Origin of the sequence: Sphingomonas trueperi (assembly GCF_011927635.1) — a bacterium.
Classification (GTDB): Bacteria; Pseudomonadota; Alphaproteobacteria; order Sphingomonadales; family Sphingomonadaceae; genus Sphingomonas; species Sphingomonas trueperi.
This window is the reverse complement of record NZ_JAATJB010000004.1, coordinates 223,921-333,776: the sequence shown is the minus strand read 5'-3', so window position 1 is coordinate 333,776 and position 109,856 is coordinate 223,921. Positions and strand designations below refer to the sequence as shown.

113 protein-coding genes and 1 riboswitch (2 of these 114 only partly in view) are annotated in these 109,856 nt (G+C 67.5%); of the genes, 55 read left to right on the top strand and 58 right to left on the bottom strand.

All coding sequences use genetic code 11. The features are described 5' to 3' along the window. From GGR89_RS09405 to GGR89_RS09395, 3 genes are all read left to right on the top strand, one after another. Positions 1-9, top strand: partial view of a phytanoyl-CoA dioxygenase family protein gene (locus GGR89_RS09405; protein ID WP_245201614.1) — the final stretch only. It extends 1,020 nt beyond the left edge of the window; only the last 9 of its 1,029 coding nucleotides appear in the window; its start codon lies off the left edge, out of view; it ends in the stop codon at positions 7-9. Between the two features lie 84 nt (positions 10-93). Next, positions 94-2,334 (top strand): DNA topoisomerase IV subunit A, encoded by a 2,241-nt coding sequence (gene parC, locus GGR89_RS09400; protein ID WP_125974218.1) that lies wholly within the window; start codon positions 94-96, stop codon positions 2,332-2,334. Between the two features lie 100 nt (positions 2,335-2,434). After that, entirely contained in the window at positions 2,435-4,114 is a 1,680-nt protein-coding gene (locus GGR89_RS09395; RefSeq protein ID WP_125974220.1) for a putative bifunctional diguanylate cyclase/phosphodiesterase, read from the top strand. Here GGR89_RS09395 and GGR89_RS09390 read toward each other — a convergent pair. From GGR89_RS09390 to GGR89_RS09375, 4 genes are read right to left on the bottom strand one after another with little or no spacing between them, the layout of a single operon-like run. Then, entirely contained in the window at positions 4,054-5,301 is a 1,248-nt protein-coding gene (locus tag GGR89_RS09390; RefSeq protein ID WP_125974222.1) for a CCA tRNA nucleotidyltransferase, read from the bottom strand. The genes GGR89_RS09395 and GGR89_RS09390 overlap by 61 nt on opposite strands. Beyond that, positions 5,289-5,885 carry a CoA pyrophosphatase gene (locus GGR89_RS09385; RefSeq protein WP_125974224.1) on the bottom strand — a complete coding sequence of 199 codons (597 nt, stop codon included), beginning with the start codon at positions 5,883-5,885 and terminating at the stop codon, positions 5,289-5,291. Before GGR89_RS09385 ends, GGR89_RS09390 begins: the two co-directional genes overlap by 13 nt. Further along, entirely contained in the window at positions 5,882-6,448 is a 567-nt protein-coding gene (locus tag GGR89_RS09380) for a DUF1285 domain-containing protein (protein WP_125974226.1), read from the bottom strand. Before GGR89_RS09380 ends, GGR89_RS09385 begins: the two co-directional genes overlap by 4 nt. Before the next feature lie 58 nt (positions 6,449-6,506). Beyond that, entirely contained in the window at positions 6,507-7,028 is a 522-nt protein-coding gene (locus GGR89_RS09375) for a GNAT family N-acetyltransferase (RefSeq protein WP_125974228.1), read from the bottom strand. A 184-nt stretch (positions 7,029-7,212) separates the two neighbouring features. Here GGR89_RS09375 and GGR89_RS09370 point away from each other — a divergent pair, with 184 nt between their 5' ends. Continuing rightward, the gene (locus tag GGR89_RS09370; RefSeq protein WP_093295416.1) at positions 7,213-7,584 is read left to right on the top strand and encodes a dihydroneopterin aldolase; all 372 of its coding nucleotides are present in this window, start codon (positions 7,213-7,215) and stop codon (positions 7,582-7,584) included. A 21-nt stretch (positions 7,585-7,605) separates the two neighbouring features. Here the strand turns inward: GGR89_RS09370 and GGR89_RS09365 are convergent, their stop codons facing one another. Further along, on the bottom strand, positions 7,606-8,265 hold the full coding sequence (locus tag GGR89_RS09365; protein WP_206434272.1) for a hypothetical protein: 660 nt from the start codon (positions 8,263-8,265) through the stop codon (positions 7,606-7,608). A gap of 404 nt (positions 8,266-8,669) precedes the next feature. On the opposite strand from GGR89_RS09365, the gene GGR89_RS09360 reads away from it, so the two are divergent. From GGR89_RS09360 to GGR89_RS09340, 5 genes are all read left to right on the top strand, one after another. Beyond that, positions 8,670-9,344 (top strand): energy transducer TonB, encoded by a 675-nt coding sequence (locus GGR89_RS09360; protein ID WP_125974230.1) that lies wholly within the window; start codon positions 8,670-8,672, stop codon positions 9,342-9,344. A 75-nt stretch (positions 9,345-9,419) separates the two neighbouring features. Beyond that, positions 9,420-10,223 (top strand): MotA/TolQ/ExbB proton channel family protein, encoded by an 804-nt coding sequence (locus GGR89_RS09355; protein WP_125974232.1) that lies wholly within the window; start codon positions 9,420-9,422, stop codon positions 10,221-10,223. Between the two features lie 83 nt (positions 10,224-10,306). Further along, entirely contained in the window at positions 10,307-10,786 is a 480-nt protein-coding gene (locus GGR89_RS09350) for an ExbD/TolR family protein (protein WP_125974234.1), read from the top strand. Positions 10,787-10,812: 26 nt separating this feature from the next. After that, positions 10,813-11,238: an ExbD/TolR family protein gene (locus GGR89_RS09345; RefSeq protein ID WP_125974236.1), complete on the top strand. Its 426-nt coding sequence runs from the start codon at positions 10,813-10,815 to the stop codon at positions 11,236-11,238. Positions 11,239-11,507: 269 nt separating this feature from the next. Next, complete coding sequence (locus tag GGR89_RS09340; RefSeq protein WP_125974238.1) at positions 11,508-11,864, top strand: tetratricopeptide repeat protein; 357 nt, start codon at positions 11,508-11,510, stop codon at positions 11,862-11,864. Positions 11,865-11,971: 107 nt separating this feature from the next. Here GGR89_RS09340 and GGR89_RS09335 read toward each other — a convergent pair whose 3' ends face one another. Next, positions 11,972-13,822 carry a methyl-accepting chemotaxis protein gene (locus GGR89_RS09335; RefSeq protein ID WP_241213265.1) on the bottom strand — a complete coding sequence of 617 codons (1,851 nt, stop codon included), beginning with the start codon at positions 13,820-13,822 and terminating at the stop codon, positions 11,972-11,974. A 163-nt stretch (positions 13,823-13,985) separates the two neighbouring features. Here GGR89_RS09335 and GGR89_RS09330 point away from each other — a divergent pair, with 163 nt between their 5' ends. From GGR89_RS09330 to GGR89_RS09320, 3 genes are read left to right on the top strand one after another with little or no spacing between them, the layout of a single operon-like run. Further along, positions 13,986-14,429, top strand: coding sequence for a GFA family protein (locus GGR89_RS09330; RefSeq protein ID WP_125974242.1), 444 nt, complete (start codon positions 13,986-13,988; stop codon positions 14,427-14,429). Then, positions 14,410-15,171 (top strand): alpha/beta fold hydrolase, encoded by a 762-nt coding sequence (locus GGR89_RS09325; RefSeq protein ID WP_125974244.1) that lies wholly within the window; start codon positions 14,410-14,412, stop codon positions 15,169-15,171. The genes GGR89_RS09330 and GGR89_RS09325 overlap by 20 nt, the downstream gene beginning before the upstream one ends. A 59-nt stretch (positions 15,172-15,230) precedes the next feature. Further along, a complete protein-coding gene (locus tag GGR89_RS09320; RefSeq protein WP_125974246.1) occupies positions 15,231-17,057 on the top strand; it encodes a M2 family metallopeptidase in 1,827 nt (608 codons plus the stop codon). Between the two features lie 39 nt (positions 17,058-17,096). Here GGR89_RS09320 and GGR89_RS09315 read toward each other — a convergent pair whose 3' ends face one another. The 4 genes from GGR89_RS09315 to serS are packed head-to-tail and all read right to left on the bottom strand — an operon-like array spanning position 17,097 to position 19,686. Beyond that, positions 17,097-17,237 carry a hypothetical protein gene (locus GGR89_RS09315; protein ID WP_164521717.1) on the bottom strand — a complete coding sequence of 47 codons (141 nt, stop codon included), beginning with the start codon at positions 17,235-17,237 and terminating at the stop codon, positions 17,097-17,099. 44 nt (positions 17,238-17,281) lie between these two features. Next, positions 17,282-17,626: a DMT family protein gene (locus tag GGR89_RS09310; protein WP_125974320.1), complete on the bottom strand. Its 345-nt coding sequence runs from the start codon at positions 17,624-17,626 to the stop codon at positions 17,282-17,284. A 12-nt stretch (positions 17,627-17,638) separates the two neighbouring features. After that, entirely contained in the window at positions 17,639-18,406 is a 768-nt protein-coding gene (surE, locus tag GGR89_RS09305) for a 5'/3'-nucleotidase SurE (RefSeq protein ID WP_125974248.1), read from the bottom strand. Further along, positions 18,406-19,686, bottom strand: a complete 1,281-nt coding sequence (gene serS, locus GGR89_RS09300; protein ID WP_125974250.1) for a serine--tRNA ligase — start codon at positions 19,684-19,686, stop codon at positions 18,406-18,408. The genes surE and serS overlap by 1 nt, the downstream gene beginning before the upstream one ends. A 95-nt stretch (positions 19,687-19,781) precedes the next feature. On the opposite strand from serS, the gene GGR89_RS09295 reads away from it, so the two are divergent. The 3 genes from GGR89_RS09295 (at position 19,782) to GGR89_RS09285 (ending at position 21,495) form a co-directional block, all read left to right on the top strand. Further along, positions 19,782-20,237 (top strand): host attachment family protein, encoded by a 456-nt coding sequence (locus GGR89_RS09295; RefSeq protein ID WP_125974252.1) that lies wholly within the window; start codon positions 19,782-19,784, stop codon positions 20,235-20,237. A gap of 301 nt (positions 20,238-20,538) precedes the next feature. Beyond that, on the top strand, positions 20,539-21,006 hold the full coding sequence (gene dksA / locus GGR89_RS09290; RefSeq protein ID WP_125974254.1) for an RNA polymerase-binding protein DksA: 468 nt from the start codon (positions 20,539-20,541) through the stop codon (positions 21,004-21,006). Positions 21,007-21,120: 114 nt separating this feature from the next. Continuing rightward, positions 21,121-21,495, top strand: a complete 375-nt coding sequence (locus tag GGR89_RS09285) for a PilZ domain-containing protein (protein ID WP_125974256.1) — start codon at positions 21,121-21,123, stop codon at positions 21,493-21,495. Positions 21,496-21,648: 153 nt separating this feature from the next. Here GGR89_RS09285 and GGR89_RS09280 read toward each other — a convergent pair whose 3' ends face one another. Beyond that, entirely contained in the window at positions 21,649-21,801 is a 153-nt protein-coding gene (locus GGR89_RS09280) for a YdcH family protein (protein WP_125974258.1), read from the bottom strand. A 161-nt stretch (positions 21,802-21,962) separates the two neighbouring features. Between GGR89_RS09280 and GGR89_RS09275 the strand changes: the two genes are divergently transcribed. Then, a complete protein-coding gene (locus GGR89_RS09275) occupies positions 21,963-22,160 on the top strand; it encodes a YdcH family protein (protein WP_125974260.1) in 198 nt (65 codons plus the stop codon). Positions 22,161-22,232: 72 nt separating this feature from the next. Continuing rightward, positions 22,233-22,694, top strand: a complete 462-nt coding sequence (locus tag GGR89_RS09270; protein ID WP_125974261.1) for a DUF1465 family protein — start codon at positions 22,233-22,235, stop codon at positions 22,692-22,694. A 4-nt stretch (positions 22,695-22,698) separates the two neighbouring features. On the opposite strand, the gene GGR89_RS09265 is transcribed toward GGR89_RS09270, so the two are convergent. From GGR89_RS09265 to GGR89_RS09250, 4 genes are all read right to left on the bottom strand, one after another. Then, positions 22,699-23,643 carry an NAD(P)H-dependent flavin oxidoreductase gene (locus GGR89_RS09265; protein WP_125974262.1) on the bottom strand — a complete coding sequence of 315 codons (945 nt, stop codon included), beginning with the start codon at positions 23,641-23,643 and terminating at the stop codon, positions 22,699-22,701. Positions 23,644-23,755: 112 nt separating this feature from the next. Further along, positions 23,756-24,280, bottom strand: a complete 525-nt coding sequence (locus GGR89_RS09260; RefSeq protein WP_125974263.1) for a gamma carbonic anhydrase family protein — start codon at positions 24,278-24,280, stop codon at positions 23,756-23,758. 5 nt (positions 24,281-24,285) lie between these two features. Then, the gene (locus GGR89_RS09255; protein WP_125974264.1) at positions 24,286-24,516 is read right to left on the bottom strand and encodes a hypothetical protein; all 231 of its coding nucleotides are present in this window, start codon (positions 24,514-24,516) and stop codon (positions 24,286-24,288) included. A 127-nt stretch (positions 24,517-24,643) separates the two neighbouring features. Next, positions 24,644-26,104 carry a UxaA family hydrolase gene (locus GGR89_RS09250; RefSeq protein ID WP_125974265.1) on the bottom strand — a complete coding sequence of 487 codons (1,461 nt, stop codon included), beginning with the start codon at positions 26,102-26,104 and terminating at the stop codon, positions 24,644-24,646. 235 nt (positions 26,105-26,339) lie between these two features. Between GGR89_RS09250 and GGR89_RS22650 the strand changes: the two genes are divergently transcribed. The 3 genes from GGR89_RS22650 to GGR89_RS09235 all read left to right on the top strand — a co-directional run bounded on the left by GGR89_RS22650 (position 26,340) and on the right by GGR89_RS09235 (position 28,848). Then, entirely contained in the window at positions 26,340-27,227 is an 888-nt protein-coding gene (locus GGR89_RS22650; RefSeq protein WP_209092187.1) for a GGDEF domain-containing protein, read from the top strand. Then, complete coding sequence (locus GGR89_RS09240) at positions 27,224-27,736, top strand: GAF domain-containing protein (RefSeq protein ID WP_125974267.1); 513 nt, start codon at positions 27,224-27,226, stop codon at positions 27,734-27,736. Before GGR89_RS22650 ends, GGR89_RS09240 begins: the two co-directional genes overlap by 4 nt. Before the next feature lie 92 nt (positions 27,737-27,828). Then, the gene (locus GGR89_RS09235) at positions 27,829-28,848 is read left to right on the top strand and encodes an oxidoreductase (RefSeq protein ID WP_125974268.1); all 1,020 of its coding nucleotides are present in this window, start codon (positions 27,829-27,831) and stop codon (positions 28,846-28,848) included. 45 nt (positions 28,849-28,893) lie between these two features. On the opposite strand, the gene GGR89_RS09230 is transcribed toward GGR89_RS09235, so the two are convergent. Continuing rightward, positions 28,894-31,113: a beta-glucosidase family protein gene (locus tag GGR89_RS09230; protein WP_125974269.1), complete on the bottom strand. Its 2,220-nt coding sequence runs from the start codon at positions 31,111-31,113 to the stop codon at positions 28,894-28,896. 109 nt (positions 31,114-31,222) lie between these two features. Next, on the bottom strand, positions 31,223-33,484 hold the full coding sequence (locus GGR89_RS09225; RefSeq protein ID WP_125974270.1) for an FdhF/YdeP family oxidoreductase: 2,262 nt from the start codon (positions 33,482-33,484) through the stop codon (positions 31,223-31,225). A gap of 67 nt (positions 33,485-33,551) precedes the next feature. Here GGR89_RS09225 and fdhD point away from each other — a divergent pair, with 67 nt between their 5' ends. From fdhD to GGR89_RS09210, 3 genes are all read left to right on the top strand, one after another. Then, positions 33,552-34,301 (top strand): formate dehydrogenase accessory sulfurtransferase FdhD, encoded by a 750-nt coding sequence (fdhD, locus tag GGR89_RS09220; RefSeq protein WP_125974271.1) that lies wholly within the window; start codon positions 33,552-33,554, stop codon positions 34,299-34,301. After that, positions 34,298-34,828: a molybdenum cofactor guanylyltransferase gene (mobA, locus tag GGR89_RS09215; protein WP_125974272.1), complete on the top strand. Its 531-nt coding sequence runs from the start codon at positions 34,298-34,300 to the stop codon at positions 34,826-34,828. The genes fdhD and mobA overlap by 4 nt, the downstream gene beginning before the upstream one ends. A gap of 72 nt (positions 34,829-34,900) precedes the next feature. Beyond that, a complete protein-coding gene (locus tag GGR89_RS09210) occupies positions 34,901-36,502 on the top strand; it encodes a response regulator (protein ID WP_125974273.1) in 1,602 nt (533 codons plus the stop codon). Positions 36,503-36,508: 6 nt separating this feature from the next. Here GGR89_RS09210 and GGR89_RS09205 read toward each other — a convergent pair whose 3' ends face one another. After that, positions 36,509-38,560, bottom strand: coding sequence for an NAD(+) synthase (locus GGR89_RS09205; RefSeq protein WP_125974274.1), 2,052 nt, complete (start codon positions 38,558-38,560; stop codon positions 36,509-36,511). Positions 38,561-38,809: 249 nt separating this feature from the next. Continuing rightward, a complete protein-coding gene (locus GGR89_RS09200; RefSeq protein WP_125974275.1) occupies positions 38,810-39,529 on the bottom strand; it encodes a murein L,D-transpeptidase catalytic domain family protein in 720 nt (239 codons plus the stop codon). Positions 39,530-39,792: 263 nt separating this feature from the next. Between GGR89_RS09200 and GGR89_RS09195 the strand changes: the two genes are divergently transcribed. Genes GGR89_RS09195 through mtnA form a run of 4 tightly spaced genes read left to right on the top strand, consistent with a single transcriptional unit; the run spans position 39,793 to position 42,663 of the window. Continuing rightward, on the top strand, positions 39,793-40,419 hold the full coding sequence (locus tag GGR89_RS09195; RefSeq protein WP_125974276.1) for a methylthioribulose 1-phosphate dehydratase: 627 nt from the start codon (positions 39,793-39,795) through the stop codon (positions 40,417-40,419). Then, a complete protein-coding gene (locus tag GGR89_RS09190; RefSeq protein ID WP_125974277.1) occupies positions 40,407-40,964 on the top strand; it encodes a 1,2-dihydroxy-3-keto-5-methylthiopentene dioxygenase in 558 nt (185 codons plus the stop codon). The genes GGR89_RS09195 and GGR89_RS09190 overlap by 13 nt, the downstream gene beginning before the upstream one ends. A gap of 23 nt (positions 40,965-40,987) precedes the next feature. Next, on the top strand, positions 40,988-41,620 hold the full coding sequence (gene mtnC, locus GGR89_RS09185) for an acireductone synthase (protein ID WP_125974278.1): 633 nt from the start codon (positions 40,988-40,990) through the stop codon (positions 41,618-41,620). Beyond that, the gene (gene mtnA / locus GGR89_RS09180) at positions 41,617-42,663 is read left to right on the top strand and encodes an S-methyl-5-thioribose-1-phosphate isomerase (RefSeq protein ID WP_125974280.1); all 1,047 of its coding nucleotides are present in this window, start codon (positions 41,617-41,619) and stop codon (positions 42,661-42,663) included. The genes mtnC and mtnA overlap by 4 nt, the downstream gene beginning before the upstream one ends. Before the next feature lie 4 nt (positions 42,664-42,667). On the opposite strand, the gene GGR89_RS09175 is transcribed toward mtnA, so the two are convergent. Then, positions 42,668-43,822, bottom strand: a complete 1,155-nt coding sequence (locus GGR89_RS09175) for an aminotransferase (protein ID WP_125974282.1) — start codon at positions 43,820-43,822, stop codon at positions 42,668-42,670. Positions 43,823-43,921: 99 nt separating this feature from the next. Between GGR89_RS09175 and GGR89_RS09170 the strand changes: the two genes are divergently transcribed. The 3 genes from GGR89_RS09170 to GGR89_RS09160 all read left to right on the top strand — a co-directional run bounded on the left by GGR89_RS09170 (position 43,922) and on the right by GGR89_RS09160 (position 47,664). Next, positions 43,922-44,155 (top strand): hypothetical protein, encoded by a 234-nt coding sequence (locus GGR89_RS09170; RefSeq protein ID WP_125974284.1) that lies wholly within the window; start codon positions 43,922-43,924, stop codon positions 44,153-44,155. A 502-nt stretch (positions 44,156-44,657) separates the two neighbouring features. Next, positions 44,658-46,517 carry a methyl-accepting chemotaxis protein gene (locus GGR89_RS09165; RefSeq protein WP_125974286.1) on the top strand — a complete coding sequence of 620 codons (1,860 nt, stop codon included), beginning with the start codon at positions 44,658-44,660 and terminating at the stop codon, positions 46,515-46,517. 103 nt (positions 46,518-46,620) lie between these two features. After that, positions 46,621-47,664 carry a DUF2332 domain-containing protein gene (locus tag GGR89_RS09160; protein WP_241217868.1) on the top strand — a complete coding sequence of 348 codons (1,044 nt, stop codon included), beginning with the start codon at positions 46,621-46,623 and terminating at the stop codon, positions 47,662-47,664. Here GGR89_RS09160 and pncB read toward each other — a convergent pair. From pncB to GGR89_RS09085, 15 genes are all read right to left on the bottom strand, one after another. Next, positions 47,661-48,965: a nicotinate phosphoribosyltransferase gene (gene pncB, locus GGR89_RS09155; RefSeq protein WP_125974288.1), complete on the bottom strand. Its 1,305-nt coding sequence runs from the start codon at positions 48,963-48,965 to the stop codon at positions 47,661-47,663. The genes GGR89_RS09160 and pncB overlap by 4 nt on opposite strands. A 9-nt stretch (positions 48,966-48,974) precedes the next feature. Further along, positions 48,975-50,372 (bottom strand): efflux transporter outer membrane subunit, encoded by a 1,398-nt coding sequence (locus GGR89_RS09150; RefSeq protein ID WP_125974290.1) that lies wholly within the window; start codon positions 50,370-50,372, stop codon positions 48,975-48,977. A 2-nt stretch (positions 50,373-50,374) separates the two neighbouring features. After that, positions 50,375-51,304 (bottom strand): efflux RND transporter periplasmic adaptor subunit, encoded by a 930-nt coding sequence (locus tag GGR89_RS09145; protein ID WP_241213254.1) that lies wholly within the window; start codon positions 51,302-51,304, stop codon positions 50,375-50,377. Continuing rightward, positions 51,301-51,516, bottom strand: coding sequence for a DUF1656 domain-containing protein (locus GGR89_RS09140; RefSeq protein WP_125974292.1), 216 nt, complete (start codon positions 51,514-51,516; stop codon positions 51,301-51,303). Before GGR89_RS09140 ends, GGR89_RS09145 begins: the two co-directional genes overlap by 4 nt. Then, positions 51,513-53,558, bottom strand: a complete 2,046-nt coding sequence (locus tag GGR89_RS09135) for an FUSC family protein (RefSeq protein ID WP_125974294.1) — start codon at positions 53,556-53,558, stop codon at positions 51,513-51,515. Before GGR89_RS09135 ends, GGR89_RS09140 begins: the two co-directional genes overlap by 4 nt. Beyond that, positions 53,555-54,007: a MarR family winged helix-turn-helix transcriptional regulator gene (locus GGR89_RS09130; protein WP_241213255.1), complete on the bottom strand. Its 453-nt coding sequence runs from the start codon at positions 54,005-54,007 to the stop codon at positions 53,555-53,557. Before GGR89_RS09130 ends, GGR89_RS09135 begins: the two co-directional genes overlap by 4 nt. 116 nt (positions 54,008-54,123) lie before the next feature. Beyond that, positions 54,124-54,414 carry a membrane dipeptidase gene (locus GGR89_RS09125; protein ID WP_125974296.1) on the bottom strand — a complete coding sequence of 97 codons (291 nt, stop codon included), beginning with the start codon at positions 54,412-54,414 and terminating at the stop codon, positions 54,124-54,126. Between the two features lie 14 nt (positions 54,415-54,428). Continuing rightward, positions 54,429-54,935 (bottom strand): bifunctional adenosylcobinamide kinase/adenosylcobinamide-phosphate guanylyltransferase, encoded by a 507-nt coding sequence (gene cobU, locus GGR89_RS09120; protein ID WP_125974298.1) that lies wholly within the window; start codon positions 54,933-54,935, stop codon positions 54,429-54,431. Continuing rightward, on the bottom strand, positions 54,932-56,389 hold the full coding sequence (locus GGR89_RS09115; RefSeq protein WP_125974300.1) for a cobyric acid synthase: 1,458 nt from the start codon (positions 56,387-56,389) through the stop codon (positions 54,932-54,934). Before GGR89_RS09115 ends, cobU begins: the two co-directional genes overlap by 4 nt. Then, positions 56,377-57,309, bottom strand: a complete 933-nt coding sequence (gene cbiB, locus GGR89_RS09110; RefSeq protein WP_125974302.1) for an adenosylcobinamide-phosphate synthase CbiB — start codon at positions 57,307-57,309, stop codon at positions 56,377-56,379. Before cbiB ends, GGR89_RS09115 begins: the two co-directional genes overlap by 13 nt. Further along, positions 57,302-58,279 carry a threonine-phosphate decarboxylase gene (locus tag GGR89_RS09105; RefSeq protein ID WP_125974304.1) on the bottom strand — a complete coding sequence of 326 codons (978 nt, stop codon included), beginning with the start codon at positions 58,277-58,279 and terminating at the stop codon, positions 57,302-57,304. Before GGR89_RS09105 ends, cbiB begins: the two co-directional genes overlap by 8 nt. After that, positions 58,276-58,998 (bottom strand): adenosylcobinamide-GDP ribazoletransferase, encoded by a 723-nt coding sequence (cobS, locus tag GGR89_RS09100; RefSeq protein WP_125974307.1) that lies wholly within the window; start codon positions 58,996-58,998, stop codon positions 58,276-58,278. Before cobS ends, GGR89_RS09105 begins: the two co-directional genes overlap by 4 nt. Then, positions 58,995-59,561: a histidine phosphatase family protein gene (locus tag GGR89_RS09095; protein WP_125974308.1), complete on the bottom strand. Its 567-nt coding sequence runs from the start codon at positions 59,559-59,561 to the stop codon at positions 58,995-58,997. The genes cobS and GGR89_RS09095 overlap by 4 nt, the downstream gene beginning before the upstream one ends. Beyond that, positions 59,558-60,574: a nicotinate-nucleotide--dimethylbenzimidazole phosphoribosyltransferase gene (cobT, locus tag GGR89_RS09090; RefSeq protein ID WP_125974309.1), complete on the bottom strand. Its 1,017-nt coding sequence runs from the start codon at positions 60,572-60,574 to the stop codon at positions 59,558-59,560. Before cobT ends, GGR89_RS09095 begins: the two co-directional genes overlap by 4 nt. A gap of 154 nt (positions 60,575-60,728) precedes the next feature. Next, positions 60,729-60,927: riboswitch (cobalamin riboswitch) on the bottom strand. 56 nt (positions 60,928-60,983) lie between these two features. After that, the gene (locus GGR89_RS09085; protein ID WP_125977150.1) at positions 60,984-61,442 is read right to left on the bottom strand and encodes a hypothetical protein; all 459 of its coding nucleotides are present in this window, start codon (positions 61,440-61,442) and stop codon (positions 60,984-60,986) included. 146 nt (positions 61,443-61,588) lie between these two features. Between GGR89_RS09085 and GGR89_RS09080 the strand changes: the two genes are divergently transcribed. The 4 genes from GGR89_RS09080 to GGR89_RS09065 all read left to right on the top strand — a co-directional run bounded on the left by GGR89_RS09080 (position 61,589) and on the right by GGR89_RS09065 (position 65,926). Next, on the top strand, positions 61,589-62,299 hold the full coding sequence (locus GGR89_RS09080; protein WP_125977156.1) for a response regulator transcription factor: 711 nt from the start codon (positions 61,589-61,591) through the stop codon (positions 62,297-62,299). Then, entirely contained in the window at positions 62,296-63,621 is a 1,326-nt protein-coding gene (locus tag GGR89_RS09075) for an ATP-binding protein (RefSeq protein WP_125977149.1), read from the top strand. Before GGR89_RS09080 ends, GGR89_RS09075 begins: the two co-directional genes overlap by 4 nt. A 101-nt stretch (positions 63,622-63,722) precedes the next feature. Further along, positions 63,723-64,418: a carbonic anhydrase gene (locus tag GGR89_RS09070; RefSeq protein WP_125977148.1), complete on the top strand. Its 696-nt coding sequence runs from the start codon at positions 63,723-63,725 to the stop codon at positions 64,416-64,418. Next, a complete protein-coding gene (locus tag GGR89_RS09065; RefSeq protein WP_125977147.1) occupies positions 64,415-65,926 on the top strand; it encodes a SulP family inorganic anion transporter in 1,512 nt (503 codons plus the stop codon). The genes GGR89_RS09070 and GGR89_RS09065 overlap by 4 nt, the downstream gene beginning before the upstream one ends. A gap of 62 nt (positions 65,927-65,988) precedes the next feature. Here GGR89_RS09065 and GGR89_RS09060 read toward each other — a convergent pair whose 3' ends face one another. From GGR89_RS09060 to GGR89_RS22265, 5 genes are all read right to left on the bottom strand, one after another. Then, on the bottom strand, positions 65,989-67,887 hold the full coding sequence (locus tag GGR89_RS09060) for a potassium transporter Kup (protein WP_425338752.1): 1,899 nt from the start codon (positions 67,885-67,887) through the stop codon (positions 65,989-65,991). A 200-nt stretch (positions 67,888-68,087) separates the two neighbouring features. Further along, positions 68,088-68,681 carry a 50S ribosomal protein L9 gene (rplI, locus tag GGR89_RS09055; protein ID WP_125977146.1) on the bottom strand — a complete coding sequence of 198 codons (594 nt, stop codon included), beginning with the start codon at positions 68,679-68,681 and terminating at the stop codon, positions 68,088-68,090. Positions 68,682-68,692: 11 nt separating this feature from the next. Then, complete coding sequence (gene rpsR / locus GGR89_RS09050) at positions 68,693-68,917, bottom strand: 30S ribosomal protein S18 (RefSeq protein WP_010543816.1); 225 nt, start codon at positions 68,915-68,917, stop codon at positions 68,693-68,695. Between the two features lie 14 nt (positions 68,918-68,931). Then, positions 68,932-69,306, bottom strand: coding sequence for a 30S ribosomal protein S6 (gene rpsF / locus GGR89_RS09045; RefSeq protein WP_125977145.1), 375 nt, complete (start codon positions 69,304-69,306; stop codon positions 68,932-68,934). 149 nt (positions 69,307-69,455) lie between these two features. Next, positions 69,456-70,049, bottom strand: coding sequence for a PEPxxWA-CTERM sorting domain-containing protein (locus GGR89_RS22265; RefSeq protein WP_241213258.1), 594 nt, complete (start codon positions 70,047-70,049; stop codon positions 69,456-69,458). Between the two features lie 280 nt (positions 70,050-70,329). Between GGR89_RS22265 and fabD the strand changes: the two genes are divergently transcribed. The 9 genes from fabD (at position 70,330) to GGR89_RS08995 (ending at position 80,815) form a co-directional block, all read left to right on the top strand. After that, on the top strand, positions 70,330-71,265 hold the full coding sequence (fabD, locus tag GGR89_RS09035; RefSeq protein WP_125977144.1) for an ACP S-malonyltransferase: 936 nt from the start codon (positions 70,330-70,332) through the stop codon (positions 71,263-71,265). 13 nt (positions 71,266-71,278) lie between these two features. Next, entirely contained in the window at positions 71,279-72,019 is a 741-nt protein-coding gene (gene fabG, locus GGR89_RS09030; RefSeq protein WP_125977143.1) for a 3-oxoacyl-[acyl-carrier-protein] reductase, read from the top strand. Positions 72,020-72,053: 34 nt separating this feature from the next. Next, entirely contained in the window at positions 72,054-72,587 is a 534-nt protein-coding gene (locus tag GGR89_RS09025; RefSeq protein ID WP_125977142.1) for a hypothetical protein, read from the top strand. Between the two features lie 100 nt (positions 72,588-72,687). Then, entirely contained in the window at positions 72,688-72,936 is a 249-nt protein-coding gene (locus tag GGR89_RS09020; protein ID WP_010543822.1) for an acyl carrier protein, read from the top strand. Between the two features lie 135 nt (positions 72,937-73,071). After that, entirely contained in the window at positions 73,072-74,331 is a 1,260-nt protein-coding gene (gene fabF / locus GGR89_RS09015; protein ID WP_125977141.1) for a beta-ketoacyl-ACP synthase II, read from the top strand. Positions 74,332-74,335: 4 nt separating this feature from the next. Next, complete coding sequence (gene mltG / locus GGR89_RS09010; protein WP_125977140.1) at positions 74,336-75,352, top strand: endolytic transglycosylase MltG; 1,017 nt, start codon at positions 74,336-74,338, stop codon at positions 75,350-75,352. A 78-nt stretch (positions 75,353-75,430) separates the two neighbouring features. After that, positions 75,431-77,035, top strand: coding sequence for a S10 family peptidase (locus GGR89_RS09005; RefSeq protein ID WP_125977139.1), 1,605 nt, complete (start codon positions 75,431-75,433; stop codon positions 77,033-77,035). Between the two features lie 267 nt (positions 77,036-77,302). Then, positions 77,303-79,084, top strand: a complete 1,782-nt coding sequence (locus tag GGR89_RS09000; protein ID WP_241218041.1) for a methyl-accepting chemotaxis protein — start codon at positions 77,303-77,305, stop codon at positions 79,082-79,084. A 153-nt stretch (positions 79,085-79,237) separates the two neighbouring features. Beyond that, positions 79,238-80,815, top strand: coding sequence for an alginate export family protein (locus GGR89_RS08995; protein WP_241218040.1), 1,578 nt, complete (start codon positions 79,238-79,240; stop codon positions 80,813-80,815). 36 nt (positions 80,816-80,851) lie between these two features. Here the strand turns inward: GGR89_RS08995 and GGR89_RS08990 are convergent, their stop codons facing one another. Beyond that, the gene (locus GGR89_RS08990; protein ID WP_125977137.1) at positions 80,852-81,298 is read right to left on the bottom strand and encodes a hypothetical protein; all 447 of its coding nucleotides are present in this window, start codon (positions 81,296-81,298) and stop codon (positions 80,852-80,854) included. Positions 81,299-81,413: 115 nt separating this feature from the next. Between GGR89_RS08990 and GGR89_RS08985 the strand changes: the two genes are divergently transcribed. Both GGR89_RS08985 and GGR89_RS08980 read left to right on the top strand, forming a co-directional pair. Further along, positions 81,414-81,884, top strand: coding sequence for a YaiI/YqxD family protein (locus GGR89_RS08985; RefSeq protein ID WP_125977136.1), 471 nt, complete (start codon positions 81,414-81,416; stop codon positions 81,882-81,884). 135 nt (positions 81,885-82,019) lie between these two features. Beyond that, entirely contained in the window at positions 82,020-82,703 is a 684-nt protein-coding gene (locus GGR89_RS08980; RefSeq protein WP_125977135.1) for a PEPxxWA-CTERM sorting domain-containing protein, read from the top strand. Positions 82,704-82,721: 18 nt separating this feature from the next. Here GGR89_RS08980 and GGR89_RS08975 read toward each other — a convergent pair whose 3' ends face one another. From GGR89_RS08975 to GGR89_RS08915, 13 genes are all read right to left on the bottom strand, one after another. Next, positions 82,722-82,901, bottom strand: coding sequence for a hypothetical protein (locus tag GGR89_RS08975; RefSeq protein WP_010543827.1), 180 nt, complete (start codon positions 82,899-82,901; stop codon positions 82,722-82,724). Positions 82,902-82,910: 9 nt separating this feature from the next. Next, entirely contained in the window at positions 82,911-83,207 is a 297-nt protein-coding gene (locus GGR89_RS08970; protein ID WP_125977134.1) for an antitoxin Xre/MbcA/ParS toxin-binding domain-containing protein, read from the bottom strand. After that, a complete protein-coding gene (locus GGR89_RS08965) occupies positions 83,207-83,368 on the bottom strand; it encodes a hypothetical protein (protein WP_167712875.1) in 162 nt (53 codons plus the stop codon). The genes GGR89_RS08970 and GGR89_RS08965 overlap by 1 nt, the downstream gene beginning before the upstream one ends. A 119-nt stretch (positions 83,369-83,487) precedes the next feature. Next, positions 83,488-84,255: a type I methionyl aminopeptidase gene (gene map, locus GGR89_RS08960; protein WP_125977133.1), complete on the bottom strand. Its 768-nt coding sequence runs from the start codon at positions 84,253-84,255 to the stop codon at positions 83,488-83,490. Position 84,256: 1 nt separating this feature from the next. Continuing rightward, positions 84,257-84,463, bottom strand: a complete 207-nt coding sequence (locus GGR89_RS08955; RefSeq protein ID WP_125977132.1) for a ParD-like family protein — start codon at positions 84,461-84,463, stop codon at positions 84,257-84,259. A gap of 119 nt (positions 84,464-84,582) precedes the next feature. Next, the gene (eda, locus tag GGR89_RS08950; RefSeq protein ID WP_125977152.1) at positions 84,583-85,167 is read right to left on the bottom strand and encodes a bifunctional 4-hydroxy-2-oxoglutarate aldolase/2-dehydro-3-deoxy-phosphogluconate aldolase; all 585 of its coding nucleotides are present in this window, start codon (positions 85,165-85,167) and stop codon (positions 84,583-84,585) included. A gap of 29 nt (positions 85,168-85,196) precedes the next feature. Beyond that, the gene (glk, locus tag GGR89_RS08945) at positions 85,197-86,165 is read right to left on the bottom strand and encodes a glucokinase (protein ID WP_125977131.1); all 969 of its coding nucleotides are present in this window, start codon (positions 86,163-86,165) and stop codon (positions 85,197-85,199) included. A gap of 127 nt (positions 86,166-86,292) precedes the next feature. Further along, on the bottom strand, positions 86,293-88,116 hold the full coding sequence (gene edd / locus GGR89_RS08940; protein ID WP_125977130.1) for a phosphogluconate dehydratase: 1,824 nt from the start codon (positions 88,114-88,116) through the stop codon (positions 86,293-86,295). Further along, positions 88,117-88,824: a 6-phosphogluconolactonase gene (pgl, locus tag GGR89_RS08935; RefSeq protein WP_125977129.1), complete on the bottom strand. Its 708-nt coding sequence runs from the start codon at positions 88,822-88,824 to the stop codon at positions 88,117-88,119. 218 nt (positions 88,825-89,042) lie between these two features. After that, positions 89,043-90,503: a glucose-6-phosphate dehydrogenase gene (zwf, locus tag GGR89_RS08930; protein ID WP_125977128.1), complete on the bottom strand. Its 1,461-nt coding sequence runs from the start codon at positions 90,501-90,503 to the stop codon at positions 89,043-89,045. A gap of 167 nt (positions 90,504-90,670) precedes the next feature. Further along, positions 90,671-91,609, bottom strand: a complete 939-nt coding sequence (gene argC, locus GGR89_RS08925) for an N-acetyl-gamma-glutamyl-phosphate reductase (RefSeq protein ID WP_125977127.1) — start codon at positions 91,607-91,609, stop codon at positions 90,671-90,673. After that, the gene (locus GGR89_RS08920) at positions 91,606-91,872 is read right to left on the bottom strand and encodes an SH3 domain-containing protein (RefSeq protein WP_241213262.1); all 267 of its coding nucleotides are present in this window, start codon (positions 91,870-91,872) and stop codon (positions 91,606-91,608) included. The genes argC and GGR89_RS08920 overlap by 4 nt, the downstream gene beginning before the upstream one ends. Positions 91,873-91,915: 43 nt before the next feature. After that, the gene (locus tag GGR89_RS08915) at positions 91,916-92,269 is read right to left on the bottom strand and encodes a MarR family transcriptional regulator (protein ID WP_084253223.1); all 354 of its coding nucleotides are present in this window, start codon (positions 92,267-92,269) and stop codon (positions 91,916-91,918) included. A gap of 239 nt (positions 92,270-92,508) precedes the next feature. Here GGR89_RS08915 and secG point away from each other — a divergent pair, with 239 nt between their 5' ends. The 3 genes from secG (at position 92,509) to GGR89_RS08900 (ending at position 95,268) form a co-directional block, all read left to right on the top strand. Further along, positions 92,509-92,865, top strand: a complete 357-nt coding sequence (gene secG / locus GGR89_RS08910) for a preprotein translocase subunit SecG (protein ID WP_125977126.1) — start codon at positions 92,509-92,511, stop codon at positions 92,863-92,865. Positions 92,866-92,972: 107 nt separating this feature from the next. Further along, positions 92,973-94,604 carry a CTP synthase gene (locus GGR89_RS08905; RefSeq protein ID WP_125977125.1) on the top strand — a complete coding sequence of 544 codons (1,632 nt, stop codon included), beginning with the start codon at positions 92,973-92,975 and terminating at the stop codon, positions 94,602-94,604. A gap of 4 nt (positions 94,605-94,608) precedes the next feature. After that, complete coding sequence (locus tag GGR89_RS08900; RefSeq protein ID WP_125977124.1) at positions 94,609-95,268, top strand: peptidylprolyl isomerase; 660 nt, start codon at positions 94,609-94,611, stop codon at positions 95,266-95,268. Between the two features lie 187 nt (positions 95,269-95,455). On the opposite strand, the gene GGR89_RS08895 is transcribed toward GGR89_RS08900, so the two are convergent. Together GGR89_RS08895 and GGR89_RS08890 are read right to left on the bottom strand one after the other, a co-directional pair. Beyond that, positions 95,456-96,343, bottom strand: a complete 888-nt coding sequence (locus tag GGR89_RS08895) for an NmrA family NAD(P)-binding protein (RefSeq protein WP_125977123.1) — start codon at positions 96,341-96,343, stop codon at positions 95,456-95,458. Positions 96,344-96,796: 453 nt separating this feature from the next. Further along, positions 96,797-97,267: an Hsp20 family protein gene (locus GGR89_RS08890; protein WP_125977122.1), complete on the bottom strand. Its 471-nt coding sequence runs from the start codon at positions 97,265-97,267 to the stop codon at positions 96,797-96,799. 225 nt (positions 97,268-97,492) lie between these two features. On the opposite strand from GGR89_RS08890, the gene GGR89_RS08885 reads away from it, so the two are divergent. From GGR89_RS08885 to GGR89_RS08860, 6 genes are all read left to right on the top strand, one after another. Further along, entirely contained in the window at positions 97,493-99,862 is a 2,370-nt protein-coding gene (locus tag GGR89_RS08885; protein WP_125977121.1) for a TonB-dependent receptor, read from the top strand. Positions 99,863-100,429: 567 nt separating this feature from the next. Further along, positions 100,430-101,680: a lipoprotein-releasing ABC transporter permease subunit gene (locus GGR89_RS08880; RefSeq protein ID WP_125977120.1), complete on the top strand. Its 1,251-nt coding sequence runs from the start codon at positions 100,430-100,432 to the stop codon at positions 101,678-101,680. After that, positions 101,673-102,356 (top strand): ABC transporter ATP-binding protein, encoded by a 684-nt coding sequence (locus tag GGR89_RS08875; RefSeq protein WP_125977119.1) that lies wholly within the window; start codon positions 101,673-101,675, stop codon positions 102,354-102,356. Before GGR89_RS08880 ends, GGR89_RS08875 begins: the two co-directional genes overlap by 8 nt. Next, entirely contained in the window at positions 102,353-102,835 is a 483-nt protein-coding gene (locus GGR89_RS08870) for a glutathione peroxidase (protein WP_125977118.1), read from the top strand. The genes GGR89_RS08875 and GGR89_RS08870 overlap by 4 nt, the downstream gene beginning before the upstream one ends. A gap of 380 nt (positions 102,836-103,215) precedes the next feature. Further along, positions 103,216-106,695 carry a DNA polymerase III subunit alpha gene (gene dnaE / locus GGR89_RS08865; protein WP_125977117.1) on the top strand — a complete coding sequence of 1,160 codons (3,480 nt, stop codon included), beginning with the start codon at positions 103,216-103,218 and terminating at the stop codon, positions 106,693-106,695. 122 nt (positions 106,696-106,817) lie between these two features. Continuing rightward, positions 106,818-108,410 carry a long-chain fatty acid--CoA ligase gene (locus GGR89_RS08860; protein WP_206434324.1) on the top strand — a complete coding sequence of 531 codons (1,593 nt, stop codon included), beginning with the start codon at positions 106,818-106,820 and terminating at the stop codon, positions 108,408-108,410. Positions 108,411-108,438: 28 nt separating this feature from the next. On the opposite strand, the gene GGR89_RS08855 is transcribed toward GGR89_RS08860, so the two are convergent. Then, positions 108,439-108,888 carry a cytidine deaminase gene (locus GGR89_RS08855; RefSeq protein WP_125977115.1) on the bottom strand — a complete coding sequence of 150 codons (450 nt, stop codon included), beginning with the start codon at positions 108,886-108,888 and terminating at the stop codon, positions 108,439-108,441. A gap of 5 nt (positions 108,889-108,893) precedes the next feature. Further along, positions 108,894-109,376, bottom strand: coding sequence for a UPF0262 family protein (locus tag GGR89_RS08850; RefSeq protein WP_125977114.1), 483 nt, complete (start codon positions 109,374-109,376; stop codon positions 108,894-108,896). Positions 109,377-109,458: 82 nt separating this feature from the next. Here GGR89_RS08850 and GGR89_RS08845 point away from each other — a divergent pair, with 82 nt between their 5' ends. Continuing rightward, positions 109,459-109,856, top strand: the beginning of a protein-coding gene (locus tag GGR89_RS08845) for a replicative DNA helicase (protein ID WP_125977113.1). The gene runs 1,099 nt beyond the window's last position; 398 of the gene's 1,497 nt are visible here — the first part of the coding sequence; it begins with the start codon at positions 109,459-109,461; its stop codon lies off the right edge, out of view.

Here is a 109,856-nt window from a genome sequence, read left to right as displayed (position 1 = left end):
GTGGGCTGATTCCGAAACAATTCGGGGCATCGATCGGATCATAAGGGGAACGCCCTTGGCGTTTCCCCCTCCTGCCTGCTATCCGGGATGGCGATGAGCCTCGACACCGATGTTTCCGAACCTTCCGGCGCCTCCGATGTGCCCTTCGACAGCGCGCTTTCCGAGCGCTACCTCGTCTATGCGCTGTCGACGATCACCGCGCGTTCGCTGCCCGATGTCCGCGACGGGCTGAAGCCGGTCCATCGCCGGCTGCTCTGGGCGATGCGGCTGCTCAAGCTGGACCCGGCGAGCGGGTACAAGAAGTGCGCGCGCGTCGTCGGCGACGTGATCGGTAAATACCATCCGCATGGCGATGCCTCGGTCTATGACGCGATGGTCCGGCTCGCGCAGACCTTCGCGCTGCGCTATCCGCTGGTCGACGGGCAGGGCAATTTCGGCAATATCGACGGCGATAACGCCGCCGCCTACCGCTACACCGAGGCGCGGCTGACCCAGGTCGCAATCGACCTGATGGACGGGCTCGACGAGAATTCGGTCGATTTCCGCCCGACCTACAATGGGGAAGACGAGGAGCCGGAGCTGTTCCCCGGCCTGTTCCCGAACCTGCTCGCCAATGGCGCGGCGGGCATCGCGGTGGGCATGGCGACCAGCATCCCGCCGCACAATGCCGCCGAGCTGATGCAGGCCGCCGTCGCGCTGATCGACAATCCGCAGGCGAACGTGCTCGACTATGTGAAGGGCCCGGACTTTCCGACCGGCGGCATCGCGGTCGACAGCCCCGCCGCGATCGCCGAGGCCTATGCCACCGGCCGCGGCAGCTTCCGCGTGCGTGCCAGGATCGAGAAGGTGACCGAGAAGGGCGGGGGCTGGCACCTCGTCGTCACCGAAATCCCCTACGGCGTGCAGAAGGGCAAGCTGATCGAGGGCATCGCGGCGCTGGTCAACGACAAGAAGCTGCCGATCCTTGGCGACGTGCGCGACGAATCCGCGGAGGACATCCGCATCGTCCTCGAACCGCGCAGCCGCACCGTCGACGCCGACACGCTGATGGACAGCCTCTACCGCCTGTCCGACCTCGAAGTGCGCGTGCCGCTCAACCTCAACGTGCTCGACAAGAACCGAACCCCGCGGGTGATGAGCCTGGCCGAGGCGCTGGCCGGCTGGCTGGAGCATCAGTTCGTCGTGCTGCAGCGCAAGTCGCAGCACCGGCTGGAGAAGATCGCCGACCGGCTGGAGCTGCTGCGTGGCTATATCACCGCCTATCTCAACCTCGACCGGGTGATCGAGATCATCCGCACCGAGGACGAGCCCAAGCCGATCATGATGGCCGAGTTCAGCCTGACCGACCGCCAGGCCGAGGCGATCCTCAACATGCGCCTGCGCTCCCTGCGCAAGCTGGAGGAGATGGAGCTTCGCCGCGAGCAGGAGAAGCTGGAGAAGGAACAGGCCGAGCTGGAGACGCTGCTCGGCTCGGAGGCGCGCCAGCGCACCTGGATGAAGCGCGCGCTGGGCAAGATGATTACCCGCTACGGGCTCGATACTCCGCTCGGCGCCCGCCGAACCGCGATCGTCGAGATGGCGCCGGCCCGCGAGATCCCGCTGGAGGCGATGATCGAGCGCGAGCCGATCACCGTCATCCTCTCGCAGCGCGGCTGGATCCGCGCGATGAAGGGGCATGTCGAGGATCTCGGCGGCGAGGCGCTCAAGTTCAAGGAAGGCGATGGCCCCTTCCTGGCCTTCCACGCCCAGACCACCGACAAGCTGCTGCTCGCCGCCGACAACGGCCGCTTCTACACGCTCGGCGCGGACAAGCTGCCCGGCGGCCGCGGCTTTGGCGAGCCGGTGCGGCTGCTGATTGATCTGGAGGCCGAGCGGCACATCGTCAATCTGCTGCCCGCAAGCGCAGCACCCAAGCTGCTCGTCGCGGCGAGCGACGGGCGCGGCTTCATCGTGAGCAGCCAGGAAGTGATCGCCGAGACGCGCAAGGGCAAGCAGGTGGTGACCCCGCGGCCCGGCGCGCACCTCAAGCTGGTCCGCCCGATCGGTGCCGAGGATGATTTCGTCGCGGCGATCGGGGACAATCGCAAGATGCTGGTCTTCCCGCTTTCCGAAGTGGCCGAGATGACGCGCGGGCAGGGCGTGCAGCTCCAGCGCTACCGCGATGGCGGCCTGTCCGACGTGATCACCTTCAAATTTGCCGATGGCCTGCGCTGGCGCATGGGCGGCGAGCAGGAGCGCTATCGCTCCGAGCCCGACGTGATGCCGTGGCGTGCCGCGCGCGGGGCAGCGGGGCGGATGCCGCCCACCGGCTTCCCGCGTGATAATAAATTTTGATTGATAAAACCTGTGGATGCCTCCGCGTCCTTCAGGCCGCTTTAACTAGTTTGCGGCTATGCCGAAGGAGATGGCGTTTCGAAGGGTCCGGGCTCTGAGTATGCGTACCGCGGAGCCTGCTCCGCGGATCGACGACCCGTCTTCGGCGCTGCCGCCGGGTACCGACGGGCTGCTCGAACTGATGCCGATTCCGGCCGCGGTGCTGGAGATCCAGGACGGCCGGTATAGCTTCGCTGCGGTCAACACCCAGTTTCGCGTCGCGGGGCTCGGTTGCACTGCGCAGGACTCGCCGGTGGTCCAGCTGCTCGGCGCGCGGATCGGCCAGTTTCTCGCCTCCGACCGCCAGCAGGAGGAAATCGCCTGGCGTTTTGGCGGCGAGGTCGACAGCCGCCATTTCCGCGTCGTGCTCGCCCGCCGGGGCTCAAGCGAACCGCGCTGCCTGATCACGCTGGTTGACCAGACCTCCGAACTGCGCACCGAGCAGAGCCTGCGCCGCGAAATGGCGACCGACAGCCTCACCGGCCTGCCCAATCGCGCCGGCTTCTCGGACGAGCTCGAGACCCGCATCGGCGCGGGCGACGCGGCGGCGCATGCCGTGCTGGTGATCAACCTCGATCGCTTCAGCCGGGTCAATGCCTGCATGGGGGCGCTCGCCGGCGACGAGCTGCTGATCTCGGTCGCGCGGCGGGTCAAGGGGGCGCTTCGCGGCCGCGACGTGCTGGCGCGGATCGGCGGCGACGAATTCGGCGTGCTGATGTCGCTGGACGACGGGCCCGACGACGCCGTGCAGGTCGCCAAGCGCGTCCATGCGGCGCTGACCAACCCGTTCCGCCTTTCCAATTTCGAGATCCGCATCGATTGCTCGATCGGTATCGCGCTCGGCACCGATATCGACGGCGACCCCGAGGACCTGGTGCGCAATGCGCAGCTGGCGGTCCGCCGTGCCAAGAAGAGCGGCCACACCGAATTCTACCATACCCGCGCCTTCGACCTGGCGCGCGAGCAGTTCGCGATCGAGACCGAGCTGCGCCGCGCCATCGAGAATGGCTGCATGACGCTCAACTTCCAGCCGATCTGCGACCTCGGCACCGGCCGGATCACGTCGTTCGAGGCGCTCGCCCGCTGGAGCAACGACGACGGTGTACTGATCTCGCCCAACGCCTTCATTCCCGTTGCGGAGGAATCGGGGCTGATCGTCCCGCTCGGCCGCTGGGCGATGGAAGAGGCGGCGCGCACGCTCGCCGAATGGGACGCCCGCGCCGGCGGCGATTGCGGCGTGAAGCTCGCGGTCAATCTCTCGGCGATCCAGCTGCAGCGCGACCAGATCGGCGCGATGGTGAAGAACGCGCTCGATCGCCACGCCATGCCCGGCTCGCGCTTCACGCTGGAGCTGACCGAAAGCGCGATCGTCAGCGATCCCGATCGCATCGCCCAGACCATGTCGGCGCTCAAGGACCTCGGCACCACGCTGGCGATGGACGATTTCGGCACCGGCTATTCGAACCTGGCATATCTGCAGAAGCTGCCGATCGACGTGCTCAAGATCGACCGCAGCTTCGTCACCGGCATGCTCGCCGATCGCGACAAGGTGGCGATCATCCGCGCGATCCTCAGCCTCGCCTATGCGCTGGGCATGCAGACGACCGCCGAGGGGATCGAGACGCCGGAACTCGCCCAGACCCTAGGCGCGCTGGGTTGCACCTACGGCCAGGGCTATCATTATTCGCGACCGGTCCCCGGCGACGCCGCCTTCGCGCTGATCGAGGCGTTCAAGGCCTGAGCCACTACGGCATCGGCGATCGCGTCGACGCGGGAAGCATCCGGGAATGCCTCCGCGATCCACTGGTCTTCGATCGTGCGCAGCGCGCGGGCGACATCCGGGCCTTTGGCGAGACCGCGCGCGACCAGCGCGCCGCCGGCGATCGGCAGGCGCGGGATCTCCCATCCGGTAAGTGCTGCCCAGCCCTGGGCGGCCTCGGCGTCGTCGGGGGCGGCGAGCAGCAGACGATCCTCCGCAGCCTCGCGGCCGATCCGATAGGCGAGGGCGCGGGCATCGTCGGTTCCGCCGTCGGTCAGCGCGAGGACCAGCCGCTTGCGCTGCGCGTTGGAGAGCTTGAGCCGCGCCCCGATCAGATCGCCGGCGGCCGGATCGCGCGGCAGCAGTGCGGCGAGGCGGCGGATGGGGTCGGGGACGGCGCCGAGCAGGGCTTCGCGTTCGGCGAGTGCTGCCAGCGTTGCGGCTGAGGTGATTTCCGGCACCACCGGCTCGAGGATGCCGCGCTCCAGCATCAGCGCCGTCACCCCCACCGCATCGCGCGCGACCAGCAGCTTGAGCAGCTCGTCGCGGATTCGCTCGCGGCTGAGCGCCATCAGGTCGCGTGCGCGGGCGGTGCAGGCATCCAGCCCTTCGGGATCAGGCGTGTCGCCGAAGCGGGCGAGGAAGCGGAAGAAGCGGAGGATCCGCAAATGATCCTCGGCAATCCGCCGCAGCGGATCGCCGATGAAGCGCACGCGGCGCGCCTCCAGGTCCGCCAGCCCTCCGAAATAGTCGTATAGTGCACCGCCGTTCGGGTCGGCATAGAGGGCGTTGATCGTGAAATCGCGGCGCGCGGCATCCTCGCGCCAGTCGTCGGTGAAGGCGACGGTGGCGTGGCGCCCATCGGTGGAGATGTCGCGGCGCAGCGTGGTCACCTCGACGGGACCGCTTTCGAGCACTGCGGTGATCGTGCCATGGTCGAGGCCCGTGGGCACCGCCCGGATGCCCGCGGCACGCAACCGGGCCAGCACCTCCTCGGGCGCGAGCGCGGTGGCAAGGTCGAGGTCGGCGACGGGAAGGCCCAGCAGTGCATCGCGCACCGCCCCGCCGACGAAGCGGCACAGCCCTTCGTCCGCACCCAGCACCTCGGTCAGCGCGTCCAGGCCGGCGCGGCCGCGCCAGTCGGTCTCCGGCAGCGTCAGCGCGGCCATGCCATCCGCCGCGAGAGGTTGACCAGCATCGCCGCCGTGGCACCCCAGATTCGATAATCGTTCCACATGATCTCGTAATAATGGCGCTCATGCCCTTGGTAGGGAGCGCTTTTCTTTTGATGGTTGATATCGTCGAGGAGGAAGGCGAGCGGCACTTCGAACACCTCGGCGACCTCGGCCTCGGAGGGCACCAGGGTCAGGTCCGGCGGTACCACCCCGATCACCGGCGTCACCTGATAGCCGGTGACGGTGCGGTACTGCTCGACCGTGCCGACCACCTCCACGAGCCTGCGGGGCAGGGCGATCTCCTCCTCGGCCTCGCGCAGCGCGGCGTCGACGGGATCCTTGTCCTCGGGATCGATGCGGCCGCCCGGAAAGGCGATCTGGCCGGCGTGGCGGCGCAGATTGGCGTTGCGGCGGGTGAGCAGCACGCCCGGCACGTCGCGATCAGTCACCGCGAGCAGCACCGCGGCGGCACTCGTCACCTGGGCGGGATCGAAAAAGGCGTGGTCGCCGGGGAGCAGCGTCGTCGCCTGGGCCGGCCGGCTGTCCAGCGCGCGCCGGAGCTGGTCGGCAAGCCTCATGCTTCGGGCTCGAGCGGGAAGAACACGCCCTGGCTCCAGACGCCCGGCGCGGCGCCGTCCTGCGCCAATGCGAGCTGGGCGAGCTCGTAATAGACGCTGCGGGCGACCAAGGCATCGAGCCCGCGGCGCACGACAAGATAGGGGTGGGGGCCATCTTCGCGCGCTTCGATCCGCAGCGGATGGTCCGGGCCGGCGACGACGACATCGCCGGTGTTCAGCCGAAAGGCCAGCCGCATGGTCGCGCCTTCGCCCTCGACCTTCAGTTCGACGGCGACGAAGGGCGCATCCTCCACCGCGATGTCGAGCTTCTCGACAGGGGTGACCAGCACGAAGCCGCCGGTGGGCTCACGCCGCAGGATCGTGGAGAAGAGCCGCACCATCGCCGGTCGGCCGATCGGGCTGCCTTGGTGGTACCAGGTGCCGTCGCGGGCGATGCGCATCTCGCTGTCGCCGCAATGCGCCGGGTTCCAGCTTTCGACGGGCGGGAGGCGATGCTCTTCCGCCAGGCGGGCGATCTCGGCGAGCGACAGGCTGGCGAAATCGGGGGGCGGCGTGTTGGGCATGGGCTTCCCTTAGCGCGCCGCGCGGCTTTGTCGAACCCTTGCGCGCGCAGGTGCGCGCTCAGGCGACCTTGCGCAGGCGCGGCACGAGCATGCCCGAGCAACTGGGCACCGCCGCGCCGCGTGCGAGCAGCCGGCGCGGCTCGAACGGCCCGGGCAGGCGCCAGCGGGCGGTACGGTTCGCATCGAATCCGAAGAAGCGGCCATAATATTCGGGATCGCCGATCAGCATCAGCGCCTCGGCGCCGGGCAGCGCGCTCACGTCCGCCGCGTCCAGCATTTCCTGCATCAGCCGGCGGCCGATTCCGCCCTGCTGCAGATCGGGCTCCACCGCGACGGGGCCAACCATGACGAGCGGCACCATCGGCCCCGAATCGCTCGCCAGCGCCACCGGCCAGCTCTGGATCGTGCCGGCGAGCTTGCCATCTTCGTTCAATGCGGCAAAACTGAACGGGCGAATCGGCTGGGTGCTCTGCCGTACGCGATAGGCGGTACGCAGATGCCGCTCGGTGCCGAACGCACGGTCGAGCAACGCCTCGACGGCGTGCGGATCGACCGCATCGAGCGCAACTATCTGAACCACCGCCTATCCTTCCCCGCCTCGGACCCGATGCCGAAAGGCGCGCGCCTTAGCGTTCCCTCGGCGGAGCGCAAGCGCGGATTTTGCCGATGGACATGCAGAATCTGCACGGGAAGTGCCCGGGCTTTCGGATGCGGCGCGATCTGCTATGGCGCGCGCCTGTTTCGCCCCAGGAAAGGCCGCTCGATTGCCCGATTCATTGCAGCTTCAGGTCATGGACCTCGAGGTGGAGGTGCTCACCGGAGTATATTCCGAGGAGACGCACCTGCCGCAGCCGCTGCGCATCTCCGTCATCGCCGATCTCGATTTGCCCGAGCGTTTTCTGCCGGACACGCCGCTCAGCGCCTCGAAAAGCTATATCGACCTCAAGCACGCTGCGACCGACGCGCTGCCCAAGGACGTGCACTTCACGCTGATCGAGGCGGTGGCCGACCATATCTGCGAGACGCTGTTCGTCTCCGATTCGCGGGTCCGCCGGGTCGAGGTGCGGATCGTGAAGCTCGCGATTGCCGAGGCCGACGAATCGATCGGCATCACGCTGGTCCGCCACCGGCGCTGAGCACCGGCGGCGGGGCAGGGCTCAGGTGCAGGGGCCGAGGTCGCGCAGCACGACCTGATAGTCCTCGCGCGCAGCCTGCGCGTTTTCGGGCGTCTCCGCGGTGATCGCGCTGTCGGGCAGCGTCCTGGGAAGTCCGCAGGCCAGCCGGTACCAGGCGAGCGTCTCGGGCTTGGGGGCGCCCGCATTGGGGTCGACGATGTCGCCCAGCGACACGCCCCAGTGCGGCTTCTCGCCCGGGCGCCGCAGGACCTGCAGCGAGATCGGCGCGCCGGTGGCGGTCTTCACGAAGATCTGGGTCTCGCCTTCGCCGGGGAGCGCGCCCGGCACATGGAAGGCATTGCCGATGCCGGTCACCGCCGGCGGGGCGTCGCTGGCCAGCACTTCGCGGGTGATGCCGCGGGTGCGCGCGTCAAGCTCGGGACTCCACAGATATTGACTGTCGACTCCGGTCAGCTGGATCTCGCCGGGCTTGTTGCCGACCGGGCGGGCGAACAGGAGCACGCGCTGCTTTTTCAATTTGGGTAGCTTGCCGCGAGAATCGAGGGGTACGTCCGCCAGGTACGAAATCTGGGTCGGAAGTGCGCTGCTACCGCGAATCAGTGCCAGCACATCGGCGGTGACGTAGAGGCGCGCCCGTCCCGATGCGAGACCGGGTGCCGCATTTTCCTTGATACGGATCATGTCGCTGATCCGCGCGTCGATCACCAGCGGCGCGTTTACTACGGCCGTCGCGACGGTGGCATAACTGGGTAAGCCACTTTGCGCTTCTTGGCGGATTTGCGCGGTTTGCGGGGCGGGTTGCGCAGACGCAGGAAATGCCGCAGCGCAACAAAACAGCAGGGGTAGGGCAGTTTTCATGCCGCTGCCGGTACCGGATTGTGCCGATCTTATACAGAAATAATTCTGCCATGGGCGCATTGTACGACCAATTCGTCCGACAAAGAGTTTGCGTCGTCGGAATGCCCACGATACAGACTCGGTGCTCTCGCCATCAGGGGCGCAGTGTGACCCGAGGCGAGCGGACTTGTGCGCGGCTGCCAGCCGGCCAGGGTCGCAAGCAGGATTAGAGGGAGTGACGTTGCCGAATGGCTTACGCTGACCGGAATGTAAGTGGCAGTCGTGTGGTAGCGATCGTAATCGTCGCTATCATCGTGGCTGGCATGGGTTATGCCTTCGTCACAGGTCTGGCATACCAATATATCAAGAAGAAGGCGGAAGAGCTGAAGACCTTCGAGGTCGAAGAGCCGCCGCCCCCGCCGGAGGAGATTCCGCCGCCGCCGCCGCCGCCGGACACGCCGGTGCCGCCGCCCCCGACCCAGGTCGTGGTGCCGCCGGCCATCGTGCAGTCGGTGTCGCCTGCGCCGCCGGTCGCCACCACCAACATCATCCCGCCGCCACCGCCGATCACGCCGCCTGCGCCTCCCGCGCCGCCGGCTCCCCCGGCCCCGCCGGCCCCGCCGCGGGTCGCGAAGGCACTGAAGCCGCGCAGCTCGCCGGGTTCGTGGGTGACGAACGACGATTATCCGTCGGAGTCGCAGCGTGCGGGTGAAGAAGGTGTCACGGGCTTCCGCCTCGACGTCGATGCGACGGGCAGGGTGGTTTCGTGCACGGTCACGTCGTCCAGTGGCTCGAGCCGTCTGGATAGCCAGGCGTGCAACCTGCTCAAGCGTCGTGCACGCTTCGAGCCGGCCGAGGATGCGAACGGCAACAAGATTCCGGCTCCGTACGTGAACCGGTTCAGGTGGCAGATCCAGAAGTAACTCTCCGGTTTCCGGTCCGCCGGGCAAGGTGGACCGGCTTGCGCAAGAAGCTATCTTTTAGAGGAAAGACCCAAAATGCTCACGACCATTCTCGCTGCCGGTGCCGCCGCAGCTAAGGGCGGCGAAAGCCCCTATGGCCTCCAGCAGGCGCTGAAGGAAGGCGGCCTGATCTCGCAGTCGGTGTTCACCATCCTGGTGCTCATGCTCTTCGTGTCGCTCTACATCCTCTTCACCAAGCTGTTCGAGCAGCAGAAGATCATCAACCAGGCGAAGCGCGTCCGCGCGACCTTCTGGAGCTCGTCGAGCCTGCGTGAAGGCGCTGCCAAGCTCGAGAAGAACTCGGCCTATCGCCAGATCGTCGACGATGGCCTGGAAGCCCAGGAGCAGTACAAGCTGCTGACCGACCCGGTCGAAGCGCATGACTGGCTGCACGGCTCGCTGGCCCGTTCGGAAGGTTCGATCAACTCGGCGCTGGGCGGCGGGCTCGCCTTCCTCGCGACCGTCGGTGCGACCTCGCCGTTCATCGGTCTGTTCGGTACCGTTATCGGCATCTACCGCGCGCTCATCAAGATCGGCTCGGCCGGTCAGGCTTCGATCGACGCCGTCGCCGGCCCGGTCGGTGAAGCGCTCATCATGACCGCACTCGGCCTCGTCGTCGCCGTGCCGGCCGTGCTCGCCTTCAACTTCCTGCAGCGCCGCAACAAGGCGATCGCCGAGAACCTCAACGCGTTCTCGAACGACGTGCTCGGCTACCTGGCTTCGGACGGCCGCGTGAAGCCGGCGACTGCCGCTGCCGCGAAGAAGCCGGCCGTTGCCGCTGCTGCGAAGCCGGCGACCACGACCGCTGGCCAGACCGGCGGCGCCCCGACCCGCCCGTAAGACCAAGGTCGCAGGGCTGCGCAGGTCGCGTGGCCCTGCCGCCGGATCGCGATCCGGCGCACAAGAGGATAGGATAACGCCCAATGGCGATTAGCACAGGCAGCGGCGGCGACGACGTACCGATGTCGGACATCAACACCACGCCCCTCGTGGACGTGATGCTGGTTCTTCTGATCATCTTCCTCATCGCCGTTCCCGTTGTGGTCCAGACGATCGACCTCGCGTTGCCGAAGGTGCAGTTCGAACCGACGACCACGAAGCCGGAAAATGTCTCGCTCTCGGTCAAGGGCGGTCCGGACGGTTGTGAGATCTACTGGGGTCTGACCCGGGTCAACCACACCGAGCTGCTCGACAAGGCGGTTGCCAAGCTGAAGGCCGAAATCGACCGTCAGGGTGGCCCGAACGCCGCAGGTCTCGAACTTCCCGAAGTTCATATCCGCGGTGACATCAACACGCCCTATCGCTGCATCGGCGGCACCATCTACACGATGCAGATGGCGGGTTTCGTGAAGGTCGGCTTCATCTCGGAACCGGAGCCCGGTTCGGGCAACGCCCGACTCTGAACGGCCTCGCTTAAGGAGTTACGACAATGGCAATGAGCGCAGGCCGTGATGACGGCGAGCCGATGATGGACATGAACACGACGCCGTTGATCGACGTCATGCTCGTACTCCTCATCATGTTCATCATCACCATTCCGGTCCAGACGCATGCGGTGAAGGTCGATCTGCCGCAGCCGAGCAACAATGCGTCGCAGCCCGTCGAGCCGGACAAGAACAAGGTCTATATCGACGCGCAGGGCCAGGTGTTCTGGAACAGCATGCCGATCAACGACGTGATGCTGCGCCAGTATTTGGACGCATCGCTGCAGCGTTCGCCGGAACCCGAGCTGCACTTCCAGCCGGATCCGGCCGCGCGCTACGACGTGGTCGATCGCGTGCTGGCTATCATCAAGCGGGCGAACGTCACGAAGCTCGGCTTCGTCGGCAACGAGCAGTACCGCAACGATTTCTGATCCGCGGCGCGGTCAGAGTATTTTGGGAAGGCGGCCCTTCGGGGCCGCCTTTTTTGTGTCTCAGGCAAGCGGTGGCGGCGGGGAAGGGGCTGGCCTGCGGAGCGATCTCCCGGATTGCGGCGCGCCTGCTGGCGCGATGCCGGCAAACGATGGCCGCTCGCGCCTCAGCGCAAATGCGGGGTTGCGACCGTGTCGCGAACGTGTCACGTATCAGTCATCCAAGTGTCATAAAAATGCAACCTTGGTGTCACGACTGAAAGGAGAGCGTTATGTCGATCAAACTTGTCGCAGCGGCCGCGGTGTCCCTCCTGGCCCTCGCCTCGCCGGTGCTCGCACAGGATAGGAACCTCGCGGCCCGCGAAATCATGACGGGTTCCTATGCGACCGCCGAGCAGAAGCTTCTGGACCAGATGCGCTTCGACCAGCGCCCCGAGCTGCAGCTGAACCTCGCCGCCATCTATTATGCCACCGGCAGGGTCGACGAAGCGCGCGCGCTGTACCGCGACGTGCTGCAGAAGGACGACGTGCTGATGACGGTGACGACCGATCGCGTCGCAGGGTCCCATGCCATCGCTCAGACCGGTTTGCGCTACCTCAGCCAGCGCCAGACGATCGCATCGCGCTGAGCGGGCAGCGAGCGGGTCGAGATCCGATCCGCTCTCGTACTGCTATAAAAGGTGAAAGCGCGCCAGGCTCCGCCGGCGCGCTTTTCCTTTTGGGCAGCAGATCGAGCTTAGAAGCTGGCCCAGTCGTCGCCGTCCGCGATGGCCTGGACCGGGACGGCGCGGATGGTGCCCGGGGCCTTGGCTGCGGCCGTCTGTGACGGCAGCACCGGCCGGCGCAGCGGCGCCTGCGGGCCACCGGTCTGGAAGGTGGCGGCATGGGCATCGAGCCGCGCGACCTGCGCGGTGAGCTGGCGCGCCGCGGCGGAGGTTTCCTCGACCATCGCGGCATTCTGCTGGGTCGCACGGTCCATGTCGCCGATCGCGCTGCTGATCTCGCGGATCGCGCTCGACTGGGCGCGATTGTCCGCGGCGATGCCGCCGAGCAGCTGGTGAACCTCGCCGACCGTGTCGACGATTGCCGCGAGGGCGTTATCGACGCGCTCGACTGCGCCGCGGGCGATCACGACCTCGGATTGGGTGACGGTGAGCTGATCGCGGGCGCGCTTGGCCTCTTCCTCGGCGCGCATCGCGAGCGCCGAAACGAGGTCGGCGACGACAGCGAAGCCGCGGCCTGCCTCACCCGCCCGGCCGGCCTCGACCGCGGCGTTCATGGCCAGCACGCGCGTCTGGAAGGCGATCTTGTCGAGGCCCTCGATGACGCTGTCGATGCCCTTGGCGCTGTCCGACACGCGAGTCATCGCCTGCACCGCTTCGTCGGCGGTGCTGCGGCCCGAGCCGACGACGCCGATCGCCTGGTCGGCGCGCTCCACCGTCACGCCGGCTGCGGTGGCGGTCGCGTCGATCCGCTGGTTCATCTGGGCGATCGCCGCGGCAGTCTGCTCGAGACTGGCGGCGTTGCCCTCGGTGCGGCGCGCCAGATCCTCCGATGCGCTGGCGATTTCGTTCGAGCCGGTGCGGATCGACGCGGTGCCTTCGAGCACCGTGCCGATCAGTTCGCGCAGGCTGCCGATCGCCGAGCGGAAATGATCGGCGAGCTTGGCATAATCCGTCGGGAAGTCGTGGCCGATGTCCGCGGTCAGGTCACCGCCGGCAACCTTGGCGAGGGCCTGGCCGAGCGCGTCCATCGCATGTTCGCGGGCTGCCTCGGCCTCCCGGTCGCGGCTTTCGGCTTGCTGGCGGGCAAGCTCGGAGGTGCGGAAATGCTGGAGCGCTTCGGCCATCGCGCCGATCTCGTCGGTGGCGGCATGGGCGGGGATGGCGATGTCGACCTTGCCGGCGGCAAGCGCACGCATTGCATCGGTCATCTGCACCAGCGGTGAGAACATCCGGCGACCGGCATACCAGGCGGCGCCGGCGACGAGCAGCGAAATCAGCGCCGCCGACAGCGCCAGCGTCCAGCGCGCGCCGCCGATCGCGCCCATCACGTCGTTCTCGGGAATGCCGACGAACAGGATACCGATCGTCTTGCCCGACGCGTCCTTGATCGGATCATAGGCAGTGAAGAAGCGTTTGCCGAGGATGTCGGCGGTGCCGCGATAGGGCTGGCCCTTGCCGAGCACCGTTTCATAGGCGGCGTTGCGCGCGAGCGGCGTGCCAACCGCGCGGCTGCCGTCTTCCTTCATGACGTTGGTCGAGACGCGCATGTCGCCGCGGAAGATCGTGGCGGTCCCGCCGACGAGGCGCTTCACTTCGTCGACCGGCGCGTCCCAATCGTTGAGCTTGTGGGTGCCGACATAGAGGTCGTCGCCGTCAACGCGGAAGTCCGCGCCATAGCCCTTGATCACGCTCCAGGCGACGCGCATGTTCACTTCCTGGCGCTCGGCGGCGGTCTGTGCGGCCTGCTGCATCAGTGCGCGATCGGCGACGAAGAAGGTGGCGATGGCGAGCAGGAGCATGCCGCCGACGGCGAGCATCGTCGTCTTGGAAGCTAGCGATAGGTTGTGAAAGCGCTTGAGCATGTCGATCCCGTCAAAATGGCCCCGCGACGCGTAATCCACGCTCAATGCGGTAATCTCCGTATTCATTATAGTGCAGGAAGTTGGCGGCGGTTTTCAGGGGTGCCTAAGGGCAATTACGGAGACCTCTCCGTTGCGCATCGAGATCTTGGCGAAGGAGGGAAGGATGGAGGAGGACGCCACCGGCGGGTGTCAGTGCGGCCGCATCCGCTACCGGGTGCGGATCGAGAATGACGACGCCTATCTCTGCCATTGCCGGATGTGTCAGCGCGCGACCGGCGGGGTCTCGATCGCCTTCAAGGGCGTGGCCAAGGCGAACGTGACCTGGGAGCGGGAGCCCGATCGCTATCGCTCGTCGCCGATCGCCGAGCGGGGCTTTTGCCGCGAATGCGGCACCCCGCTGACCTTCGAATTTCTCGACGGCGAGAACCTGGACCTGACGATCGGCAGCTTCGATGCGCCGGACCGCTTCCAGCCCCGCCACAACTACGCGGTGGAGAGCCTGCACGAACAGTGGCTCGACACGACCGCGCTGCCCCGATACCGCACCGAGGACAACCCGAACGTCGTCAAACGATGGATGGACGCAATTGGCCGACTACCCGACTGAAACGCACCGCTTCGCCAGCTTCGATGGGCAGGAGATCGCCTGGACCGAGATGGGGGAGGGGCGGCCCGTGGTGCTGATCCACGGCTATTTCTCCACTGCCGAGGTCAACTGGATCAAATACGGCCATGCCGCAAAGCTCGCCGCGCGCGGCCTTCGGGTGATCATGCCGGATCTGCGCGCGCACGGGCACAGCGCCAAGCCGCACGATCCCGCCGCCTATCCGCCCGACGTGCTGATGCGCGACAATTTCGCGCTGATCGCGCATCTCGGGCTCACCGACTATGACCTGGGCGGCTACTCGCTGGGGGCGCGCACTGTGGTGCGGATGCTCGCCAACGGCGCCACGCCGGACAAGGTGGTGCTCTCGGGCATGGGGCTGGACGGGCTGGTCGCGACCAAGGGCCGCGGCGCCTATTTCCACCGCGTGCTCACCAATCTCGGCAGCTTCCAGCGCGGCAGCTCCGAATGGCTGACCGAGGCCTTCCTCAAGACCACCAAGGGCGATCCGGTCGCGCTGCTGCGCATCCTCGACACCTTCGTCGACACCCCGCGCGACGAAATCGCGGCGATCACCCAGCCGACCGCCGTCATCTCGGGCGCGGACGATTACGACAATGGCTCGGCCAAGGAAGTCGCGGACCTGCTGCCGTACGGCCTGTTCATCGAAATCCCGGGCAATCACATGAGCGCGGTCACCCGGCCGGAGCTCGGCGATGCGCTGGTCGAGTTCCTCGCTGGTTGACGGGGGTGGGCAAGGCGCGGCAGGGTCGCGCCTTTCTTGATTCCCGGGGACTTAGCATCATGATCCGTACCGGCCTTTCGCTCGCGGCGCTCGCCGCGATGCTCGCCGCACCCGCCCAGTCGCAGACCAGCACGACGCCCGCCGCCGCGCCGACCGCGTCGGACGCCGCCGCGTTCCTGACGCGCGCGCAGCAGGAAATGGCGGCGTTCACGCTGACCGCCTCGCGGGTCGCCTGGGTCAACGCGACCTACATCACCGACGATACCGACGCGCTGGCGGCCGATTACGGCGCCAAGGGCACCGAGATGGCGGTCCGCTTCGCGCTGGATGCCGCGCGCCTGCAGAAGGCGCCGGGGCTCACGCCGGAGCAGCAGCGCCAGCTGACCATGCTCCGCGCCGCGCTGGTGCTGCCCGCGCCGACCACCCCGGGCGCTGCCCAGCAGCTCAGCGACATTTCGACCAAGCTCGGCTCCTTCTACGCCAAGGGCAAGGGTACGCGCGGCGGCAAGCCGATCAACGGCAGCGACATCGAAGCCGCAATGGGCACCAGCCGCGATCCCAACGAGCTCAAGGAGATGTGGGTCAGCTGGAACGACGCTGTCGGCGCGCCGATGCGCCCCGATTACACCAAGCTGGTCGGCATCGCGAATCAGGGCGCCAAGGAACTGGGCTTCGCCGACACCGGCGCGCTGTGGCGCTCGGGCTATGACATGCCGCCCGCCGAGTTCGCGGCGATGACCGACAAGCTGTGGAACGAAGTGAAGCCGCTCTACGTCGCGCTCCACACTTATGTCCGCCGCAAGCTCAACGAGAAGTATGGCGACGCGGTGCAGGCCAAGACCGGCCCGATCCGCGCCGACCTGCTCGGCAACATGTGGGCGCAGGAATGGGGCAATATCTATGACGTGGTCGCGCCCAAGGGCGCCGGCGATCTCGGCTATGATGTGGGCGACCTGCTCAAGGCCAAGAACTACGACTGGAAGAAGATGGTTCAGACCGGCGAGGGCTTCTACTCCTCGCTCGGCTTCGCGGCGCTGCCGGGCACCTTCTGGGAACGCTCGCTGTTCCTGAAGCCCGCCGATCGCGAAGTGCTGTGCCACGCCTCGGCCTGGGACATCGACGAGAAGGACGATATCCGCATCAAGATGTGCATCAAGGTGAATGCGGACGATTTCGTCACGATCCACCACGAGCTCGGCCACAATTACTACCAGCGCGCCTACAAGGCGCAGCCGGCGCTATACCGCAACGGTGCCAATGACGGCTTCCACGAGGCGATCGGCGATTTCGTCGCGCTGTCGATCACGCCCGAATATCTGGTGCAGATCGGCCTGCTCGATCGCGCCCAGGTGCCGAGCGCCGACAAGGATATCGGCCTGCTGCTCCGCCAGGCGATGGACAAGGTGGCGTTCCTGCCGTTCGGCCTGCTGGTCGACAAATATCGCTGGCAGATCTTCGACGGCACGATTCCCGCCAGCCAGTATGAGGCGGGCTGGAACAAGCTGCGCCTCCAGTACCAGGGCATCGTGCCGCCGGTGGCGCGCGACGAGACCAAGTTCGACGCGGGGGCCAAGTATCACGTGGCCGGCAGCGTGCCGTACACGCGCTACTTCCTTGCGCGGCTGCTCCAGTTCCAGTTCTACAAAGCGGCGTGCGACCAGTCGGGCTGGAAGGGCCCGCTGCATCGCTGCAGCTTCTACGGCAACAAGGAAGTGGGCGCGCGGCTGAACAAGATGCTCGAGATGGGCGCGTCCAAGCCCTGGCCCGATGCGCTGCAGACCTTCACCGGCAGCCGCGAGATCTCGGGCAAGGCGATGATGGAATATTTCGCGCCGCTGAAGACGTGGCTCGACGCGCAGAACAAGGGCCAGCCGCAGGGATGGTGATCGGAAGCGGGCGGCACGCCGAAAGGGTGCCGCCCCGTTTTACGCCTCCGGATCCTGATCCGGGATCATGTTCTCGTCGGCGATCTCGGCATTCCATTCGGCCGAGCTGTCGGTGCCGTCGGGCTGGTGTGCGGTGCCGGGCTGGGTGTCGGGCGTCTCGCGGGTCGGTTCGGGGTTCATGGCGCTCTCCTTGTCCAAGGGAAACGCGCCCGCCGCCGCCCGGTTCAGTGATGCGTGCGGAACAGGAAGAAGGCGCCTGCCGCGATCAGTGCGAAGCCGATCAGATGGTTCATCGTGATCCGCTGCCCCAGATACAGCACCGAGAAGGCGGCGAAGACGGTGAGGGTGATCACCTCCTGCATGCCCTTGAGCTGTGCCGCCGAATAGACCGCGCTTCCCAGCCGGTTGGCCGGCACGGCGAAGCAATATTCGATCAGCGCGATGCCCCAGCTGGTGAGAATGACCAGCAGCAACGGCGCGTTCTTGAACTTCAGATGCCCATACCAGGCGAAGGTCATGAACACGTTCGAGACGAACAGCAGCCCGATCGGCAGCAGGCGATCCATCATCGGCATGGCTGCTCAGCCCGCATAGGCGCCGCGCAGCCGATCCATCGACTCGCGGTGGGTGAGGTCGAGGTGCAGCGGGGTGACGGTGACGAACCCGGCCTCGATCGCGTCGAGATCGGTATCGGGCGCCGCCTGGTGCGGCATCCGCCCCATCGCCAGCCAGTAATAGGGGAAGCCGCGCGGATCGAGCCGCTTGTCGAGCGCGACGCGGCCATAGTCGCGAAACCCCTGCGACACGACCTTGATCCCCTGCACCGCATCGGCCGCGATCGGCGGGAAGTTGATGTTGACCAGCGTGCGCGGCTCCATCGCGACGTCGAGCAGCGGCCGCAGCACGCGCTCACCCCAGGTCTCGGCGGTGTCGAACGGTACCGCATCGCCCATGCCGCTGCGCGCGTATCGCTGGCTGAGCGCGATCGAGCGGATGCCCGCGAGCGCGCCTTCCATCGCCGCCGAGACCGTGCCCGAATAGCTGACGTCCTCGGCAAGATTGCCGCCGCGATTGACCCCCGAGAGGATCAGGTCGGGCTTGGCATCGGCCATCACCTCGCCCAGCGCGAACATAACGCAATCCGTGGGCGTGCCCTTCACCGCATAGCGACCCTCGCCGTGGCGGCGGACGCGGAACGGCTCGGTGAGGGTGAGCGAGCGGCCCTTGCCCGACTGCTCCTCGGCGGGCGCGACGACGGTGATGTCGTCGGACAGCGTCCGCGCGATCCGCTCCAGCACGGCCAGGCCGCGGGCATGATAGCCGTCGTCGTTGGTGAGGAGGATCCGCATTAGCCGCGCGGTTCGAGCAGCGTCAGCCCGCCCAGATAGGGCTGGAGCACCGCCGGCACCGACACCGCGCCATTTTCCTGCTGATAATTCTCCAGAACCGCAACCAGCGTGCGGCCCACCGCCAGGCCCGAGCCGTTGAGCGTGTGGACGAAGCGCGTGCCCTTCTCCCCCTCGGGGCGGTAGCGCGCGTGCATCCGCCGCGCCTGGAAGTCGGCGCAGGTCGAGCAGGAAGAGATCTCGCGATAGCGGTCCTGGCCCGGCAGCCACACTTCGAGATCGTAGGTGCGCGCCGCGGTGAAGCCCATGTCGCCGCTGCACAGTTTCATCCGGCGGAAGGCGAGGCCGAGCTTGGTCAGCACGTCCTCGGCGGCGTCGGTCATCCGCTCATGCTCCGCTTCGGACTGGTCGGGGGTGGTGATCGACACCATCTCGACCTTCTCGAACTGGTGCTGGCGGATGAAGCCGCGCGTGTCGCGGCCCGCAGCCCCCGCCTCGGAACGGAAGCAGGCGGTGAGCGCAGTCAGGCGGAGCGGCAGTTCCTCCTCGCTCAGGATCTTCTCGCGCACCGCGTTGGTCAGGCTCACCTCGGCGGTGGGGATCAGCCAGCGACCGTCGGTGGTCTGGAACAGGTCCTCGGCGAACTTGGGCAGTTGGCCGGTGCCGAACAGCGCCTCGTCGCGCACCAGCAGCGGCGGCACGCATTCCTCATAGCCATAGCTGCCGGTCAGCGTGTCGAGCATGAACTGGCCGAGCGCGCGGTGGAGCCGGGCAGCGGCGCCGCGCACGAAGGTGAAGCGCGCGCCGGACATCGCCGCCCCGGTCTCGAAGTCGAGACCCAGCGCCGGGCCGATCGCGTCATGTTCCTTCGGCGCGAAAGCGAAGGCGGGAACGGTACCGCGCTCGTGCACGAACACATTGTCATTCTCGTCCGCACCGAGCGCCACGTCCGGATAGGGAAGGTTGGGCAGGGCGGCGAGCCGGCCTTCCAGTTCCTCGCCCACCGCCTTTTCCTCGGCCTCGAGCGCGGGCATCCGCTCCTTGAGCGCCGCCACTTCCGCCATCAGCGCCGCGGCGGCTTCCTCGTCCTTCTTCGCCTTGGCGGCGCCGATCGCCTTCGAGGCTTCGTTGCGGCGCGCCTGGCCGGCCTGCAGCTCGGTCACCAGCGCGCGGCGGCGTTCGTCGAGCGCCAGCAACGCCTCCGACTGCGGCTCGAGGCCGCGCTTGGCCAGGCCCTGGTCGAAGGCTTCGGGATGTTCGCGGAGAAAGCGGATGTCGTGCATGGCGCGAACCTATGGCCGGGGCCCGTTCCCCACGCAACCCCGCCGCCGCCCGCCCGTTGGTTGCGCTCCAACTGAACAGCGACAAGGAGAGCGCGATGCTGGTTCCCCATGATGCGATGGTGGTGGTCGCCGACGGCCGCAAGCTGCTGATGCTGCGCAACCAGGGCGATGCGGAATATCTCAACCTCGAAGTGGTGCGGAAGGAACTCCACCCAAATCCTAAGGACTCGGATCAGAAGACCGATTCGTCGGGCGCGGCGGCGTCTACGCGCGGCGGCGGGCAGTTCGCATCGTCCGGCGGCACGATGGGCGAAACCGATTTCCATCAATTGGAAGAAGATCGCTTCGCCGCCGAGGTCGCGGGCATGCTCAAGGAAGAGGCGCTGCGCAACAGCTTCGAGTCGCTGATCATCGTCGCGCCGCCCAAGACGCTGGGCGAACTGCGCAAGCATTATCATATCAGCGTCAGCGATCGGCTGAAGGGCGAATTGGCCAAGGACCTGACCGATCATCCGGTGCCGGACATCGAAAAGGCGCTGCAGTCCGCCTGAAGACTCGTGGCGGACGGGGCCTGCGTCGCGTCCGCCACCGCCCGCCAGTATCGCGCCGAAGACCCGCCCCGTGTTCGATTTCAGGACGGAAGCTGCTTGCCGGACGGCGTCTGTGTCCGTCCGAAACGGAAAAAAGTGCAAGTGGTTCAGGGATTGCTAATTTCTACTGAACTATAGGGAATTCCCGCCAAAAAGCTTTCGCGGCATTGGCTTGTTAATGGCTGCTTGCGAAAGTATAGCGCCTGCGGGCAATGCAGTCTCTCGAGCGGCACGCCACCGGGGACTGGTGTGGAGAGTGGGAATGGCAACTGTTTTGGGCCGTTTTGACGAGCACGATAAAAGCGTTCCTCCGGCCGCGAATGATGGCGACGACGGCTATCGGCCGAGCGACGACGAACCCTTCATGAATCCGCGGCAGCAGGAATATTTCCGCAACAAGCTGAATGGCTGGAAGGACGCGATCTATCGCGAGGCGGCTGGCACGCTGAACCAGCTCCAGTCCGAGCCGCTGCGCGAGGCGGACCTCACCGATCGCGCCTCCAGCGAAACCGACTGGTCGATCGAACTGCGCACCCGCGATCGCCAGCGCAAGCTGATCGCCAAGATCGACGCGGCGCTGCGCCGCATCGAGGAAGGCGAATATGGCTATTGCGAAGTGACCGGCGAACCGATCCCGCTCGGCCGGCTCGAAGCCCGTCCCACGGCGACGATGACGGTCGAAGCCCAGGAGCGGCACGAGCGCAACGAGAAGATCAGCCGGGACGAGTGAAATCTACGTTCAAATCCGCTCCGGCAAAATACCGGGGCGGATTTCGGTTAATCCTTTCGTTAAGAGTTGTTGGTCTACTCCCTGCGGGTGCGAATCCGCCATCGAGAGCCAATCATGGACCAGCAATCTTACATCCCCGCCACCACGCTTTCGGCCGATGACTTTGCGGGCAAGCGCAGCGGTGCCCGCGACAGCCTGTTGCTGACCGCGCAGTTCCGCGTCGATGGCGAGGATGTCGGTACGGTGCGGGTGCGTAATCTTTCGGCCGGCGGGCTGATGGCCGAATATACCGGTCCGGTGGGCCTGCGCACGCCGGTGGAGATCGAAGTTCGCGGCGTCGGCTGGGTGAAGGGCAAGATCGCCTGGGCGGCCGAAGGGCGCGTGGGCGTCGCGTTCGACAATGAGATCGATCCGAAGCTGGCGCGCAAGCCGGTGGGCGGGGGCACCCAGACGCCGGCCTATGTAAAGCCGATCTTCACGCGCCGCTAAGCTGCGCCGAACCCATTCCGCCGAATCTCGCGCTTTCCGACATGCAGCTTCCGACATGCAGCCATTGCTGATGGAGCGTATGTCCCCGGCTCGCGCGGCAAGTTTCTGCCGCGCGAGTCCAAGGTTTCGGTAAATAGTCCGTGAACGGGACGGTTATCGCTGCATCTCTTCCTTGACCCGCAGCTTCTCTTTCTTCAATTGCGCTAACAGTATGTGATCGGGGAGGGGGCGCTGCGTTTCGCTGGCGATTCGCTGGTCCAGCTGCGAATGTTTGGCGGTAAGTGCCGAAAGATGCCCGGCGTGCATGAAGCATTCCTCCTTCGATAACTCTGAGGGGAGCGAACTACATCATGTTTTGCGCCGCTTGTCGCGTGCAGAATCAACACTGATCGACAGACCGCGGAAAAGCCGCGATGGTTCGCATGCCGGGCAACGATCCGGCGAGTCGGGCGCACTGGGGGCATAGAATGGACGAAAGCGAGATCCGGCGCCGGTTGGAGCCCCTGCGTGCCGAGCATCGCGACCTGGATGCCGCGATCGCCGCGCTGGCGGATAGCGGTACCGGCGACCAGCTGCAGATCGCGCGCCTCAAGAAGCGCAAGCTCAAGCTCCGCGACGAGATTTCGCTGCTCGAGGACCAGCTGATCCCGGACATCATTGCGTGATTGTTCCGTTTTGCTGCGACGCGGCAAAATTGGCGCTTTCCGCGCGTCGCGATCCTGTGGCAGCTAGAGGGGATGAAGCGCTCCGACGCCCTTACCCTGCACCGACGATTGGTCGACTCGCTCTATGTCGAGGCGATGGTGCTGGCGGATGAGGCGCGCGGCTATTTCGACCAGCTCGGCCGCGACGAGCGCGATGCGCTGGCGGCGCTGAGCCGGGTGGCGTTCTCGTGCGAGTCGCTCAAGGTGACGACGCGGCTGATGCACGTCATCGCCTGGCTGCTCACCCAGCGTGCGGTGGATGCCGGAGAATTGCAGCTGGCCGATGCCCGCGCCCCCGGTCGCCGGCTAGGCCCCGCACCCGAAACCGACGCCGCGCTGCTCGAGGACATGCCGCTCCAGGCGGTGATCATCGTGCGGGCGAGCATGGACCTGTATCGCCGCGTTGCCCGGCTGGACTCCGCCTTCGACGCGTCGCCGATCGCAGTGTCGAGCCCGGCGCGGCGGATGCTCGATCGGCTCGCCGGGGCCTTCTGAACGCCTAGAGCGCCAGCCGTGCCCGCGCGGCGGCATATTCCGCACCAAGGCGGTCGATCCGCGCCCCTGCCGGTTCGATCGCATGCACCGCGCCGATGCCCTGGCCCGAGCCCCAGATATCCTTCCACGCCTTGGCGCCGCCGAAGTTCATCGCGCTCGGATCGCTCTCGGGCAGATTCTCCGGATCGAGCCCGGCATTGACGATCGAGGCGCGCAGGTAATTGCCGTGCACGCCGGTGAACAGGTTCGAATAGACGATGTCCTCGGCGCGGCCGTCGACGATCGCCTGCTTATAGGCCTGGACGGCGTTGGCCTCCTCGGTCGCGATGAAGGGCGAGCCGATATAGGCGAGGTCGGCGCCCATCGCCTGCGCCGCCAGCACCGCGCCGCCCGTGGCGATCGAGCCCGAAAGGGCGACGGGTCCGTCGAACCATTCGCGCACCTCCTGGACCAGCGCGAACGGGCTCAGCCGCCCGGCATGGCCGCCGGCGCCTGCTGCGACCAGGATCAGGCCGTCGGCGCCTTTTTCGACGGCCTTGTGGGCGAAGCGATCGTCGATAACGTCGTGCAGCGTGATGCCGCCCCAGCCGTGCACCGCGTCGTTGAGCTCGGGGCGGGCGCCCAGCGAGGTGATGACGATCGGCACCTTCCACTTGGCGCAGCTCGCGACATCCTCCTCCAGCCGCGGGTTGGAGCGGTGGACGATCTGGTTGACCGCGAAGGGCGCGGCGGGCGTGTCCGGATGGTCGCGGTCCCAGGCCGCGAGTTCCTCGGTGATCTGGTGCAGCCACTCGTCGAGCTGGCTCTGCGGCCGCGCGTTGAGCGCGGGGAAGGAGCCGACGATCCCCGCCTTGCACTGGGCGATGACCAGTTCGGGGCAGGAGATGATGAACAGCGGCGAGCCGATGACGGGAAGCCGCAGACGATCGAAGAGAGCCGGTAGCGCCATGCCCGAGTGATACCGCAGCTACGAAGCCTGTCTAGGCGGGTGTCGGCGACGCTACGGCATGCACGGGCGGCCAAAGCGCCGACGCGCAACCCGATCCCGGAAAGCGCGCGAATCAGTCGATTCGGGTGAGGCCCGTCGCGTATTCGCGCTGCTTGGCGGCATAGAGCGCCGCACTGGCCCGCAGCATCGCGCGCTGCGCCGCGTCGAGCGGGCGGACCGCGCGGGCGGGGCTGCCCATGATCAGCTGGCCGGCCGGAAATTCCTTGCCCTCGGTAATCAGTGCGCCGGCCCCGACCAGGCATTCGGCGCCGATCACCGCGCGGTTGAGGATGATCGCGCCCATGCCGATCAGCGAGCCGTCGCCGATCGTGCAGCCATGGAGCACGGCATGATGGCCGACGGTCACCTCGTCGCCGATGGTCAGCGGTGCGCCGGGATCCGAATGGAGCAGTGCGCCTTCCTGGATGTTGCTGCGGGCGCCGATGACGATCGGCGTGTTGTCGGCGCGGACCACGGCGCCGAACCAGATGCTGGCGCCGCTCGCCACCCGCACGTCGGCGATCAGTTCGGCGCTCGGCGCGACCCAGGCATCCGCCGCGACCTGCGGCGCCTTTCCCCCAAAGGCGTAGAGCGGCATGCCGGTTAGAGCGCGAAGCTCTCGAAGCCGGCGGGCAGCGGCATCTGCATGCCGAGCGCCAGCGCCAGCGCGACGGCGCCGAGCAGCAGCGCGAGCGTCGAGGACAGCGAGAACAGCCCCCAGCCGACCAGCGTCACGATCGGTGCATCGGCGCGCTGCTCGCGGCGGTTGCGCTGCATCGTCAGCAGCACGAAGCCGGCGGCCATTGCGTACAGGAACACGAAGAATTCAGCCATTGCTACCACCCGATCTCTGCTCGCTTTCAGGGCTAACCCGTTCAGCTTTCAGCATCAATCCAGGGGAATTGCGGATCGCCGCGATGCAGCATGCATTCGCCGCATTTTCTTGGGAACAAATCGCCCCTCAGAGCGTAACGCCGCGCTTCCAGATCGCGATCTCGCGCTCGCCGTTGCGCTCGGCAGCCGTCGGATCCCCCGAGGCGATCGCCACGATCCGTTCGAGCAGGGCACGGCTCGCCGCCTCCATGTCCTCGGCGAGTACCTGCCCAGCGTCGAAATCGATCCAGCCCGGCTTGCGCGCGGCGAGGTCGCTGTTCGAGGCGATCTTGATCGTCGGCACCGGGAAGCCCAGCGGCGTGCCGCGGCCGGTGGTGAACAGGATGACGGTTGCGCCCGCGGCCGCCAGCGCGGTGGACGAGACCGCGTCGTTGCCCGGCGCTTCGAGCAGCGCGAGGCCCGGACGCTGCACGCGCTGGCCATAGCCGAGCACGTCGGTGACCGTCGCGTGTCCCGCCTTCTGCACCGCGCCGAGCGACTTTTCCTCCAGCGTGGTGATGCCGCCGGCGAGATTGCCGGGGGAGGGGTTTTCCGAGACTGGTTCGCCGTGCCGGGTGAAATAGGCTTTGAAGCCGTTCACCAGATCGACGATCTTCCCGAACACCGTCTCGGTCGCCGCGCGCGCCATCAGCAACTGCTCGGCCCCGAAGATCTCGGGAATTTCGGTGAGGATGGCGGTGCCGCCCGCGGCCGTGACCGCATCGCTCATCCGTCCCACCAGTGGGTTGGCGGTCAATCCTGAGAACCCGTCCGAACCGCCGCATTTCACCCCGAGGACCAGAGACGCGAGTGGCTCCTCGGTTCGCACGGCCTGTTCAGCCTGGTTGATAAGTTCCTCTACTAGAGCGATTCCCTCTTCGATTTCGTCGCCAGCCGCCTGCGCGCCGATGGTGCGGAGGTTGGGCTGAGAAATACCCTCCAACATGCCGCGCATCTGATTGGATTCGCAGCCAAGTCCGACAAGCAGAACGCCGCCGGCATTGGGATGGTTGGCGAGCGCCGTCAGGATTGCACGCGTGCCTTCCAGATCGTCGCCGAGCTGCGAGCAGCCGAAGGGATGCGCGAAGGCGTGGATGCCGTCGACCCGGCCGGCGAAGCGCGCGGCGGCGCGCTCGGCGATCTTCTCGGCGGTGCGGCCCACGCAGCCGACCGTGGGCAGGATCCAGATTTCGTTGCGGGTGCCCACCCGTCCGTCTGCCCGGCGATAGCCGAGGAAGGTTGGCCCGGCAGCGGCCGGTGCTGCTTCGAAGGCGGGCTGGTACGCGTAGCTGCCGCTCGCGGCGAGGGCGGTCGCCACATTGTGGGTATGCACGTGCTCGCCGGGCGCGATGGCCCGTGTCGCATGACCGATCGGGAACCCGAACTTGTGCACCGGTGCGCCGGCCTCGATCGGCCGGATCGCGACCTTGTGGCCTTGGGGGATGTCCGTGGTAACGGTGACCCCCAGCGCCGTGTCGCCTGCGTGCAGCGGGCGGAGGGCGGTGGCGACGGGGTCACGCGGGTCGATCTGGAACAAGGCTGCAGTCATCAACTCCGAGCATAGGGGGTTGCGAGCGAACCTCCTAGAGGCATCGTTGCGTGCTCGTGCCCCATTGCGGACGACGCGCCGTCAAAAACCCGCACTCGTACTATTCCGGAGCGGCGAGAACCGGCCGCCTGTGTTTCGGGGCCGTTAAGCCATTGGGCAGTAAAGGGGTATCCACGCCGTGGGGGAGTTGGATCGCGTGAAGGCACCACCGCCGCAGTCGGCCTTGATCAGGGCGATGATGCGCAGTTTTCGTTGGACGATGCGGCTGAGCCGCCTGCAGGCCTGGATCGCGGTCTGCACGGCGATGGTCGTGACGATCGTCGCCGATTGGGCGACCGGGCCGACGGTCTCGATGACGATCGGCTATCTGTTCGTCGACATTCTCACGGCATGGACGCTGCGCGAGCGCGCCGGCATCATCGTCGTGCTGTTCTCGATCGCGCTCGGCTCCGCCTTGAACGGGTTCGGATCGCTGCCGTTCCTGGACTTTCAGGCTCTCTCCGCGCCGGTCGTCGTCTGGAACACGGTGACTCGTGCCGCGGGTGCGATCATGATCGTGTTGATGGTGGCGACGCTGCGCCACACCATCGACGGCGAGTTGTGGCGCGCTTCCACGGATTATCTCACCCGCTCGCTCAACGGGGGCGCGTTTCGCAGCCAGCTGGAGCGGGTGGCGCAGATCGCGCGCCGTCGCGGTTCGACGCTGCTGCTGCTCTACATGGATCTGGACGGGTTCAAGGCGGTCAACGATCGGCACGGGCACGCGGCGGGGGACCTGGTACTCCGGCGTTTCGCCGACGAGGCCCGCGCACGGATGCGGCCCGACGACCTGTTCGCCCGGCTGGGCGGCGACGAATTCTGCGCCTTCCTCGCCATCGAGCGCGGCGTGGTGCCCGAGCAGGTCGCCGAGAGCCTCCATGCACGGCTCAGCGAGGCACTGCGCTCGACCGGCCATGCGGTCACCTGCAGCATGGGGGCGGTGGTGATCGATGCCCACGCGGCGCGGGATACCGAACGGATGATCGGATTGGCGGACGAGGCGATGCTGGAAGTGAAGCGCAACGGCAAGAACGCGATCCGGATCGCGTTCGACGAGCCCGGCACCGTGCGGCGGGCGGCATGACGCTCCACTTCTTCTCCGCCGCGTTCCGGCCCGAGGACGAGGCGCGCCGCCAGCGCGCAGTAGACGGTCTGCGCGCGGTATCGCCGAGCGATCCCGTGCTGCACGAACTGCTCGGCGAAGTCTGCATGGTGTTGCGCACGCCGATCGCGATGGTGACGGTCACCGACGGCGATGTGCAGCGGATGATCAGCGCGGTCGGGATCGAGCCGGTCGTGCTGCCGCGTTCGATCGCCTTTTGCTCGCATACCATCGCGGCGCCGGATGGGCTGCTCAGCGTCCCCGATCTCCACATCGATCCGCGCTTCCGCGCCAACCCGCTGGTCGCAGGCGGCCCCTGCGTGCGCTATTATACCGGCGTGGTGGTGCGGAGCGGGCCCTTCCCGATCGGCGCCGTGTGCGGGCTCGACCGCCGCCCCCACGGCCCCGCATCGTTCCGGCAGCGGGCACAGCTGCACAAACTGGCCGATGCGGTCGGCGACCGCATCGGGGCTGCACCGCGAACCTGCTGAGCGGACCGGTTTTTCCGGGCGGCTGCGGCGACTTGCTTGGAATGGCGGGGCGTTGCCGCTAGGCCGCAGCCATACGGCAACGGGAGAACGCCATGATCCGCACCGGCCTTATCGGCTTCGGCCTAGGCGGCACCGCCTTTCACGCACCACTGATCGACGCGGTCGACGGGCTCGAACTGGCGGCCGTTGGCTCCTCTCGGGCCGAGGCCGTCGCGAAGGCCTATCCGGGGGTGCCGGCCGTCAGCCCCGAAGCGCTGATCGCCGATCCCGCAATCGATCTGGTGGTGGTGTCGACGCCGAATGCCACGCATTTCCCGCTCGCCACGGCGGCGCTCGAAGCGGGCAAGCATGTCGTGATCGACAAGCCGCTGACCCCCAGCGCCGCCGAGGCCGAGGCGCTGATCGGCCTCGCCGAGGCGCAGGCGCGGCTGCTGGTGCCGTTCCACAACCGGCGCTGGGACAGCGATTTCCTCGCGGTACAGGCGCTGGTGCAAGGCGACCGGCTGGGCGAGATCCTCCTGTTCGAGGCGCATTGGGACCGCTTCCGCCCCGAATTGTCGCAGGCCTGGAAGGAAGCCGAGGGCGGCGGGCAGCTGCTCGACCTGGGGCCGCACATGATCGACCAGGCGCTGGTCCTGTTCGGCATGCCCGAGGCGGTGCAGGGCGATGTCGCCCGACAGCGTGGCAACAGCCCGGTCGACGACTATTTCACCGTGACGCTGTTCTACGGCACGCGCCGGGTGGTGCTGGCGAGTTCGCGGATGATCGCGGCGGCGCGGCCGCGCTTTGCGCTCCATGGTCGCGGCGGCAGTTTCGTGAAGTACGGGCTCGATCCGCAGGAGGCGGCGATGCGCGCCGGGGGATCGGTGCGCGATCCCGGCCATGGGCTGGAGGACCCGGCGCAATATGGCGTCCTGACGCTGCCCGACGGTTCGACCGAGACGATCGCGTCGGAGCGCGGCGACTATCGGCGATTCTATGCCGGGGTGGCGGCCGCGATCCGCGACGGCGCGGCACCGCCCGTTGCGGCGAAGGATGCGCTCGCCGGGCTCCAGTTGATCGAGCTTGCCCGGCAGAGCGCGGAAGAGGGGCGGCGTATCCCGCTCGCTTGAGCGGATAGCCCCGCGCGCCGTTCGAGGCGCGCGGGGCCGGGTCGGTCAGGGGTGCCAGCCGACCGGCAGGGTGCGCGCGGGCACATTGACGGTGGTCGTCGCGACGATGTCCTCCGCTGACTGGCCGAGCAGCACCTTGTAGCTGCCCCCGGCGATCTTCCACTGGTGCGCCGCGCCGTCGAACACCGCCAGCAGGCGCGGATCGACGGTGACCGAGACGGTCTTGGACGCGCCCGGTGCCAACGACACCTTCTGGAACGCGCCCAGCCGCTTCGGCGCTTCCCAGCCGGCGCCCGAGACATAGACCTGCGCCACGTCGGCGCCGGCGCGGCTGCCGGTGTTGCGCAGCGTGAAGGTCACGGTCACCTGGCCCTTGGGCGCGGTTGCCTTGAGGCCCGAATAGGCGAAGCGGGTGTAGGACAGGCCATGGCCGAAGGCGAATTGCGGCTTGTCGCCCTTCGCGTCGTACCATTTGTAGCCGACCGTGGCGCCTTCGGTGTAGCGGGTCTCGCCTTCGTTCGGCGCGCTCGGCTTGGGCAGCTGCGAGACGCTGCGCGGGAAGCTGGCGGGGAGGTGGCCCGAGGGGTTCACCTTGCCGGTCAGCACATTGGCGATCGCTTCGCCGCCCGCGGTGCCGGGATACCAGGCTTCCAGGATCGCCGCGGTCTTGTCGGCCCAGGGGGTGAGCACCGGGCCGCCGGTCTCTAGCACCACCACCGTCTTGGCATTGGCGCCAGCGACGGCGTCGATCAGTGCGTCCTGATTGTCGGTTAGGTTCAGCGACACGTCGAAGGCTTCGCCCGCCCACTGCGTGGCGAACACGACTGCGATGTCGGCCTGCTTGGCAGCTGCCGCGGCGGCGGCGGGGTCGGTGCCATCGAGATAGGAGATCGTCGCGCCCGGCAGCTGGCGGCGCAGCGCCTCCAGCGGTGCGGAGGGGTGGTACATGACCGGGCCCGGCCAGATCTTCGGCTCGAGCCCCGGCACGGCATTGCCGCCGACCGGATAGACCAGCGACGAGCCGCCGCCCGCCAGCACGCCCTTGTCGGCATGGCCGCCGATCACGACGATCCGCTTGGCGCTGGCGGCGAGCGGCAGCACGTCGCCCTTGTTCTGGAGAAGCACGATACCCGCCTCGGCATCGGCGCGGGTCACGTCGGCATGCGCCTTGAGCATCGCCGGGGCGAGATCGAGCGGCGCGCCGGTGATCGGGTGATCGAACAGCCCGTGCGCGAACATCGAGCGGAGGATGCGGTGCGCCATCTCGTCGAGGCGTGCCTTGCTCACGTCGCCCTTGGCGATTGCCGCCTTGAGCGGCTCGCGGAAATAGGGCTGCTCGTCGAACGGCCAGCCGGACTGCTGCTCCAGGCCCGCATTGGCGGCGGCGGCGGTAGAGTGGGTCGCGCCCCAGTCGGACATCACGAAGCCCTTCCAGCCCCAGTCGCGGCGCAGCACGTCGGTGAGCAGCCAGGGCTGTTCGCACGCCCAGAGCCCGTCTACCTTGTTGTAGCTGCACATCACCGAGCCCGGATCGGACTTCTCGATCGCGATGTTGAAGGCGAGCAGGTCGCTCATCCGCGCGGCGGTGCGATCGAGCACCGCGTTCATCTTGTTGCGATCGGTCTCCTGGTCATTGAACGCGTAATGCTTCACCGTGGAGATGATGTGGTTCGACTGGATGCCGGCGATCTGCGCGCCGACGATCGTGCCGGCGAGCAGCGGATCCTCGCCGCCATATTCGAAGTTGCGGCCGTTGCGCGGCTCGCGCAGCAGGTTGACGCCGCCCGCGAGCATCACGTTGAAGCCCGAGGCGCGCGCCTCCGCGCCGATCATCGCGCCGCCCTTGAAGGCGAGGGCGGGGTCCCAGGTCGCGGCGGTGGCGATGCCCGAGGGGAGCGAGGTGCGGCCGCGCTTGCGCTCGGCGCCGCCCTGCGTCGCGACGCCGACGCCGGCATCGGTCTGCCACTGCGCCGGGATGCCCAGGCGCGGGATGCCGGGAACATAGCCGGCGGAGCCCGGACGCGCCTCGGCGGGGGTCTTAAAGTTCTTGGGCGCGAAATCGGTGCCGAACAGGCCGAATACCAAGGTGAGCTTCTCGTCCTCGGTCATCTGCGCGAGGATCGCCTTGGCGCGCGCGTCGGGCGACAGCTTGGCGTTGGTCCAGGGGCGCGAGGCCTGGGTCTGCGCCAGCGCAGGCGCCGTAAAGGCAGTGGTGGCGGCGAGCGCGAGCAGCGGGGCTGCCAGCTTCAGAGCGTGTCGTTTCATGTCGTCCTCTCCTCCCGGATCGCTTGTCAACGTTGTCCGCTGCCTAGCATAAGAACGGCCGCCGACAAGAGCCGGCGGCCGTCTTTGCAGCGCGTCTTCTATATCAGGATCAGGCGCGGATGCGCACCGGCACCGATTTCGCCGCGGGCGTCTTCGAGGCGCCGTCGTGGTGGCCGAGCGCGATCAGCGGGTTGAGCTCGGGGTAATAGCCCGCGACGCAGCCCTCGGGCAGGTTGAAGGGCAGCACCTCCAGCCCTTCGACCACGCGGTCGACGCCATCCGAATCGTCGCCGACCAGCGCCACGCGCTGACCTTCCTTCAGCCCGGCGCGTTCCATCTCCCTGGGGCTGATCAGCAGCACGTCGCGCTTGCCCTCGATCCCGCGCAGGCGATCCGAATAGCCGTAAACCGTGGTGTTGAACTGGTCGTTCGAGCGCAGCGTCATCAGCCGGTACACCCCGTCCGCATCGGCGAAGCCGGTGGCGTTGAGGTGGCTGGGCACGGTGAACTCGGCCTTGCCGCTCTCCGTCTTCCAGTTTCGGTCGCGCGCGCTGTTGCCCTTGAAGAAGCCGCCGGGGGTGAACAGCCGCTGGTTGAAGTCCTTGAACTTGTCCGGATAGGTCGCCTCGATCGCATCGCGGACCAGCGCATAGTCGTTCGACCAAGCCTCCCAGGGGACATTGGGGTTGGGGTCGAGCGCGGCCTTCGCGATCCCGGCGACGATCGCCAGCTCGGGTTGAAGATGCGGGCTGGCCGGCTTGGCCTCGCCGATCGAACCGTGGATGCAGCTGAGGCTGTCCTCCATCGTCACCACCTGCGGCATGCCGTCGCGCACGTCGCGCTCGGAACGGACCAGCGTGGGGAGCAGATAGGCGGTCTCGCCGCAGAACAGGTGTCCGCGATTGAGCTTGGTGGCGATCTGGACGGTGAGGCCCATGCCGGTCCACGCCTTCTCCATCACGCGGTGATCGGGCACGGCGCGGAGGAAATTGCCGCCGAGGCCGAGAAAGGCGTTGATCTCGCCCTTGGCGATCGCCTCGCAGCCGGTGACGGTGGTATAGCCCTCGTCGCGCGGCGGCTGGAAGCCGTACTGCTCGGAAAGCTGGTCGAGCGGCACCAGCTCGGGCTTCTCGGAGATGCCGACGGTGCGCTGGCCCTGGACGTTGGAGTGGCCGCGTACCGGCGAGACGCCTGCGCCGAGGCGGCCGATATTCCCGCGCAGCAGCATCAGGTTCACCACGCCCGCGACATTGTCATAGCCGCCGACATGCTGGGTGAGCCCCATGCCCCAGATGCCGATCGCGCTTTCGGCCTGAATATAAACCTCGGCCGCGGCGATCAGGTCGGCGCGGGGCAGGCCTGTCTCGGCTTCGATCGTCTCCCAGCTGGTGCTGCGGACCTTCTCCGCAAATTCCTCGAAGCCGTGGGTGTGCTCGGCGATGAAGGCGCGGTCGATCACGCCGCCGCGGCGATCCTCCTCGGCGAGCACATGCTTGGCGATGCCGAGCATGGCGGAAATGTCGCTGCCCGGCTTGAGCTGATAATATTGGTGCGAGATCTCGGTCTTGCCGCCGGTCACCATCTGGAGGCTCTGCGGGTTGCGGAACTCGAGCAGGCCCTTCTCACGGATCGGGTTGAAGGTCACGATCTTGGCACCGCGCTTGCGGGCCGCGGTCAGCGTATGGATGAAGCGCGGGCTGTTGGTGCCGGTGTTCTGGCCGAAGAAGAAGATCGCGTCGCAATGCTCGAAATCCTCGAGCACGCAGGTGCCCACCGGCGCGCCGATCGTCGACTTGAGCGCGACCGAGGTGGTCTCGTGGCACATGTTCGAGCTGTCGGGCAGGTTGTTGTGGCCATAGAGCCGCGCGAACAGCGCCCAGGCGTAGCTGGTCTCCAGGCTCGCCTTGCCCGAGGCGTAGAAGATCGTGCTCTTCGGGTTATAGCCCCGCAGCTTCTTGCCGATCGCGCGATAGGCTTCATCCCAGGTGCAGGGCAGGTATTTATCGGTAGCGCGATCGTAGCGCATCGGATTGGTGAGGCGGCCGGCCTGTTCGAGGTCGTGGTCGCTCCAGCCGCGCAGCTCGGTCAGGGTGTGCTGGGCGAAGAACTCCGGCGTGGCGCGGCGAGTGGTGAGGTCCCACAGCGTCGCCTTGGCGCCGTTCTCGCAGAATTCGAACATGTGCGGCTTGGCCGGCTTGGTCCAGGCGCAGGAGGTGCACATCATGCCCCCGGGCTTGTTCTGTTTGGCGAGCGTCTTGAGGGCGTCGGCGCTCGGGCGTTCGGCGCCGGCGACCAGCGCCATGCCGCGCATCGAGCCCCAGCCGCCCTCGGCGCCCGCATAATGTATCGTTCCGTCTTTCGCCCGGGCCATCGCCACGCTCCTTGCACCACGTATCCTGCCTCTATCCCTGGGCCGGACGCCTGCCTATCTGCAACCCATGGATATGTGGTTCGATCGCAGGACGCCCGACGGGTCGGAGACCCGGCTCCAACGCAGCTTGATCGCGGAAGTGCCGGTCGCGATCGAAATCAACGGTCTGGGCTACGCCGTGATGATGGCGACGCCGACCGACCTGGAGGATTTCGCCACCGGCTTCGTCGCATCCGAGCGGCTGGGGGCGGCGGTGGACGTGGGAAGCCACCAGGCCGAGCAGGGTGTGGTGCTGCGGGTGACGCTGGCCGATCCCTCGACGGTGATCGAGCGGGTTCGGCACCGCACGACGGATTCGAGCTGCGGGCTGTGCGGGATCGACAATCTCGAAGCAGCGCTGCGCCCGCTGCCGAGGATCGAGGCGGAAAGCGGGGCGTCCTCGGCCGCGATCTTCCGCGCGGCCGAGGCACTGCGCGACCATCAGCCGCTCAACCGCGAGACCGGCGCCGCTCATGCCGCGGCGCTCTGCTCGGCGGCGGGGGAGATCCGCCTGGTCCGCGAGGACGTCGGGCGGCACAATGCGTTCGACAAGCTGGTCGGCGCGATGGCGCGGCAGGGGCTGGGCTGGGACGGGGGCTTCGCGTTGATCAGCGCGCGCTGCTCGTTCGAGCTGGTCGAAAAGGCGGTGCTGGCGGGCTGCCCGCTGCTCGCGGCGATCTCCGCACCGACCGCCTTGGCGGCGGAGCGTGCCCGCGCGGCGGGATTGCGGCTGGCCGCGCTGGTGCGGCCGGACGCCATGCTCCGGCTGGTGCCATGAAGCCGCTGGGTGCGATCCTGGCGGGCGGCCAGGCGCGGCGCTTCGGATCGGACAAGGCACTGGCGGCGCTCGACGGACGCGCGCTGATCGACCATGTCGCCGCAGCGCTGGCACCCCATTGCGACGGCGTGATCCTGTGCGGCCGCCCAGGCGAGGGCGGAATCCCCGATCGTCCGGCGTCCGGCCTGGGGCCGCTGGCGGGCCTCAATGCGGCGCTCCGTGAAACTGCCGAGCGTGGGATGGCGCGGGTGCTGGTCGCGCCGTGCGATACACCGCTGCTGCCGGCGGGGCTGCTGGCAGCGTTGTTGGCGCACGGCGGATCTTGCTTTGTTGCGCAACTGCCGGTGCTCGGCATCTGGGATGCGGCGCTCGCCCCCGTATGCGACGCCTATATTGCTTCCGGCGCGCGTGCCTCGATGAAGGCCTGGGCCGCGCACGCGGGCGCAACGGCAATCGATTGGGGGGCACCCATTCCCAACATCAACTCCTGCGACGATCTTTCGAGGGTCACCGGGTTTTTTCCTTAGTTCCGCTTCTCATTCGCATGCGCTAGGTCGTGCGCAATTTTCTGTCGGCGACGGCCGGCGGCAGGGGGATGGATGGAAAGCGTGTTCGCAGCCTTCTGGAGCGGGAACTACTCGCCCCATGGCTATTGCCTGTCGTGGCAGCCGCTGTTGCTGTGGACCCATATCGTCGCTGACACGCTGATTGCGTTGTCCTATTTCTCGATCCCGATCGCGTTGGTGGCGCTGGTGCGCAGCCGCAAGGATCTGGCGTTCGGCTGGGTGTTCTGGTGCTTCGCCCTCTTCATCCTCGCTTGCGGCATGACGCATGTGATGGGCGTGGTGACCCTGTTCAGCCCGCTCTACGGACTGGAGGCGCTGGTCAAGCTGCTGACGGCAGCGGTATCGGTGCTCACCGCGATCCTGCTCTGGCCGCTCCTGCCGACGCTGACCAAATTGCCTTCTTCGGAAAAGCTCAAGGAAGCCAATGCCCAGCTCGCCGCGATGGTCGAGCAGCGCGATGCTGCGCTCGCCGAGCTGAAGAGCGAAGTCGCCCAGCGCGAGACGGTCGAGGCGGCGTTGCTGCAGGCGCAGAAGCTGGAGGCGGTGGGGCAGCTGACCGGAGGCATCGCGCATGACTTCAACAATCTGCTGCAGGCGATCGCCGGCAATCTCGAGCTGATCGCGCGCAAGCCCGACGATGCCGACCGGGTGATCCGCTGGACGTCGAGCGCGCTCGACGCGGTGGAGCGCGGTCGCCAGTTGACCGGCCAGCTGCTCGCCTTCTCCAGCAAGCAGCGGCTCGACGTGAAGTCGGTGCGCCTGGCCGAGCTGGTCGGCGGCATGGCGGGGCTGGTCGAGCGCGCGGTGGCGCCGCTGGGGCGCGTGCGGATCGAGCGGATCGATCCCGTGTGGAACGTGCAGACCGATGCACTGCAGCTCGAACTCGCGGTGCTCAACCTCGCCTTCAACGCGCGCGATGCAATGCCCGAAGGCGGCGTGCTGACGATCTCGGCCGAGCTGCGCAGCGGCAAGGTCGCGCCCGACCTGCCGGCCGGCGACTATGTTGCGCTGCGCATTGCCGATACCGGCATGGGCATGACGCCAGAGGTGGTGGCGCGCGCGGTGGAGCCGTTCTTCTCGACCAAGGGCGTGGGCAAGGGGACCGGCATGGGCCTGTCGATGGCGTTCGGGGTGCTGCGCCAGTCGGGCGGCACGCTGCTGATCGACAGCGAACTGGGGCAGGGGACCACCGTCACGCTGCTGTTGCCGCTGGCGACGGTCGAGCCCCGCCGCGACGTGCACGACGATTCCGCCCGCGACGAGCGGATCAGCTTGGCGGGCATGACGATCGCGCTGGTCGACGACGACGCGCATGTTCGCGCGTCGCTGGCCGAAATGCTGCGCTCGGCGGGCGCGGTGGTGGAGGAGGCGGCAGACGGTGCTGCCGGGGTGGCGCTGGCGCAGAGCCGACGTTTCGCCGCGCTGGTGGTCGACTTCGCCATGCCCGAGCTGAGCGGCAGCGAAGTCGCCGACCAGGTCGCCACTACCGATCCGGCGCTACCGGTGATCCTGATCACCGGCTTTGCGGACTCGAACAAGCTCGACGCGATCGCCTCGCCCAACGTGACCATCCTGCGCAAGCCGTTCGATTCGCACGAACTGCTGCGCAAGATCCGCGCGGTCGCCCGCGGCTGAGGCCGCTCAGGGCAGGGCGGCGCGCAGTTCCTCGATCCAGGCCGTCGCGACGCTGTCCGACGGCGCGCGCCAGTCGCCGCGCGGGCTGAGCGCGGCGGCGCCCGAGACCTTGGGCCCGTTGGGCAGCGCCGAGCGCTTGAACTGGCTGATCTGGAAGAAGCGGAACAGGAAGGTTTCCAGCCACTTGGCGATGGTTGCCAGGTCGTACTGGTTGCGGCCCTCCGCCGGGAAGCCGATCGGCCACAGGCCCGCCTCGGCATCCCGCCACGCGTGCCAGGCGAGGAAGGCCACCTTGGACGGCTTGAGCCCGAACCGCGCGATATGGTGCAGGAAGAAATCGTGGAGCTCGTACGGGCCGATCCGGTCCTGCGTGCTCTGCATCTTGCCATCGGCATCGGCGGGGACGAGCTCGGGCGAGATCTCGGTATCGAGGATCGAGAGCAGCACGGTCGCCGCCTCGCCGTCGAACTGGCCGCTCTCGACGCTCCAGCGGATCAGATACTGGATCAGCGTCTTGGGCACGCCGGCATTGACGCCGTAATGGCTCATCTGGTCGCCGACGCCATAGGTCGACCAGCCCAGCGCTAACTCGGACAGGTCGCCGGTACCGAGCACGAAGCCGCCGTTGCGGTTGGCGAGACGGAACAGATAGTCGGTGCGCAGGCCCGCTTGGACGTTCTCGAAGGTGACGTCGTAGACCGGCTCGCCCTGCGCGAAGGGATGGCCGATATCCGCCAGCATCTGCCGCGCGGTAGGGCGGATATCGATCTCGGCGGCGGTGATGCCGATCGCGCGCATCAGCGCCCAGGCGTTGGACTTGGTGCCCTCGCTCGTCGCGAAGCCGGGCATGGTATAGCCGAGGATGTCGGTGCGCGGGCGGCCGAGCCGGTCCATCGCCTTGGCGGCGACGATCAGCGCGTGGGTGGAATCGAGCCCGCCCGAAATGCCGATGATCAGCGCCTTGCTCCTGGTCGAGGCTAGCCGCTGGCGCAGGCCTTCCACCTGGATGTTGAACGCCTCGTAGCAATCCTCCTCCAGCGCCGCCGGGGTGTTGGGCACGAAGGGGAAGCGGCGGGTCGGGCGGAGCAGCCCGCGATCGGCGAAGTCGGGCTGGTGCGCGAAGGCGATGCGGCGGAAGCGGGTTTCGGGCATCCCGGCGTTGCGGGCGTTGTCGTTGAAGGTGCCGTCGCGCATCCGCTCGAGCCGCAGCCGTTCAAGGTCGAGGTCGGCGTAGGTGATCGCATCGGTCAGCTCGAAGCGCTGCGAAGCGGCGAGCTTCTCGCCGAATTCGTAGATCAGCCCCTGGCCGTCCCAGGCGAGATCGGTGGTGCTCTCGCCGGGTCCCGAGGCCGAATAGAGATAGGCGGAGATCGTCCGCGAGCTCTGCGAGGCGCAGAGCAGCTCGCGCTCGCGGCCCTTGCCGATCACGATGTTCGAGGCAGACAGGTTGCACAGCACCAGCGCCCCGGCCATCGCCCCTTCGGTGGAGGGGGGCTGGGGCGCCCAATAATCCTCGCAGATCTCGATATGGAAGACGAAGTCGGCCAGGTCTTCCGCGGCGAACAGCAGGTCGGGGCCGAACGGCACCGTCTGGCCGGCGACGGTGATGGCGAGGTCGCGCAGCCCAGAGCCCGAGGCGAACCAGCGCTTCTCGTAATATTCGCGGTAGTTGGGCAGATAGGTCTTGGGCACCACGCCCACGATGCGGCCGCGCGCGATGGCGATGGCGCAATTGTAGAGGCGGCCGTTGCGCGCCAGTGCCGCGCCGACCAGCAGCACCGGCTTCAGCGTGCGGCTCGCCTCGACGATCGCGGCGATGCCGGCCTCGGTGGCGGCGAGGATCGTGTCCTGCAGATGCAGGTCGTCGATCGCATAGCTGGTGACGTTGAGTTCGGGGAAGACGAGGATGTCCGCGCCGGCGGCGTCCCCCGCTTGCGCCAGCGCGATGGTCGCGCGGGCATTGGCGGCGGGATCGGCGACGGTGCCGACGGGCGTGCAGACGCCCGCGCGGATCATGCCGTGACGGTGGAGCGCGAAGAACGGATGCGGATCGGCCATGCGTGTGTCCTATGCCGGGGACCATGGCCTGCCAACCCCGCGGGGGCGGGATGTATCCGGGATAGGATGCTTAAGCCCCTCCTCCTTGGAGGAGGGGTTGGGGGTGGAGGAATTCCAGAACGCTTGGTGGCCTCGATAAGACAGGGCCGAACCCCAACCCCGCATCAGGTGAACAGCGCCCCGCGCGGTTCAGGCGCTGCCGGGGGCAGCGCCGACCTGATGCGCCCGAAGGGGAGGGCTACGGCAAGTTTACGCCTTGGCCGCGTAGATAAGCCGGCCCGGCCCCAGCCGTTCGAACACCTTGGCCAGTTGGCGTTCGCCGACGGCGAAGCAGCCCTGGCTGCGGCCGAGCTTGCCGTGCTTCGACACCATGTCCGGGTTCGCATACCAGGCCGAATGGACCACGATCGCGCGCGCCATGGCGTTGTTGTTGGTCGGGTCCAGCCCGATCAGCCGCTGCGAATCGCCATGCTTGCCGACATAATAATCGGCGGTGAGGAACGCGCCCTCGCACGTCGCTTCGGAATTGATCTGGTTGGAGAAGCGCTGGAGCACGCCGGTATGGCCCGGATCGGAACCGATGCCGTGCGCGACCAGCAGCGGCTCGACTTCACCGGTACCCATGTTGACCAGGAAGAAGCGCGGCTGCGACGAAGGCAGCGAGAAATCGGCAACGGCGATCCGGTCGTGCGTGTCGACATGCATCGAGTGCCGGTCGAGCGCCGCGGTCGCACGCTTGAACAGGTCCGGCCGGATGCCGGCGGGGACGATCCGCGGCTGGGCGGCAACCTTGGGTGCCGCATGCAGCGAAGCCACCGGGGCCGGCTGGATCCGCGGCGGTGGTGGCGCAGCCGCCAGCGTCGTCCCGATGGTGCGCGAGGCACAGGCCGAAACCGCTGCGCCGCTCGCCATTACCAGCGCGGATTTGAGCAAAGCCCGACGTGTTTGTACCGAAGCGTTCGAATCCATGATCTTTGTTCTGCGCCCGCAAATTTCTGTCATGCCCGGGAAACCGTATAGCAGAAGCATCGTTAACGATGGTTCCGCTAATGCCGCTTGATGGCGCGTTTCGGCGCACCTCCTGCCCGGTTCACCGACCCGTCATGTCGTTTCGGGACGGCGGGAACGAACCATCGGGCGAATCGCGCCGCATCGCACTGGCATCGTTGATCTCTTCCCGAAACGAAAAAAATCTGTGTCGCGCCGCGTCTGCGAAGCGCTAGAGGCGCGGCATGACCATGTCCTATGAACAGGCCGTCGCGGCGCTGATCGAGGCCGGCAGGCGGCTCGACGCGCGCGGCTGGGCGCCGGCGACCTCGGGCAATTACTCGGCCCGGCTCGACGATGGCAGTGTCGCGCTGACCGTCTCGGGACGCCACAAGGGCCGGCTGACCGGCGACGGGATCATGCGCGTCGATCTGGATGGCCGGCCGCTCACCGCCGGCAAGCCGTCGGCGGAGACGGATCTTCATCTCGCACTCTACCGGCTGTTTCCCGAAGCCGGCGCGGTGCTGCACGGCCATTCGCCGCAGGCGGTGGGGCTGAGCCGGGCGACCGAAGCCGACGGCATCACGCTGGCGGGGCACGAAATGCTCAAGGCCTATCCGGGCCATACCACCCATGCGGCCGAGGTACGGCTGCCGATCGTCGACAACAGCCAGGACATGGCGGTGATCGAAGCGGCGATCCGCCCCGCGCTGCTGGTACCCGGCGCCATTCCGGCGTATCTTATTCGCAGCCACGGGCTCTATGCCTGGGGCAAGGACGTGGACGAGGCCGAACGCGTGCTGGAGGCGACTGAATGGATGATTGCCGCCGAGCTCGCCGAGGCCAGCTTCAGACGGGCATGGACACGATGAGCCGACTTCGTATCTTCTTGGAAACCGGCACGACGCCGCTGCTCGACACGCAGGATCCGGTGACGATCGCGGAGGAGCTGGCGATCCGCGGGGTGCGCTTCGAGCGCTGGCCTTCGCGTGCGATCGCAGCGGATGCCGACCAGGCGGGGGTGCTCGCTGCTTTCGCGCCCGAGGTCCAGCGGCTCAAGGGCGAGCAGGGCTATCGTTCGGTCGACGTGATCCGGATGCTGCCCGACCACCCCGAAAAGGATGCGCTGCGCGCCAAGTTCCTGTCCGAGCATCGCCATGCCGAAGACGAGGTGCGCTTCTTCGTGGAGGGGGAGGGGCTCTTCACGCTGCATCTGAACAATCGCGTGTATGCGGTTCTTTGTACGGAGGGCGACCTGATCTCGGTGCCCGCCGGTACCCCACATTGGTTCGACATGGGGCCGAGCCCCCGCTTCACCGCGATCCGGCTGTTCACCAATCCCGACGGGTGGATCGCCCAGTTCACCGGCGACGCCATCGCCGACCGCTTCCCGCGCCACGAGCCCATCGCCGCCTGACCCGCGACGCAGCGAGTATCCCCATGACCCAGACCAAGGCCGTCCTGCTCGACATCGAGGGGACCACGAGCAGTATCGCCTTCGTTGCGGAGGTACTTTTCCCATATGCTGCCAGGCATTTGGCAAGCTATATCGAGGCCCATTGTGAAGAGGTCGCACCGATCCTCGCCGAAGTGCCGGGCGACGACAAGGTGGCGACCCTGCTCGCCTGGATCGCCGAGGATCGCAAGGCGACGCCGCTCAAGACGCTGCAGGGGCTGATCTGGGCACAGGGCTATGCCGACGGCACGCTGCAGGGGCACGTCTATCCCGACACGCCCGAGGCGCTGCATCGTTGGTATACGGCCGGCGTGTCGATCTACATCTACTCCTCTGGCTCGATCGCGGCGCAGAAGCTGATCTTCGGCCATTCGATCGCCGGCGACCTGACACCGATGCTCTCCGGCTATTTCGACACCACGACCGGGCCGAAGCGAGAAGCTGAGAGCTATGCCAAGATTACGGCTGCAATGGGCTGCGAAGCAAAGGAAATCCTGTTCGTGTCCGATATGCAACCGGAGGTCGATGCCGCGCGCGCGGCAGGGCTGGGGGCGCTGCTGATCGATCGCGCCGGCGGCCCCGCCGACATTCACTCGCTCTCGGAGGTTCGCCTGTGATCCTCGAAGGCAAGCACATCCGTTCAATCGCGCGCACCGCGGACGGCAAGGGCATCCGCATCCTCGACCAGCGCCAGCTCCCCTGGGAAATCCGCTGGGTCGAACTGCGCGACCTCGATGCCGCCGCAGTGGCGATCCGCGAGATGTGGACCCGCGGTGCCCCGATGATCGGGGCGACGGCGGCCTATGGGTTGGCGATGGCGCTGGCGGTGGACGCCAGCGATACGGGGCTCGATGCCGCCTATGCGATGCTGGTAGAGACGCGACCCACCGCGATAAACCTGCGCTGGGCGCTCGAGCAGGTGCGGACGGCGGTAGAGGGCCTGCCCTATGGTGAGCGCGCTGCCGCCGCCTATGCGCGCGCCGATGCGATCTGCGACGAGGATGCCGAGCTCTGCCGCGCGATCGGCGAACATGGGCTGGACCTGCTCCGCGGGCTCCACGCCAGGCATCCCGACCGGCCGCTCAACATCCTCACCCATTGCAATGCGGGCTGGCTGGCGACGGTGGATTACGGCACCGCGACGGCGCCGATCTATCTCGCGCACGATGCCGGCATTCCGGTGCACGTCTGGGTCGATGAGACCCGCCCGCGCAATCAGGGCGCGCTGCTCACCGCCTTCGAGCTGCGCAACCACGGCGTGCCGCACACGGTGATCGCCGACAATGCGGGCGGGCTGCTGATGATGCAGGGGCAGGTCGACGCGGTGATCGTCGGCACCGACCGGGTGACCGCCAATGGCGACGTCTGCAACAAGATCGGCACCTATCTGAAGGCGCTCGCGGCGCACGACAATGGCGTGCCCTTCTATGTCGCGCTGCCCTACACGACCTTCGATCCGGCGACCGCCAGCGGTGCCGACATCCCGATCGAGGCGCGCGCGCCCGAGGAAGTGACGCGGCTGACCGGCCCCGACGAAGCTGGCCGTATCGCGACGATCCGTGTCACCGACTCCCCGGCGCTCAACCCGGCCTTCGACGTGACCCCGGCACGACTGGTGACGGGCTACATCACCGAACGCGGGGTGCTCGACCGGATCTGAGGCGTCAGGACAGCGCCGCGCGCCAAGCCTTCACCCGCGCGAGCGCCTCGTCCAGCACCGCGTCTTCCTTGACGAAGCAGAAGCGAACGACGTTGGTCACCGGATCCTCGGCGTAGAAGGCCGAGACGGGGATCGTCGCGACCTTGGCCTCGTCGACGAGGCGTTCGCTGAAGGTCACGTCGTTCATCGCCAGCCCGGAGGCGGTGAGGTCGACCGAGAGGAAATAGGTCGCAGCACTTGGCAGCACCGCGAAGCCGGCGTCGCGCAGCCCCGCCGCAAGCCGGTCGCGCCCGGCCTGGAAGCGGTGGCGGGCGTCCTGTACCCAGTCGTCCTGCGTCGTCAGCCCCTCGGCCACCGCCCATTGCAGGTTGGGCGGGGTGGTGAAGGTGAGGAACTGGTGCGCCTTGGCCACCACCCGGGCGAGGGGCGGGGCGGCGCACATCCAGCCGACCTTGAAGCCGGTCAGCGCGAATATCTTGCCCGCGCTGCCGATCTTCACCGTCCGCTCGCGCATCCCGGGAAAGCCGATCAGCGGCAGATGGCGGGCGCCGTCGAAAGTGACGTGCTCCCACACCTCGTCGCAGATCGCGGTGAGATCGTGCGCGACGCAGAAGTCGGCGAGCATCGCCAGGTCCTCGGCGCTGGCCATCGTCGCGGCGGGGTTGAGCGGGTTGTTGAGCAGGATCAGCCGGGTCTTGGGCGTCGCCGCGGCTTCCAGCGCGGCACGCTCGATCCGCCATTCGGGCGGGCTGAGGCGGACGAAGCGTGGCACGCCGCCGGCCCGGCGGATCAGCGGCACATAGGCGTCGTAGAGCGGCTGGAAGCAGAGTACTTCGTCGCCCGGCTCGATCAGGGCGAAAAGGGCGGCGGCCAGCGCTTCGGTCGCGCCCGAGGTGACGATCACTTCTTCGGCCGCGAGGTTGAGCGCCTGGTGGCGGGCATAGTGATCCGCCACCGCCTGGCGCAGTTCGGCCAGCCCGGCCATCGGCGGATACTGGTTCGATTTCTCCAGCACCGCGCGCGCGGCGGCCTCCAGCACGGCCTCGGGCCCGCGGCCGTCGGCAAAGCCCTGGCCAAGATTGATCGCGCCGTTCGCGCGGGCGCGGGCTGACATGGCTTCGAAGATGGTGGTGCCCATCGAGCAATAGATCGGGTTCATCGCATGCGGCTATGGCGGAGTGCGGTTGCGCCTTGCAAGCCGGGGCGGAACCGCCGCATGAAGACGGCGGTTGATGACCGTGTGTTTCGAAGGAAGACGATGACCAAGAAACCGCCCGTGCCCGCCGAGTCCCAGTCGCCCTATCCCAAGGCCGAAGCGCCGCACGCCGGGGAAGGGGAGGCGCTTGCCGCCGCCAAGGAGATCGCGGAGGCGGCCAAGCGTCGCATGCCGAGCTCGCGCCAGATCGGCATGGGTGCCGCGATCGGCGTCGGGTCCGCTGCGATCGTCGCCGGCCTTCTTTACTGGAAGGGCGGTCGCAAGGACCGCAAGTAACGCATTGACCGTTCGGCTGCGGCGGGAACGGCACGATGTGCTCCCGCCGCATGCTTTGCGCGAGCCGATCACCGTGCATGTGTTCATCTGCAAACCTGCGGACCATAACGTAGGGAATGCCAGGCAGCGTCGGCCTATCCGGATTTTCTGAACTGGAACGGCGCCTTCACAACGCTATTTCCGATGTTCCCTCCGAGTGTTCTAAGCGCTTTTCCGGAGGTTGTTTCTGCGCTCGGTGACCGATCGGTAAGAGATCGTTCCTATAATGCGATAAACCACAGACCGGGAACGGGGTTGGGTATGCGCGTGCGGGTTCGGTTTTTTGCCATTGCTGGTGCTTGGGTCGCCCCTGCGGCCGCAGGCTGCCGACCGTCGGCGCCGGGCGCCGACCGAGCGTGACCACGCCCCTTCTCTCCCTTTCGGCGATCGGTTCGGCCCTAGCGCAGGTCGCGATCGACACCAGCATGTTCGGGCGCGCCAAAAACTATCGGAAAGACCAGAAATGATTGCATCGATGAAAATTCCGAGGAAGCTCGCACTGTCGTTCCTGCTGATCTGTGCATCGGCAGCGATCGTGATGATCGTGTTCTTCATGAACATCTCGATGATCCGTTCGGTCACCGACCAGAACAATCTCAGCCAGCAGATCCATTCGAAGACGCTGACGCTGGAAACGGCGCTGCTGCGCCAGAACAGCCAGCTGCGCGGCTTCCTCGTCACGGCCGATCCCACGTACCTGAAGTCGTACGACGAGGGGCGCAGCGAATATGACGAGACTTCGGCCGAGCTGGAAAAGCTGCTGACCGATCCGGCGCTGCTCGAGGCGCTGCGCAAGTCGCGCACCGAAACATTGTCGTGGCGCGAGAAGTGGGGCGACCGGCTGATCGCGCAGGTCAAGGCCGGCAAGCGCGAAGAGGCGCAGGCCGAGGTCCGCGGCGCAGGCAAGGCGGTGCTGGTGTCGGCCGCGGTTCTGCCGCTGCGCGCGATCAAGGACGCGCAGGCCGAAGCGATCGAGAAGAACGGCGCGCGCCAGGAAGGCGCCATCACTACTGCCACCACCGTGCTGATCATCGGCGCGATCGCGCTGATCGGGATCGCGATCGGTCTGGCGGTCACGCTCAGCAGCATCATCGCCCGCCCGATCAGTCAGCTGACCCGCACCATGGCGGACCTGGCCGCCGGCCGGAACCATGTCGAGGTACCCGCCACCGCGCGCGGCGACGAACTGGGCGACATGGCCCGCGCGGTGCTGGTGTTCCGCGATGCCGCACTCGCCAAGGAAGCGTCGGACGCGGCCAGTGCCAAGGCCGAGGCGACGCAGAAGATGGTCGTCGAAACCGTCTCGTCGCACCTCGCCGAACTGGCACAGGGCAACCTCACCGCGCAGATCAACGTCGAGTTCCCCGGCGAATACAGCGTGGTGAAAACCAACTTCAACAACGCACTGTCGAGCCTGCGTGAGCTGATCGCGTCGGTGATCGAGGCGACCGCGTCGATCCGCACCGGCTCGAACGAGATCGCCCAGGCCAGCGAAGACCTCGCCCGCCGCACCGAAGCCAATGCAGCCAGCCTCGAAGAAACCGCTGCCGCCGTCACCCAGATGGACCAGCGCCTCAAGGCTACCGCCGCCGCCGCCGGTCGCACGGTGGAGCGCGCCGACGGCACGATGTCGACGGTCGACAACGGCCGCAGCACCGCCGACGAAGCGGTGCAGGCGATGACCCGCGTGTCGGACAGCGCCAAGGGCATCGATAGCGTCATCGAAGGCCTCGACAAGATCGCATTCCAGACTCGCGTTCTCGCGATGAACGCCGCGGTCGAGGCCGGTCGTGCGGGTGAGGCGGGCCGCGGCTTCGCTGTCGTCGCCGACCTCGTTTCGGCGCTCGCGATGCGCGCCGAAGAGGAGGCCGGCCGCGCCCGCGACCAGCTGACCGCGACGCAGAGCGACATCGTCACTGCCGTGCAGGCGGTGCAGCGCGTCGACGGCGCGCTGGCCGACATTTCCAGCGGCGTGGGCGAAGTCCACCAGCTGCTCGGCAACATGGCCTCGGACAATCAGGCGCAGTCGAGCGCGGTCACCGAGATCAGCGCCGCGCTGGGCGAAATGGACCAGTCGACCCAGCAGAATGCCGCGATGGTGGAGGAAACCTCGGCCGCCGCGCGCAACCTGGCGAGCGAAGTCAGCGTGCTCTCCGAGCAGGCCAGCCGCTTCAAGGTCGGCAATGGCGGGGGTGCTCCGATGCAGACTTCGCGAGTGGCGCCCAGCCGCTTCAACGGCGGCAGCGTCAAGCCGCTTCCGGCGGCCGCCGTCTCGGCCCTCGTCCGCAGCAACGGCGCGGACGACGACTGGCAGAGCTTCTGATCGTCGGAAGCACGTGAAGACCGGGCATGGCCGTTCGATCCGGTTGCGAATCGGACGGCCCCCGGCGACAAGATCCGACGCGGCTTCTGCCCGGGAAATGGTAATGAACATGATCGCACCCCGGACGGGTATTGCGGAGATCGCGCGCATGGCGCGCGTCGCCACCGAGCTGGGCTCGCCGTTCATCGGCGAGGTGCTGGCGGCCGGATTGCGCCAGCTTGGCCGCGGCCCGCACAGCGAGGCGCTGATCACGCACTGGGAGGGCGATCCTGCCTCCGCGGCACTCGCGATGCGCTTCAACGCTGCGCTCCACTTCCTCGCCCGCCGCGGCAATCCGCCGGCCCTGGCGGCGCTGTATCGCCACGAACATGACGATTTCGACGGCGCGATCGGCGAGGCGCTGGCCGTCGAAGACGATTTGATCGCCGGCTTCCTGCGCCGCACGCCGCAGACCAATGAAGTCGGTCGCTCCGGGGCGATCGTCGCGGCGCTGATGCAGGTGCGCCGCCGCTTCGGCCTGCCGTTCGAGATCCTGGAAATCGGTTCGAGTTGCGGCCTCAACCTCAATCTCGGCCGCTACGGGTTCGATCTCGGCGGGGCGCTCGCCGGGGATCGCCAGTCGCCGGTGCAGGTGACGCCCGACTGGCACGGCCCGGCGCCGCAGCCTGCGCCGCTGGAAGTCGTCTCTGCACGCGGCGTCGACCTCAATCCGCTCAGCGCTTCGGATCCGGCGACCTGCGAGCGCCTGATGGCCTATATCTTCGCCGACCAGCCGCTACGGCTACACCGGCTGGAAGAGGCACTGGGCATGGCGCGGCGTCATCCGCCCCAGATCGAGAAGGGGGATGCTTCCGAGTGGCTCGCCCGCCAACTCGCCGTGCCGCAGGAAGCGGGCGTCTGCCGCGTCGTGATGCACTCGATGGTGCTGCAATATCTGCCGCCGCGCGACCGTGCCGCGGTGGTCGCGATGATCCAGGATGCCGGGCAATATGCCACGCCCGAGCGACCGCTCGCCTGGGTCGGCTTCGAATGGACCGAGACGCGCAGCGAAGTGCGGCTGTCGCTCAGCTGGTTCCCCGGCGGGGAGGAACGCCGCGTGCTCGCGACGTGCCACCCCTATGGCAATTCGGTCGACTGGCGCGGCTAGACCTGCACCGCGTGCTCGGTGCGGCCCTCGCTGCCGAATACGCGTAGGTAGCGCTCGATCTCGGCAGGCTCGCCGGTGGCCTTGGCCGGATTGTCGGAGAGCTTAACCGCCGGGCGGCCGTTCGCCGCCACCACCTTGCAGACCAGCGAGATCGGCTCCAGCCCGGCCTCACCCTCCGGATCGCAGCCGCGGAAATCGTTGGTGAGGTTGGTGCCCCAGCCGAAGCTCATCCGCACCCGCCCATTGAAATGGCGATAGGTCGCCTCGATCGATTCGACGTCCATGCCGTCGGAGAAGATCAACAGCTTCTCGCGCGGATCGCGGCCATGCGCCTGCCACCAGCGGATGATCTGCTCGCCGCCCGGGATCGGCGGCGCGCTGTCCGGGCGGAAGCCGGTCCAGTCGCCCACCCAGTCGGGCGCGCGGGCGAGGAACGAGGTGGTCCCGAACGCATCGGGCAGCGCGATCAGCAGATTGCCGCCATAATGGGCGCGCCACTGCTCGAGCACGCGGTAGGGCGCATCCGCGAGGCTGGCGTCGTCGGGCGAAAGCGCCGCTTCCACCATCGGCAGCTCGTGCGCATTGGTGCCGATCGCCTCCAGGTCCGCGTCCATGGCGAGCAGCACGTTCGACGTGCCGATGAAGCGGTGGCCGAGCCCTTCCTTGAGCGCCTCGACGCACCAGCGCTGCCACAGGAAGCCGTGGCGGCGGCGGGTGCCGAAGTCCGACAGCACGAGATCGGGGAGCGTCCGCAGCCGCTCGACCTTGTCCCACAGCTTGGCCTTGGCGCGGGCATAGAGCACGTCGAGCGCGAACCGGTCGCGACCCCGCATCGCCGCGCGCGACCGGAGTTCGTTGACGATGGTCAACGCCGGAATTTCCCACATCGTCGTGTGGGTCCAGGGGCCGTGGAAGTGGAGCACGAACTGGCCGTCGCGCCGCTCCAGTTCATATTCCGGCAGCTGAAACTCGGCGAGCCAGGCGAGGAAGTCCGGCGCGAACATCTGGGTCTTGCCGTAGAAGCTGTTGCCGGCGAGCCAGATCAGTTCCTTCTTGGCGAAGCGCAGCGAGCGGGCATGGTCGAGCTGGGCGCGCAGTTCGGCCTCGTCGATCACCTCGGCGAGCCGCACCGACTTGCTGCGGTTGATTAGCGAGAAGGTGACCTGCGTCTCGGGATGGAGACGCCGGATCATCTGCAGCATCAGCAGCTTGTAGAAGTCCGTGTCGAGCAGGCTGCGGACGATCGGATCGAGCCGGAAATTATGGTTGTAGGTCCGGCTCGCAATATCGGTGAAGGTCATGGCGCCTTCTTATTCCCAGCCGCCGCCAAGTGCGAGAAAGATCGCTATCTGGTCGTCGGGCAGCTTCGCCTCGGCCGTGGCATAGCTGGCTTCCGCCTGGGCGAGGCTGCTCTGCGCCTGGAGCAGCGCGAGGAAATCGCTGCGGCCGAAGCGGAACAGCCGGCCGGCCTGGTCCGCCGCCGTCGCCGCGCTGTCGCGCGCCTGGCGGAGCGCCTCGGCCTGGTCGCGGTCGCGGGCATAGGTCTCCAGCGCGGTTTCGGTGTCGCGGAGTGCGCTGAGCACGGTGGAATCGAAACGGGCGATGTCGGCATCGACCTGCGCACCTGCCGCCTCGATCCGAGCGCGGACAGCGGGGCGATTGGGGAAGCTCCAGCTGATTAGCGGTCCCAGGCTGAAGCCGAAGGAGGTCGGGCCGCCGGCGCGATCGACCAGGCCGCTCAGCCCCGCCGAGCCGGCGAGGTTGATCTGCGGGTAGAGATCGGCGGTGGCGACCCCGATCCGTGCCGTGTCGCCGGCGATGGTGCGTTCGGCCTGGCGAATGTCGGGGCGGCGGCGGAGCAGCGCGGCGCCGTCGCCCACCGGCATCGGGCGGGGCAGGGCGGGGAGGGCGGCGCAGCTCTCGACATCGCGCGGATAGTCGGCCGCAGGACGGCCGAGCAGCGCGGCGAGCGTGTAGAGCCCGGCGCGGCGCTGGGCGGCGAAGATCGGCAGATTAGCTTCGCTGGTCTGCACCGCCGCCTGGGCGCGCGTCACGTCGAAGGCGGTGCCGCGGCCGGCGCGCTGGAGCCGCTGGGTCGCGCCGAAGGTCTGGCGCTGAAGGGCGACGATACGCTGGGTTGCGGCGAGCCGGAAATTGGCGGCGCAGACATCGGCATAGGCGCGGGCGGTGGCGGCGGCGACGCTGATCCGCACCGCATCGCGTGCGGCGGCGACGGCATCGCGGTCGGCAAGGCTGGCTTCGATCGCCCGCGCGATCTTGCCGCGCACGTCGAGCGGGTAGCCGACGGAAATGCCCAGATTGTAGCCGAGCGTCCCCGGCAAGGTGGTACCGGTGCCCGAAGGGCGGGACAGCGTCGTGCCGCCGGAGAGATCGGTGGTCAGCTGGCGCGAGGCCTCGGTCTGGCGGACGACCGCCTCGGCACGGCGGAGATTGGCGTCGGCGGCGCGGAGATCGGTATTTGCCGCCAGCGCCTGCTCGACCAGCGCGTCCAGCCGCGGATCGGCATAGAGCCGCCACCAGCGATCGGGCAGCGGTTCGTCGGCGAAGGCCTTGTCCTGCGCCGAGAGGAACTTGCCGGTGGCTGCGGGATCGTTGGCGGGGCCGGCGACCGGCGGGTGATAGTCCGGCCCGGCGCGGGTGCAGCCGGCGATCAGCGCGAGCGCGGCGAGCAGGGTGAGGCGGCGCATGGTCACTGGGCCTTCGGGGTAGCGGAGGGAGTCGGCGTCGGCTTGGCCTGCACGGGCTGTGCGGTCGCGACCGGCTGGATCGTCACCGTGGCGGTGCGGCCGGCGATCAGGCGGATATCGGGCGGCAGCCGGGTGAGCTTCACCCGAACCGGGATACGCTGGGCGAGGCGGACCCAGGTGAAGGTGGGGTCGACGCTGGGCAGCAGGTTGCCCGAATTGCTGCGCGTGGTGTCGTTGATGCCCGCGGCGATGCTCTCGACGACGCCGTGGAGTAGCCGCGGCTCGCCCATCAGCTCCACCGTCACCGGTGCGCCGATGCGGATGCTGGGCAGCTTGGTTTCCTCGAAATAGCCTTCGACGCGCAGGCTGTCGGTGTCGATCAGCGCCATCGCCTGCTGCCCTACCGCGACATAGTCGCCGGGGTGCAGATCGAGATTGGTCACGGTGCCGTTGACCGACGCCTTCACCCGGGTGCGCGAGACGTTGAGCTCGGCGCTCTGCACCGAGGTCAGCGCCTGGGCGAGCGCGGCCTGGGCGGTGGCGACACGCGCGACATTCTGCTCGTGCGTCTCGGCGGCGACGAGATTGCCGAGCGCAAGGTCGCGCCGCGCCTCCCGCTGCGCCTGGTTGAGCGTCGCGCGCGCGCTCTCCACGCTGGCGCGCGCCTGGGCGAGTGCCAGCGCATAGCGCGGCTGGTCGATCACGAAGAGCAGGTCGCCCGCCTTGACCTGCTGGTTGTCGTGCACGGCTACCGCCGTCACCAGCCCGGCAATGTCCGGCGTCACCCGCACCACGTCCGCCCGCACGCGCCCGTCGCGCGTCCAGGGGCTGCGTGCATAATGCTGCCACAACCACAACGCGACGAAGGCGGCGGCGATCACGATCAGGATCGTCGCGGCGCTGCGGCCGAGGGCGGGAAGGTAGCGTTTCATGGGTGGAATCCGATCGAGGGGGTGGCCCAGGCGAGCAGGCCGAGCAGGAGGATGAACAGGCACAGATCAACGAGCGCCCGATAGGCGACGAAGCGATACAGGCCGAAGGCGTTGAACAGGCGGGCGAGCGCCATCGTCAGCACCATGGCAAGCACCCCGAGCAGCAGCAGCGTCGGCACGAACACGCCGTCGATGGAGATTTCGCCGGTCACAGCCTGGCCTCCGGCATGGGATCTGCGTTGGGGAAGAGATTGCGGCGCAGCGCGAGCAGGCCGAGCGCGGCGGTGCGGCGGACGGTCGCGTCATTGTCCTGCGCAATGGCGTGGAGCGCGGTATCGATATGGGCAAGCAAGCCAGGGTCCTCGGGCTTTTCCACTTCCGGTTCGAGCCGGCGGTAATAGTCGCCGACATCGCGAAGCACCTCGGTGAGCGGCGCCGAGCGTTCGGGGGGTAGTTCGAGCCGCAGCGCGCGCAATTCCGCAATCGCCACACCGGTGCGCAGGTCGCGCAGCGCGTCATAGAGCGGCTTGCCCGGGGAGCGGCCGCTCAGCGCCAGTCGCGGTGCCAGGAGCGCGATGCGATCGAGCATGCGGTTGATCCAGCCGCGGATGTCGGGGGGCGTCATCAAGGTGCTGCGCTCGGCGATGTCGGCCCAGCCGGCGCGGAGCGTCCGCCGGATCGCCTGCTCGATGCCCGCAGACTGTAGCAGCCGCGCCATGACGATGGCGAAGGCGACTCCCATCAGCTGCGCGATCGCGCCGTTGACGAAGCTGGCGAAGGCGCTGGTGTATTTTGCCGAAATGAGCAGCGGGCTGCCGAGGCCGAGCAGCGTCGGCAGCGCCAGGCCCATCCACTTCGGCGAATGCATCATCGCGCCGAGGATCAGCAGCGGCGGCGCCATCGCCGCGGCGAGCTGCCCGAATCCGTCGAGCCGCGGCATGATCGCATAGCCGTAGATCGCTCCCAGGATCGTCGCGACCAACGTCCCCCAGAAGAAGGTGCGCAGCGGCAGCAGCGGATCGGGCGCGGCGGCGAACAGCGCGAGGAACACGCCCGCGAGCATCACCGCGGTCGACCCTTCCGACCAGCCGCTCGCGATCCAGATCGCCGAGCCGACGGCCAGGGTGAGGAAGGCGCCGAGCGCACCGCGCGCCGCGCCGATCCAGTCGATATGGAGTTCGCGACCGCGGCGGCCTTCGAGCAGCTCGGCAACGCGCGGGCTCACCGGGCGGCGATCGAGCGTGGCGAGCTGCTCGGCGAGTTCGCGGCAGTCGCGATGCGCGCCGATCAGCGCGGACAGGCGCGAAAGCAGGCTGAGCAGCAGCAGGTCGTGCCAGGTGCTGCCCGGGTGGACGTCGGGCTCGAGCGCAGCGCAGCGCGCCTCGAGGATGGCGGCGTCGGCGGCGCGCTCGTCGCGGTCGCGATCGAGCGTCTTCAGCCATTGTTGCGTATCGACGAGCAACGCGGCCACGTCCTGCGGCAGCCCGCCATGCGCGAGCAACTGCACGGTGCGATCGTCAACCGCCGCGCCCAGCGGCATGAGGAGCGAAAGCTGGTCCTGTAGCGCCCGGACCGTCCGCACACGCGGGGTGGTGCGGGCGGTCTCGTACGGCAGATGGATCGAGAGCTGGTGGAGCTCGGTGATGTCGGCGGCGAGGCGGCGGCGTTCGGCATCCACGCCGGCGACCGGCTCCAGCGCGATCGAATCGTGCGACCAGCGCTCGGCATCCTTGAGGATGGACGAGACGCGGGTGAGCAGGAAGGCGGCGACCGAGCGGGGGAAGACCACGGCGTGCACCAGGCTGCCGCAGAGAATGCCCAGGGTGATCTCCTGCACGCGCAGGCTCGCCACGGTAAAGATGGTGCCCGGCGCATCGACACTCGGCAGCACGATCAGCACGGCGCTATAGCCCGCCAGCACGAACATGTAGGAGCGCGGGGTCCGGTCGAGCAGCGAGACGAACACGCAGAGAGCGAGCCATCCGGAAATGGCGAGCACCAGCAGCTCGGGGGTGTTGATCAGCGGCGGCACCATCGCCACGGCGGCGGCGGCGCCGACGACCGTGCCGATCACGCGGAACAGCGCCTTGGAGAGCACCGCGCCCGCCAGCGGTTGCGCGACGATATAGGCGGTGAGGAACGACCAATAGGGACGGTCGAGCCCGATCGACAGCGCCAGATAGATGGCGAGCATCGCCGCCGCATAGGATTTGAGCGAGAAGACGGCGGCGTCGATGCCCCAGCGATCGTTCATGGCTGCGGCCGCCGTTCGGCGAGACGCGCCGCCAGATGATCGAGTACCGCCAAGGTCGTCTCCAGCGCTTCGTCACTCACCCCATCGAGCAACTCGCTGCGCAACGCGGCGAGCCGCGCGTCGATCCGTGACGCAAGCGAAACGCCGGCATTTGTCAGCCGCAGCGTGTTGGCACGGCGGTCGCGCGGATCGGCGATGCGTTCGACGAGCCCGGCGTCTTCCAGTGCGTGCAACGTCCGAACCAGCGACGCCTCGGTCACACCCACGGCGCGGGCGAGGTCCGCCTGCCGCGTGTCCTCGCCCAGTCGCTGAAGATAGACCAGCGTCCATCCGGTCGAGCTGGAGATATCGAGCGAGGCAAGGGCTGCGTCGCCCAGCCGCTGCCACGCCCGCGATGCGGGGTTCATTCGCGTCGCGAGCGCGCGTTCCAGGGTTTGCCGATCGGCCATGAGGGCCGTTAGTTAGGACGCTAACTAATCAGGTCAAGCTCTCCGCTGGTATGGGCAGGATGTTTTTTATGTGGGATGCGCCGCGGCCGCTCGCTCAGGGAATCGCCGCCAGGTACCTACACCGCTGGCGCGAGATAGACGCTGTTGATCTGCAGCACCTCGCCCGCCGCCGCCGGCTTGCGCATCCGCGCGTCGTCGAGGTTGCACGGATGATCGAAGATCGCTTTGGGTCCGGAATGCGAGGCGAGGATCGGCGTCTTCGACAGTGCCAGCGCCTGGTCGAACACGTCGTCCGAGGCGTGGCTGACGTCGATCACCATGCCCAGCCGGTTCATCTCCGCCACCCATTGCCGCCCGAGCGGGCTGAAGCCGCGCCATTCGGGCGTGTCGGTGGCGCTGTCGCCGATCCGTCAACTGCCGCCTATTTCAGCGGCAGCGGCAGTCCGGCGGCGATGAATTGCACTTCGTCCGCTGTCGCGGCGATCGCCTGGTTGATCCGCCCGGCGGCGTCGCGGAAGCGGCGGGCGAGGGCGTTGTCGGGCACGATGCCGAGGCCGACTTCGTTGGCGACGAGGATCACCGGACCGGCGGCCTGCGTCACGGCGGTGGCGAGCGCCTCCGTCTCGGCGTCGAGATCGCGCTCGGCGAACATCAGGTTCGAGGTCCACAGCGTCAGGCAGTCGACCAGCAGCACGCGGCCCGGCGCCGCATTGGCCAGGATCGCGGCGGGCAAGTCGAGCGGCACGTCGAGCGTCGACCAGCGCGGGCCGCGGTCGGCGCGGTGGCGGGCGATGCGCTCCTCCATCTCCGCGTCGAACGCCTGCGCGGTGGCCAGGTAGAGCAGGTCACCGGCGAGCGACTCGGCGCGGGCCTGCGCGTAGCGGCTCTTGCCCGAACGGGCGCCGCCGAGGACGAAAAGGCTGGTCATCGGGGTGCTTCCTGGGCGAGCGCGATCAGCGCGGGGATGTCGACATGGGTTTCGAGCTCGGCCGCGATCGCATCGAGTGCGGTATCGACCGAGGCGGCATAATCCATCCCGCTTGAGGCGATGCCGATCCGCGCGAGCAGCGCCCGGCGAAGCTCCGTGCTGGCGAGCAGGCCGTGGAGATAGGTGCCGAATACGCGGCCATCCTGCGCAATGGCGCCGTCCGAGCCGGTGTCGAGCGTCGCGAAGGGGTGGGCGGTGTCCGGGCCGCTAGTGACGCCCATGTGCATCTCGTATCCATGGATCTCCGCGCCGAGGGCGGTGCCCCGCGCAGGCCGCAGCGCCTTCTCGCGGGTGAGTTCCGTGTCCACGTCGAGCAGGCCGAGCCCGGGGGCACTGCCCGCCGGGCCCTCGATCCCGTGCGGGTCGGTGATCGTGCGGCCGAGCATCTGATAGCCGCCGCAAATGCCGAGGATGGCGCCGCCGCGTCGGTGGTGCGCCAGCAGGTCGATGTCCCAGCCTTGTTCGCGCAAGGCCGCGAGGTCGGCGATCGTCGCCTTGGAGCCGGGCAGGATCACCAGCGCCGCGTCGCCCGGCAGCGGCCTGCCCGGCGGGATCATCGCCAGCGTGACGCCGGGTTCGAGCTTGAGCGGATCGAGATCGTCGAAATTGGCGATGCGCGGCAGCATCGGGCAGGCGATCAGCATGCGGCCGCCCTCCGCCTTCGCGCCGCGCTCGAGCACCACCGCGTCCTCGCTCGGCAGCCGCGATGCGTCGCGCAGCCAAGGGATCAGGCCATAGCCGCGCCAGCCGGAGCGTTCTTCGATCTGCGCATAGCCGTCAGAGAACAGTGCAGGATCGCCGCGGAACTTGTTGATCAGAAAACCCCGGATCATCGCCGCATCCTCGGCGTCGAGCACCGCGCGGGTGCCGACAACCGCCGCGATCACCCCGCCGCGATCGATGTCGCCGACCAGGATCACGGGCACCTTCGCGGCGCGGGCGAAGCCCATGTTCGCGATGTCGCCGGCGCGCAGGTTGATCTCGGCGGGCGAACCTGCGCCTTCCACCAGCACCAGGTCGCACGCGGCCGAGAGGCGGTGATAGCTGGTCAGAACCTCGCCGAGCAGCGCCTTGCGCGCCTCGCGGTAATTGCCGGCGTGGAGCGTGCCGCGCACCTTGCCGTGCACCACCAGCTGGGACGTGCGATCGGCCTGGGGCTTGAGCAGCACCGGGTTCATGTCGGTATGCGGCGCCACGCGGCAGGCGAGCGCCTGGAGCGCCTGGGCGCGGCCGATCTCGCCGCCATCCTCGGTCACCGCGGCGTTGTTCGACATGTTCTGCGGCTTGAACGGCCGGACGCGGAGGCCGCGGTTGGCGAGCGCGCGGCAAAGCCCGGCGACGAGCACCGACTTGCCGACGTCCGATCCGGTCCCCTGCAGCATCAGCGCAGCCATGCGACCCCTCCGGCGAGGATCCATAGCAGCCCGCAGGTGCGGACATAGAGGGCGAGCGCGCGGCGGATATCGTGCGCGGTCGCCTCGGCGCGGCCGTCGCCGATCCACGGCTTGTCGGCGACCACCCCGTCATAGGCGATCGGCCCCGCGAGCCGCAGGCCGAGGGCACCGGCCATCGCCGCTTCGGGCCAGCCGGCATTGGGCGACGCGTGCTTGCCGGCGTCGCGCCACAAGGTCCGCCAGCCGCGCCCACCGGCCAGGCAGAGCAGCATGCCCGATAGCCGTGCGGGCACCAGGTTGAGCAGGTCGTCGGTGCGCGCTGCCGCCCAGCCAAAGGCGCGCCAGCGGGGCTCGCGATGGCCGATCAGGCTGTCGGCGGTGTTGATCGCCTTGTACGCCCACAGACCGGGCAGCCCGGCGACGAGCAGCCAGAACAGCGGTGCGACGACGCCGTCGCAGAAACTCTCGGCGAGGCTTTCGATCGCGGCGCGAGCAACACCGGGTGCGTCGAGCCGTGCGGTGTCGCGCCCGACGATATAGCCGACCGCCGTGCGCGCCGCAGTCAGGTCACCGCGCGCCAGCGCTGCTGCGACGGGGCGGACATGGACGTAGAGGCTATGCTGGGCGAGCCCCGGAAAGGCCGCGATCACGAGCACCAGCCAGCCGAAGGAGGAATGCGCCGCAACGGCTTCGATCGCAAGTCCGGCCGCGATCGCGATCAGAAAGAGCAGCAACACCGTTGCGACACCGAACCGCCGGCGGCGCTGCTCCGGAGCCTTGGGCCGGTTCCAGCGGCGCTCGCAGGCGGCGATCAGCCGGGCGAAGCCGCCGACCGGATGTCCGATCCGCGCGTAGAGCCAGGCCGGCCAGCCGACCGCCGCCTCCAGCGCCAGCGCGGCGAGCGCGACCGGCTCAGCCATGGCGGAGTGCCCGGTCTACACGGTCCAGCGCGGCGGCGTCGGCCGGGACACCGAAGCGCAGCCAGCGCGGGGCATAGTCGAACGGGCGGACGAGGATGTGCGCCTGGGCCAGCCGCTCGAAGATCGCTGCGGCGTCCGGGTGGGAGGCCAGCCGGAACAGCGGCGACTTGCCCCCGGGTAGCAGCCCGTGCGTTTCGAGCAGGCGGTCAAAGGTCGAAGCTCGGGCCGAAAGCGCGGTCCGCGTCGCCTCGATCCAAGCCCGGTCGCGATAGGCGCGGGTGCCGATCGCCAGCGCGCTCGCGTCGATCGGCCAGTCGCCGAGGAGGGCGCGGTAGCGGGCGAGGATAAGGCGGGGGGCCAGGACGAAGCCGAGCCGAAGCCCGGCCAGTCCGAAGAATTTGCCGAACGAGCGGAACACGATCAGCCGGCGCGTATCGTTCACCAGCGGCGCGATGCTCGCCTCCGGATGCGCATCGGCAAAGGCTTCGTCGACGATCAACCAGCCGCCCGCGGCGGTGCGCTCGGCGAGCATCGCCTCCAGCGCCGCCCGGTCGCGCAGCGTGCCGCAAGGGTTGTTCGGGTTTGCGAGGAGCAGCGCTGCGTCGCCCGACACGGGACCGTCCGCGGACAGTGGCAGACTGTCGGCGAAGGCCGCGCCATGGGTGCGGTATCCCGGCACGCGGTGGTAGGCGCTGCCGCCCAGCAATTGTCCCAGCAGCCGCAGCCCCATTTCGCTGCCCGGGATTGCGCAGACCTGTTCGGGCACCAGGCCGAAATGGGCTGCCGCCGCCGTTTCGAGATCGGCGAGCAGCGACGGATCGGGCAACGGCCCCAGGTCGACGTCGAGATCGACGGGCACCGGCCAGGGCACCGGGTTGATCCCGGTCGAAAGGTCGAGCCACGGCCCGTCGCCATACCTCGCTCGGGCAGCGGCGAGGTTGCCGCCATGGTGGCGCAGCGGATCGCTCATCCTAGGTGTGGCGCGATCACCAGCGCCAGCAGCAGGCCGGTCTCGACCAGCTCGATCCCGGCGCCATGCCCGTCCCCCGAGATGCCGCCAAGCAGGCGCTGGATCCGCCAGCCCCAGGCGGCAATCAGCACGGGCGCTGCGAGCAGCGCGGGGGCCGCAAGCGCGGCGGCGAAGGCGAGCAGCACCAGCCAGACGATCAGGTCGGCGGGGCGCACCGCGCTGCGGAAGCGGCTGGCCAGCCCCTCGTGCAGCGGCGGCAGCCAGCGCGTCCACACCAGCGGGCCGAAGCGGGCGGCGGCGGGGACGAACAGGATGGTCCACCAGCCGGGGCTGGCCAGCAGCGCGTGGAGCAGCACCAGCTTGGCAAGCAGCTGCAGCCCGATCGCCACTACCCCGAAGCTGCCCACATGCGGGTCGGCGAGCACTTCGCGCAGCCGCTCGCCCCCCTTGTGCAGCGCGCCGCGGGCATCGGCGAGGTCGGCGAGCCCGTCGAGATGGAGCGCGCCGGTGACGCTTACCCAGGCGAAGAGGCCGAGCAGGGCGCCGGTCCAGGGATCGAGCAAATTGCCTAGCAACAGGGCGACGAGCAGCACCAGCCCGACCAGCAGCCCGGCCGCAGGGAACCAGCGCATCGATCGGGCGAAGGTCGCGTCGTTCGCCTTAACCGCGGGCAGCGGCAGGCGCGTGAGGAACTGGAGGGCGAGGACGAATTCTCTCATGTCACGAGTCCGATGATCTGGCCGACGCGCGGGGTGCCGGGCCAAACGCGCAGGCTCAGCAGCGCGGCATGGGGCAAAGCGATGTTCCAGAGGTGGGGGAAGTCGAAGGTGCACAGGCTGGCGAGCGCCGCCCGCATCGCACCGCCATGGGTTACCACAAGGGTCGGGCGGTCGATGGCATCGATCGCGTCGCCGACGCGCGCAACAAGTGCCGGCCAGGTTTCGCCGCCGGGGGGCACATGACGCGCCGGTTCCGCCTGGAATGCGGCGAGTGCCTCGGCGTCGATCGCGTCGAAGGACAGCCCGTCCCATGCGCCGAAATCGAGTTCGCGCCAGCGAGGGTCTTCGCCGGCTTCAAGGGACAGGGCGGCCGCGATCTGCCTTGCAGGTACCGCACTGCGGGCGCGATCGGAGCTCACCACTGCGTCCACCGCCAGCCCGTTTGCGCGCGCGACGCAGGCGTCGACCCCCTCCGCGAGCGGCTGCGCGTCGGTGCGGCCGATCAGCCGGCCGTCGGCCTCGGTGATGCCGTGGCGCAGCAGGTGGAGGACGATGCCGCTCATGCGCCGCCGGCGACGCCTGCCTCGGCAAAGGTCGCCATGCCGTTGTGCGCGGCCAGCGCCGAGCGCAGCACCGCTGCGGCCACCGCTGCGCCGCTGCCTTCGCCCAGCCGCATGTCGAGCCGCAGCAGCGGCTCCAGCCCCAGCCGCGCGAGCAGCCGTGCATGGCCGGGTTCGGCTGAGCAATGGCCGGCGATGCAATGGTCGACGATGCCGGGTGCCGTCGCTGCCAAGGGCGCGAGCGATGCACAGCAGATGAAGCCGTCGAGCAGCACCGGCACCCCCGCATGGCGCGCGGCGAGGACGGCGCCGGCAATCGCCGCCAGTTCGCGACCGCCCAGCCGCCGCAGCGTCTCGAAGGGCGTGTGGAGTGCCTCGGCATGGACCTCGATCGCGCGGGCGATCACCGCGCCCTTGTGGCCGACGCCGTGCGCGTCGAGGCCGGTGCCGGGGCCGGCCCAATCCGCCGGCGTGCCCCCGAAGCTGCGCAGGCAAAGCGCCGCGGCCGCCGTCGAGTTGGCGATGCCCATCTCGCCGAGCAGCAGCAGATCGGTATCGGCAGTTACCACCGCGGCGCCCTGCTGGAGTGCGTCAAGGCAATCGGCTTCGTCCATCGCCGGGCCGGTGGTGAAGTCGCAGGTGGGGCGGTCGAGGTCGAGTGCGACCACGTCCAGCCGCATCCCGATCGCGCCGGTCAGTGCGTTGATCGCGGCACCGCCCGCCGCGAAATTGGCGACCATTTGCGTGGTCACTTCAGCGGGGAAGGCGCTGACGCCCTGCGCGGCGACGCCGTGGTTGCCGGCGAAGATCACCGCCCGCGCCGCATCCATCGAGGGGTGCGCACGGCCCTGCCAACCGGCGAGGAAGATCGCGAGGTCCTCCAGCCGCCCCAGCGAACCCGGCGGCTTGGTGAGCTGCTGCTGGCGTTGCCGCGCGGCATCCGCGGCAGCCGCGTCGCGAGAAGGCAGCGAAGCCAGCGCGCGACCGAACGCGGCGACGCTCGACAGATCGATCATGCCGCGCCTGCGCCGCGCTTGGGGAAAGCATTGATGTACACGTTCGTCGCCTCGTTCCTGCAATGACAATCGACCGGGCGCACAGTCGCGTGCCCGGCACATTCTCGTCGCTCGAACGGAGGATTCCGCGCCGTGGCCGCACCCTGGACCAGGCGTGAGCGACCCCGTGCCGGCAGGTCTCCTGGCTCGCGGGTCGTCGCGGTTCGGGCGCCTTCTCGGGATCGCTCCCAATGGCCTTTGCCCGGCCGCTCGCCGCACACAGTTGCAGGGGCAGCTGCGGTCTTGGGCGCCGAGGCGCCCGTACCGCATTCCCTTCTCGCCCGCGAACGGGCACCGGCATGGGTTCGAAGGTCAAACCTTCGCCGACCCTCTAGCCGCGCTGCCGGCGATATGCCAGCGCCGCGCGTGCTTATTGGTACAGCTGGGCGGTGCGCGGCAGCAGCTGGTCAATGCGCACGATCAGGTCGAACAGCGGCTGGATCGCATCGGCGCCTTCGCCCAACTCCTGCACCGCGCGCAGCCTGTAGGTGGCGGAGGCGATCGCACGGGTGGTGCCTGCGAGATCCGGCGCACGGGCGATCGCCGCTTCGCTGCGATTCACGCGGACCAGCAGCCAGGCGAGCTTGTGTGCCGCGTCGATCAGCTGGATCCGCTCGGCAGTGAGGAACGCCCAGCTTCCGGTCGCCTCGATCACCGCCGCGGAAAGACCGTCGAGCGCCGCGAGCAGGTGGCGGGGGCCGAATGCCGAATCGTCGCGCGCCGGGGTCATTTCCTGGCTCAGGCCTTGCAGCTCGATGGCCGCCAGCGCGCCGCGATCCGCACGCGTGCGGCCGGGCAGGACGGAACGATGGAGGCGCGGCATCTGCATGATAATTTCCCCACGATATGGCGCCTTGTATCGCGCGCGAAACGCAGCGCCCGTGACCCGCGTCACGCCGCGATACGGCGCGGCGGCGTTGACCCTCCGGATCGCCGTCCCTAGGTTCCTGCGCGATGTATGCAGGTGAACCCCCGCTGAGCCTTCCCACGATCATATTGGTCGAGGACGATCCCCAGCTGCGCACGCTGACCGCCCGCGCGCTCCAGGAAAACGGCTATACGGTGCGCCCTGCCTCCTCCGCGCCGGAGATGTGGCTGGCGCTGGAGCAGGGGCCGGTGGACCTGGTGCTGCTCGACGTGATGCTCCCCGGCACCAGCGGCATCGATCTGTGCCGTGCCATCCGGCAGAAGAGCTCGGTGCCGATCATCTTCATCTCGGCCAAGGGCAGCGAGACCGACCGTGTGGTCGGGCTCGAACTCGGTGCGGACGATTATCTGCCCAAGCCGTTCGGCACGCGCGAGCTGGTGGCGCGGGTGCGTGCGGTGCTCCGCCGCGGCGCGGGCGAGCGCGATACCGCCGAGCGGCCCAAGGGCGAGATCCAGTTCGACGGCTGGACGGTCAACCTGCCGCGGCGCGAGCTGTTGTCGCCGACCGGTGCGGTGGTCGATCTGACGGGCGCCGAGTTCGACCTGCTCGTCACGCTGTGCGACCATTCGGGCCGGGTGATCTCGCGCGAGCGACTGATCGAACTCTCGCGCACCCGACTGGGCGACAGCTCGGACCGCAGCATCGACGTGTTGGTCAGCCGGCTGCGACGCAAGCTCTCCGATGCCGGTCACCAGGCGCCGATCGTCACCGTGCGGGGCATCGGCTATACGCTCAACGTGCCCGTGACGCGCAGTTGAGGGCGTTTCTCAAGCGTCCCTCCGGGCTGATCGGGCAGGTCTTCGCGATCCTGCTGCTGACCATCCTTATCGAATTCGCCGTATCGACCTTGCTCTACGAGCGGGCCAGCCAGTTCGCGGTGCGCGACGACGAAGCGCGGCGATTGGCCGAGCATCTGGTGATCGCGCGCAAGCTGCTCGCCGAGCAGCCGCCCGCGCGGCGCGAGGACCTCGCGGTCGAATTCACCACCTCGCGCTACGAAGTGCGGTGGATGCCGCAATTGCCGAGCGGCCTGCGCGAGCAGCCCGACCTCGACCGTCTCTACGAGCAGGTCGTGCTCTGGGAGCCGACGCTCGCCTCGAACGGCCTGCGCCTGCGACTCACCTCGCAAGGGAGCAAGGCGCTGATCGTCGGCGCCGTGCCGATGCCCGACGGCAGCTGGATGTATTTTCGAACGCGCGAGCATGTCCATGCTGCCGACCTTGGCCTCTCGCGGATACTGCTCGCGTTGGCACCGGCGCTGGCGCTGATCCTGATCAGCGGTATCCTGCTCCGGCGCATGCTGCTGCCGATGCGACGGCTGGCGCTCGCTGCCGACCGCTTCGGCACCGGCACCATCCTGAAGGTGGAGGAAGCGGGTCCGAAGGAACTGCGCCGAGTGATCAGCGCGTTCAACCGCATGCAGGAGCGCATCCAGCGGCTGATCGCCGATCGCACCCAGGCGCTCGCGGCCGTGGGCCACGACATGCGCACGCCGCTGGCCCGGCTGCGTCTGCGCGCCGATGCGATCGCCGATCCGGACGTGCACGCCGCGGTCGAGACCGACATCACCGAGATGGAGGCGATGATTTCGTCGCTGCTCGCGTTCCTTGGCGGGGAGGGGGACAAGGAAACGCCGGCGCGCGTCGATCTCGCGGTGCTGTGCGCGACGATCGCCGACGACAATGCCGATCACGGCCGCGACGTGGAATATGACGGCCCGGACCATTTCGAGCATGTCCTGCGCCCGCTGATGCTCAAGCGCGCGCTCAACAACCTCGTCGACAATGCCGTTCATTATGCCGGCCAATGCTGCATCCGGTTGGTGCCCGCGGACGGCGCGGTGGCGATCCGCGTCGAGGACAAGGGGCCGGGCATTCCCGAGGAGGATCTTCAGCGGGTGATGCAGCCCTTCGTCCGGCTCGACGCGGCACGTTCGCGCGACACCGTGGGGTTCGGCCTCGGCCTGTCGATCGTCGCGCGGGCGGCGGAGGCGGAGGGCGGCAGCTTTCGCCTTGCCAATCGCGAGGGCGGCGGGCTCTGCGCCGAAATCCTCCTGCCGCGCAATGGCGCAGGGGCTTAGCAACGTTTTCTTACGAACGCGCCGCGATGCAGCAAATGGCGATCGGTAGTGTGCGATCCTGAAGAGATGCCCGCGTCGCGGGTGTGTTACAGGAGCAAGCCGTGAACGAAGTGATCGGACGCGTCGTCGATTTCGAGAAGCAGGTCTTCCCGAACCAGCACGCCCTCTATTCCAAGCTTGCCACGCACGGGCAGAGCCCGAAGGCGCTGATGATCTCCTGCGCCGACTCCCGCGTGGTGCCCGAGCAGATCATCCAGGCCAACCCGGGCGACCTGTTCGTCTGCCGCAATGCCGGCAACATCGTGCCGCCCTTCGCCACCCAGAATGGCGGCGTTTCGTCGACCGTAGAATATGCGGTCGCGGCGCTGGGCGTGCGCGACATCATCGTCTGCGGCCATTCGGACTGCGGCGCGATGAAGGCGCTGATGAACCCGGAAATGCTGGAAGGCATGCCGAACGTCACCGCCTGGCTGCGCCACAGCCACGCCGCCAAGTGCGTCGTCGACGGCGGCTATGACAATCTGCAGGGCGCCGATGCGGTCCGCACCGCCGCGCTCGAGAATGTCGTCGTCCAGCTGGCGCACCTGCGCACCCACCCATCGGTCGCGGCCGGCATCGCGCGCGGCGAGATCGCGCTGCACGGCTGGTTCGTCGATATCGGCGCGGGCGTTGTGCTCGGCCTCGACGGCGAGAGCGGCCGCTTCATGCCGATTCGCGAAGATCGTCCGATGCCGGTGGCGCTCCCGGCCGGCCAGCGGCTGGCGCGCGACATCGAATATGCGGAGGCAGCCGAATGAGCACGGTCGCGGAAGCACCGAAGCCTAAGAGCTTCGTGCGCGACTTCACGGCGTCCATCGTCGTGTTCCTGGTGGCGATGCCGCTCTGCATGGGCATCGCCATCGCCTCGGGCGTGCCGCCCGAAAAGGGCCTGGTCACCGGCATCATCGGTGGCCTGGTCGTTGGCTTCCTCGCCGGCTCGCCGCTGCAGGTCAGCGGCCCGGCGGCGGGCCTCGCCGTCATCGTGTTCGAACTGGTGCGCGAGCAGGGCCTGTCCGCGCTCGGCCCCATCCTGATCCTCGCCGGCGCCATTCAGGTGATTGCCGGCGTGCTGCGCGTTGGCGGCTGGTTCCGCGCGATCTCGCCTGCCGTTGTGCACGGCATGCTCGCCGGTATCGGCATCCTGATCGTCGTCGGCCAATATCATGTGCTGTTCGACGCCAAGCCGCTGTCGAGCGGCCTCGCCAACCTGGCGGCGATGCCCGGCCGCGTGCTGGGCCTGTCGAGCGACCTCGCCTCGACGGAAATGGCGCTTGCGCTGGGCCTGCTGACGATCGCGACGATGCTCGGCTGGGACAAGTTCAAGCCCGCCGCGGTCAAGCTCGTCCCCGGCGCACTGGTCGGCGTGGTCGCGGCGACGCTGGTGGCGTTCAGCTTCGGCTTCGACGTGACCCGCGTCAGCGTGCCCTCGAACATCGTCTCGGCGATCGCGCTGCCGGAGAACGGCTTCTTCGCCAAGTGGATGGACCCGAGCGTCATCACCGCGGCGATCGCACTCGCCTTCATCGCCAGCGCTGAGACGCTGCTTTCGGCCGCCGCGGTCGATCGCATGCACGACGGCGTGCGCACCAACTACAACAAGGAACTGCGCGCGCAGGGCATCGGCAACCTGCTGTGCGGCGTCGCCGGGGCGCTGCCGATGACGGGCGTCATCGTCCGCAGCTCGGCCAACGTCCAGGCCGGTGCGCAGACGCGGCTTTCCGCGATCCTGCACGGCGCCTGGATTCTCGGTTTCGTCGCCCTGCTGCCTTGGCTGCTGCGCGAGATCCCGATGGCGGCGCTGGGTGCGGTGCTGGTCGTGACCGGTGCCAAGCTGGTCAACCTCAAGCATGTCCGCCACCTGTTCGCGCATTACGGTGTGCTGCCGGCGGCGATCTGGGCGGTGACCTGCCTGCTCGTCGTGACCGAGGACCTGCTCACCGGCGTGCTCGTCGGCATCGCGCTGTCGCTGCTCGAGCTGGTGCCGAACCTCCGTCGCCTTGGCCTCAAGGTCGACCAGCAGGAGGAAGCGGGTGAACACCGGATCGCGCTCGCCGGCTCGGCGACCTTCATCACGTTGCCCAAGCTTTCGGACCGGCTGGAGTCGGTGCCGGGCGGCAAGTCGGTGCTGCTTGACGTGTCGCGGCTCGACGCGGTCGATCACAGCTGCGCCGAACTGCTCAAGGACTGGCTGCAGCGCCGCCGTGCGGGCGGTTCGCCGGTCGATGTCCAGGGTGCCAGCGGCAAGACCGCGGTTCTCGCCGGCTAAGAAGGGGCACACCCCGAAGGCCTGGGGCGGCTTCCCTTGCGGAAGCCGCCCCATTTTTATGTTCAGATTTCCAGCTGGCTGCCGAGCTCGACCACGCGGTTGGTGGGAAGCTTGAAGAACTCCATCGCGCTTTCCGCATTGCGCACCATCCAAGCGAACAGCTTCTCGCGCCAGATCGCCATGCCGGGGCGCGACGAGGGCAGCAGCGTCTGCCGGGCGAGGAAGTAGCTGGTCTCCATCGGCCGGAACGGCGCGCCGCACTCCTGGATCGCCGCAAGCGCCACCGGTACGTCGACCTCGTCCATGAAGCCATAATGGAGGACGACGCGGAAGAAGCCGTCGCCGAGCGGCTCCATGGACCTACATTCGGCGCCGCGGACGTGCGGTACCGGCTCGATCGCGACGGTGAGCAGCACGATCCGCTCGTGCAGCACCTTGTTGTGCTTGAGGTTGTGGAGCAGGGCGGGGGGGATGCTGTCCGGCGTCGAGGTGAGGAACACCGCGGTGCCCTTCACCCGCGTGGCGGTCTGCGCCGCCGAGCGGATGAACAGCGCGATCGGCATTGCGCCTTCCTGCAGCCGATCGAGCACCAGCCGGCGCCCGCGCGACCAGGTGGTCAGCAGCACGAACGCCACCGCCGCCACCAGCAGCGGGAACCAGCCGCCGTCGGGGATCTTGGTGATGTTCGAGGCGAAATAGGCGCCGTCGATCAGCAGGAAGATGCCGGTGACGAGGCCGGCGAGCAGCTTGTTCCACTTCCACACCGCGAAGGTCAGCACGCCGAGCATGCAGGCGGTGATGAACATCGTGCCGGTCACGGCGATGCCGTACGCCGAGGCGAGGTTGCTCGAGCTGCGGAAGCCCAGCGCCAGCAGCACCACCATCACCAGCAGGCCCCAATTGACCAGCGGGATGTAGATCTGTCCTGCCGCCTTGGCGCTGGTATGGAGGATGCGCAGCCGCGGCAGGAAGCCGAGCTGCACCGCCTGTTGCGAGACCGAAAAGGCCCCCGAGATCACCGCCTGGCTGGCGATCACCGTCGCCATGGTGGCGAGAATGACCAGCGGCAGGCGCGCCCAGTCCGGCGCCATCAGGAAGAAGGGGTTCTCGATCATCGCCGGATTGCGCAGGATCAGCGCCGACTGGCCCAGATAGTTGAGCATCAGGCACGGAAAGGCGACGTAGAGCCACGACACCATGATCGCGCGGCGGCCGAAATGGCCCATGTCCGCATAGAGTGCCTCGGCGCCGGTCACCGCCAGCACCACCGAGCCTAGTGCCAGGAAGGCGAGGCCGGGGTCGAGCGTGAAGAACTTGATCGCGTACCAGGGATTGAGCGCCCAGAGGATCTCTGGCGCGGCGATGATGCCGCGGATGCCGAGCACCGCGATCACCGCAAAATAGACCAGCATCACCGGCCCGAACAGCTTGCCCACGGCCGCCGTGCCGCGTGCCTGGATCGCAAACAGCGCGACGAGGATCGCCACGGTCACCGGCAGCACCAGCGGCGTGAATCCCGCCTGGACGGTAGTGAGGCCCTCGACCGCCGAGAGCACCGAGATCGCGGGCGTGATGATCGCGTCGCCATAGAAAAGCGCGGTGGCGATCACGCCGGTCATGGTGATCGCGACGCGCCAGCGCGTGTCGCCCATCTTGCGGGTGATCAGTGCGAGCAGCGCCAGGCTGCCCCCTTCGCCCTTGTTGTCGGCGCGCAGGATCAGCGCGACATATTTGATCGTGACGATCGAGGTCATCGTCCAGAAGATCAGCGATAGCACCCCGTAGATGTGCGCCGGATCCAGGGCCAGCTTGTGATGGCCGATGAAACTTTCCTTGAGCGAATATAGCGGCGACGTTCCGATGTCGCCGAACACCACGCCGATCGCGCCGATCGCCAGCGCGGCGAACCGCTCCTGATGCGGATGCGCGGGGGCATCCCCGTCGCTCGCCAACTGCTCCACTGCAGGTCTCCGTGCCCCGACCGATTCGGGGTGCCACGCGGTACGCCTGCAGATTTTCCTACACTAGAGGCATCGAGGGGCAGCCTTTGGCATCGCCAGCCGATTTCAGGACAGGTGTGGCATGTTTCCATTCGCCCAAAAGGAAAGGGCCGCACCGATTGCTCGGTACGGCCCCTGCCTTGTTGGTAGAGTCGCTCGACTCAGCCCTGCGCGTCTTCCGCAGCGGGGGCTTCGGTCGCGATCTCGCCCGGCTCGGCGTTGGGATCATAATCCTCGGTGAAGCCGGTCTCTTCGCGCTCGAACATCGCCGCCGTGACGTCGACGCCCTGCGCCTGCATCTCGGCTTCTTCCGGCGAACGTGCGACGTTGACCTTGATGGTCACCGCGACTTCCGGGTGCAGCGCGACGCGCACTTCGTACACGCCGATCGCCTTGATCGGACGGTCGAGCACGATCTGCGCCTTGTTGACCTTGTGGCCGTCGGCGGTCAGCACGTCGACCAGGTCGCGCACCGCGACCGAGCCGTACAGCTGGCCGGTGTTCGACGCCTGGCGGATCAGGGTCACCGAAACGCCTTCGAGCGTCTTCGATTCCTTCTCGGCCTCGACGCGACGGGTCGCGTTCTCGGCTTCGATGCGCTCGCGATTGGCTTCGAAGACCTTGCGGTTGGCTTCGTTGGCGCGGAGCGCCTTCTTGCGCGGCAGGAGGAAGTTACGGGCAAAGCCGTCCTTCACCTTCACCACGTCGCCGATGTGGCCGAGCTTCTCAACGCGCTCCAGCAGAATGACTTCCATGGATCCGCTCCTTACTTGACGATGTAGGGCAGCAGGCCCAGGTGACGGGCGCGCTTGATGGCCTGGGCCAGCTCGCGCTGCTTCTTCGCGCTCACCGAAGTGATGCGCGAGGGGACGATCTTGCCGCGCTCGGAGACGAAGCCCTGCAGCAGGCGGACGTCCTTATAGTCGATCCGGGGCGCATCCTTCGCGGAGAAGGGGCAGCTCTTGCGGCGGCGGAAAAAGGGTCGTGCCATGGTCTATACGCTCCTTATTCGCCTTCGAAGTTGCCATCGCGGTCACGACGGCCGCGACGCTCGCGGTCGCCCTTGCGCATCATCACCGAGGGGCCCTGCTCATGGCCGTCAACCTTGACGGTCATGTAGCGGATCACGTCTTCGTTGATCTGCGTCTGGCGCTCCAGTTCGGCGACCACGCCGGCCGGTGCGTCGATCTCGAGCATCACGTAGTGCGCCTTGCGGTTCTTGGCGATACGATAGGCGAGGCTGCGAAGACCCCAGGTCTCGGTCTTGACGACCTTGCCGTTGTTGTCTTCGACGATCTTGGTGGCGGTTTCCGCCAGCGCGTCCACTTGCGCCTGTGCCAGATCCTGGCGCGCAAGGAACACATGCTCGTACAGAGCCATTCGTTCTCTTCCTGTTGGCCGATCGCTGACGCCGCCCCATGCGGTCGCCCCTCCGGCTGTCGTCTCGATAAAGCAAACGGAGCGGACGCATTGCTGCTCCGCTCCGATCGGTCGCCCTTACGCAAATGCGGGGGCGGATGCAAGCGCAATCAGGCGGCGGCGACGCGCAGCTGCTGGCGGGCGCGGCGGCGGCGCAGGGCACCCCCGGCCATGCCGACACCGGCGATCATCATGCCCCAGGTCGCCGGCTCGGGCACGCCCGCCACTGCCGCGGAGCCGAAGAAGGCGATGTGCGACAGGTCCTTGGCATTCTTGCCGTGCGGGATGTCCATCGTGCTCCAGCTGCCGCTGCTCAGATCCGCGACCTTGTAGAGCGAGAAATAATTGCCGGCCTTCACCGCCATATAGTCGATCACATAGCCCGGCGTCGCCCAGGTGCCCGACGAGGTGCCTGCGCCGGTGATCAGGCCCGACGTGCTGCTGGTGTCGAACAGATAGTTGAGCGTGATGTTCGGCTGCGCGCTCGGGACGAAATTGTTGTAGACGTTGTAGACGAGCTCCGCCTGCTTGTAGCTGTTCGGATTGAAGACGTTGTCGTTGCCGTTGATATTGCCCAGAAACAGGCATCCGCTCGAGGCCGCGACCGACGAGCACTTTCCAGGAACGATGATCGAGGCATTTGCGGCGCAAGGTGCTGCCGCGATCAGGGCGGCCGCGCCGGCCAGCATCGTCTTCATCTTCATTTCAAATCCTCCCGCTACTGCATCAGTGAACTTGAGAGGACGGTACGGCTGACGTGTAACTGTAACAACGATAAGGACTTTGGTTAATCGTGCCAAAAGCGGGCAACTGCCCCAGATCGCTACAGTCGATGGGCTGATGGGGTGAAGGGTCGACTTGTCGGTTGGATGCTGCTCGGCATCGACTTTGTGGCGGGTGTAGCCGAGCGGCAGGCTTGCGTCCGCCCCATGTCTCGCCGTAACGCGCTCGCCCATTCACGGCGCTTCCGCAGGAGACATAGTTATGCGCGCGTTTCTTTTCCCCGGCCAGGGCAGCCAGGCCGTCGGCATGGGCAAGGCCTTGGCCGAAGCGAGCCCCGCCGCGCGCGAAGTGTTCCAGGAAGTCGACGAGGCGCTGGGCCAGAACCTCTTCAAGTTGATGAGCGAGGGCCCCGAAGGCGACCTGACGCTGACCGCCAACGCCCAGCCGGCGATCATGGCCAACGCCATCGCTGTGCTGCGCGTGCTCGAGAAGGAAGGCGGCATCCGCCTGGCCGACAAGGCCGATTGCGTCGCGGGCCATTCGCTCGGCGAATATACCGCGCTGTGCGCCGCCGGCGCGCTCGACCTGTCCACGACCGCGAAGCTGCTGCGGAAGCGCGGCGATGCGATGCAGTCGGCGGTGCCGGTGGGCGAGGGGGCGATGGCGGCGCTGCTCGGGGCCGATCTCGTCAAGGCGCAGGCGATCGCCGATGCCGCGGCCGAGGGTGAGGTGTGCACCGTCGCCAACGACAATGATCCCACCCAGGTGGTGATTTCGGGCGCCCGCGCCGCGATCGAGCGCGCGGTGGCCATCGCCAAGGACCACGGCGCCAAGCGCGCGCTGCTGCTGCCGGTCTCGGCGCCGTTCCACTGCCCGCTGATGCAGCCCGCCGCCGACGCGATGGCCGCCGCGCTCGCCGAGGTGGCGATCCAGGCGCCGCTGGTGCCGGTCTATGCCAACGTAACTGCGGCCCTGGTCGCCGACCCGGCGACGATCCGCACTCTGCTCGTCGAGCAGGTGACCGGCATGGTCCGCTGGCGCGAATCGGTTTCGGCGATGTTCGATGCGGGCGTGCATGATTTCGTCGAGCTGGGCGGCAAGGTGCTCGGCGGCATGGTCAAGCGCATCACTCCGGATGCCGGCGTGACCAGCGTGGTGTCGATGTATGACATTGAAGCGCTCGTGAAGGCGCTCTGAGGAGATACGGGAAATGTTCGATCTTACGGGAATGACCGCGCTCGTCACGGGCGCATCGGGCGGCATCGGTTCGGCGATCGCCAAGGCGCTCGCGGCACAAGGCGCCAAGCTCGCGGTGTCGGGTTCCAATGCCGAGAAGCTGGAAGCCTTCCGCGCCGGCCTGGGCGGCGAGCATGTCGCGTTGACCTGCAACCTCTCCGATCGCCCGGCGGTAGATGCGCTGGTACCACAGGCGGTGGAAGCGCTGGGTGGCAAGCTCGACATCCTCGTCAACAATGCCGGCGTTACCCGCGACAATCTTGCGATGCGGATGAAGGACGAGGAGTGGGAGCAGGTGATCCAGGTCAATCTGGAAGCCGCGTTCCGCCTGATGCGCGCCGCCGCCAAGCCGATGATGAAGGCGCGCTTCGGCCGCATGATCTCGATCACCTCGGTCGTCGGTGCAACCGGCAATCCGGGCCAGGCCAACTATGCCGCGTCCAAGGCCGGCCTGGTCGGCATGTCCAAGGCGCTGGCGCAGGAACTCGCGAGCCGCAACATCACCGTCAACTGCGTCGCGCCGGGCTTCATCCGGTCGGCGATGACGGACGTTTTGCCGGATGCGCAGAAAGAGGCGCTGCTCGGCCGCATTCCTGCCGGAAAGCTGGGCGAGGGCGAAGATATCGGTGCGGCGGTCGTCTATCTCGCCAGCAAGGAAGCGGCCTATGTCACCGGCCAGACCTTGCATGTGAACGGCGGGATGGCGATGCTCTGAGCCGAGCAGCCGGGGGGCGTGGAGTAGGAAGACGATGCGTTTGATTGTTGCTGCAGCACTTGCACTTGCCACCGCAGCCCCGGCCTTCGCGGCGCCGGCCGATCCCACCTCGATTGTCTGCGTCGGGCAGAAGCTCGACGCGGCGGTGAAGGCGCAGCTGGCCGCCGATGTCGAGCGGAACCTGGGAACGCCCGGTCAGCGGCCGCGCTATTCGGCGGCGGTCACCCGCGGGCTCAACGACGCTACCACCGCCTGCGCCAATGAGCGCGGGTGGAGCGGCGCGGCAGCCACTGCCTCCGGCGTCTATGCATTGGCGGAAGTGGGCCTGCCGGTGGCGAAGCGCGTGGTCCAGGCGAAGGGCTTCGACCCCGCGACGCTCGACCAGCAGTTCGCCGCACTGCCCGAAGAGGTGCGCCGCAAGCCGCTGACCCCCAAGGCGACGCAGGACCTGATCCGCGCCGCCGTTACCGATGAAGCGCAACAGACCCGCGCCAATGCGGAACTGCTCGCGCAATATTTTGCGTTTCTCAACACGCTGGAATATGCTTCAGCCGACTTTTCCCGATAACGGGAGCGGGCCCTTGCGGCACCCTCTTGCAACCGCCCCGGCGGCATTCTAGGTGCGGGAAAACGGATTCAGAGCCCCATCACAAAGGAAAACAGGGACCATGGCCAACCAGGAAGAGATCACCACCCGCGTGCAGGCGCTCGTTGTCGACCATCTCGGCGTCGACGCCAAGGACGTGGTGCCGACCGCGAGCTTCACCGATGACCTCGGCGCGGACAGCCTCGACATCGTCGAGCTGGTGATGGCCTTCGAGGAAGAATTCGGGGTCGAGATCCCGGACGACGCCGCGGAGAAGATCAGCACCGTCGGCGACGCCGTTGCCTACATCTCCGAGCATCAGCAGGGCTGACGCTCGAAACGCGCTCCCGGCCCGATGGGCAGGAATTGCGACTAGGCGGCTTCCCGTCCCGTGCCTTTGGCGATGCGGACGGGGAGCCGTTTTGTATTACGAACGAACCGAACAGAAATTGACTGGAGAACTGCCATGCGCCGCGTAGTCGTGACCGGCCTGGGCCTCGTCACCCCGCTGGGGGCCGATGTCGAAACCGCCTGGAAGAACATCCTCGCCAGCAAGTCCGGCGCGGGCACGATCACCAAGTTCGACGCGACGGATTTCCAGAGCAACTATGCCTGCGAAGTGAAGCCGGCCGATCATGAATATGGCTTCGATGCCGGCAAGCGCGTCGACCACAAGATCCAGCGCCAGGTCGATCCGTTCATCGTCTTCGGCATCGATGCCGCCGGCCAGGCGATCGAGGATGCCGGCCTCACCGACATGCCCGAAGAGATGCGCTTCCGCGCCGGCTGCTCGATCGGTTCGGGCATCGGTGGCCTGCCGGGTATCGAGAGCGAATCGCTCGTCCTCGCCGAGAAGGGCCCGAAGCGGGTTTCGCCGCACTTCGTTCATGGCCGCCTGATCAACCTGATCTCCGGCCAGGTCTCGATCAAGTATGGGCTGATGGGTCCGAACCACGCGGTGGTCACCGCCTGCTCGACCGGCGCCCACTCGATCGGCGACGCCGCGCGGATGATCGCGATGGACGATGCCGACATCATGCTCGCCGGCGGCGCGGAAAGCACCGTGTGCCCGATCGGCATCGCCGGCTTCGGCCAGGCGCGTGCGCTCTCCACCGGATTCCGCGACGATCCCACCAAGGCAAGCCGCCCCTGGGACAAGGACCGCGACGGCTTCGTCATGGGCGAAGGCGCGGGCGTTGTCGTGCTCGAGGAATATGAGCATGCCAAGCGCCGCGGGGCGAAGATCTACGCCGAAGTCGTCGGCTATGGCCTGTCGGGCGACGCCTATCACGTGACCGCGCCGCATCCGGAAGGCTCGGGCGCGTTCCGTTCGATGCAGATGGCGATGCGCAAGTCGGGCCTTGCGCTCGGCGACATCGATTACATCAACGCGCACGGCACCTCGACGCCGATGGGCGACGAGCTCGAACTGGGCGCGGTGCGTCGCCTGTTCGGTGACGACATCGGCGGCGCGTCGATGAGCTCGACCAAGTCGGCGATCGGCCACCTGCTCGGCGGTGCCGGTGCGGTGGAAAGCATCTTCTGCATTCTTGCGCTGCGCGACCAGATCGTGCCGCCGACGCTCAACCTCGACAATCCGAGCGACAATTGCGTGGGCATCGATCTCGTGCCGCACGTCGCCAAGCAGCGGAAGGTGAAGGCCGTGCTGAACAACTCGTTCGGCTTCGGCGGCACCAATGCCAGCTTGGTGATGAAGGCGCTCTGATCCGATGGCGAAGAACGCGCGACCTCGACCCGCCAGGCGTGCGCCCGCACGCAGGAGCCGGGGGCCGCGCGTCCTTCTCGTCGCCGCGCTGCTGCTGGTCGCGGCCTTTGGCGGGGGCTGGTTCCTTTGGGCAGGGCCGGGGCCGGCAACGCAGGAACTGAGCGTCGTCGTGCCCGAGGGCGCGACACTCTCCCGCGCCGCCCGGCAGCTGGAAAAGGCGGGGGCGATCACGTCGCGCCCGATCTTTCTGACCTTCGCCAAGGCGTTCGGCGGCAATGGCACGATACGCGCCGGCGAATATCGCATCGCGCCGCGGAGCAGCGCGCGCCAGATCCTCGCGATGCTGCAGGATGGCAAGACGCTGCAGCGGCTGGTGACGGTGCCCGAGGGAATGCCCTCGATCCTCGTCGCCGAGGCGCTGGCCAAGGCGCCCGCGCTCACCGGCACCGCCAAGACGCCAGAAGAGGGCTCGGTGCTGCCCGACAGCTATGCCTATGTGCGCGACGAACCGCGTGCGGCGGTGCTGGCGCGGATGCAGAAGGCAATGACCGACTATCTCGCCAAGGCGTGGGCCAAGCGTGACAAGGCGCTCGTGGTGACGACGCCGCGCGAGGCGATCATCCTCGCCTCGATCGTCGAGAAGGAAACGGCCAAGCCGGCCGAGCGCACCACGGTGGCTGCGGTCTATGCCAATCGACTGAAGGCGGGCATGCCGCTCCAGGCCGATCCGACGATCATCTACCCGATCACCAAGGGCAAGCCGCTCGGCCGTCGCATCCTCCAGTCGGAGCTGCGGACGAAGAACGGTTACAACACCTATGCGATGCGCGGCCTGCCCGAGGGCCCGATCGCCAATCCGGGGCGCGCCTCGATCGACGCGGTGCTGCACCCGGCGCAGTCCAAGGCGCTGTACTTCGTGGCCGACGGCACCGGCGGTCATGTCTTCGCCGAGACCTATGAACAGCACCAGGCGAACGTGGCGAAGTGGTACGCCATCCGCCGTGCGCGCGGGGAAATGTAACGCGACTTTCGCGCGCTTGTCTCGACGGCGCAGCCATGTAACAAAGTCTCCCTGATCCAAGAACATAGGGGGATTTGAATGCGTCGTGCTGCCTTTCTGTGCCTGTTGCTCGCCACCACCAGCCCGGCTTGGGCGCAGGACAAGCCGGCGGCAAAGGGCCCGGACCACCGCGAGCAGATGAAGGCCGAGGCCGAGGCCGCCTGGGCCAAGCCTTCGGTGGAGGAAACGACGGCGGTCAGCCATGGCGCCGTCACCGTCGGCGGCCAGCGGATCGCCTATACCGCCACCGCCGGCACGCTCACCATCCGCGACGATGACGGCAAGCCCACCGCCTCCTATTTCTACACCGCGTACACCCGTGACGGAGCGGCGCGCGAGCAGCGGCCGGTGACCTTCTTCTACAATGGCGGGCCGGGATCGCCGACGATCTGGTTGCACATGGGCAGCTTCGCGCCGGTCCGCGTCACCACCGCCAATCCCGAATATATCCGCCCGGCACCCTATGGCTTCGGCCCCAATCCGGATTCGCTGATCGACAAGAGCGACCTCGTCTTCATCGACGCGCTCGGCGCCGGCTGGTCGCGGCCGCTGGGGGACAAGACCGGCAAGGATTTCTGGGGCGTCGACCAGGATGCCGACGGCTTTGCCCGCGCGATCCTGCGCTACACCAGCAAGTTCGATCGCTGGCCTTCGCCGAAGTTCCTGTTCGGCGAAAGCTATGGCACGCTGCGCAACCCGGTGGTCGCGGCCAAGCTGGAGGATGCGGGGCTGAGCCTCAACGGCATGGTCCAGTTCTCGACGATCATGAACTATGGTGTTCGCCAGCCCGGCTACGACCAGAATTTCCTCACCCTGTTCCCGACCATGGCGGCGACGGCCTGGTATCATAACCGGCTGCAGAACCGCCCCGCGGACCTGCCGACCTTCCTCGCCGAGGTTCGCGCCTTCACCAGCGGACCCTATGCCGCGGCGCTCGCCAAGGGCTCGGCCATCTCGGCCGAGGAGAAGGCGGCGGTGGCCAGGAAGATGTCCGAATACACCGGCATCAGCGAGGCTTACATCCTGCGCGCCGACCTGCGCCTGACCCTGCCGCGCTTCCAGACCGAGCTGCTGCGCGATCGTCGCCTTGCCGTCGGCCGGCTGGACTCGCGCTACCTGCTCAACATGACCGACGCCAATGCCGACAGCCCGAGCGACGATCCGGCCTCGACCGCGGTCACCGGCGCCTTCGTCGCCACCTTCCAGGACTATGCGACGCGCGTGCTCGGCTACAAGACCGACATGCCCTATCGCATGACGGCGCGCGGCCCCGGCTTCGACTGGGACTGGAAGCACCGCGCGCCCGACGGCAGCGGCACCCATCTCGCCCCGGACAGTGCCGTCGACCTGGCCTATACGATGCGGACCAATCCGTATCTGAAGGTGCTCTTCATGAACGGCTATTACGACTTCGCCACCCCGTTCTACGGCGCGGAGTTCGACGTCAGCCACATGCTGCTCGATGCGCAGCTGCAGAAGAACATCCGCTTCACCTATTATGACGCGGGCCACATGGTCTACCTCAACCCCACGACCATGCCGCAGATGCACCGCGACCTCGCGGCCTGGTATGACGAGGCGCTGCGCACTGCCGCCTCCGCCCAGCCGCCGGCTCGGCCCGCCGCCAAGGCAGCCCAGAACTGACGCTGGACAAGGAGGAGTGCCAGCTGGGCGCTCCTCCACCTCCGCATAATTCCGGAAGGTCCAGTTCGACTGTTGTTAGCATTTGAAAACGTTTCGATTCGTTTTGCTGCGAATGCGAAATAAGTCATACGAAAAAGAATCTCTCGAACTGCATCGCTCTATAACAATCCGGAATGGACATATCCGGAGGTCGTGGTGCGCTTTTTGAATGATATCAGCATTGGTAACCGGTTATTTATCATAGGCGCGGGGTCGCTGGTCGGCCTGGTGCTGGTCATTCTTCTGTCGATCAACCAGCTCGACAGCTCGCTCACCAAGAGTTTTCAAGAACGAACCAAGCAGGCGGTGGACATCGCCTATAGCCAGCTGGACTATTACGAAGCCGAGCAGCGCGCCGGCCGGATGCGGCAGGCGGACGCCCAGGCCGCCGCCAAGAAGGTGATCGGTTCGATGCGCTTCGGCGCGAGCGACTATTTCTTCATTCTCGACACCAATCACATGATGGTGATGCACCCGGTGAAGCCGGAGAAGGTCGGCAAGTCGGCCTATGACAGCACCGATGCCGCGGGCGCCCATCATTTCCGCGAGATGGTGAAGGTCGCTGCCGAGCAGGGCGCCGGCGTCGTATCGTACGAATATGAACTGCCGGGCGGGAAGGGCATCAAGTCCAAGATCTCGTACGTCCGCGCCTTCAAGCCCTGGGGCTGGGTGGTCGCGACCGGCGTGTTCGACGAGGAAATCCAGGCAGCGGTGCAGGATGCCGAGATCAAGCTCGCCATGGCAGCGCTGGTGATCGTGCTGGTGCTGGTCGTCGCCGTCCTCTTCGTCAGTCGCTCGATCACGCTGCCGCTCGGCGCCATCACCGCCCGGATGCGCAGCCTGGCCGGCGGCGACACGGCCGCGGCGATCCCGGGCTCGGGCCGCAAGGACGAGATCGGCGCGATGGCAGGGGCGCTGGAGGTGTTCCGCCAGAATGCCGAGGCCAAGGTCCATGCCGAGGCCGCCAAGGCCGCCGCGGACGCCGACCAGCAGACGATCGTCCAGCTGCTCTCGGAAAAGCTCCACGCCATGTCCGAGGGCGACCTGACGAGCGCGATCACCACCCAGGTACCGCCAGCGTACGGCAGCCTCCGCGACAACTTCAACACCGCGCTGGAGAATCTCCGCGAGCTGATCGGCGTGCTGTCCGAGGCCTCGCGCAGCATCGAGACCGGCTCGACCGAGATCTCGGCGGCGTCGGACGATCTCGCCCGCCGCACCGAAAGCAACGCCGCCAGCCTCGAGCAGACCTCGGCCGCGCTCCAGCAGATGAACGATCGCCTCAAGTCGAGCGCCGACGCGGCCGACAAGACGGTGGGCTTCACCCAGGAAGCGATCGGCATCGTCGACTCCGGCCGTACCACCGCCACCGATGCAACGGCGGCAATGGAGCGGGTGTCCGAAAGCGCGCGCGGCATCGACACCGTGATCGAGGGCGTCGACAAGATCGCCTTCCAGACCCGCGTCCTTGCGATGAACGCCGCCGTCGAGGCCGGTCGGGCAGGCGAGGCGGGCCGTGGCTTTGCCGTCGTCGCCGACCTCGTCTCGGCGTTGGCGATGCGCGCGGAAGAAGAGGCCCGCCGTGCCCGCGAACAGCTCACCACTACCCAGGCCGACATCGTCGTCGCGGTGGACTCGGTGAAGAAGGTCGATGCGGCGCTCGCCAACATCACCAGCAGCGTCAGCCAGGTGCACGAGTTCATCGAGGTGGTCGCCATCGACAATCGCGCCCAGTCCTCGGCGATCAGCGAGATCGCCACGGCGGTCGGTGTGATGGACCATTCGACCCAGCAGAACGCGGCGATGGTGGAGCAGACCTCCGCTGCCGCCCGCAACCTGGCCGGCGAGGTGAGCGGCCTCACCCAGCAGGCGGCGCGGTTCAAGATCGGCAACGCAGCGCCGGTACGTGCGCGGGCGCGCTCGGCATCCGCCGCGCCCCGTCCGGCTCCGGCAGCGGCACCCCGCGCGGCACCGGCCATGGCCGGTGCCGAGGAGTGGGCGAGCTTCTGATTGCCCGGCGGGCAGTGCCGCGACGGCACCGCCCGCCACCTTCGCAAGACCCGATATCCGGGGGCGGCCCGCCGCCCTCCCGAGGCGCAGCATTGCCCCGTTCACAGGGACAGGGACGAGGCATTGCGGCGCCGTGCCAGCACGGATTTTCCCATGTCGCGTTCCCAATTGTTCCTGCCCCTGGTCGCCACGATCGGCCTCTCGCTCGGCGCCGCGCCCGCATTCGCCCAGACCGAAGCGGCGATCGAACCCGCCGCACTGCTGGTGATCGCCGAAGTGCCCCAGGACGGGCCGCAGCAGAGCATCCCGCCGCAGAAGTCGACGCCCCCCGCCGAGGCGGTGACGCCGCGCGCGCCTTCCTCCCCGGCCACCTTCACCTATCCGTCGCAGGCCGACGGGTTCGGCATCAAGCTGGGCGGCTACAACACCTCGCGCTGGGCCGAGGACTGGCGCGGCATGCGCAATCCCAAGAAGCGCGACGATCCGCTCGATCGGCTGAAATATCTGCCGATCGCCGGGGATGGCCTGGCCTATGTCACGCTGTCGGGTGAGATCCGGCTGCGCGAGCAGCTCGTATCGCAGCCCGGGCTCTCCAAGGGGCCGCATCGCGAGGAGCAGCTGCTGCGCATCTTCGCCGGCGCGGACGTGCATGTCGGCCCGCTGCGCGCCTATGGCGAGCTCGCTCATGGCGGGCTGTCCGGGTACAATATCGGCACGCCGGCGGGCAAATCGCGCAACGACCTGTTCGCCCAGCAATATTTCGTCGAGCTGAGCGGCACCGTGCTGCCGGGCGTCAGTGCCGGGGTGCGCTATGGCCGGCAGGAGTTCACCGACGGTGCGCCGGGGCTGATCTCGGTGAAGGACGACAACTCGATGCACACGGAGCTCAACGGCGGCCGTGCCTGGGTGTCGTTCGCGCAGTTCCGCGCCGATCTGTTCGATTTCAAGCAGACCACGCTCGGCCTGGGCGGCAGCGGCGACGACCGGATCGACGACGGTACGCGATTCTCGGGCGTCACCTTCGGCGTCGTCCTCGCCAACCAGGCCAAGCGCAAGATCTTCTTCGATCCCTTCTTCTGGCGCGAGCGCAACGACATGTTGAAGTGGGGCAAGACCAGCGGGGTCGAAATCCGCCATTATTACGGCGCCCGCCTTTGGGGCAGCATGGGCAAGCTGACCTTCGACTGGCTGGTCAACCACCAGGGCGGCGACCTTGCCGGCCGGCCGATCGATGCCTGGTTCCTCCAGGCGGCGCAGACCTACAGCCTGAGCAAGAAGGGGCTGAAGCCCAAGCCCGGCATCCATTTCGACTATGGCAGCGGCGGCGGTGCCTATGGCACCGGCACGATCCGCAACACGCGGGTGATCACCGCCGGGTCGATCGCCTATAGCTACCAGCTGGTGCTTGGCCTGAGCAATCTGTTCCAGGTCTCGCCGAACGTCACCATTTCGCCGAGCAAGTCGCTCGACCTCACCGCCGAGCTGCAGCACAGCCTGCGTGTCGACGCGACCGACGCCGTTTATCGCGGCGCCGGCACCGCCTATGCGGGCACCCAGCTGGTGAAGGGCGCGCATGTCGGCGACGCGGCGCGGCTGCAGGCGACCTGGAAGGTCAGCCCGCGCGTCTCGGTGATCGGCCGCTACGAATATTTCGAGCCCGGCGCGGTGCTCAAGGCAGTGGGATCGAAGGGATCGCATTTCCTCGCCGGCTGGATCAGCTTGCGTTTCTGAGGCCGCAAAAGTTCCGAAAGTTCCGGGAAATCGACATCAGCGCGATCCCGGCCGCGACGCGGGCGGGGCTGGTTCCAGCGCCGCCCGCGCTTCGCGTTCGTAGCGCTGCATCGGCTCGCCATAGCAGGCGGCGAACAGCAGCCGACTGTCGAAGCGGCGGCGATGCCCGATGATCTTGCCGCGCCGCGTGATCGGCACCAGTCGCCCTTCGCGGGCGATCTCCATCGCCAGATCGAGCGCCATCAGCCGGCCCTGGTCGACCGCCGCATCCCAGGCGCGGACGAAGCCGGCCGCATCGGGGCGGGTGCGCAGCCGCCGCGCGCTCTGCGGCGTCATCCCCACCGCGCGCGCCGCCGCGGCGACGCCGCCATGGCTGGCGAGCTCGGCGATGAAGGCGCGCTGCCGCTCGGCGCTCCAGCCATCGACGCGCGGGCTGGTGGCGACCGGCGCGAAGTCGAAGGGATCGTCGTCTTCGGGCTGCATGGAGCCGAGGATAGGCATGGATCGCATCTGTAGGAAAGCGATTTGTTTCTCATTTGTTCTTTTTGCAAGCGGCGGGGAGGTCGCGTTTCGGGAGCGGCTGTGGCAGGGGGGGGCCATGCCGATCACGCCCCATATCCTCGTCGATGCCGATGCCTGCCCGGTGAAGGAGGAAATCTACAAGGTCGCCTGGCGGATGGAGGTGCCGGTGACGATCGTGAGCAACGCCCATTTGCGCATTCCGCAGCACCCGCTGCTCACCCGCGTGGTGGTGAGCGACGGGTTCGACGCCGCCGACGACTGGATCGCCGACCATGCCGATGCCGGTTCGGTGGTGATCACCGCGGATATCCTGCTCGCCGATCGCTGCCTCAAGGCCGGCGCGGCGGCGGTGCTCGCGCCCAACGGCAAGCCTTTCACGACCAGTTCGATCGGCAGCGCGGTGGCGGTGCGCGCGATCATGGCCGATCTGCGCGCCGGCGGCGATCGCATCGGCGGGCCGCCGCCCTTCGGCAAGGAAGACCGCTCGCGCTTCCTGTCCGCGCTCGATGCGGCGCTGGTGCGAGCGAAGCGCGCCGCTGCCGGATGATCTGGAATATAGCCGGCTAAGCTGTTGATCAATTACGGGACAGCGACGGAATCGCTTGTCTTGACTCCACCATGGTTTGGGATACTCCACCGTTAACTATCAATGCATGGGGATGCATTCCGGGGAGGTCTTGCGATGCAAAGTCGAGTTCTGGCGAGCGCAGCGTTGCTGCTTGCCGCCGTTGGCACCACGCCTGCCCTCGCGGCGGACTTCTACCTCTTCAACAATTCGCCCAGCGGCTCGGTCAAGCTTACGGTGAACGGGGCCGGCAGCATCAATGCCTTCCAGACCGGCTGGTTCGACAGCAACGGCACGCACTATAACGCTTGGACCAATTACTTCACCGGCAGCGTGACCAGCTGGGGCTCGACGACGGAGTATCGCTCCTTCTTCAGCTTCTTCCCGACGGGACCGGTGACCAGTGCATCGCTGACCATCGGCAACGCGCTCGTCGACGGCTATGGCAATGCGACCGGGCGGCCGCTCGAGCTGACGCTGTACGACGTGACCAGCTCGATCGTCGGGCTGCAGCAATATAATGGTGCCGAGGGCATTTTCGACGATCTCGGCTCGGGCGCGGTACTCGGCAAGATCACCGTGAGCGCCGGGGCCGCGGGCTATACGATCGAGCTGAACCAGGCCGGCGTCGATGCGATCAACGCCGCCTATGCCGGCGTGGGCCCCTTCACCGTCGGCGCGCGCCTGACCGCCAGCCCGGTACCCGAGCCGGCGGCATGGGCGCTGATGCTCGGCGGCTTCGGGCTGATGGGCGGCGCGCTCCGCGCCCGGCGGCGGCGGACTTCGGTCACCTGCGCCTAAGCGGGCGACCTGCCCGGCTCAGTGCAGCTTGGCGATCGACAGCCCGTCGAGCTTGGCGCGTTCCTTCACCGATTCCTCGCTGCGGGTGAGCGCCTTGGCGATGGCGCGCAGCGGCATGCCCTTCTTGGCGAGGGTGTGGAGCTTTTGCAGCTCGTCGGGGCGCCAGGGCTGGCGGTGTCGTTCGAAGCGTTCGGCCATGGCGCGGGCTTAATCGATCTTGGCGGCCGGTGCCATCCGGGCGCGCAACATCGCGGCGACGCGTTCTGCGCCCGCCTCGCTCGCGCTCGCCACGTCGATCGGGCGGCCGCCGAGCGCCTCGTCCTCGCTGTTGAGGAACAGCCGCGCGGTCTCGCGATCGGGGAGCGCCTGGAAGGCGAGCAGCGCTACCCGCGACTGGCGCGCGATGACCTCGGGCGCCAGCTTGGTCTTGGTGGTGCCGCGGAAGCGCTTGCGATCGAGCTCGTCCGACGTCGCGCCCACCGCGACCTTGGTGATCGCGCCCATCAGGCGGCGACCGTCATGGCATGGGCCTGTCGATAGGCGGCGATGCGCTCGGCATAGCCAGCGGCGAACGCGCGATGCGCCGCACGCGAGGATATGCACGCGGCGGTGCCGGCGCGGGTCAGGGCGTTCTGGTGGCGGGAAAGGAGATAGGCGAGATCCATCGGCATATCCGAGCTGCGCAAGCGAGAACATGATGGACCCAGCCGCCGGCGCTTACGGGAGGGGAAGCCGACGATAGCATGTAAGTGGGGATCGCCGGGCCGTTTCGCAACCGTGGCGATTAGGCCAGCGCGCGTTCGCCCTCGCGCAGCGTCAGCACTTCCACGCCCGTGGCCGTCACTGCCACGGTATGCTCGAACTGGGCGGAGAGCTTGCGGTCGTTGGTTACCACCGTCCAGCCGTCGTCGAGCGTGGTCACCTTTCGGGTGCCCTGGTTGAGCATCGGCTCGATCGTGAAGGTCATGCCCTCGCGCAGCTTCATGCCGGTGCCGGGACGGCCGAAATGGAGGACCGAGGGTTCCTCGTGCATCTCGCGGCCGATGCCGTGGCCGCAATAGTCGCGCACGATGGCATAGCCGTGCTGCTTGGCGTGGCGCTCGATCGCGGCGCCGATGTCGCCCAGCGTCGCGCCCGGGCGGACCTGGGCGATGCCCTTCCACAGCGCCTCCTGCGTCACCTTGACCAGCCGCTTCGCCTGGGGCGAAACGGTGCCGACCATGTAGGTCTTGCTCGAGTCGGCGATGAAGCCGTGTTTTTCCAGCGTGATGTCGAGGTTGATGATGTCGCCGTCCTGCACGATCGTGCCGGCATCGGGCACGCCGTGGCAGACGACATGGTTGATCGAGCAGTTGAGCACGAAGCCATAGCCATATTGCCCCTTGCTGGCGGGGCGGGCGTGGAGTTCGTCGGTGATGTAGCGTTCGACCAGCGTGTCGATCTCGAGCGTCGACATGCCGGCGAGCGGCGTGCGGTCGAGCATCTCGAACACTTTGGCGAGCAGCCGGCCGGCCTCGCGCATCAGGTCGAGCTCCTGGGGCGTCTTGACCATCTCAGGCGGCCTCGAGCGCGGCGGCGCCGACCTGCGCCTCGGCGAGCTGGCGGCGGACGATCTCGTGGAAGGGCAGGGTGGGATTCGCCTCGGCGAGCATGCCGATCTTCATCCAGTACTCGGCCTGGGCGTTGATCGAGCGGCACATCACCGCGCTGGCGCGGCGGGCCTCCTCGTGGAGGTCGTCGGCGATTTTCACGATGCCCATGAGTGCTCCGGTAGAGGTGAACGTACGGAGCGTATATGGTTCGTATATTGGGGAGGGGCAAGGGGGGTAGGACTGCAAGCCCCTCCCCTTCAGGGGAGGAGGGGCTTAGATGCGAAATGTCAGCGCGGCAGCGCCGCCGCCTCGCGGGCCTTGGCTTCGACCTCTTCCAGCGAGCCGCTGGCGATCCAGCTGCCGCCGACGCAAAGCACCGGATCGAACGCCAGCCATTCCGGCGCGCTCGCCAGGCTGATGCCGCCGGTGGGGCAGAACTTCGCCTGGTAGAAGGGTGCTGCAAGCGCCTTGAGCGCCTTGAGCCCGCCCGAGGTCTCGGCCGGGAAGAACTTGAAGTGGCTGAGGCCCAGATCCATGCCGCGCATCAGATCGCCGGCATTGGCGATGCCCGGCAGGTACGGCACACCGCTGCGCACGATCGCGTCGCCCAGGCGATCGGTGAGGCCGGGCGAGACGATGAACTCGGCGTCCTCCTTCATGACCTGCTCGAACTGCTGGGTGTTGACCACGGTACCGGCGCCGACGATCGCGCCCGGCACCTTCTTCATCTCGCGGATCGCTTCGAGTGCCGCCGGGGTGCGCATCGTCACTTCGAGCACGCGCAGGCCGCCCTTCACCAGCGCCTCGGCGAGCGGACGCGCCTTGGCGGCGTCGTCGATCACCAGCACCGGGATGACCGGCGCGGTGCGCATGATGGCTTCGATCGAAAGGCGGGTGTCGCTCACTGTGCATGCTCCTGGGCGAAGGCGGCGGCTGCGCCGTACAGGCCCGGCTGGGGATGGGTGATCAGCTTGACGGGGATCGTCGCCATCAGGGAGCGGAAGCGCCCCTTGGCGACGAATCGCTCGCCGAACCCCGATTGCAGCAGATGGTCCTTCAGGCGCAAGCCCAGACCGCCCGCGATCACCACGGCCTTCGGGCCATGCGCCAGCGCGAGGTCGCCCGCGACGGCACCCAGGCTGAGGCAGAAGCGGTCGAGCGCGGCCACGGCCAGGCTGTCCTTGCCCTCCAGCGCCAGCGTCCAGATCGCCTTGTCGTCGAGACGGGCGACCGGCACGCCTTCGAGATCGGCCAGCGTCTCGTAGATCGAGACGATCGCCGGGCCGGCGACGATGCGTTCCTTCGAGACGCGCTGATAGGTGCGGCGCAGGCGCTTCACCAGCGCGTCCTCGATCGCGTCGAGCGGGGCGAAGTCGCTATGCCCGCCCTCGGTCGCGATGATGTCGTAGCCGCCGCGGTGGCGGAACACCTGCGCGACGCCGAGGCCGGTGCCCGGGCCGCAGACGGTGATCGAGCCCTTGTCGGGCAGCGACGTATCGGGCCCGCAGAGATGGAGGAACGCCTCGTCCTCGAGCTGCGCGACGGCATGGCCGATCGCCTCGAAATCGTTGACGATCGTCCAGGTATCGGCGCCCAGCCGATCCGGGATCAGCGGCGGGCGGATGATCCAGGGATTGTTGGTGAGCTTGATCAGATCGCCGTTGATCGGCGAGGCGACCGCGATCGCGGCGGCCTTTGGCACCGGCCGGCCGAGCTTCTCGCCGAAGGCGCGCCAGGCGAGCTGCAGGCTGGGATGTTCGGCCACCTTCTGGGTGATCGGCTCGCTGAGCGAGACGACGCGGCCTTCCGCCACCTCCGCCACTGCGAAGCGCGCGTGGGTCCCCCCGATGTCGACGGCGACGACTTCCATCCGATTTCGATCCTCTCTCTGGCGCCCCTGTCAACGTTGCCAGTGGGCGGCCGTCCTTCTTCCCGTCCGCCGCGCGGATGTAAAGTCCGCGCGGTCGTACGGGGCATGATTTACATGCGTTACAGTCTTACAGGCCGGCTTCGTGCAGCATCGCCGACGCGCCCTTCTCGGCTTCGTCGCAGTGGTGGCGCATCATCGCGAACAGCTCGCGGCCGGTACCGACCGCCGGCGGCGGGGCGACCGCATGCTCGCGCGCGTCCCACTCGTCGGCCGGGACCAGCGCTTCGAGCGTGCCGGCCTCGGCATCGAGACGGAGGATGTCGCCGTCGCGCACCTTGCCGATCGGGCCGCCGCCCAGGGCCTCGGGCGAGAGGTGGATCGCCGCCGGCACCTTTCCGCTCGCGCCCGACATGCGCCCGTCGGTGACCAGCGCCACCTTGAAGCCGCGATTCTGGAGCACGCCCAGCTGGGGGGTGAGCTTGTGCAGCTCGGGCATGCCGTTGGCGCGCGGACCCTGGAAGCGGACCACGACGATCACGTCGCGCTCCAGCTCGCCGGCCTTGAACGCCTCCAGCACGTCCAGCTGGTCCGAGAAGACGCGGGCCGGGGCCTCGATGATCCAGCGCTCGCGCTCGACCGCCGAGACCTTGATGCAGGCGCGGCCGATATTGCCCTTGAGGATGCGGAAGCCGCCCTCGGGGGAGAAGGCGGTCTCGACCGTGCGGACGATATTCTCGTCGTTGCTCGTCGCGCCATGCTCGGTCCAGACCAGCGCGTCGCCCGCAATGTCGGGCTTGCGGCCATAGGCGGCCATCCCGTCCTTGGCGATGGTCAGCGCGTCGCCGTGCATCAGCCCGGCGCGGAGCAGTTCCTTGATGACGAAGGACGGGCCGCCGGCATCCTCGAACTGGTTCACGTCGGCCGAACCGTTCGGATAGACGCGGGTCATCAGCGGCACCACGCGCGAGAGGCGATCGAAATCCTCCCAGTCGATGGTGATGCCGGCCGCGCGCGCGAAGGCGGGGACGTGGATCAGGTGGTTGGTCGAGCCGCCGGTGGCAAGCAGCACGATCGCCGCGTTCACGATCGCGCGCTCGTCAACGACATGGCCGATCGGGCGATAGTCGTCGCCGTTCCAGCCGATCTCGGCGAGGCGGTGGACGGCGTGGCGGGTCAGCTCCTGGCGCAGCTTGGTGCCCGGATTGGCGAAGGCCGAGCCGGGAACGTGGAGGCCCATCGCCTCCATCATCATCTGGTTCGAGTTGGCGGTGCCGTAGAAGGTGCAGGTGCCCTTGCCGTGATAGGCGGCGATCTCGGACTCGAGCAGCTCCTCGCGCGTCGCCTTGCCCTCGGCATAGCGCTCGCGCACCGCGGCCTTTTCCTTGTTGGGCAGGCCCGAACGCATCGGGCCGCCGGGGATCAGCACCATCGGCAGGTGGCCGAAGCGGAGCGCGCCCATCAGCAGGCCCGGCACGATCTTGTCGCAGATGCCGAGCAGCGCAGCGCCTTCGAACACGCGGTGGCTGAGCGACACCGCCGTCGCCATCGCGATGGTGTCGCGGCTGAACAGCGAGAGCTCCATGCCCTGATAGCCCTGGGTCACGCCGTCGCACATCGCAGGCACGCCGCCCGCCACCTGCGCGGTGGCACCGGCTTCCATCGCCCAGACCTTCATCTGCTCGGGATAGCGATAATAGGGCGCATGGGCCGACAGCATGTCGTTGTACGAGGTGACGATGCCGATGTTCATGCGGTTGCCGGTCTTCAGCGCGTCGCGCTGTTCCTCGGTGCCGGCATAGGCGTGGGCGAGGTTGGCGCAGCCCAGCTTGGGCCGATCATTGCCCGAATCGCGCTCGCGGCGGATCAGGTCGAGATAGGCGGTGCGGCCCGCCTTGGACCGCTCGATCACCCGATCGGTGACGGCTGCGATTTCGGCGTTCAGCGTGGCCATTTACAGGCTCCAGTGGATGTCGACGGGCAGTTCGGTTTCGGCGAGCACGCGGCCGATCGGCAGGGTCGAGCCGGCGCCTTCGGCAATCGCGCGCTCCAGCACGTCCTTCTTCTCCTGGCCGGTGATCGCGATCATCAGTGCGCGGGCCGAGACGATCGCGGCGAGCGACAGCGAGACGCGGGGGACCGGGGCTTCGGGCGGCAGCGGATCGGGCATCACGCCCAACGCGCGGCGCTCCTTGGGGCCGGTCAGCGCTTCGGCGAGATCGGGGCCGGGGAAGATCGAGGCGGTGTGGCCATCGGCGCCCATGCCGAGCAGGCAAAGGTCGAGCGGCCAGTGAAAATCCTGCAGGCGTGCGTCCGCCGCGCGGCCGGCGGCCTTGTAGTCGTCGGCCTTCTCGCTGACGACCGGGATAACGCGGGCGCCGAGCGGCAGGAACACCTTGGCGAGGCCGGTGACGTTCGACATCGGGTCGCCCATCGGTACGATGCGATCGTCGGTGGGGATGATCGTCACGCGCTTCCAGTCGAGCTTGGCCTTGCTCAGCTTGGCATAGATCGGGCCAGGAGTGCGGCCGCCGGCGAGCGCGATGACCGCGGCGCCGCGCGCATCGATCGCGCTTTCGATGATGAACTGCACGTCGCCGGCGAGCGCGTCGCCCATCTCGGCGGAGTCGTCATAGTCCCACCATTCGATTTCGGTCGTCATGTAAGCTCCTTGGGTTTCGGTGGGACCTGGTCAGCGGCGCAGGCGCCGCGCGGGTCCGATATAGGGTTTGGCTCGCGGTTTCGCTCGCCCTTCAACCGTCATCCCGGCGAAAGCCGGGATCCATTTTACAGCGACGCCGGGGATGGAGCCGAGACGGTGAGGGCAATGGATCCCGGCTTTCGCCGGGATGACGTCTGTAGATAAGGCGCTTGCCCCGTTCATTCGTGCCAATGCACCCCGTCGCGCTCGGTGAGCGCGATCGCGAGCGAAGGGCCCCAGCTGCCGGAGGCATAGGGCTTGGGCTTGAGATCGTTGGCGTCCCAGCCGGCGCGGATCGCGTCGATCCATTCCCACTGCGCCTCCACTTCGTCGCGGCGGACGAACAGCGTGGGATCGCCCTCGATCAGATCGAGCAGCAGCCGCTCATAGGCGATGCGGCGGCGGGTGCCGGCGAATTCGGTATCGAGGCTGAGGTTGAGCGGCACTTCGCGCAGGCGGTAGCCGTCGCGGTCGAGCCCCGGCTGCTTGGCCATGACCAGCAACTGGACATATTCCTCCGGCTGGAGGCGGATCACCAGTGCGTTGGACTGAAGCATGCCGCCGCGTTCGGCGAAGATCGAGTGGGGCACCGGCTTGAAGCGGATGACGATTTCCGAACGCCGCTCGGCGAGGCGCTTGCCGGTGCGCAGGTAGAAGGGCACGCCCTGCCACCGCCAATTGTCGACATGCGCCTTGATCGCGACGAAGGTCTCGGTGCGCGAGTCCTTGCCGAGTTCGCTGGTATAGTCGCGGACGATCTGGCCCTTCACCGCGCCGCCGCCATATTGGCCGACCACGGTGAGGTTGGGCGCTTCGGCGATCGGGATCTTGCGCAGCGACCGCAGTACCTTCACCTTCTCGTCGCGGATCGAGGTGCCGTCGAAATGCGCCGGCGGCTCCATCGCGATCAGCGCGAGCAGCTGGAGCATATGGTTCTGCACCATGTCGCGCAGCGCACCGGTATCGTCGTAGAAGCCCGCGCGGCCTTCGAGGCCCACCGTCTCCGAGACGGTGATCTGCACGCTGTCGATCCCGCGCGCGTTCCACACCGGCTCGAACAGCGAGTTGCCGAAGCGCAGTGCGAGGATGTTCTGCACCGTCTCCTTGCCGAGATAATGGTCGATGCGGAAGGTGCGATCCTCGGGGAAGGCCTTGGCGACGATGTCGTTGATCTCGCAGCTGGAGGCGAGGTCGCGGCCGAGCGGCTTCTCCAGGCTGATGCGCACATTGTCGCCGGCGAGGCCTGCCGATTCGAGGCCCTTTATCGTCGGGCCGAACAGCCAGGGGGCGGTCGACAGGAAGATGGCGAGCCCGCCGGAAATGTCGCCCAGCTTCTCCTTCAGCGCCGCATAGCCTTCGGTCTGCGAGGCATCGAGGGTCTGGTAATGCACGCGCTGGAGGAAGCCGGCGACAGCGCTGTCGTCCTTCCGATCGGCGGGCAGGAACTGGTCGAGCGCCTTGGCGGCGAAGGCGCGATAGCCCTCGTCGTCATGCTCGGAGCGCGCGGTGCCGGTGATGGTGAGGCCATCGGGTAACAGGCCATCGGCGTGCAGCGCGTAGAGCGAGGGGAGCAGCATGCGCTGCGCCAGATCACCGGTGGCACCGAACAGAAGCAATTTGCCGACGGGCTGCTGCATCATTTCCCTCTCGATTGGTTCGCCCCGCGAGACACCAATGCGGCCGAAAGATCAAGCCGGAGGGGAGGAATAGGTATGCGAAGGCGGCAAATTTTGGAGTTTTATTCCGCTCCTGCCTTCTTGTCCCCTCTCGCAGGCAGGAGGGGGACAAGAAGGCAGGAGCGGGGTAGTTAGAGCACCAGCCCGGCGGTCGGATCGAGCCCGGCCATGATGTTGAGGTTCTGCACCGCGGCACCCGCAGCGCCCTTGCCGAGATTGTCGAGCGTGGCGATCAGCCGCGCCTGGCGAGTCTCGTCATTGCCGAACACGCGGACCGACAGGCGATCGGTGCCGGCATTTTCCTCGATCGACACCGTCGGCACATCGGCGGGCAGCACCTGCACCACCGGCGAATCGCGATAGGCGTCGCGCAGGACGTTCTCCAGCGCCTCGACCGAGGGCTTGCGGGTGAAGGCGAACAGCGGCAGCGGCACCTCGACGATCATGCCGCGATAGGTGCGCGCCACCGAGGGCAGGAAGATCGGCGGATGCTCGATCCGCGCATGCTTCTGCATCTCGGGCACATGCTTGTGGGCAAGCGACAGGCCATAGGGCCGGAAGGCGGTGGCGGTCGCCTCCGGGCCGTCGCCCTCGAACTCGGCGATCATCGCACGGCCGCCGCCCGAATAGCCCGAGACGGCGTTGACGCTCAGCGGGAAGTCGTGCGGGATCAGCCCGGCGCGGATCAGCGGGCGGACCAGCGCAAGAAATCCGGTGGGGTAGCAGCCGGGGTTGCTCACCCGCGCCGCCTCGGCGATCGCCGCGGCCTGGCCGGGCTCGAGCTCGGCGAAGCCATAGGTCCAGTCAGCGGCGGTGCGATAGGCGGTGGAGGCGTCGATCACCCGCGTCCGCTCGTTCTCGATCATCGCCACCGCTTCGCGCGCCGCGTCGTCGGGCAGGCAGAGGATGACGAAATCGGCGGCGTTGAGTGCCTGCGCGCGCTTCTTCGGATCCTTGCGGTCCTGGTCGTCCAGGACCATCACCTCGATCTCGGCACGGCCGGCGAGGCGCTCGCGAATCTCCAGGCCGGTGGTGCCGGCGGCACCGTCGATGAATACATGCGCGATCATTCGGTCTCCCCCAAGGCCGATGCGTCGATATAGCCGACCAAGGCCGGACCGGGGGCGACGCCCCAGGCGTGGCTGCCGGCGATTTCGAGAACCTCGAACACATCGCCCTTCTGGAGCATGGTCAGCGCCGGCTCGTCGCCCTTGGCGGTCGCGCGCAGCGGCGTCTCGAAATGGACCACGCGCGGCATCGGCGATGCATAATGCGGCGCGAAAACGCGGCCGGCGAGGCGGATATCGGCGATGTCGGGGCGGACGGCGTCCACCCGGGGATCGATCGCGGCCGAACGGCCGTCCAGCGCCAGACGCTTACGCGTCGGCGCGCTCTGGGACTGGCTCGCTGATGGTGTTGCCAGCGAGGAAATGCCCGAACTCTGCAAGAAACTCTGCCCCTTCCGCGGTACGCGCTACGAAGATGTTGCGCTTGTCGGTGTCGTCGCGCTGGCGGCGCAGATAGCCGAGCGTGCCCAGTCGATTCAAGGCACGCGTGACCACCGGCTTCGAGACGTTGAGCGCCCGCGCCAGACCGCGCACCGTATGGGGGCCGGGGTCCAGATATACAAGCATCAGCAGCGCCATCTGCCGATTGGTGAGATCGGGCTCGCCCGAGCGCACATAATCGATCAGCGTATTCTTCCACCCCCACAGGGTCTGTTCGGACATAGCGTTCACAAGCACCACTCGTTCGTTTCAGGCCCGGCACGGCATCGAACCGAAGAAACAAACGCGCATTTTACAACTAGGTTTCAGTGCGCGGGCGAAATGTTGTGCAAAAATCGCGATGAAAATGCCGGTCTGCCATGGGGTTGCGCACAGGCACCGGAGCCGGGGGCGGAACAGGCGGTTGATTGCGCCGGGCGGCTCGCCTATGTCGCGCCCTTCGCTAACGGGCACCGGATTTCATGTTCACCTTCCTCCTCGTCGTTCAGTTCATCATCGCCGCCCTGCTGGTGGGGGTGATCCTCGTTCAGAAGTCGGAGGGTGGCGGTCTCACCTCGGGCGGCAGCCCGGCCGGTCTCATGTCGGCACGCGGCGCGGCCGATTTCCTGACGCGCATGACCGCGATCCTGGCGACCGCGTTCATCCTGATGAGCATCGTGCTCGCCTTCCTGGCGGCCACCCGGCACTCGACCAAGATCGACGCCGGCCTGCAGAAGGCGCCCGCCGCGGTCGCCCCGCTCACGGTCCCGAGCGCTCCGGCGCCGACCGGCAACGATACGGCACCGACCGGCAACAGCGCGGTTCCGTTCAGCCAGTAAGCATCCGTAGTTCGCCGCACTTGCGGCGGATTCACCGTAAAATTTGCGCGACCGGCGGATTCTAACGCTTGCCGGTCTGCGCCCTTTGACGTTAGGCGTTTTCTCCCATGGCGCGGTACATCTTCATCACCGGCGGCGTGGTCTCCTCGCTCGGCAAGGGTCTCATGGCAGCGAGCCTCGCGGCGCTGCTCCAGGCCCGTGGCTATCGAGTCCGCATCCGCAAGTTCGATCCCTATCTCAACGTTGATCCCGGCACGATGTCGCCGCACCAGCATGGTGAGGTGTACGTCACCGACGATGGCGCCGAGACCGACCTCGACCTCGGCCATTACGAGCGCTTCACCGGCGTGACCGCGCGCCAGGCCGACAACGTCACCTCGGGCCGGATCTACAAGACGATCATCGAGCGCGAACGGCGCGGCGACTATCTGGGCGCCACCGTGCAGGTGGTCCCGCACGTCACCGACGCGATCAAGGCGTTCGCCCAGGCCGAGACCGAGGATCTCGATTTCGTGCTGTGCGAGATCGGCGGCACGGTGGGCGACATCGAATCGCTGCCGTTCATCGAGGCGATTCGCCAGCTCCGCAACGATCTCGGCCGCGGCCAGACGGTCAGCATCCACGTGACGCTGGTGCCATACATTGCCGCCGCCGGCGAGCTCAAGACCAAGCCGACCCAGCACAGCGTGCGCGAGCTCGCCGCGCTCGGCGTCCAGCCGGACGTGCTGGTGTGCCGCTCGGAGCGTCCGCTGCCGGCCGGCGAGCGCGCCAAGATCGCGCAGTTCTGCAACGTGCCGACCTCGGCGGTGATCCCGGCGCTCGACGCCAAGAGCATCTATGCGGTGCCGCTGCAATATCATGGCGAAGGCCTGGACGGCGAAGTGCTCAAGGCCTTCGGCATCGAGCCGGGCCCGGCGCCCGACCTCAGCCGCTGGAGCGGCATCGTCGAGCGGCTGCAGAACCCCGAGGGCGAAGTCACCATCGGTGTGGTCGGCAAATATATGGGCGTGCCCGACGCCTATAAGTCGCTCACCGAGGCGCTGGTCCATGGCGGCATCGCCAACCGCGTGAAGGTCAACATCCGCTGGCTCGACGCCGAATTGTTCGAGCAGGAAGAGGCCGAAGTCGCCGCGATGCTCGAGCCGATGCACGGCATCCTCGTCCCCGGCGGGTTCGGCGAGCGCGGCAGCGAGGGCAAGATTGCCGGCGTTCGCTTCGCGCGTGAACGCAATGTGCCGTTCTTCGGCATCTGTCTCGGCATGCAGATGGCGTGCATCGAGGGCGTCCGCGCCCAGGGCATCGCCGACGCCTCGACCACCGAGTTCGGCCCTACGCAAGAGCCGGTGGTCGGCATGATCACCGAATGGATGACCGCCGACGGCCTGCAGAAGCGCGAGGAAGGCGGCGACCTGGGCGGCACGATGCGCCTCGGCGCCTATCCGGCCAAGCTTGGCGGCAACAGCGTGGTCGCGTCGATCTACGGCACCGATTCGATCAGCGAGCGCCACCGCCACCGCTACGAGGTGAACACCGCCTACAAGCCGGTGCTCGAAGAAGGCGGACTGGTCTTCTCGGGCATGTCGCCCGACGGCACGCTGCCCGAGATCGTCGAGCGGCCGGACCATCCCTGGTTCGTCGGCGTGCAGTTCCACCCCGAGCTCAAGTCCAAGCCGTTCGATCCGCACCCGCTGTTCGCGGGCTTCATCGAAGCCGCCGTCAAGCACTCGCGGCTCGTCTAAGGGCGTGCTGCGACGGGTCTTCGTCGCCGGACTGGCGCTGCTGGCGGTGTCCGCAGCGCCGGCGCCGCAGCAGCCGCGGCCTGTGCCCGGCGAGGTTCGCGTGCGGCTGGTGACGAGCATGGGCGCGATCACGCTGGCGCTGGATGCCAAGCGCGCACCCAAGACCGTCGCCAACTTCCTCGCCTATGTGGATGACGGGCGGCTGGAGGGCACGACCTTCTACCGCACCGCGCGGCGCAAGACCGAGCCCACCAAGGGCTTCATCCAGGGCGGCGTCGGCACCGATGCGCGTCGGATGCTCGACCCGCTGCCGCTCGAGCCGACCAGCAAGACCGGGCTCAAGCACCTGAACGGCTCCATCTCGATGGCGCACGGGCCAAATCCCAATTCGGCCAATGGCAATTTCTCGATCATGGTCGGCGACAATCCGGGGCTCGACGCGCGCGGTGCGAACCTCGGCTTCGCGGCGTTCGGCCACGTTGTGGGCGGGATGGACGTGGTCCAGCGCATCCTCGCGCTGCCCAGCGGCGGCGGGCGCGACGTGATGAAGGGCCAGATGATCCTCAAGCCGGTGACGATCGTCCGCGCCGAACGGCTGGACGGGGTCGCCAGGCCGACGGGGCGGGTGAAGCCGTGGCTGCTGGGGTTGAAGCCGGCGGGGTGAGGCGGCGGGAGCCAAGCGCGCAATCCGGACAGCGCCAATTCTCGCCAGGACCAGGCCTCTGGCGCGCTCAGGGGAAGCTCCCTCGCACCAGTCGTCCGGTGTCGAAGTTCGGGACTCGGCAATCATTTCCGATTGTTTCGCCGGACGGCAGCGCTTGCCACGCGCCGACGCTCAGCGGTTGCGGTATTCAGGCTGCTCGGGCAGCGCGCAGCACCTCATCGAGTGAGGTCCATGTCATGTCGCGGTAACGATCATTGTCGAGCGGAGGCTCGAACGCTCCTTCCCCGGCGAACAGGTTTCGCATGTACTGCATGCCTTGCCACGCGGGATAGAGATCGTCCGGCCCGCCCGGTGCGATCCGTCTTGCAATCTGGATGATCAGCCCGAGCGAACCGAGCGTCCCGGCGGGAAGGACGCGATATGTGCTTCCCCGCACGCGGCTGACCGCTGCGGCGATGTCCCGGGCGCTGACCTGCGCGCCTGCAATCTTGAGCCAGCGCGGCGCTTCCGGATCGATTGCAGCCCTGGCCGTATAGCGAGCCGTGTCGGCGATGGTCGTGAAGTCCATCGGCTGATCGGCGCTGCCCCAGTACAGCACCCTCTTGATACGGTGCTGAATGATCGGAATCGTCCCGGTCAGCATGTCCATGAACGCACCGTTGAGGATCGACGTCAAACGGATCGGGGCCGATTGTGCCTTCTCAAGAAACATGCGGCGAAGCGCGAGATTCCGGTTGGACTTGGGCGGTACGCGGCGAAAGTCGATGGCGAAGTCGGACGGTATGAACCTCGCCGCCCCGGCTTGGACCGCAGCATCGAGCAGGCGCCCTTGTGCTCCGACGATGACCGGGTCCAGCCCGCTCAGCGCGGAGACCACGCATTGCGCGCCGGAAAGTGCGCGCGCGATGGAGTCGACATTGCTGAAATCGCATTCCCGTACGACAAATCCTTTATCGTGCAGGCTAGCCGCCGATGTACCGGGCCGCGCAAGCGCAATAACGGGCGCGTCGAGCGCATAGAGTTCCTGAACAATGCGTCCGCCAAGGTCCCCGGATGCCCCTGCTACCACGATCATCGTCGGTCGTCTCCGTTCCTGCTGGAACCCAGCGGTGTTGGCTTATCACTTTTGATCGGCAAACCTATAGGGCTCCAGGGCCACCTTCTCTTCTTCCCGTAAGCATGCCAGCACCTCGCATGCGCCCTTGGACGAACGCATGCGATCGGACCAGGCTACAAGGCGGGTTCCTGCAGCGGTCCGGTGCGCTCGGCCCAGAGCGTTTTCACCATGGGTGAAGACGCTCTGGATGTTTGTTTGCCGCATTTTCCGAGTCGTTGACCGTACACGGTCAACTTGAAAATGCTCTAGAGGCGGTCGGGCAGGAAGCGACCGAGCTGGTGGCGGTAGTAAGCGGGCGGTCGCACCCCCTTGCGTCGCCCCGCCCCCAAAAGAAAAGGCGCCCGGGTCGAAGCCCGGGCGCCCCGTCGCGGCGCCTAAGGGAGGGGAGCGCCGCGAACTTGCCAGGTGCCGTTACGCTGCGTTGGCCGTGCGATGGTCGATCGCGGCCGGCGCGCTGCCGGTACCCACCTGGATCTTCTTGGGCTTCATCGCCTCGGGCACTTCGCGCAGCAGCTCGATCGTCAGCAAGCCGTCGGCCAGGTTCGCATTCTCCACTCGCACGAAATCGGCGAGTTCGAAGCGGCGCTCGAAGCTGCGGTTGGCGATGCCCAGGTGCAGATAATTGCCCTGGTTGTTCTCATTCTCCCCGGCCTTCTTGCCGGCGACCAGCAGCAGGTTCTGCTGCGCGGTGATGTCGATCTCGTCCGCCTTGAAGCCGGCCACCGCGATGGTGATGCGATAGCGGTCTTCGGCAAGACGCTCGAGGTTGAAGGGGGGATAGTTTTCCGAATTCGCCTGGCGGGCGCTGGCTTCGAGCATGTCGAACAGCCGGTCGAACCCGATCGCCGAGCGACGGAAGGGAGTAAAGTCGAGCTGACGCATCTTCAGATTCTCCTGTGAGCAATTTGAACGTCGATCATCTCGATGCCCGGCCGACTGCCGCGACATCGGTGCGAAGCCCGTTCGGCGCCTCGCCACGCTGATCTGGTGTTGCGGTCTGCTAATTCAAGAGGTGGCCCAATTCCCGCTAGCCGGGCCTAAACATCTCCTTTCTCGATAAATCCTATCAAATCAGTGGAAATTGAGGCGACGCTCTAGGGGAACATGATGAGCCTGCCGCTGATTCCGCTGCTGCTATCCGCTTCGACGCCTGCGGCGCACGAACCCGATGTGCCGGCCCCCGTCGCCCAGGCGCCGCAACGCCAAGACGGCGACATCGTCGTGACCGCCCGGCGCCGCGAGGAGCGGATCCAGGAAGTGCCGGTCGCGCTCTCGGTGCTGAGCGGCGCGACGCTGGCGGAGGCGGGGGCGTTCAACGTGTCCCGTATCCAGCAGTCGCAGCCGGCGCTGCAATTCTATTCGAGCAACCCGCGCAACACCGCGATCAACATTCGCGGGCTCGGGGCGCCGTTCGGCCTTACCAATGACGGCATCGAGCAGGGCGTCGGCTTCTATGTCGACGGCGTCTATATCGGCCGGGTCGGCGCCTCCACCTTCGACTTCGTCGATGTCGAGCGGGTCGAGGTGCTGCGCGGGCCGCAGGGCACGCTGTACGGCAAGAACACCACTGCGGGCGCGATCAACATCACCACGCGGAAGCCGAGCTTCACCCCCGAGGTGCGCTTCGAGGCGAGCACGGGCAATTACGACTTCCTGCAGATCAAGGGCTCGGCCTCGGCGCCGATCGCCGACGACAAGCTGGCGGTGCGGCTGTCGACCTCGGTGAGCAAACGAAAGGGCACGATCTACGACACCAGGTCGGACAGCAACCTTCACCGGCTGGACAATTACGGCGTGCGCGGCCAGCTGCTGTGGCGCGCGGCGCCCAATCTCGACCTGGCGCTCTCGGGCGACTTCAACCTGCAGAACCCCTTGTGCTGCGTGCAATATTATGTCCGCATCGGCGCCACCCAGCGGCCGCTCGACCGGCAATATGCCGCGCTGGCGGCGGCGTTCGGCTACACGCCGCCAAGCACCGATCCGTTCGACCGCCGCACGGATCTCGATGCCGACATCAATTCGCGCCAGGAGATCGGCGGTGCCTCGCTGGTCGCGAACTGGGACCTCGGGCCGGCGACGATCACCTCGGTCAGCGCCTGGCGCTATTGGGACTGGCAGCCGGCGAACGACCGCGATTTCGTCGGGCTGCCGATCACCACCGTCTCGCAGAACCCGTCGCAGCAGAAGCAGGTGACGCAGGAACTGCGGATCGCCTCCAACGGCAGGAACCGGCTCGAGTACACTGCGGGCGTGTTCGTCTTCCACCAGACGATCGACACTCAGGGCTCGCAGGTCCAGGGCCCGGCGGCGAGCCGCTGGCTGCTCAACCCGACCAGCGCGGCCGCTAACACTCCGGCTACGCTCAACGACCTCACCTCGAAGAACACGATCGGGTTCGACAACACCAGCTTTGCGGTGTTCGGCAAGCTGAACTGGGAAGTCCTGCCCAAGCTGCGGTTCCAGCCCGGCCTGCGGCTGAACTACGATAAGAAGACCGGCTCGTACCGCGCGGTCGTTATCAACGGCGCGGGCAGCACGACCCTCACCGCCGATCAGCGCGGCGTACTGGCCCCGCAGAATTATTCGGCGCGGTTCAGCGACTGGAACGTCTCGGGCGACGCGACGCTCTCCTACGACTTCGCCCGCGACGTGCATGGCTATGCGACCTATGCGCGCAGCTTCAAGTCGGGCGGGATCAACCTGTCCGGCCTGCCGCTCGATGCGAACAACAACCCGATCCTGGGTGCTGCCTCGGTCAAGCCCGAGAAGGTCAACCATTTCGAGCTGGGCCTAAAGACGCAGTTCCTCGATCGCCGCGCGACCCTGAACCTAGCCGGCTTCTGGACCGAGGTGAAGGATTACCAGGCGACCGTCACCAACGGCCAGTTGGGCGTGATCCGCGGCTATCTCGCCAATGCCGACAAGGTGCGGGTGCGCGGCGTCGAGGTCGATTCGAACTTCCAGCCGACCGATCGCTTCAAGCTCTACGTCAACGGCGCCTATACCGATGCCAAGTACGTCCGCTTCCGCGACGCGCCGTGCCCGCCCGAGCTGTCCGGCGGCACCACGGGCACGACGCCGAGCGCGCCGGGGACGCCGGGCGGGGTGAGTCCGGCCAATTGCGACATTTCGGGCCAGATGCTGCCGGGCATCTCGGAATGGGCGCTCGGCTTTGGCGGCGAGGTGAATGCGCCGGTGCAGGAAGGGCAGGTCTATCTCGGCTATGACGGCAGCTGGCGCTCGCGCTTCTCGTCCAACCCGTCGCCGTCGGCCTATACCTGGATCGACGGTTTCGCGCTGTCCAACTTCCGGCTCGGCTATCGCAAGGGCAAGGTGAACGCCTTCGCCTGGGTGCGGAACGCGTTCGACAAGCGCTATTTCGAGCTGCTCTCGGTGCAGTCGGGCAATACCGGGCTGGTCGTCGGCCAGCCGGGCGACCCGCGTACCTGGGGTTTCACGATCAGCGGTTCCTTCTGATCGTGACACGCACTGGCCTCCCGCCATGGCCGGGGGAGGTTGGCGGGCGGGGCGGGGCGACCTGCTCCGCCCGATAATTGCTACTGACGTCATCCCCGCGAAGGCGGGGATCCATTTGCCAGGACGTTTCGGTACCTGCCGCACCGACTCCATCAATGGAGCTCCGCTTTCGCGGGGATGACGGCGATGGGGGATGGTCGCGAAAGCCGCCACCAGGGCTGGCGCGCAACAAGTCCGCGCGAAGATCGTGCCGAGATGAAACAGCCGGCAGAGGCCCCGGAAAAGCAAACGCCCGAGCCGTTGCCGACCCGGGCGCCTGCGTGACGACTGCTCGTCAGCCCCCTTAGTAGGTTCCCGCTACAAACACTTGCGATTGCTCGCCTGTGGAGCTGGAAACCATCCCCGAACCGTGGCCTTTTTGCGCCTGCGCTTCGACGCTTTCTTGGTAGAAGGCCGGAGCGCCTTTGTCACCGGTCGACAGCTTGGCGTCAGCAGATTGCGGCAAGCCTGTGTCGAATTGGCAACAGAACGCTTCCCACGCCGCACAACCGGCCCTAGAGGATCCCCATGCTACTCTCGCGCTACGAGCGAATGATCGCCCGCCGCTATCTGCTGCCCGGGCGCAGCGAAGCCTTCATTGCCGTCGTCGCCGGCTTCAGCCTAGTCGCCGTGATGCTCGGCGTCGCCGCGCTGATCGTGGTGATGAGCGTGATGAACGGCTTCCGCGCCGAGCTGTTCGACAAGATCTCCGGGCTCAACGGCCATGCCGTGGTGCAGGGCTATAACGGCCAGCTGCGCGACTGGCGCCGCATCGCCGACGAGGCCAAGGCGATCCCCGGCGTCACCGCCGCCACCCCGCTGATCGAGCAGCCGCTGTTCGCGTCGTACAACGGCCGGGTCGAATTCGCACTGGTCCGCGGGCTGCGGCTGGAGGACATCCTCAACAACCCGACGCTGAAGGGCAAGGAAATCCTCGGCTCGTTCAAGAACCTCAAGCCCGGCAGCGAGCAGATCGCGATCGGATCGCGGCTGGCCGAGGCGCTGGGCGCATCGATCGGCAGCCAGATCTCGATCATCAACCCGCAGGGCTCCGCAACGCCCTTCGGCACCATGCCGCGCATCGTTCAGTACCGCATCGCCGCGATCTTCGAGGTGGGCGTGTACGACTATGACAAGGCCTATATCATCATGCCGATGCAGGACGCGCAGACGCTGCTGCTGCTCGGCGATTCGGTGCAGATGGTCCGTATCGACACCAACAAGCCCGAGAAGATCGACGAGGTGATCCGCCCGCTCGCCGACAAGGTGGCGAATATCGGCCAGATCACCGACTGGCGGCAGATGAACCGCGAGCTGTTCGAGGCGATCTCGCTCGACCGGACCGTGACCTTCACCGTGGTATCGATCATCCTCGTGGTCGCGGCGTTCAACATCATCTCGTCGCTGATCATGCTGGTCCAGGCCAAGCGGCGCGACATCGCGGTGCTGCGGACGATGGGTGCGAGCAAGCGCGGGCTGATGCGCATCTTTGTGACGGTCGGCACCACGATCGGCGCGCTGGGCGTGCTGGCCGGCATGATCCTGGGCTTCCTGATCGTGAATTATCGCGAGGGCGTGGCGACCTTCATCGGCCTGGTCACCGGCCAGAAGGTGTGGGACCCGCAGATGCGCTTCCTCACCGAGCTGCCCGCCAAGACCGATCCGCTGCAGACCATCGCGATCTGCGCGATGGCGCTGCTCTTCACCTTCCTCGCCACCCTCTACCCTGCGTGGAAGGCGGCGAGCACCGATCCCGTCCAGGTGCTGCGCTATGAATGAACCGGTCCTCCAGACGCGCGATCTGCGGCGCAGCTTCGAGCAGGGCGGGGTGCGCATCGACGTGCTGCGCGGGGTCGACCTGGCGGTGCAGCCCGGCGAGATCGTGGCGCTGCTCGGGCCCTCGGGCTCGGGCAAGTCGACCCTGCTCCAGGCGGTGGGGCTGCTCGAAGGCGGGTTCGAGGGATCGATCCGCATCGGCGGCGAAGAGGCGGCCCAGCTGCCCGCAGGCGGGCGCACGGACATGCGGCGCGAGAAGCTCGCCTTCATATACCAGTTCCACCATCTGCTGCCCGATTTCGACGCGACCGAGAATGTCGTGCTGCCGCAGCTGATCCGCGGCGCGACGCGCGCGGCGGCGCAGGCGCGCGCGACCGAGCTGCTCACCCAGCTCGGCCTCGGCCACCGGCTGATGCACCGGCCCAACCAGCTTTCGGGCGGCGAGCAGCAGCGCGTCGCCGTCGCCCGCGCGCTCGCCAATCGGCCGCCGCTGGTGCTGGCGGACGAGCCGACCGGCAATCTCGACGAGGCGACCTCGGACCGCGTGTTCGGCGAGTTCCTCAACCTCGTGCGCAACGAAGGTTCGGCGGCGTTGGTAGCGACCCACAATGAACGGTTGGCGGCACGCATGGACCGCGTGGTGCGGCTCCACGAGGGGCGCCTGGAGGAAATGGCATGAGCGAGGCGATCACGGAACTGCCGGTGACGCTGCCGGACGGTACCACCAGCGATCTGTCCAAGTTCACGGGCCAGGTGCTGCTGATCGTCAACACGGCGTCGAAATGCGGGTTCACCCCGCAATACAAGGAGCTGGAGCAGCTCTGGCGCGCCTATCGCGACCGCGGTTTCTCGGTGCTGGCCTTCCCGTGCAACCAGTTCGGCGCGCAGGAGCCGGGCAATGCCGAGGAAATCGCCAGCTTCTGCTCGCTAACTTACAATGTGACCTTCCCGATCTTCGCCAAGGTCGACGTCAATGGCAGCAACGCCGCGCCACTGTTCCAGGCGCTCAAGGCGCAGGCCCCGGGGGTGCTCGGGACCGAGGCGATCAAGTGGAACTTCACCAAGTTCCTGGTCAACCGCGCGGGCGAGGTGGTGGCGCGCTACGCCCCGACGACGGCGCCGAGCACGATCGGCGCCGATATCGAGGCACTGCTCTAAGTCGACGCCGCACGGACAAGAACCCATTCCTGCGCCCCTGGCGGTCACCCCGGCGAAAGCCGGGGTCCATTGGGGTCTCGCTTTCGGCGCTTGCGGAGACCGAGAGGTGAATGGATCCCGGCTTCCGCCGGGATGACGGCGTTGCGGCAGAATGGATGATCGCAGCGCAACTTGGTGTAAGCCGGAGATGTCGAAAAAAAAAGCACGGCCGGAGCGGGAGGTGTGTGGATGCCCCGGCCGCACGCTTCGTTTACCATATCTGCATGGTGGTGCAGGTGTAGATCGATCCGTTTCGGCGGTATCGCTCGGCCGGGCGCAAAAGCTGTGGAGAAGCGGAGCTGTGGGTTGGCAATTGGGCGCGTGCGCTCCTAGGTTCGGGCATGGCGCATTCCGGTTTCGTCCCGCTTCGGGTTTTCTCCTGCTACACCATGCTCGAAGGGGCGATCGACCCCAAGGCGATCGCCAAGCACGCCAAGAGCCACGGCTTCCCCGCCATCGCCGTCGCCGATCGCAACGGCCTCTATGCCGCGATGAGTTTTTCGGACGCCGCCAAGAAGGCCGGCGTCCAGCCGATCGTCGGCACGCTGCTGGCGGTGAAGCGCTCGAACCTCGCCGAGGGCCTCAACGTGCCGATCGACTGGCTCGCGCTCTACGCGCAGGACCAGACCGGCTATGAGAATCTCTGCCACCTCGTCTCGCAGGCGCATCTCGACCGCCCGATTGAGGAGGATGCGCATGTCCCGTTCGCGGCGCTTACCGGGCATACCGACGGGCTGCTCTGCCTGACCGCGGGGGCGGAGGGCGCGCTCGCCCGGCTTTATGCCGAGGGGCAGGACAAGACCGCCGAAGCCTATGTCGCGCAGCTCGAGGCGCTGTTCCCCGAGCGACTTTATGTCGAGATCGCCCGGCGCAACAACGAGGTGGAGACTCGCGCCGAGGACAAGCTGGTCGACCTCGCCTATGCGCGGGGCCTGCCGCTGGTGGGCACCAACCCGGCATGCTTCGCCGAGGCCGATTTCTACGACGCGCACGACGCGATGCTCTGCATTGCCAACTCGACCTATCTCGAGACCGATGATCGCCCGCGTTCCTCGCCCGAAGCCTGGCTCAAGCCGGCCGAGACGATGAAGACCAATTTCGCCGACCTTCCCGAGGCGATCGAGAACACCCTCGTCGTGGCGCAGCGCTGCGCCTATGCCGCGCCCAAGCGCAAGCCGATCCTCCCCAGCCTCGCCGGCGACCGCGAGGGCGAGGCGGCGATGCTGCGCGAGCGGAGCTGGCAGGGGCTGAAGGACCGGCTCGACTTCGCCGGCATCACCGATCCCGCCGAAGTGGAGGTATACAACAAGCGCCTCCAGTTCGAGCTCGACATCATCATCCAGATGGGGTTCCCGGGCTACTTCCTGATCGTGGCCGACTTCATCCAATGGGCCAAGTCGAACGACATCCCGGTCGGGCCGGGGCGTGGTTCGGGTGCGGGCTCGGCGGTCGCCTGGGCGCTGACCATCACCGATCTCGATCCGCTCAAGCTGGGCCTGCTGTTCGAACGCTTCCTCAACCCGGAACGCGTCTCGATGCCCGACTTCGACATCGACTTCTGCGAAACCCGGCGCGGCGAGGTGATCCGCTACGTGCAGGAGAAATATGGCCGGGATCATGTGGCGCAGATCATCACCTTCGGGACGATGAAGGCGCGCGCGGTGATCAAGGACGTCGGCCGCGTGCTGCAGATGAGCTATGGCCAGGTCGATCGCCTCGCCAAGCAGATCCCCAACCACCCGACCGACCCCTGGACGCTGGAGCGCACGCTGAACGGCGTGAGCGAATTCCTCGCAGAATATAACGGCAACGAGGATGTGAAGCGGCTCGTCGACCTGTCGATGCGGATGGAAGGCCTGCCGCGCCACAGCTCGACCCACGCCGCCGGCGTGGTGATCGGCGACCGGCCGCTCGCGCGGCTGGTGCCGCTCTATCGCGATCCGCGTTCGGACATGCCGGTCACCCAGTTCGACATGAAGAATGTCGAAGGCGCCGGGCTGGTGAAGTTCGACTTTCTCGGCCTCAAGACGCTGTCGGTGCTCAAGAAGGCGGTGGTGCTGCTCGCCAAGCGCGGCGTGGAGGTCAATCTCGACCGGCTCGATTGGGACGATGAGGGCGTCTATGCCCTGCTCCAGCGCGGCGACACGGTCGGCGTGTTCCAGCTGGAATCCGAAGGCATGCGCCGCACGCTGACCGCGGTGCGGCCGACCAATTTCGGCGACATCGTCGCGCTCGTATCGCTCTACCGTCCGGGCCCGATGGACAACATCCCGACCTTCGGCGCGCGCAAGGCGGGCCGCGAGCCGATCATCTATCCGCACGACCTGCTCGAGCCGATCCTGAAGGAGACCTACGGGATCTTCGTCTATCAGGAACAGGTGATGCAGGCCGCGCAGATCCTCGCCGGCTACACGCTGGGCGGCGCCGACATGCTGCGGCGCGCGATGGGCAAGAAGGTGAAGGCGGAGATGGATGCGCAGCGCAGCATCTTCGTCAAGGGCTGCAAGGAAGTGAACGACATCCCGGCGGCCAAGGCGAACGAGCTGTTCGACTTGATCGACAAGTTTGCCGGCTACGGCTTCAACAAGTCGCACGCGGCTGCCTACGCGCTGCTCGCCTACCAGACGGCGTGGCTCAAGGCGCACCATCCGCACGAATTCTTCGCCGCCTCGATGGCCTATGACATCCACCAGACCGACAAGCTGGCGGTGTTCGCCGACGATATGCGGCGGCTGGGCATCGAGGCGACCTCGCCCGACATCAACGCCAGCGAGGCCGACTTCACCGTGCAGGCGCATGGCGAGGGGCTGGCGGTGCGCTATGCGCTGGGCGCGCTGAAGGGCGTAGGCGAGCGGGCGATGGAGCTGCTGGTCGAGGAGCGCGAGAAGAACGGTCGCTTCGCGAGCCTCGACGATTTCGCCAAGCGTGTCGATCCACGCGTGCTGAACAAGCGGCAGCTGGAAACGCTCGCCTCGGCGGGTGCGTTCGACAGCATCGAGCCCAACCGCGCAGGCGTCCATGCCGCCGCCGAGACGATCCTCGCGGTCGCCCAGCGCGACCATGCCAGCCGGATGAGCGGGCAGGGCGGGCTGTTCGGCGATGCCGAGCCGGCGGGCGGCGGGATCACCGTGCCCAAGGATGCGGTCTGGTCGATGTCCGACAAGATCAACGCCGAGAAGGATGCCTTTGGTTATTATTTCTCGGCACATCCCCTCGATCGCTACGAGCATCTGTTCCGCGGCCAGGGCGTACGCGACATCGCGAGCCTGCCCGACATGCAGATCCCGGAGGGCGCGCGGGTCAATGCGCAGATCGCCGCGCTGATCGAGGATTGCCGCTACCGCACCTCGGCGCGGGGCAACCGCTATCTGATGGCGACGATCTCGGACCGCAGCGCGCAGATCCAGACCTCGTGTTTCGAGGAGCTGATCGCCAAGGACATGGAGGCCTGCGCCGCCGGCACCGGCTGCGCGATCCTGACGCTGGAGCTCGACAAGCGCCCCGGCGAGGATACGCCGCGCGCGGCGGTCAAGCGGGTGCAGCCGTTCGACACGCTGGCGGGCACCACCCAGCTGATCCTCGAAATCCGCATCGAGGATCCGACCGTGCCGGCGCAGCTGGCCGCGCTGGTCGGCGAGCTGCGCGGTGGCGGCAGGGGCGAGATCCTGCTCCACGCCCCGATCGACGGCGGCGAGGCGACGGTGATGCTCGGCCGGGGTTTCCGGCTCGATACCGAGCTGGCGGCGCGGATCGAGGGCATGCCGGGCGTGAAGGCGGCGTCGCTGATGCCGGCGAGCATGAAGCTGGCGGCAGCGGCCTGAGCCAGGCCTGCCGTCGTTCGGGTATGGAACCTGCCGGAAACGCAATGTAACGCCCGCACCCCTCGACTTCCAGTGTTGAAGGCGTATCCTGCGCCCAAAACAGCCACGCAATGGAGAGGCATATGCTGGGCGGCATGCAGGATTTCGAGCTTCGGGTATCCACGCTGATCGACCACGCGGCGCGGGAACATGGCCCCCGCGAGATCGTCACCCGCTGGGCGGACGGCAGCGAGACGCGCACGACCTGGGCCGGCATCGCGCACGATGCGCGGCGGATGGCGCAGGCGCTGGAGCGGCTCGGCATCCGCAAGGGCGACCGCGTGGCGACGCTGGCGATGAACCACAGCCGCCACCTCGTCGCCTGGTACGGCGCGACCGGCATGGGCGCGCTGATCCACACGATCAACCCGCGGCTGTTCGACGACCAGCTCGCCTTTATCGGCAACCATGCCGAGGACCGGGTGCTGCTCTACGACCGGATGTTCGCGCCCGTGGTCGAGCGATTGAAGCCCCATTGGACGACCGTCGAGCATTATATCTGCTTCGACGATCTCGGTCCCGATGGCTTCGAGGCTTGGATCGCCGCTGAGGACGGGAACTATGCCTGGGTGCAGGGTGACGAGCGCGAGCCGATGATGCTCTGCTACACCAGCGGCACCACCGGCAATCCCAAGGGCGTGGTGTACACTCACCGTTCCACCGTGCTCCACGCGCTGACCGAGCTGCAGCCCGCCGAGTTCGACCTCTCCACCCAATCGGTGGCGATGCCGATCGTGCCGATGTTCCACGCGGTCGGCTGGGGGCTGCCCTGGGCGGCGCCGGCGGTGGGCGCCAAGATGGTGTTTTCGGCGGTCAACGACCCCAAGATCCTCTGCGAGCTGATGAACCGCGAGAAGGTCACCCACTCGGCCGGCGTACCGACGGTGTGGTTTGCGATGTTCCAGCATATCGACGCGACCGGCGAGACGCCCAAGCACCTCAGGATCGTCACCATCGGCGGGTCGGCGGCGCCGCGCGCGATGATCGAGCGGCTGATGCGGATGGGCATGCGGGTCAACCATGCCTGGGGCATGACCGAGACCAGCCCGATCGGCACGATGGGCGCGCCCTCGCCCGACTGGGACGAGCTCAGCTTCGAGGCGCAGGTCGACCAGGTCAGCAAGCAGGGCAAGGTGCCGTACGGCGTCGAGCTGCGCACGGTGGACGACGAGGGCAGGGTGTTGCCGCGCGACGGCAGGAGCTCGGGCCGGCTGCAGGTGCGCGGACCCTGGGTGGTGTCGCGCTATTATCGCGAGGAGCAGCCGGCGATCGATGCCGACAACTGGTTCGACACCGGCGATGTCGCGGTGCTCCACCCGGACGGGGTGATGCAGATCACCGATCGCGCCAAGGACGTGATCAAGTCCGGCGGCGAATGGATCAGCTCGGTCGAGCTGGAGAATTGCGCGATCGGCTGCGCAGGCGTTGCCGAGGCGGCGGCAATCGGGGTGCACCATCCGCGCTGGGAGGAGCGGCCGATCCTGCTCGTGGTGCGCAAGCCGGGGAGCGCGGTGAGCGAGGCGGAGATCCTCGCGCATCTCGGCGCGCACGTCGCCAAATGGTGGCTGCCCGACGAGATCCACTTCGTCGACAGCCTGCCGCACACCGCCACCGGCAAGCTGCTCAAGATGGAGATCCGCCAGCGCTACAAGGATTATTCGCTCAAGGCGGCATGACGGATCGGCGCGCCGGGAAGGCGCCCGGTCAGGCGATGCCGAGATCGCCCGGCCCGAACGCCTGCGGCAGCAGCTCGGACAGGCGGTAGCTCGCCACCGCATCGCCCTCGGCCGCGCCGCAATGGACGGGCAGGTCGCGCTTGCCGAGCTGGGCCGCCTCGTTGATCACCTGCCGGCAGCGGCCGCAGGGGCTGACCGGCGCCGTCCCCGTCGGCAGCCCGTCCGCGCCGATCGGCCCGCCGATGACTGCGATCTCCGCCACGTCGCGCAGCCGCCCCTGGGCCGAGACCGTCGCCAGCGCCACCGTCTCCGCACAGAGCGACAGGCCGTAACTGGCGTTCTCGAAATTGGCGCCGGTCACCACCGTGCCGTCGGTCAGCAGTACCGCGGCGCCGACGCCGAAGTTCGAATAGGGCGCGTGCGCGTGGCGCGCGGCAGTGCGGGCGGCTGCGATCAGCGCATCGCGTTCGGTGGTCATGAAACTCATCCCTTGATGTGGAGCACGCAGATCAGCGTGAACAGCCGCCGCGCGGTGTCGAAATCGACGTCGATCTTGCCTTCCAGCGCGGTGCGGAGCAGCTCGGCGCTGTCGTTGTGGATGCCGCGCCGCGCCATGTCGACCGTCTCGATCTGCGCGGGCGTGGCGTTGCGGATCGCCTGGTAATAGCTGTCGCAGATCGCGAAATAGTCGCGGATCGGCCGCCGGAAGCGGGCGAGGCCGAGCACGATCGTCTCCAGCGGCGTATCGTCCGCCCGCCGGATCGCCAGCGCGAGGCGCCCTTCCTCGACGCTGAGGTGCAGCTTGTACGGCCCGGCATAGCCATCGGCCTGTGCGCGCTGGGGGGCGAAGTGATTGTCCTCGATCAGGTCGTAGATCGCGATCCGGCGTTCCTGCTCGATGTCCGCCGAGCGCCACAGGATGGTGCGCTCGTCGAGGGTCACGTCGATGATCCGCGGATCGGCCATAGGGCGCAGCTTTGGAAGCATTCCCCGTTTTCCACAAGCCATGCCGGTTGCCGTGCCCCGCACATAAGCCGATGAGGAAGCCATGGCACAGCCGATTCCCTTTCCTGCACCCGAGCCCCAAGAGGGCCTGAGTCTCCCCCAGAACGTCGAAGCCGAAGCAGCTTTGCTCGGCGCGATGATGATCGACAACCGAGTCGCGGAAGACGTCCTCCAGAAGCTGCGGCCCGAGCATTTCTTCGAACCGCTGCACGGCCGCATCTATGAGCAGATCGCCCATCTGGTCGGCGACAACCGCCTCGCCACCCCGGTGACGCTGCGCCCGCTGTTCGCCAACGATCCGGCGATGAAGGAGCTGGGCGGCCCGGCCTATCTCGCCCAGCTGACCGGCAACCCGGCCAGCCTGATCGGCGCACGCTCCTTCGCCGACCAGATCTACGACCTCGCCCAGCTCCGCGCGCTCGTGGACGTGGGCCGCGGCAT

What these genes read in the sequence shown, in the direction of transcription:
- parC (WP_125974218.1), top strand. Translation starts at nt 94, where the DNA reads ATGAGCCTCGACACCGATGTTTCCGAACCTTCCGGCGCCTCCGATGTG.
- GGR89_RS09395 (WP_125974220.1), top strand. Translation starts at nt 2,435, where the DNA reads ATGCGTACCGCGGAGCCTGCTCCGCGGATCGACGACCCGTCTTCGGCG.
- GGR89_RS09390 (WP_125974222.1), bottom strand. Translation starts at nt 5,301, where the DNA reads ATGGCCGCGCTGACGCTGCCGGAGACCGACTGGCGCGGCCGCGCCGGC.
- GGR89_RS09385 (WP_125974224.1), bottom strand. Translation starts at nt 5,885, where the DNA reads ATGAGGCTTGCCGACCAGCTCCGGCGCGCGCTGGACAGCCGGCCGGCC.
- GGR89_RS09380 (WP_125974226.1), bottom strand. Translation starts at nt 6,448, where the DNA reads ATGCCCAACACGCCGCCCCCCGATTTCGCCAGCCTGTCGCTCGCCGAG.
- GGR89_RS09365 (WP_206434272.1), bottom strand. Translation starts at nt 8,265, where the DNA reads ATGATCCGTATCAAGGAAAATGCGGCACCCGGTCTCGCATCGGGACGG.
- GGR89_RS09360 (WP_125974230.1), top strand. Translation starts at nt 8,670, where the DNA reads ATGGCTTACGCTGACCGGAATGTAAGTGGCAGTCGTGTGGTAGCGATC.
- GGR89_RS09355 (WP_125974232.1), top strand. Translation starts at nt 9,420, where the DNA reads ATGCTCACGACCATTCTCGCTGCCGGTGCCGCCGCAGCTAAGGGCGGC.
- GGR89_RS09350 (WP_125974234.1), top strand. Translation starts at nt 10,307, where the DNA reads ATGGCGATTAGCACAGGCAGCGGCGGCGACGACGTACCGATGTCGGAC.
- GGR89_RS09345 (WP_125974236.1), top strand. Translation starts at nt 10,813, where the DNA reads ATGGCAATGAGCGCAGGCCGTGATGACGGCGAGCCGATGATGGACATG.
- GGR89_RS09340 (WP_125974238.1), top strand. Translation starts at nt 11,508, where the DNA reads ATGTCGATCAAACTTGTCGCAGCGGCCGCGGTGTCCCTCCTGGCCCTC.
- GGR89_RS09335 (WP_241213265.1), bottom strand. Translation starts at nt 13,822, where the DNA reads ATGCTCAAGCGCTTTCACAACCTATCGCTAGCTTCCAAGACGACGATG.
- GGR89_RS09330 (WP_125974242.1), top strand. Translation starts at nt 13,986, where the DNA reads ATGGAGGAGGACGCCACCGGCGGGTGTCAGTGCGGCCGCATCCGCTAC.
- GGR89_RS09320 (WP_125974246.1), top strand. Translation starts at nt 15,231, where the DNA reads ATGATCCGTACCGGCCTTTCGCTCGCGGCGCTCGCCGCGATGCTCGCC.
- GGR89_RS09315 (WP_164521717.1), bottom strand. Translation starts at nt 17,237, where the DNA reads ATGAACCCCGAACCGACCCGCGAGACGCCCGACACCCAGCCCGGCACC.
- GGR89_RS09310 (WP_125974320.1), bottom strand. Translation starts at nt 17,626, where the DNA reads ATGATGGATCGCCTGCTGCCGATCGGGCTGCTGTTCGTCTCGAACGTG.
- surE (WP_125974248.1), bottom strand. Translation starts at nt 18,406, where the DNA reads ATGCGGATCCTCCTCACCAACGACGACGGCTATCATGCCCGCGGCCTG.
- serS (WP_125974250.1), bottom strand. Translation starts at nt 19,686, where the DNA reads ATGCACGACATCCGCTTTCTCCGCGAACATCCCGAAGCCTTCGACCAG.
- GGR89_RS09295 (WP_125974252.1), top strand. Translation starts at nt 19,782, where the DNA reads ATGCTGGTTCCCCATGATGCGATGGTGGTGGTCGCCGACGGCCGCAAG.
- dksA (WP_125974254.1), top strand. Translation starts at nt 20,539, where the DNA reads ATGGCAACTGTTTTGGGCCGTTTTGACGAGCACGATAAAAGCGTTCCT.
- GGR89_RS09285 (WP_125974256.1), top strand. Translation starts at nt 21,121, where the DNA reads ATGGACCAGCAATCTTACATCCCCGCCACCACGCTTTCGGCCGATGAC.
- GGR89_RS09280 (WP_125974258.1), bottom strand. Translation starts at nt 21,801, where the DNA reads ATGCACGCCGGGCATCTTTCGGCACTTACCGCCAAACATTCGCAGCTG.
- GGR89_RS09275 (WP_125974260.1), top strand. Translation starts at nt 21,963, where the DNA reads ATGGACGAAAGCGAGATCCGGCGCCGGTTGGAGCCCCTGCGTGCCGAG.
- GGR89_RS09270 (WP_125974261.1), top strand. Translation starts at nt 22,233, where the DNA reads ATGAAGCGCTCCGACGCCCTTACCCTGCACCGACGATTGGTCGACTCG.
- GGR89_RS09265 (WP_125974262.1), bottom strand. Translation starts at nt 23,643, where the DNA reads ATGGCGCTACCGGCTCTCTTCGATCGTCTGCGGCTTCCCGTCATCGGC.
- GGR89_RS09260 (WP_125974263.1), bottom strand. Translation starts at nt 24,280, where the DNA reads ATGCCGCTCTACGCCTTTGGGGGAAAGGCGCCGCAGGTCGCGGCGGAT.
- GGR89_RS09255 (WP_125974264.1), bottom strand. Translation starts at nt 24,516, where the DNA reads ATGGCTGAATTCTTCGTGTTCCTGTACGCAATGGCCGCCGGCTTCGTG.
- GGR89_RS09250 (WP_125974265.1), bottom strand. Translation starts at nt 26,104, where the DNA reads ATGACTGCAGCCTTGTTCCAGATCGACCCGCGTGACCCCGTCGCCACC.
- GGR89_RS22650 (WP_209092187.1), top strand. Translation starts at nt 26,340, where the DNA reads ATGATGCGCAGTTTTCGTTGGACGATGCGGCTGAGCCGCCTGCAGGCC.
- GGR89_RS09240 (WP_125974267.1), top strand. Translation starts at nt 27,224, where the DNA reads ATGACGCTCCACTTCTTCTCCGCCGCGTTCCGGCCCGAGGACGAGGCG.
- GGR89_RS09235 (WP_125974268.1), top strand. Translation starts at nt 27,829, where the DNA reads ATGATCCGCACCGGCCTTATCGGCTTCGGCCTAGGCGGCACCGCCTTT.
- GGR89_RS09230 (WP_125974269.1), bottom strand. Translation starts at nt 31,113, where the DNA reads ATGAAACGACACGCTCTGAAGCTGGCAGCCCCGCTGCTCGCGCTCGCC.
- GGR89_RS09225 (WP_125974270.1), bottom strand. Translation starts at nt 33,484, where the DNA reads ATGGCCCGGGCGAAAGACGGAACGATACATTATGCGGGCGCCGAGGGC.
- fdhD (WP_125974271.1), top strand. Translation starts at nt 33,552, where the DNA reads ATGGATATGTGGTTCGATCGCAGGACGCCCGACGGGTCGGAGACCCGG.
- mobA (WP_125974272.1), top strand. Translation starts at nt 34,298, where the DNA reads ATGAAGCCGCTGGGTGCGATCCTGGCGGGCGGCCAGGCGCGGCGCTTC.
- GGR89_RS09210 (WP_125974273.1), top strand. Translation starts at nt 34,901, where the DNA reads ATGGAAAGCGTGTTCGCAGCCTTCTGGAGCGGGAACTACTCGCCCCAT.
- GGR89_RS09205 (WP_125974274.1), bottom strand. Translation starts at nt 38,560, where the DNA reads ATGGCCGATCCGCATCCGTTCTTCGCGCTCCACCGTCACGGCATGATC.
- GGR89_RS09200 (WP_125974275.1), bottom strand. Translation starts at nt 39,529, where the DNA reads ATGGATTCGAACGCTTCGGTACAAACACGTCGGGCTTTGCTCAAATCC.
- GGR89_RS09195 (WP_125974276.1), top strand. Translation starts at nt 39,793, where the DNA reads ATGACCATGTCCTATGAACAGGCCGTCGCGGCGCTGATCGAGGCCGGC.
- GGR89_RS09190 (WP_125974277.1), top strand. Translation starts at nt 40,407, where the DNA reads ATGGACACGATGAGCCGACTTCGTATCTTCTTGGAAACCGGCACGACG.
- mtnC (WP_125974278.1), top strand. Translation starts at nt 40,988, where the DNA reads ATGACCCAGACCAAGGCCGTCCTGCTCGACATCGAGGGGACCACGAGC.
- GGR89_RS09175 (WP_125974282.1), bottom strand. Translation starts at nt 43,822, where the DNA reads ATGAACCCGATCTATTGCTCGATGGGCACCACCATCTTCGAAGCCATG.
- GGR89_RS09170 (WP_125974284.1), top strand. Translation starts at nt 43,922, where the DNA reads ATGACCAAGAAACCGCCCGTGCCCGCCGAGTCCCAGTCGCCCTATCCC.
- GGR89_RS09165 (WP_125974286.1), top strand. Translation starts at nt 44,658, where the DNA reads ATGATTGCATCGATGAAAATTCCGAGGAAGCTCGCACTGTCGTTCCTG.
- GGR89_RS09160 (WP_241217868.1), top strand. Translation starts at nt 46,621, where the DNA reads ATGAACATGATCGCACCCCGGACGGGTATTGCGGAGATCGCGCGCATG.
- pncB (WP_125974288.1), bottom strand. Translation starts at nt 48,965, where the DNA reads ATGACCTTCACCGATATTGCGAGCCGGACCTACAACCATAATTTCCGG.
- GGR89_RS09150 (WP_125974290.1), bottom strand. Translation starts at nt 50,372, where the DNA reads ATGCGCCGCCTCACCCTGCTCGCCGCGCTCGCGCTGATCGCCGGCTGC.
- GGR89_RS09145 (WP_241213254.1), bottom strand. Translation starts at nt 51,304, where the DNA reads ATGAAACGCTACCTTCCCGCCCTCGGCCGCAGCGCCGCGACGATCCTG.
- GGR89_RS09135 (WP_125974294.1), bottom strand. Translation starts at nt 53,558, where the DNA reads ATGAACGATCGCTGGGGCATCGACGCCGCCGTCTTCTCGCTCAAATCC.
- GGR89_RS09130 (WP_241213255.1), bottom strand. Translation starts at nt 54,007, where the DNA reads ATGGCCGATCGGCAAACCCTGGAACGCGCGCTCGCGACGCGAATGAAC.
- cobU (WP_125974298.1), bottom strand. Translation starts at nt 54,935, where the DNA reads ATGACCAGCCTTTTCGTCCTCGGCGGCGCCCGTTCGGGCAAGAGCCGC.
- GGR89_RS09115 (WP_125974300.1), bottom strand. Translation starts at nt 56,389, where the DNA reads ATGGCTGCGCTGATGCTGCAGGGGACCGGATCGGACGTCGGCAAGTCG.
- cbiB (WP_125974302.1), bottom strand. Translation starts at nt 57,309, where the DNA reads ATGGCTGAGCCGGTCGCGCTCGCCGCGCTGGCGCTGGAGGCGGCGGTC.
- GGR89_RS09105 (WP_125974304.1), bottom strand. Translation starts at nt 58,279, where the DNA reads ATGAGCGATCCGCTGCGCCACCATGGCGGCAACCTCGCCGCTGCCCGA.
- cobS (WP_125974307.1), bottom strand. Translation starts at nt 58,998, where the DNA reads ATGAGAGAATTCGTCCTCGCCCTCCAGTTCCTCACGCGCCTGCCGCTG.
- GGR89_RS09095 (WP_125974308.1), bottom strand. Translation starts at nt 59,561, where the DNA reads ATGAGCGGCATCGTCCTCCACCTGCTGCGCCACGGCATCACCGAGGCC.
- cobT (WP_125974309.1), bottom strand. Translation starts at nt 60,574, where the DNA reads ATGATCGATCTGTCGAGCGTCGCCGCGTTCGGTCGCGCGCTGGCTTCG.
- GGR89_RS09085 (WP_125977150.1), bottom strand. Translation starts at nt 61,442, where the DNA reads ATGCAGATGCCGCGCCTCCATCGTTCCGTCCTGCCCGGCCGCACGCGT.
- GGR89_RS09065 (WP_125977147.1), top strand. Translation starts at nt 64,415, where the DNA reads ATGAGCACGGTCGCGGAAGCACCGAAGCCTAAGAGCTTCGTGCGCGAC.
- rplI (WP_125977146.1), bottom strand. Translation starts at nt 68,681, where the DNA reads ATGGAAGTCATTCTGCTGGAGCGCGTTGAGAAGCTCGGCCACATCGGC.
- rpsR (WP_010543816.1), bottom strand. Translation starts at nt 68,917, where the DNA reads ATGGCACGACCCTTTTTCCGCCGCCGCAAGAGCTGCCCCTTCTCCGCG.
- rpsF (WP_125977145.1), bottom strand. Translation starts at nt 69,306, where the DNA reads ATGGCTCTGTACGAGCATGTGTTCCTTGCGCGCCAGGATCTGGCACAG.
- GGR89_RS22265 (WP_241213258.1), bottom strand. Translation starts at nt 70,049, where the DNA reads ATGAAGATGAAGACGATGCTGGCCGGCGCGGCCGCCCTGATCGCGGCA.
- fabD (WP_125977144.1), top strand. Translation starts at nt 70,330, where the DNA reads ATGCGCGCGTTTCTTTTCCCCGGCCAGGGCAGCCAGGCCGTCGGCATG.
- fabG (WP_125977143.1), top strand. Translation starts at nt 71,279, where the DNA reads ATGTTCGATCTTACGGGAATGACCGCGCTCGTCACGGGCGCATCGGGC.
- GGR89_RS09025 (WP_125977142.1), top strand. Translation starts at nt 72,054, where the DNA reads ATGCGTTTGATTGTTGCTGCAGCACTTGCACTTGCCACCGCAGCCCCG.
- GGR89_RS09020 (WP_010543822.1), top strand. Translation starts at nt 72,688, where the DNA reads ATGGCCAACCAGGAAGAGATCACCACCCGCGTGCAGGCGCTCGTTGTC.
- fabF (WP_125977141.1), top strand. Translation starts at nt 73,072, where the DNA reads ATGCGCCGCGTAGTCGTGACCGGCCTGGGCCTCGTCACCCCGCTGGGG.
- mltG (WP_125977140.1), top strand. Translation starts at nt 74,336, where the DNA reads ATGGCGAAGAACGCGCGACCTCGACCCGCCAGGCGTGCGCCCGCACGC.
- GGR89_RS09005 (WP_125977139.1), top strand. Translation starts at nt 75,431, where the DNA reads ATGCGTCGTGCTGCCTTTCTGTGCCTGTTGCTCGCCACCACCAGCCCG.
- GGR89_RS08995 (WP_241218040.1), top strand. Translation starts at nt 79,238, where the DNA reads ATGTCGCGTTCCCAATTGTTCCTGCCCCTGGTCGCCACGATCGGCCTC.
- GGR89_RS08990 (WP_125977137.1), bottom strand. Translation starts at nt 81,298, where the DNA reads ATGCAGCCCGAAGACGACGATCCCTTCGACTTCGCGCCGGTCGCCACC.
- GGR89_RS08985 (WP_125977136.1), top strand. Translation starts at nt 81,414, where the DNA reads ATGCCGATCACGCCCCATATCCTCGTCGATGCCGATGCCTGCCCGGTG.
- GGR89_RS08980 (WP_125977135.1), top strand. Translation starts at nt 82,020, where the DNA reads ATGCAAAGTCGAGTTCTGGCGAGCGCAGCGTTGCTGCTTGCCGCCGTT.
- GGR89_RS08975 (WP_010543827.1), bottom strand. Translation starts at nt 82,901, where the DNA reads ATGGCCGAACGCTTCGAACGACACCGCCAGCCCTGGCGCCCCGACGAG.
- GGR89_RS08970 (WP_125977134.1), bottom strand. Translation starts at nt 83,207, where the DNA reads ATGGGCGCGATCACCAAGGTCGCGGTGGGCGCGACGTCGGACGAGCTC.
- GGR89_RS08965 (WP_167712875.1), bottom strand. Translation starts at nt 83,368, where the DNA reads ATGGATCTCGCCTATCTCCTTTCCCGCCACCAGAACGCCCTGACCCGC.
- map (WP_125977133.1), bottom strand. Translation starts at nt 84,255, where the DNA reads ATGGTCAAGACGCCCCAGGAGCTCGACCTGATGCGCGAGGCCGGCCGG.
- GGR89_RS08955 (WP_125977132.1), bottom strand. Translation starts at nt 84,463, where the DNA reads ATGGGCATCGTGAAAATCGCCGACGACCTCCACGAGGAGGCCCGCCGC.
- eda (WP_125977152.1), bottom strand. Translation starts at nt 85,167, where the DNA reads ATGCGCACCGCGCCGGTCATCCCGGTGCTGGTGATCGACGACGCCGCC.
- glk (WP_125977131.1), bottom strand. Translation starts at nt 86,165, where the DNA reads ATGGAAGTCGTCGCCGTCGACATCGGGGGGACCCACGCGCGCTTCGCA.
- edd (WP_125977130.1), bottom strand. Translation starts at nt 88,116, where the DNA reads ATGGCCACGCTGAACGCCGAAATCGCAGCCGTCACCGATCGGGTGATC.
- pgl (WP_125977129.1), bottom strand. Translation starts at nt 88,824, where the DNA reads ATGACGACCGAAATCGAATGGTGGGACTATGACGACTCCGCCGAGATG.
- zwf (WP_125977128.1), bottom strand. Translation starts at nt 90,503, where the DNA reads ATGATGCAGCAGCCCGTCGGCAAATTGCTTCTGTTCGGTGCCACCGGT.
- argC (WP_125977127.1), bottom strand. Translation starts at nt 91,609, where the DNA reads ATGATCGCGCATGTATTCATCGACGGTGCCGCCGGCACCACCGGCCTG.
- GGR89_RS08915 (WP_084253223.1), bottom strand. Translation starts at nt 92,269, where the DNA reads ATGTCCGAACAGACCCTGTGGGGGTGGAAGAATACGCTGATCGATTAT.
- secG (WP_125977126.1), top strand. Translation starts at nt 92,509, where the DNA reads ATGTTCACCTTCCTCCTCGTCGTTCAGTTCATCATCGCCGCCCTGCTG.
- GGR89_RS08905 (WP_125977125.1), top strand. Translation starts at nt 92,973, where the DNA reads ATGGCGCGGTACATCTTCATCACCGGCGGCGTGGTCTCCTCGCTCGGC.
- GGR89_RS08895 (WP_125977123.1), bottom strand. Translation starts at nt 96,343, where the DNA reads ATGATCGTGGTAGCAGGGGCATCCGGGGACCTTGGCGGACGCATTGTT.
- GGR89_RS08890 (WP_125977122.1), bottom strand. Translation starts at nt 97,267, where the DNA reads ATGCGTCAGCTCGACTTTACTCCCTTCCGTCGCTCGGCGATCGGGTTC.
- GGR89_RS08885 (WP_125977121.1), top strand. Translation starts at nt 97,493, where the DNA reads ATGAGCCTGCCGCTGATTCCGCTGCTGCTATCCGCTTCGACGCCTGCG.
- GGR89_RS08880 (WP_125977120.1), top strand. Translation starts at nt 100,430, where the DNA reads ATGCTACTCTCGCGCTACGAGCGAATGATCGCCCGCCGCTATCTGCTG.
- GGR89_RS08875 (WP_125977119.1), top strand. Translation starts at nt 101,673, where the DNA reads ATGAATGAACCGGTCCTCCAGACGCGCGATCTGCGGCGCAGCTTCGAG.
- GGR89_RS08870 (WP_125977118.1), top strand. Translation starts at nt 102,353, where the DNA reads ATGAGCGAGGCGATCACGGAACTGCCGGTGACGCTGCCGGACGGTACC.
- dnaE (WP_125977117.1), top strand. Translation starts at nt 103,216, where the DNA reads ATGGCGCATTCCGGTTTCGTCCCGCTTCGGGTTTTCTCCTGCTACACC.
- GGR89_RS08860 (WP_206434324.1), top strand. Translation starts at nt 106,818, where the DNA reads ATGCTGGGCGGCATGCAGGATTTCGAGCTTCGGGTATCCACGCTGATC.
- GGR89_RS08855 (WP_125977115.1), bottom strand. Translation starts at nt 108,888, where the DNA reads ATGACCACCGAACGCGATGCGCTGATCGCAGCCGCCCGCACTGCCGCG.
- GGR89_RS08850 (WP_125977114.1), bottom strand. Translation starts at nt 109,376, where the DNA reads ATGGCCGATCCGCGGATCATCGACGTGACCCTCGACGAGCGCACCATC.